The organism is Wolbachia endosymbiont (group A) of Eristalinus aeneus, from assembly GCF_964026915.1.
GTDB lineage: Bacteria > Pseudomonadota > Alphaproteobacteria > Rickettsiales > Anaplasmataceae > Wolbachia > Wolbachia pipientis.
Genome location: NZ_OZ034712.1, coordinates 57672 through 173014, shown reverse-complemented (window position 1 = coordinate 173014; position 115343 = coordinate 57672). Strand labels below are relative to the sequence as shown.

Sequence of the window (115343 nt, the reverse complement as noted above, 5' to 3'; positions counted from 1 at the left end):
GGCATTGTCCATAACTATTGTAGTACCATGTGGCAATTTAGGTAATAACATCTTCTCTAACCATGTATTGAATACCTCTTTGTCACACCCACCTTTGAAAGTCATTGGTGCAATAAATCTCTTTCCAATCCACCCGCCTATTATACTGATTCTCTCTCGTTTTCTTCCTGGAATATCTGCATAAATTTTCTTTCCTATTGGAGCACGTCCATACTCTCGGTATAACCTATTATCAACTCCTGCTTCATCTATATATAAGATGCTGGAATGGTCTATTTTTGAGATTTTATCGGTAAATCGCTGCCTATCTTCTTGATTGCGCTCTTGATATAGTGTAACTTTTTTTTAAAGTAATTCTTAGCTGTTTCAGCCTATACCAAATTGAATTTATTCCAAATCCAAGATTTTGTTTCATCTCTGCCAGCGTATGATCTGGATTCTTTTTAACATATTCTTCGAGTATTTTTGGGTCTATTTTTCGAATAAAGCTGCCGTTTTTCGATGGCCTTAGGCTTTCACCAGCGGCTTTCTTTCTTAACCAGCGGTACAGAGTTGCTATTCCTATCTCCAAAAGCTCTGCCACCTCAACCTTTGACTTCCCTTTTTCTATCATCGATACTGCCCTTTCCCTTAAATCCACACTATACGCCATTATAACTCAAATAGCTTATTATACCTTTATCATTTACTTTGGGAAGTACTATATTTGTTTCATAGTGGTTAAAAAATTCTTTAAAATTGAAGTTGTTTGACATAATGATACCTCTTTGGATTGAAATTTGAAATGATTTGAGTTTATGTCGCCACAGCAGATTCCGCTAACAAGCAGCGGGATAACGAATTACTTGACCGTCATTACACCGTCATACCGCGATTCATTCGCGGTATCTCGCTAACAAGCAGCGGACCGTCATACCGCCGCGGCGCTAACAAGCAGCGGGATGACGGTTGTCAGGCCAGCGCCCCCATGATGTCATTCAAGTAGCTGACACTGGTTCCTTTATGACGGCAGTGCCCCTATGGTGTCATCCCAGTGTCCCTATGATGTCATCCCAGTGCCCAGACACTGGGATCCAGGAATTTTGATTGGACACTGGGTTGGTAAGCATAAAAGTGTTATGTAAAATACAACGTTCTTGATGGGATTGCATGAAATGCTGGATCCCAGTGTCTGGGCACTGGGATGACACCATAGGAGGCTGCTTGGATGACAAAAAAAGGAGCACTGGAATGACAGCAATCTACGTCATACCGCGATTCATTCGCGGTATCTCAGCCGCTAACAAGAGATCCCGCTAGCGGGATGACGGTTGTCGTTTAGCCATAAACATTAAGAAATTTACCAAATAAAAAAAAAGGCAAAAGAAGCCCCGTGGTTATTATCCGCTTTAAAATATTGGCGTTTTTTATGTTTTAAACGCTTGACAAGCGAGATTCAGCCGCTTTTAATTGCAACTAACTTACGCTGCAAATGTTTAAGAAATTTACTAAGCAGAAAAAAAGACAAAGAATCCCCGAGTTAGCTAGTCTTTTACTATCTCTGTCGAGTATTGGCATTTTTTGATGTCTTGTAACGCTTTATAAGCGCGTTCAGCTTATTTAGATAAAAATCTAGATGTAGATGAAGTTTTGTAAAGACATACAGTATCTATATACTGCAAAAAATTGAACATAAGACGCCGATACATTAAGTAATCCTTACCTTTTAATCTGCAGATTGGCGAAAGCAAATACAATAGCTTCAGTTTCATGATAAGGGGGCTGGCGAGGTTTGTCAAGGAAGTTTTTTCGTTTCTGCGGGCTACCTGGTTTTCCTACTGAAATTTTGAAAAATGTAATCTACTCCTATATTCAAATATATCAAGCAGTAATTCAAAATCAGCCATTGCGCCTTTTGCGTTATTATACGCGAGATTGAGCAGCTCTTTGTCCTGATATAAATCAGCAAATTTAAATTCCATACATCCTGATTGTTTTGTGCCTAAAATATCTCCACTGCCTCTTAGCATCATATCCCTTTCAGCAATGTAAAATCCATCTTGTGACTCACACATGATCTTTAACTTTGAAGATGAGCTTTTACTTAAATTATCGTATAATAATACACAAAAAGATGGCTTGTTTCCTCGCCCTACTCTGCCTCTTAACTGATGCAATTGTGATAACCCAAATTGCTCTGCATTTTCTATAATCATGATGGTTGCATCTGGCACATCTATACCAACTTCTATCACAGTGGTTGCAACAAGCAGAGAAAATTCATTCCTTTTGAAGGAAAACATAACTTGATCTTTCTGCTCCTGAGTCAATTTTCCGTGTATTATCCCGACTTTATCAAGAAATGTTTTTTGTAATTCCTGAAAACGCATCTCTGCTGCAGCAATATTGGTCTCTTCGTTTTCTTCTATATATGGACAAATCCAATATGCTTTTTCGCCCCTGTTTATAGCACCTTTTAGCTTTTCAATAACATCTGGCACCCTACTAATGTTCATAGTTACAGTTTTTATTGGCAATCTGGATTTTGGTTTTTCTTTCAAAATTGAACATTCAACGTCACCATACATAGCTTGCTGCAAAGTTCTTGGAATGGGAGTTGCAGTAACGAAAAGTATATCGGCATTTTCTCCTTTTCCTACCAAGCGATTTCTCTGCATCACTCCAAATCGCTGTTGCTCGTCTATGACTGCAAGCCCTAAATTTTTAAATGTAACGTTAGCTTGAAATAGTGCATGAGTGCCAATCACTATATTTAAAACACCACTTGCAAGTTCGTTCATGATAATCTTTCTTTCCTTGCGCGAAGTTTTACCAGTAAGCAGCGCAACTTTTATATCGGTACAGGATAAAACTTCCTCAATCCAATTATAATGTTGCTCCGCCAAGATAGTAGTCGGTGCCATTAGAGCTGCCTGCATGTTGTTTTCTACCACATTTATCATTGCAAAAAGTGCAACTACGGTTTTGCCACTACCAACATCACCTTGCAGCAAGCTTATCATGCGATACTTGGATTTTTGTCTCTCTGAGATCTCATCTATTGCACGAGTTTGATCATTTGTTAATTGAAACGACAATTCATTTAAAACTTGCTCTTTATATTTACTCAATATTATAAATTCTCTTCCCCTTTCTTTCACATGATTTTTTCTTGCAAGTTTCAGCGCTAGCTGATACGCAAACAATTCATCATAAGCAAGCCTTTTTCTACAAACCTCAGCTTCCACCAATGAGCTTGGTCTGTGCAACTTTATGATGCTTTCCCTCCAACTTAACCATTTTTTTTGCTTGATTAATGTATCATCTATCCACTCTGGTAAATCAGGCAATTCTTTTAGATTAGAGCTTATTATGTTCCCAATGCGCTTATTGGTAATGCCACGGCATAATTGGTAAACTGGCTCTATGCAAGCTATTTCTTTAAATTGGTTGATGTCAAGCGACACGTAATCTGGATGAGTAATTTGCCAATGTTCAGCAAATTTTTCGAGTTTGCCACTGATGATCACATTCGCTCCAATTGGAAATAGTTTATATAAATACTTAACTGAGTAATTAAAAAAGACTATGAATATATACTGACTCTCACTTTCAACGACTATTTTATATGGTCTACCTCTAAAAGTGGGCGACTGATGTTCATAAACTTTTGCAATGAAAGTTGTAAATTCTCCAACTCGAGCATCAGATAGTAACTTGCTTCTATCCACATAACTAAGTGGCTTATAAAACAGCAGATCCACCACCTTGTCCCCACCACAAAGTTTAGGTAATATTGCGGAATGAAACTTAGGTATATTCTCCAGCCTGCTATTTAGAAAAATCTGATTGCTCATTGAGATTCATACATGTGTAAAACTGTTATAGAGCCTTTTTAAAATCTTGTCACCTTATGGTCAGGTATGCACTATAGCTAGCACAGCTCTCTAACGTCATACCGCGATTCATTCGCGGTATCTCAGCCGCTAACACGTAACGGAATGACGAATTTGTTGTTTTTAAAATCGTCGGTAAGCCTAAGTTACCCCTAACTATATTTGCTATCATAGGGCTTATAGTAGGTATTTTATTAACTTATTAATCATTTTTATGTGTTATTATACCATTAGCAGTCTATATCAAGGTATTAATGATGAACAGCTCTACACCAAAAGAAAAGGAAAATCCAATAGTTACACTAAGAGCTCAAGCAGAAAAGTTTGGTTTTAGCAGGTTGAGGGCTGGTAAAGATAGTGCTGAAGCGAATTCTGGTGCAACTATGTACGTAGATCTTCCAAGAATGAAACTTGTTATTCAGAACAAAGTTATAACAAAAGAGCTTGTTGATGAATTATATAATAAACATACCAACCTCATTTCAAATGACAAAAATAAGTACCGCCAATTTGTAAAACAAGTTTTTACAGAGCTATTTGAATATGCTGAAGCAGAAGTTCCAAATGATTCTATTCTAGAAGAACTAATCACTAATTGTAACCAGGCTGCTTATGTGGGTGCATTGTATGGTAAAGGAGGACCTATCCTTCATTTAGCTGAAACATATGGGTTATTGTTTCAGTCTAATCATGTAACACATATTAATTGTAGTGATCCAAGTCATGCGGCAATCAGAATTGAAGAAAAAATTGCAGTTCGCACTTTTGCAGAACTGGAAGAAGAATTATGTAAATTGGATAGCTCGCTAGAATTCACACTTAAGTCTCAAGGTGATAAAAATGTAACATATGAAGATGGTAAATTGTCACTTACTGTTCCTAAGAGACTGAAGGACTATAATATAGGTGATAAAAACTTGTTTGACGTTATAAAAGAGTGTTTTCAGAAATTTTGCGAGAGGCTTGGATTTTTTAAAATAAAAATAGAGCATGGTTTAGGCGATCCACTAGAAGTAAGCGACCATCTGGAAAATATGGAACCCCCTATTCGTAGTAATGAGCACGGCCTGAATTAAAATATCTTGAGCTTGTTTGCACAATCAATCACTTCAGCATTTAGAAATTGTTTTTTAAACCAGGTATACTGACGTTTCGCGTAGTGTCTTGTGTTTGTTTGAGCAATTTGTATCGCTTCGTCTAAAGTAATCTCACCTTTCAAGTACTTTATAATTTCTGGCACTCCGTGTGCTTTCATAGCTGGCAAATGTGGGGCTAGGTTCATGCTAAGTAGCTTTTTTACTTCATCAATTGCTCCATTTTCAATCATTGTAATGAAACGAGAATTTATTTTTCGGTATACATCTTCACGTTTAGGCAGAATTGTATATATCTTAAAATTATTGAATAAAGGAGGCTGTCTATTCTCTTGCCATACAAAAATTGACTTGCCAGTTTCAGTGATAACTTCAAGTGCCCTTGAAAGGCGGTGCGAGTCATTCATGAACACTTTACCTTGAATCCTTGGATCTTTGCTTAGCGCTAATTTGTAAAACTCCTCTTTACTTAAATTTTTCCTTAATTCGCTTACATTTTTCCTCACTTCCTGACTTATTTGTGGCATTGATGATAAGCCTTTGATTAAACTGCTGATGTAAAGCCCGCTTCCTCCAGTGATGATAGGTATTTGAGCATTTTCTAATGCGTGATTAACTTCTTTTTCTAAATCTTCTAACCATAGACCCACGGAATAATTTTCTTTTGCTGAAACATAACCATATAGTTTATAAAATTCTTCTTGCTTTGGCGGTTGAGCAGTAATTATGGGAATTTCTTCATATACCTGCTTTGAATCACAATTTATTATACTAATATTTCCATATTTTTCTATCAGGTTATCGCATAATTCTGATTTACCTGAGGCCGTAATTCCTGTAATAATTACTATATTATTTTTCATTTATATTAATTTAATTAACATATGATAAAGTGTAGTAAAAGTTTGGATTCTACAATCTAAAGTTTGGAGATTTTTATGGCAGAAAACAACGACAATAATTCATTTACTAAGCGTTTCACAAACAGGACTCCTGGCGGTACAGGGGAAGGTTTTTCCAGTAAGTATTCGTCTCAAAACACCAAAGAACGGGCATTAGGGGAAAAAGGAAAAATTTCTGAATTAGCAGGCAAAAAAACCGAATCCAAGGAAGCTTTTTCTGAAAGTGGCGGCATAAAAAGTAAAAGCAGAACTGTCAATGAAAGATCTTTTGCTGATGCAACAAAAAGAAGTAGGTCAGATCTTATATACTTAGTCCGTGGTAAAGATCGTGGAAAATCAGCGTGGCATTATGTATTAGTTGATAAAGAGAAAAGAGAAATGTTTCTAGCAAAAAGCAGAACTGGCTCTATAGATGTTGCAGACTATGGAGAGATTTTGTATTCAGGATGGGGAGAGGATCCACCACAGGCAATAATTGATAAAGTCAATGAAGAGTTTGGGTTGTAGCAAATCTGCATAACAAATGGTAAGCTGCGTTGCATTACGTTTACAAAAACTAGCAGTTACTATATAAGATACAGTGCAACAAAACTGATCTAGTTGTTATGAATAAGTTTTTAGCTATATGGTATCTAAAATAATAAATGCAATACAGAACAATTTATTAGTGTGTTTTCCAACAGAAACAGTGTATGCTCTTGCTTGTAATGCACTAGATAATGAATCTATAGGAAAAATATATCAGATAAAGAAACGCTCTCAAAATAAACCACTGTCTATATTTGTTAGTGATATTTACAATTTGACAAAAATAGCAAAGGTAAAGGAAAGATATATTGATTTAATAAACCACTTTTCTCCTGGACCAATTACCTATATTTTACCACTTAAAAACAACAACATATTGCCAAACGAATTCTTTAAAGATAGTATAGGTATCAGAATTCCTGAGCATCCTATTGCAATTTCAATACTAAACAAACTGAAAGTTCCAATAGTTGCAACTAGTACAAATATTTCAGGAAAAGAAAGTGTATGTAAGGCAAACGATATACCACAATCCATTAAGCAACATTTATCTGTAGTGATTGAAGATGACGAACTAGTTTCTGGTATAGAATCTACTATTATTGACTTAACCGAAGATAAGATTAAGGTTTTAAGGGAAGGTGCAATTTCATTACAAACAGTAAACAACGCATTTTCAAACTAAAATCTATAGGAGAAAGAATGAAAAAAGTAATAGGCCACAACCAAGCCAAAAAAAAAATAATGAACAACTTATCTGTTCAGTCTTGGCTGATCTGTGGTAAAAGAGGTATAGGAAAAGCAACACTTGCAAAATCCTTCTCCAATTGGTTACTCATAAAAAACTATAATGAAGTAGCATTGGACTTACACATTGTTGAAGGTGATACTATCGGAATAGAAAAAGTCAGAGAAATGAAAAACTTTCTACACTTAAGTCCCATTCAATCAGAACACAAAATAGCTATAATAGATAGCTTAGAGGCAATGACTAATCACGCTAAAAACGCAATATTGAAAATATTAGAAGAGCCGCCAAAAAATTCTAAGATATTTATAATTAGCCATAAGCCATATGATATACAAACCACTATCTTGTGTAGGTGCTTTCAGCTAAATTTACTCCCATTAACTTATGATGAAACAAAGCAAGTTGCTTCATCTCAATGTAAATTTGATAATCAAACATTTGACGAAATGATTACTTTATTTCCTGGAATGCCAGGAATGATAATAAATACAATAAGTAGTGATGCTTATGAAGCATACAAATGCTTTTATAAATTTCTTCATGATTTAAAGAATCCCAATATGATTAATAAAGTAATTAATAGCGAAATCGAACTAGAACTAGCATCATATATAATTCAGGCCTTCATTTTAGAAAGCATAAAGAGAGAGGTAAATGGTGTTGAAATTCTGCTAAGTCAGTGGAAAAAAATAGATGAACTTTTCGTTGCCGCAAAGCAACTCCACTTAGATAAAAAGCATGTTTTAGCTAATGTAGTTAATATCATGACATAAGTTTACAAAGTATAATACTTTTAACATAAATTCATGATAAAATTCTGTTAATTTAATACTCGAAGTATATAATTTGACTGATAATAAATTAACTGTATGGCAATCAATAGAAGTTTTGACGAAAGCCATATTGAACATGCAGAAAAAATTAAGCTTAATTAAGAATATAGCTTCAGATCAAGACATAACCCTAGAAAAAGGAAAGGAGTTGTTAAGTGGCATTTATGAAGCAAATTTTAAGCTAAACAAGACAATCAATATAGCTATAGTATTTTCTAAAATGAATGATAAATTTCCATTATGGTATTACCAACCAAAAGTTGTAAGTCTGTATATTTATGCATTAAAGGTCTGAGGCGGCTTTTGATGGTATTCCAACAATGCTCTATAGGGTTCAAATCTGGTGAATATGTTGGTAGATAGAGCAAACGGCATCTAGCATTATCTATTAACTCCTTTGTTTTGGGAGTTTTATGGAATGTGGCATTGTCCATAACTATTGTAGTACCATGTGGCAATTTAGGTAATAACATCTTCTCTAACCATGTATTGAATACCTCTTTGTCACACCCACCTTTGAAAGTCATTGGTGCAATAAATCTCTTTCCAATCCACCCGCCTATTATACTGATTCTCTCTCGTTTTCTTCCTGGAATATCTGCATAAATTTTCTTTCCTATTGGAGCACGTCCATACTCTCGGTATAACCTATTATCAACTCCTGCTTCATCTATATATAAGATGCTGGAATGGTCTATTTTTGAGATTTTATCGGTAAATCGCTGCCTATCTTCTTGATTGCGCTCTTGATATAGTGTAACTTTTTTTTAAAGTAATTCTTAGCTGTTTCAGCCTATACCAAATTGAATTTATTCCAAATCCAAGATTTTGTTTCATCTCTGCCAGCGTATGATCTGGATTCTTTTTAACATATTCTTCGAGTATTTTTGGGTCTATTTTTCGAATAAAGCTGCCGTTTTTCGATGGCCTTAGGCTTTCACCAGCGGCTTTCTTTCTTAACCAGCGGTACAGAGTTGCTATTCCTATCTCCAAAAGCTCTGCCACCTCAACCTTTGACTTCCCTTTTTCTATCATCGATACTGCCCTTTCCCTTAAATCCACACTATACGCCATTATAACTCAAATAGCTTATTATACCTTTATCATTTACTTTGGGAAGTACTATACTTTGCCAAAAATTGGCTATCATATGCTAAATGGTGAGCTTGTTGTACGTAATCATATTACGGAAGAGGAAGTAAAGATTCCTGGAGATTTTCATTACCTTAAAGTCGTAAAATCCGATCATGATAATTATAAATTAACGTTTTGTAATTTTTTAGGTAATGAGTTTTTTGAATATAAAAAGTATGATCCACAATATTCTGGTATTTCAGATGAATATAAATTTGTGGATTTTGGTAGTGTAAAAAAGACTCATAATCTAAAATTTAAGGAATACATTGGTCATGCACCTAAATTTTTTGCTGCAGAAGGGCCTATTGAGCCTGGATCCCAAAACCATGTAATTGATCTATTTGAGCTAGTCAAAAGTGGTAAAGGTAGAAAAGTGGGAACCTTTGCTGATGAATTTGGTTATTTTGATGATCAAAATAAATTACATTATTATAATTATCACAAAAGTGTAGAAAGTAATACTTATGATCCTGAAAATTTCAGTGTAAAAATGATAAATATAGATGTGAGCAAAATCGATAAATTCTACCTCATTGCAGAACAAGGTGATATAATCATTCATCCTATTTGGGAAAATTTAGACATATTTTAAAGTTTTTTTTAGAGTATCTAAGCTTATTGTTATTATAATGATCCGATTAGGTCTGGTAGTATTGTGTTATGGAAGATAAATTGCTTGAATCAGTAAAAAACAAAAGTTATTTCAGTAAAGCAGTCGAATGGTACTGCCATAGGTATCTGTTTTGTGTAGCAGAAAGATCTTGGATGGCATTAACAGTATCGCTTCTCCTAGTATGCTTATGTTTATTAACATTAAACATATACCTGTTATTTCCTATTAAAAAAGATTTAAATTTTGTGAAGTATATGAACCACACAGAAGATGAGTTCTCTGCAATGCATAAGCTTAGTTTCAGTAAAAAGGAAGATGAATACACTTCCACAGCGAGGTACTTAATAAGTAAATACATTGAAATATACGAGTCCATTAAGATCGTTGAACCGAAGTACCAAGAAAATTTTATAAGAAACAATTCTATACATAAAATCTATCAAGGCTTTCAGGAAAAAACGAATAATGAAGCTGGTAATTTGTCTTTATCTAAAAGAAAAATCGCCAACATAAATGTAATAACATTATCTATTGATCGATCGACCAAGGACTTAGTTACATTTGCTGGAAATGCTACTGTAGTTTTTACAACCGAGCAAAATAAGGAGGATACTGTGGAGATTAGCTTCACTTTGTCGAATATAAAAGCAACTCTGGCTGGTATAATACCATTTAAATTTATTGTTAATGGTTATAAATACAGATTTTAAAATATTACTTGGTAGCTAAAAAAAATAACCAAAGTGCACATAGCAGTAATAACTGGAGGTAAAACTAGAAGAATTGGTGTTTTTTTAATAAAGTAATTCTGAGAAGGTTTTAAGAAAAAGGCATTGTAAATTATCGGTAAAAAGTACAGAGCGTTGAGTATAGTACTAACAATTAACACTAGAGTTACAAACACAGAAAGTATTACATTGCCAGAGTTGAAAACAGCTTGAAAAATGAGAAATTTACCCCAAAAAGTCGGAGCAGGCGGCACCCCTATCATAGACAATGCACCTATAGCAAATGCTGTCATGCTAATTGGCATACTGCGTCCTATACCGTAAATCTTATCTATATATTTCTCACCTGCTCTCGTTATTATTGCTCCGGCAACGAAAAACAAAGTGATTTTTGCAAATGCGTGGCAAACTAATTGAAAAATTGCAACCCTCATGCTGAGATCACTAAAAATTGAAGCGAATAATATAATATACGACAATTGAGAGATGGTAGAGTAAGCAAGCAACTTCTTTAATTCTTTTTGCTTTAGTGCAATCAATGATGCAGTAATAATAGTAAATCCAGCAGCGTACGGAAGCCACCCTCCAGCAAACCAATTTTGCTGCACAAAACGTTGCATGTTATCGACGCCGAAAGTGTATAATATAACTTTTATGATGATGAAAACTCCGGATTTCACAACAGCAACAGCGTGCAGTAGTGCACTCACAGGAGTTGGTGCAACCATTGCTTTTGGTAACCAAAAATGCATTGGCATTAATGCAGCTTTTCCTATTCCGTAAATCAGCATAGCAAAACACACTGCAATGAAAGTGATGAGTGAAGTATCAAATTTGAATATTCCACCGCTTACAAAGTCTAAAGTATGAAATTCATGATATAAAAGGCCTATTGCAGGAAAAAATAATACCAAAGAAGAGAAAAATAGCACGCCAAAGTAATAGCGTCCTGCAATCATTGATTCATTTGTTGAGTTGTAAGTAACCAGAGGGTATGTACTAATAGTTAGAAGCTCATAAAAGACAAATGTAGTGAGCAAGTCTCCAGAAAAAGCAATAAACATTGCACAGCCAATCGATATTGAAAAAAAGCATAGAAAACTTGAGTGATTGCTATCAGCATAGTTATTCTGCATATAACATATTGCATATATACTGGTCAGCACCCATAAAAACGATATTAATAAACTGAATATTACTCCGGTAGACTCTAGCTTTAAACTAATGTGCAAATTATTACCAAAATCCATGAGAATAAATTGAGAATGATCACCATATACCCAATATAAAGTGCACAGACACGTATACGTAAACAGAAGTACAGAAGAAGTGACAGTAATACTATTGTTCACTCCGGGCCATTTACCAGTAAAAAAAATAACTAACGCACTTAAAAGTGGAATCAACGCAGTAATTAATAAATAATTCTCAGTAATTGAAAATGGTAAGGAAAGAGACGTTAAAACACAGTCCATTAAATAATTCATCTTTTTGTTTAGGTAAAGCTAGAATTATACTAAAATCATAGAAAAACCGCTATGTTTTTTTGGCAAACTAGTCGTTTGTGTATGCTATAGCTATACTGCGATTCATTCCACAACTGTACGAACATTTGTTTTTGTTAAACACAACAAAGATGTCATCCCAGTGCCCTGACTACTTGGATCCAGAAAACTTAATTTCAACTAAGTGGCTGCATAATAAAGGCTGGATTCCAGTGCCAAGCACTGGAATGACAGCAATCTACGTCATACCACCACGAACCGTCATACCGCGATTCATTCGCGGTATCTCATCCGCTAACTAGTAGCGGGATGACGAGCTTATCGTCATGCCACCGCGAACCGTCATACCGCCGCGGTATCTCAGCATAGATTCCGCTAACTAGTAGCGGAATGACGGTTTTTCAAATTGTCGTAAGTCAGTTTAGCTATATAGATAGCACAAAGTCAACTGCATAAATTGAAAATATCTGCTAGACGCAAATTACAACAAATGCAGTAGCGTAATCTCCATCGTCACTTAAAGAAAGATGAATTTTGGAGATAAAATCCTTGCTAACGGTAAGATATGGCTTGCCTCTTACATCATTGTATATTTCTATATCTTTCATTGTAATACCCTGACCACTACCTCGTGCTTTAACAAAAGCTTCTTTTGCTGCAAAGCGTTTAGCAAAATACCTTGCTCGCATTTCTTGACTATTATACTTTCTACTTAGCTCTATTTCCTTTTCAGTGTAGATTCTATTGAGAAATTTTTCCCCGTATTTTTGTAATATTCTCAATATTCTTGGTATATATACTATGTCAGTGCCGATACCGTGTATCATTTTGCGCTAAAGTGATTTATTGCTTCCTCAATCTGCATTTCCTTTACCTCTCCAGTTGCTCTATTTTTTACTTCAACTATATTTTCACTTACTGCTTTCTTTCCGACAATTATTTGCCACGGCAAGCCTATCAGATCCATTCTAGAAAATTTTACTCCTACACTCCCTTCCGTATCATCGTAAAGCACTTCATCGCTTTTCAAAGCTTTGTATATTTTATCTGCAGCCTCCGTTACTTTCGTTTGTAAATTGATTAAACCAATTCTGAAAGGAGCCACCGATTCTGGCCAGATAATTCCTTTATCATCATGAAAAGCTTCTATTATTGCACCAACAAGCCTTGAAACCCCAATGCCATACGAACCCATATGTATATTGACATTTTTTCCATCTTGAGAAGTAACACTTGCCTTCATAGGCTTTGAATATTTGTCGCCAAAATAAAAAATATGCCCTATTTCAATACCTTTACTAACATTTAACTGCTCTTGTGATATAGGGCAAGTCTCAGGATCATGCATATCATCTGCAACTGCGTATATACTCTTTAAACTTTCAATATCTTCACTCTCTAGTAGTTCAGAAAATTTATTGTCATAATATAAAGTGCTCTCACCAGTGTTTGCCAATATATGAAACTCGTGGCTCAAATTTCCTCCAATTGGCCCCGTATCAGCTCGAACTCCAATTGGAGTAAATCCCATGCGTTTGAAGATTTTTATGTAAGTTTTGTACATCAAATTATATGAATTCAGTGCACCTTCGTAATCTACATCAAAACTGTATGCATCCTTCATCAAAAATTCCCTGCCCCTCATAACACCATAACGTGGTCTTACCTCATCACGGAATTTCCATTGAATTTGGTATAAACAAAGTGGCAAATCTTTGTAACTTTTTACCACATCTCTAATTAAATCAGTTGCTATCTCCTCATGCGTTGGACCAAAAAGCATATCTTCCTCATGCCTATCCTTTATGCGTAGCATTTCCTTACCGTAATCATCGTAACGCCCTGATTCTCGCCAAAGACTTGCTGGTTGCACACAAGGCATTAATGCTTCAATAGCACCGGATTTGTTCATTTCATCTCTGATAATATCTTCAATATTCTTAAGCACTAAGAGACCAAGTGGTAACCACGTATAGATGCCAGATGCTATCTGCTTTATTAAACCTGCACGCAAAGAATATTGATGGGAGATAATTTTAGCATGGGCAGGCTTTTCCTTTAGAGTTGGCAGGTAATATTTGGATAAGCGCATATAATAGATCTGATTGTATTAAGTAATCTTAATACAATCAGACCTGTAGGTAAACTTATTTTGAAAAGGAAGGGAAGTGCATGGCTGACCATTTCATAGTTATCATAGTCCTTGTACAACATTTTCCTTTTGGCATCGCAACGCTTTTCCACCAAACTGTGCTATGCGATCCTCAACAGAAAGAGGAGGTGAATCTTGCACCTCATTATCCACTGAGTCAACATTATTTACTTGTGGTGAATCAACACACGAACTTGGCGGTACCGGTGACTCCTCTGTTTCTTGTTCAGGATGTATCGGAGATGTGGCTCTAGATCCTATACCACTGTCAAGACCCCCGCTTCCTTCTTCCTTGCTTGATGGGGAATTTGTGTGTTTTGTCTGCTCCTCTTTTTCCTGCTCTATCTCTTTCTGTGTGTCTTTGCTTTCATCTGTAGTCCAATCTGAATCGCTAATAGAATCAGAATGCTCACTTTCACTATCTGAGAGTTGCATGACTGCTGCTCTCTCCTTAAGTCTCTTTGTCCAATCTGAATCATTATCATCCGACTTCTTTCTCTCTGCTTGCTCCCTATCTATTCTTGCAGCAAACTCTTCTGGTGTTTCTTTTTTGTCAGTGCCCCCACTACTTTCTAATTTTGCTTTCAATTCATTTGTAAAATTTTTGCTGCCCACTCTTTTTAACGTAGTACCTCCTCTTATCTGTTCAAACAGAGTAGAATGATTATTATTCTCAGGTTCACCAGCCTTCTTCGGTGCATCATTCTTAGGTTGCTCCGTACGCTTGGAAGCTGTAAAAAAATGCGGAGGCGGAGGTGGTAGTGCAGCATCTTGTGGCAATGGAGGAGGTGGTGGCGGTGGTACACTGACACTTGGATTTGGTTGTGTACCCAATGTTACTGGAGGTGATTGAGGAGTAGGTACATTTGATTTATTCTCCAGATTAGTACAATTTTTACACACAAATTTTTGTGGTTCTTGAGATGGAGTATGGCCGAATTTCTGTCCATTAAGACCTACTTCTTTCTTATTATCATCTCTAGAAATAGCCAGTTTAACAAGATATGTCACTGAAATAAGTGCAACAACCGTAGAAACAGCAAAAATTGCTAAAGGAACTGCTGCAATAGGACCAGAACCAGAAACTGCTATAAATAGATAAGCTATAAGTAATATACGACCAGCAATAGCCATACAATAGACTTCTTGTATAACCCACACTAAGTAGAAAAAAGGTGTCATCCAAGTAGCTGACACTGCTCTCCTTTGTCATTCCAGTGCTTGACACTGGTTTCCATCCAAAATGGTGTCATTCCAGTGCTTGACACTGGAATGACACCGAAGGGGCTACTGCCGTCTTGGATGGAAACCAGTGTCAGAACTAGTTAACCATGGGGCTTCTTTTGCCTTTTTTTCCATTTGGTAAATTTCTTAAATATTTATGGCTAACATGAAGCTAAGTACGAACTTTGTTAAACATAACAAATGGTGCCATTCCAGTGCTCCTTTTTTTGTCATCCCAGTGCTTGACACTGGGATCCAGTTTTCCATATAATCTCATCGAAAATGTTGTAACCACTTTCTGTGCTAGTTTGCTTGCTTACAAGCAAACTTTCCTGGATCCCAGTGTCTGGGCACTGGGATGACATCATAGGGACACTGGGATTACACCCTGACAATCGTCATCCAGCTACTTGTTAGCGGCTAAGAGATACCGCGAATGAATCGCGGTATGACGGTTCGTGGCGGCATGACGATAACCTCGTCTCACTGCCATTAAGTTAAGGAAAAAAGATAGATTTTATGGGATAATGATGTATACCAATAAGTTTAAAGGTAGTATGAGTAAAAAAGGCAGTAATAAAATTTATTCAAAATGAATTGGCAAGTCTAGAATTTATAGAATCCCATAAATCATCTTCAAAAGATTTTATGAGAAAGAGGAAGTTATCTTTTATTGACATATTTATCTTAATTTTAAGAAAAAGTGTAAAGTCGCTGCAAGTAATACTAAACGAATTTATTTTATATAGGAAAAAAGACTATACCGTTACTGCTAGTGCTTTTAGTCAAGCAAGAAAAAAAATGAAACACAGTGCATTTTCAGAAATTAACGAAGGTGTGGTTTCCTTGTACTACCAAGACCAAAAATTTAAAACTTGTTTTGGCTTTAGAGTGTGAGCTCTTGATGCCTCCAAAATCATTTTACCAACAAGCGTTGAAATAAAAAATGAATTTGGCTCAAGAAAAATACGTAACCAAAAACCAAAAGATTTAGGTGATTATGCAAGTGCAACCTTTGCGGTTTGTTAAGATGTGCTAAATAATGTTGCCATAAGGTCAGTGTTAGATAGAGGTAACACTCATGAAATTAACTTAGCAGATGAAATGCTTAAAGTTGTAAATACTAATGACTTACTGATTTGTATATTTATCTTATAAATTTCTTTCTAGCCTTACAAAAAGAAAAATTGCTTATGTCATTCGATGTCCCAGATCATCTTTTAATGAAGTGAATGCTATGTTTGAAGAAAAAAGCCCATCTAGTGTTGAGGTTACCATATGTGCTCAGCGTAAGATAAAACAAGAAAATAGTGGAATAACGCTTCAAAGTGGTACTGCCATCTGGTGAAATTGAAGTGTTAGCTACATCATTAATGGATGAACAAAAGTTTCAAACTGGAGGATTTAAGGAGTTATATTTTTTACGCTGGGGAGTTGAGACATTTTTTGCAAAACTCAAAGGAAGACTAAGTCTAGAAAATTTTACAGGAAAAAGTGTTGAGTCTGTTAAACAGGATTTTTGGTCAGCTATCATTATTAGCAACCTAGAAAGTGTTATGACAGAAGATGTAGAAGAAGCGTTGAATATGGACTTAACCGATGATAAGCTTAAGAGGAGCATTAACAAATCTGTCTCATTTAACGCGATCAAAAACTTGGCTTTCGACATTTTTGCTACGGAATCAGATACTGACTGCATTATGGATCAATTATCAAAGCTATTTTTGATGAACACTTTGGCGGTAAGAAAGGGAAGGAAAGTTGATCGTCATAAGGTACCTTATCTTCGTTCGTTCAATTACCAAAAAAGGGTTAGAAAACACATATTTTGACTAGAGGTAGTATTCATATCTTCTGATAATAACTGGGTAGCTTATTGCCATAGCTCCTGTAAAATGACTTCTAAACAAACTGTTTCTTAAGTAATTTACACTTCAGAGTTTATCTGCTTTAAAGTTTACTCTATTCTGTTTCAGCATTTGTCATAAATCCTTAATTATTTCTGACTTTTTAGTTCAGTTTTTAACCATTCTTTCCTTAACTTAATGGCAGTGAACCTCGTCATCCCGCTACTTGTTAGCGGGATCTCTTGTTAGCGGCTGAGATACCGCGAATGAATCGCGGTATGACGGTTCGCGGCGGTATGGACGTAGGAAAACCTTTCTTGGGTCAGCTATAGAGACTCTCATCTTTAGCGAGCTTCAAGGTAATTGGTTGCTATTTGCGAAAATATTCGCATAATTTAAGTAACATTACTTAATAAAAATTAACTATGGAGCTTAATAAGATTGCAGCATCGATTTTACTTTCTGGGCTAATCATTATGATAGTTAGTAATGTAGTTGATATGCTTTACAGTCCAGAAGAATATAAGATTGAACACCAAACGATAGTAGCTGCTGGCAGCAATGAGTTCCAGCAAAAAATCGAGCAAGTGGCGCTTGATATTGGAGCGCTCATGCAGAATGCTAGCTTTGAGAAAGGTAAATCAGCAGCAAAAAAATGTATAGCCTGCCATAGTTTTGAGAAAGGTGGAATGAATAAAGTAGGACCAAACTTATGGAACATAGTTGGAAATAAAAAGGCCCATCTTGGTAACTCATTCAATTACTCAAAAGCAGTGCTTGAAAGAGGTGGAAAATGGGGGTATGAGGAGCTATTTGCCTTTTTAAAGAACCCAAAAGCCTATATAAAAGGTACACGTATGGCATTTGCAGGTATTTCCAATCCACAAGAAATTGCAGATCTAGTTAGTTATTTGCATCAATTGAGTGATAGCCCGGTTGCTTTGCCAAAGTAGTATGGATTATTGTAAATTGTTTGATGGAAATAATGGTCACATAGCATATCGAAAGCTACAAGGAAAGAAAGCTTCTGTAGTTTTTTTCGGTGGATTTGCATCCAATATGGATGGAACTAAAGCAACTGCTATTTACAAATTTTGCCAAGAAAATGACGTAGCACTTGTGCTATTTGATTATTTTGGTCACGGTCATTCAAGTGGTAATTTTATTGATTACACGATAAGTGATTGGCAAAAAAATTGTGCTAAAGTAATGAGTGAATTAACTAGCGATAAACAAATAATTATAGGTTCAAGTATGGGAGGATGGCTGATGTTGCTCACTGCCCTTCAATTTCCAGAAAAAATTGCAGCACTAATTGGTATATCGTCTGCTCCCGATTTTACTGAAGATTTGATATTCAAGCAATTGTCAGGCAAGCAAAAAGAAGAACTAGATTCTAAAGGTGTAATAGATTTTACTTCAGAGCATTGTACATACAAAATAACTAAAAATTTGATCGAAGATGGCAGAAAGAACCTTCTTTTAAACAAAAAGACAATAGATATAAACTGTCCTGTGCGCTTGCTGCATAGCATTAATGATAAAGATGTTCCTTATCAAACTTCATTGAATTTAGCTGAAAAAATTAAGTCAACCGATGTTGAAGTACACTTAATAAAATCAGCAGAGCACAATATGTCTGACAATCATTCACTGGAAGTTTTATTTAAGACCATTAGAGAATTTTGTAACCAGACTGCATTCTGTGATTTTTAGCAAAACACGATTTTTCATTTGAGCTTTCTTCAACTTAAAATAAATACAGAAAATTGCTGCCTATAGCTAAACTGACTTAGATTTACCGACAATTTGAAAAACCGTCATCCCGCTACGTGTTAGCGGCTGAGATACCGCGGCGGTATGACGGTTCGCACCATCACACTTTGGAACCTTACAGATATTGAGCAAATCCAATAATATCCTTGATTTCTTTTATATTATGGGTTGCAATTTCTGCTGCTTTCTTTGTGCCTTTTTTTAATATTTCATGTAAATGGAATTGGTCTTTTAAAAGATCATTCATTTTCTCACGTATGGGTGATATAACACTGATAATTAAATCAGCTAACTCTTTTTTGAAGTGCTTCATGTCATGTTTGTTCACTTCTTCACATACTTTTTCTGCATTTACATTACTAAGCACTGAATAAATGTTTATCAAATTGCTTATTTCTGGTCGGCACTTTAAAGTAGCAAAGCCTAGAATTGAATCTGTTTTTGCTTTTTCTATTTTTTTGACAATTAAGTCATCCGTATCATCAAGGTTAATGCACGAATGTTCTGAAGGATCAGATTTACTCATCTTGCTTGTGCCATCCCTTAAGCTCATTATCCTTGATGTGCAATCCAAAGTTAAGATTTCAGGTACGATGAAATAATCCAGCTTATAATGATTGTTAAAAGCTGATGCAATATCACGTGCAAGCTCCAAATGCTGTTTTTGATCATCACCAACAGGAACGTATTTAGTTTGATACAACAATATATCTGCAGCCATAAGTACTGGATAACTATATAATCCAAGAGAGGCTTTTTGTTTATCGCTGCCAGCTTTATCTTTAAATTGAGTCATGCGATTAAGCCAACCAATTGGTGTATAGCATCCAAGCAGCCAGCCCAGTTCTGCATGACCACTAACTGTGGACTGACTAAAAATAATGGACTTTTCTGTATCTATTCCGCATGCAATATAAGCTGCTGCTGTTTTGAAAATATTACTTTTTAATTCACTTGCGGGAAGCTTATTTGCTGTGATTGCGTGTAGGTCGACAATACAAAAAAGAGATTTGTATTTATCCTGTAAGTCTATCCACTGTTTGATTGCACCAAGATAATTACCTAAATGTAGTACGCCACTTGGCTGGATACCTGAAAAGACAATACTTGTCATTATACATTTACCTCATGCTAATCGCTTCCACAATCAGCAGATTTCTTAGAAAGAATAACCATTGCAGGACGGAGCAACCTATTTTTGATAGTATAACCAGTTTGTAGTACTTCTACAATGGTGCCAGGCTTTTTTTCATTGTCTTCTCTTTCCACAACAGCTTGGTGTAAATTACTATCAAAAAGCTCACCAAGTGGATCTACTTCCTCTATTCCATGTTTTTTTAGATCATTTATAATTTTTTGATAAGCTACTTTAATCCCCTCATGAACAGGATCACCGTCTTTCAAAATTTCCATTACTCTTTTTAAATTGTCGCACGAGTCGATCATATCACGTGCAAGTTTTGTGACTGCGTAGTCACTTGCATCGCTAATTTGCTTTTGCATTATACGTTTGACGTTTTCATTATCTGCAACAGCACGGCGTAAATGATCTTCAAGCTGAGCTGCACGTTCTCTTAATGTATTGAGATCTTCATTTAAATCATCAGTTTGCTTATGGTTATCACTTTGTTGGTCGTCACCTTTCTGCCTACTTACCATATCAGCAAACTTCTTCTTTTTCTCCTTACTGCTATCTGACATATCATTACCCTTAAGAATCTAATAAATATATAACAATTAATCTGAAAATATCAAGCGCCAGCTACATTCGTCTTTCTATGCTCGCATTTAAAAAGTTAATTAAAGTAGTTTTATAAAAAGAATCAGAAAAAGTACTAATATCATTTTGTGCCATATTAATGTAGTGTCTAGCTTTTTCCATAGAAAGCTGAATGGCATTATGGTGATTAATATAGTGTAATGCTTGGTCAAAATTGTGTCTAGCTGAAGAAAAGCATTTTTCCCAGAATTTTTGCTCTGCTGGACTGCCCTTTTCGTATGCTATAATAGCAGGTAAGGTGACTTTACCTTCGAAAAAGTCTTTTCCGACTTGCTTTCCAGAAGTGCCTTGATTAGCAGTATAATCGAGCATATCATCAACTATTTGAAATGCCATACCAAAATTAAAACCAAAATTCTTTAGCCTCTCTGTTTCGTCATTTGTTGCACCAGATACTGTTGATGCAGCTTCACAGCATGCAGAAAATAAAGATGCTGTCTTTTCTCCAATGATATCAAAATAATTTTCCCTGACTGTGTGGGGGTCAAAGCGTGCTGTCATCTGCTTTATTTCACCCTTCACAAGTAAATGCGATGCTTTAGATAAAATAGAGAGAATATTTAAATTTCCACACTCTATAAGCCATCTAAATGCTAGAGTCAACAATAGATCACCAACTAAAATGCTTGATTTATTTCCCCAAATCTTATTCGCTGTTTTAACTCCATGGCGTGCCTCACTTTCATCGAGCACATCATCATGAAGTAAAGTAGCATTGTGTATAAACTCTACCGATGCAGCAACGTTGATCCTATTCTCCCCAGAATAGTTTAGCATTTTACATATAATAAAAACTAGTTTAGGCCTTATTTTTTTTCCACCTGACCTAACAAGATGAGATATAATATCAGTAGCAAGCTTAGCATCTTCATCATTGACATTTTTGAAGACAAAGTCATTCATAGCTGACAAATCAGAAGATACAATATCGTCTAATTTATCGCTGTTTGTTAAATCAGTATTTAGCATTTTAAGAGACTTATGCCTCTTGCCCTTGTGCTTTCTCGTTCTCTACTTTCTTCTTTTCTGTTTTCTTTGGTTCTGTTTCTAAAGTTACTATGCCTTTTTTGATAAACCACAGTACTCTTTCAGTTGCCTGCGCGCCTACACTTAGCCAATGTTTTAATCTATCAGCTTTCACCACAACACGATTTTTATTGTCTTTTGGTAACATTGGATCATATTGTCCTATTTTCTCAATAAAACGCCCATCTCTTGGTGCTCGTGAATCAGCTACAACTATCCTATAAAAAGGGCGTTTCTTTGCGCCAAACCTCGCCAACCTTATTTTAACTGCCATGTTAACCTTTATTCATATATTAGCCACAATTTTATACAATGAGCCGTTTTAAGTCAAATGAATTATACAACTTTTGCACCTTATAATATAATTACCAATAATGTAGGGCAGTGCCGGGCGCACAGCTATACGAACATTCATTTTTGAAGGTAAATTGCACAGCAAATGGTGTCATTCCAGTGCTTGACACTGGAATCCAGCCTTTTTTTAATCATTAAAACGTTGTATTTTAACATAAAACGGCTACTTTTATGCTTACCAACTTAATAAAATTCCTGGATCCCAGTGTCTGGGCACTGGGATGACATCCTTTCTAGTGAAGATTGCTCTCAAATCGCAATGTTCGTACAGTTGTGTGTCTGGGCACTGGATGCGTTTGAAGCAACTTATAAGATTTTTGACTATATATCATCAAGTATAGCGTGATTAACTTCGACTTTATACTTTGATTCCAGATAGCTAATTAATTGCTCTTTTAGCGATATCATCACACGTTTTCCAGTGTCAAGCATGTTTAATTTGCCATTTGATGAATGCATTTCTTTTAGAACACCTATTATAATTTCATTATTGTATTGAATAGGATCTGTCACTGAACCAGTTGTTTTCATATTGAAAATCTCTTCTACAAAAGAAAAGGGGTAGTTTTGTTGATCCACTTTATTGCGGTGCATCTGCTGACCTTTAACTAATTCCACACCTTGAATTTCTTCCAAATCTGTTTTTTCTCTTAGTTGAACTGCAACCTCTTGCCCGAATTTAAACATTCTTTCTTTTATAAACTCACTACGCCAAAGCTCTACCGCTAATGCCCTGCCTTCTTCAAAACTTTGTGATTTAGGTGGAACGATATCGATGATTTTTACACTAACAACAGCGTCCCCAACGCCCTTAAAATAACCTTTCTGATCCTTTTCTCGCGAAAAAATGAAAGAAATCAAATCACCAGAATCTCCTACGTTATTACCGCTTTGATCTTTTCCACTCGCATCTACTGGACCAATAGTTTGTATAGGTAAATTATATTCACTCAATATTTCTTCAATTTCTGAACCATTGTATATCTTATAGTTCACTTGGTTTATGAAATCATTGACTCTTTCAAAAGACTTTTGGTTAGTTAGAACTGACTTTATGTCTTTTTTTAAATCAACTAAGTCTTCATCAGAGATTTGATGCGCACTTTCCACTTTTACTATGTGCCAACCAAAACTGCTTGCTAAAACTTCACTTACTTCACCTACTTTAAGAGCAAATACCTTCTCTCTCACGTCTTCTGGTAAAAAATCCTTAGTTATATTATTTACTCTAGTTTCCTCAAGTTTTGCTTTGCCAAACTCTTCTACTATCTGTTCAAAGCTTGTTTTACCCTCCTCAAATGCTCTTCTTGCTGTCTCAGCTTCTTCTTTGGTAGAAAATATTGCATTGAATATATCTCTTTGATTTTTAAGTTCTTGTTGTTCTATTATACCATCAACTTCTTCATCTGAGATCTTGATTTGATCTTCAAAATACTTTTGGCCTAGGGAAATATATTGCGCAGTTCGATACTCAGGATAATAAAAATGGGATTTATTTCTTTCGTACAAATCAAGTAAGGCTTGATCATCTGGTTCAGGAATGTTTGTAACTGCATCTTCAGTTATTTTAACAATATCAACTACTCTAGTTTGGTAGCGACTTTTGTATATCTGCTCATCAATTTTCTCGCCAAAAGTTACTGGATAATTATCTTTAAATAATGAAGTCATCAACATCATTGCAGGCAGGACTTTCTCTAGCTTTGCTATATACTCTTTCTCTGTCATATGCAGGTCATTTAGCGTTTCATAGAATTTATTTTTGTCAAATTCACCTTTATCATTTTGAAAGTATTTGGTGTTTTTAATATGGTTTTTTATAGATTCTTCTCCAACTGTCAACCCCAGCTCACTAGTCAGGTTAAACAATAGTTTTTGCTCTATAAGTGCGTTAAGCAAATCATATTTCAGCTTTTTTACTTGTTCTCTACTCGCATCAGATCCAGAAATTTGTTTTCCATAATTTTGATATAGCGACTTATACTCATCTGACGTTATAACTTCTTTTCCAACCCTAGCTACCTCTTCTTTTTCATCATCACCTGATAAAAGGTTGCCAACTCCCACAAAGATTAACAAGCAAGCTAAAAGGACAACGGTTATTTTAGTGAAAAAATTTTTAACATTCATTTTAAACTCAGTTAATTAATGGTTAATTATAGAATAGTGATAATTTAATACTTGTAAACCTGTTGCTTTATTAGATAATATATATAATATATTAACTTAAAATTTAACTCTCTAATCTTAGAGGTTGTCCGGAAACTAGTAAATTCAAGCATATTCCCTCTTTAACATAACCCTACTCATAGCTAGGTATATGAAATTCTCAGTGGATGTTGTGAGTAAATCATACTCCTTCGATAGCCTTCTATTCCTATTAACCCAAGCAAAAGTCCTTTCTACAACCCATCTTCTTGGCTGTACTTTAAACCCTTGTTCTCTTGTTGGTAGTAGCTCAGGTGGCGTATCTTTGTGCACCCAAAATCTACATGGAGGCCTTTTAACAATTTCAATATCTATGTCATATTCTTCCTTTATGTGATTCTTTAAATTTCTTCCTTGGTATCCCATGTCAGCCCACATTTTTTTAACTTTAGTATATTTTGTTCTCATATTGTTTAATGCTATTTTAATACCATCTCTATCATTTTCGTTAGCAGCGCCTACGTAACAACCTAGTATAAAACCCTGAGTGTCTGTAATTATATGCCTTTTTCTACCCTTTACTTTTTTACTTCCATCATAGCCTTTGATCCCCCCTTTTCTGTAGTCTTTACAGATTGACTATCTACTATACAGGCACTCGGCTGCTCATTCCTTCCTATTTTTCTTCTACTATATTTTGTAATTTCATAATTCATTTTCTCAAAAATTCCCTGCTTCTTCCATTGCCTGAACTGCTCATACACAGTCTTCCATAGCGGAAAATCATTTGGTAAATACCGCCATTGACACCCTGTACGCAATACATAGAAAATTGCTTCTAATATTTCTCTTTTGCTATACTTTGGCGGCCTTCCTCCTTTCTTGTATGATACTCTGAAGTGTTTTTCTATTCTTGCCCATTCCCTTTCGCTTAGATCTGTTGGATACTTTTTTCTCATCTTTACCCCGTACTAAAATTTCAGATATTATAGCCTTTTACTTATTTCCGGACAACCTCTTAGTTGCAATTAAAAGCAGCTTAATCTTGCTTGTCAAGCGTTTAAAACATAAAAAACGCCAATATTTTAAAGCGGATAATAACCCCAGGGTTTCTTTTGCCTTTTTTTTCATTTGGTAAATTTTTTAAATATTTATGGCTAAAGATTGCACGAATGTTGCAATTACAAAAACGATTTCTACTAGGGTATCACGCACTGGGATGACACCATTCTTTTTCCTGGATCCAAGTAGTCAGGGCACTGGGATGACAGCTACCCTGACAATCGTCACCCCGCTGCTTGTTAGCGGATACCGCGGCGGTATGACGTAGAAGTTATACTTTTATGCTTACCAACTTAATAAAATTCCTGGATTCCAGTGTCAGCTACTTTCATGACACCAACAGTTGATATTGGTTTGTTGCTTTGCTAGCCAACTACTAGCTATGCCTCAAGTTTCCTATTCAAAATTTTCAATATCAAATCCAATTCATTTGGATTATCATACCGTATCATAACTTTACCCTTAGAATTGTTGTCATTAATTTTGATCTTTAAACCTAGTTGAGAAGATATAGCGCCTTCTATTACTGTCATATCTTGATTTCTAGTATATCTCTGCTCTTTTTGATTGTTGTTTTGATGTAGGTCCTTTATCAGTTTTTCAGTTTGTCTAACGCTTAAGCCATGAGAAACTATTTTTTCTGCAATACTTTCCGCATTTTCAACATTAATCAACGCTCTTGCATGACCCATAGACAATTTTTTCTCATTGATCATTGTTTTCACCCTATCAGGGAGCAACAACATCCGAATCATATTGGTTATGTGGCTGCGGCTTTTGCCTATAGCTGAAGCTAATTCCTCATGTGTATAGAAAAACTCATCTATCAGTTTTCTGTAAGCTTCACCTTCCTCTATTGGATTAATATCTTGCCTTTGTATGTTTTCAATAATGGATACTTCCAAGCATTCCTTGTCGCTCAGATCTTTTATGATAACCGGTGCACTATCAAGATTTGCAATCTTGCTTGCTCGCCAACGACGTTCTCCAGCTATTATTTCATAACCATCATCATTTGAATCTTTGCGTACCACGATAGGCTGTATAATGCCACTTTTCTTTATCGAATTTGCAAGTTCTCTTAATGACTCCTCGTCAAAATGTTTCCTCGGTTGAAATTTGCTTGGGTGCAGTAATGAAATAGGCAAATGCTCTTGTCGATCTTCTTTATTATCATAATTATCGCCTATGAGGCCGGCAAGACCTCTGCCGAGGCGTCTATCATCCTTCATACTACGCCCTCGCTTACTAGTTTCTTCTCCTTACAACTGCTCGCGTGCTTTTTTAAAATTTCCCTTGCCAAACTTATATATGCTTGTGCACCAGGACACTTAAGATCATACACAATAGCGGGTTTTCCATGAGAAGGCGCTTCTGATAACCGTACGTTACGTGGAATAACAGTCTCATACAATGGGATGATAGTTTTGTATACTTTATCATTTAAATACTGGCAAATATCGTTTTTAATCTGTTCACTGAGTTTGTTGCGCCTGTCATACATTGTTAACACTATCCCTTCTATTGCCAAAAAAGGGTTTAGGTTATTTCTTTTTATCAGCTCTACAGTTTTAACTAAATGGCTTAATCCCTCCAAAGCAAAAAATTCACACTGAAGAGGGACAATAATAGAATTAGCAGCAGTCAAAGCATTTATGGTTAGAAGCCCAAGTGATGGAGGGCAATCGATGATTATATACTCATAATTATCACGTATCTTCTCTAATGCGCTTTTTAGCACAAATTTTCCTCGCTCAAGTTGCGATAATTCAATTTCTGCAGCTGATAAATCAACTACTGACGAAATTAGTGATAAATTTGGAATTTCCTTTATATTGAAAATTGCCGATTCTATCAATTTATTTTCGCTGCTTAGTAGTATTTTGTATATATTTTTTTCTTCCCTACTACGATAAGAAATCCCGAGCCCGGTGCTAGCATTTCCTTGAGGATCAAGATCTACCAATAAAGTGCTTTTTCCCACAGCAGCAAAGGCTGTCGACAAATTTATACTAGTTGTGGTTTTGCCAACTCCACCCTTTTGATTTACTATTGCAATAATCTTGCTCACGCCTTTTATCTTATGTATAAAATAATTCTATTGTATATATGCAAGAAACTTTTGCATTAGAAAATTTTTTTGTTGTTAACCACACTAAAATTAGACTGTCTTTTTTGCTTTGTGTAACACACTTTGAACCTTGTTTCCTAATTCATTCAGAGTGAATGGTTTTGGCAAAAAGTGAAAATCTTCTATATTGATGTCATCACTCTTTAAAAAAGCATCTTCTGCATACCCAGAAATAAAAATAACGTTGATATTTGGCCTATGGATCAATGCTTCTTTAACTATTTCTGGGCCGCTCACCTCTGGCATGATTACATCAGTGATTATAAGATCTATGTGTTGACTTTTTTTACTGATTATTTCTAGCGCCTCGCTGCCTATGCTTGCTTCTATTACATCAAATCCTTTTCTTTTGAGTGCTTTAGAGATGAATTCCCTTACTGAATCTTCATCTTCGATTAATAAAATTATACCATTACCTTTAATTTCACTTACTACCGGTCTTTCTGTTTCTTCACTATCTTCCTCTCTATCATTTTCATCTGATATGTAAACCATGGGCAAAAATATGCTAAATTTAGTTCCATGATTTACTTTGCTAGCAACATAGATGTATCCTTCAGTTTGTTTAATAATGCCATATACAGTAGAGAGGCCAAGACCTGTACCAGAGGTAATATCTTTGGTAGAAAAAAATGGATCAAAGATCTTTTCAGTTGTATCACTCGTCATTCCACATCCAGTATCAATTACTTCAATCACAACATAATTTCCATGTTCAATCGCTTCCTTGTCTGGAGAAAACATATCCTGAGGTGTAGAATTTAATGAGTCAATCTTTTGATTAAAGGTTCGTATAGTTAATTCTCCGCCCTTTTCCATAGCAGCACTAGCATTGACTGCTAAGTTAAGTATAACTTGCTCTAATTGCCCTTGATCAGCCCTAACAGCACCCAAGTCTCTACCATAATAAATATTAAATTTTATATTTTCACCTATTAATCTTTTTATCATTTCATAAAGATTAGCTATAGTATTATTTACATCAATAATTTTTGGCTGCAAGGTCTGTCTTCTTGAGAAAGCAAGCAATTGTCTTACTAAATTTGATCCACGCTTTGCATTTTGCTGTATCTGTATTATATCTCCAAAAGATGGATCACCAGCTGAATGCTGGAGTAAAAGCAAATCGCAAAATCCTATTATCCCAGTCAATATATTGTTGAAATCATGCGCAATACCACCTGCTAACTGCCCTATAGCTTGCATCTTTTGATAATGCTCAAGCTTTATCTCTAGGTTTTTGTGTTCAGTATTGTCAATAAAATAACAAAGTATGAAGATCATTTTATTATGAAGAAACTTATTGAAATATATTTTTATGTTATTACCGCCGTTGAGCTGTACATCAAAAGACGCATTATTTATTCTATTACTCGAAAAATATTCACGTATTTTCACATGATAACTATCCAATATCAACGTAAAGATTGAATTATTATCTGACCCTGCAAGCTTTATTAGTGCCGTATTTTTCTTTACAAAGTTGCCGTTTATGTCACATTGTGCAATAGCAATTGATGAATTTGCAAAACAAGGGTGTAATTGATAATCAACAATATTTGATTCGGTTGGTGTTATAAAGCCATATATATAGCTATGGTTGTATTTATCACAAAATATAGCAGTGCTCATATAAGCCTTGAATGGAATACCACTTATAGTAAAAAACAAAATTTCATTATCGGTTGTTGTATTGTTATATTTAGATTGAGATATAAAATCACTGATTGAGCTACCTTTTTCCAGTTTTTTCAGTTCAAATATGTCTAAAAATCTTTTATTTACAGATAAAATCACCTCTTTGGCATTTGCAATGTAAGTTCCTATGCTGTGTTTTTCTATTAACTCTTCATATATCTGCTCCTTGTTTATCTGTGTTGCTTTTAATACAAAATACCCATCTGGCCTTGCTATTGGCACTAATGATAAATTTAAAATCTTATTACTATTTATAGCAATTTGGGGATTATCTGGTATCGGCTCAAAGAGCAAAAGAAAGTTAGATACTCTATTCTTCTTGTTTAAGGAAATGCATACCTGTACAGAAGAGTTATTTTTTAGTGCATGATAGAGTACTTTTTTGTCTGCTTCTGAAACATCTCCTATTTCAAGAATCTTGTCTAACGTAATGTCATCATCTATATGATCTTTAAACCTTTCGTAGAACCTTGCATCAGCATAAATAACACCCTCATCTTTATGTAAAATAAGGCAAAATTCTGTATTATGATTTAGTGCATTTGCAAATATTGCATTTTGAAATTCTATAGTATTAAGTAGGTATCTGTAGCGTTTTACATTATACATCATAAAGAGAGTTGTTAGAATGCTAACTAATAAATTAATCTCTATATTAATATGCTGACTATATATATCAAAAAAGTAGAGTATCGATATTGCTACTGGAGGTAAGAGCATAATAACTGCCATCACAACAATTGACATTCCATAATTTCTTAGTATGAAGTCAACCCTGTTCTCTTTTTTGTTATCTATGTATCTTTTATTCATTATTGTTACTTGGCATTGTTGTACATACGAAAATGTTCTATTATATTGATTTAATTATTATAGATTTATTAACGTCTTTGATAGATAATTATCATCCAAATCTAATTAAGTTCCTTAAATATCAGATATAACAATGTTAATAAGCTAGCAAGAGGATATTATGGAAAAACAAAAAACACAAGCATTTAAATGGTTCTGTGCACTAAGAGATAAGATCATAGAATCTTTCTTATTAATTGAAAAACAATCATCCGCAGAGCCAAAGATCGAAAAGAGAAAGTGGGATCGCCCAGGTGGTGGAGGTGGTGAATCTACAATTATTTTTGGTAATGTTTTTGAAAAAGTTGGAGTAAACGTTTCAAAAGTACACGGAAAATTTGCAGATTCAGCCATTAATGAAATTCCTGGTGCAAGTGAAAGTAACGGAGAGTTCTGGGCAAGCGGTATATCTTTAGTGTCTCATATGCAATCGCCCCTTATCCCTGCAGCGCATATGAACACAAGGCTGATATATACTTCAAAACAATGGTTTGGTGGAGGAATGGATTTTACGCCAATATATAGAAATGAAGAAGATTGCAAGTATATTCATGAATCAATCAAAATGACATGTGATAGATTTGACACCGGATATTATCCAAAATTTAAAGAGCAATGTGACAATTATTTTTTCTTACAACACAGAAAAGAGCCACGTGGCATTGGTGGTATTTTCTATGATAATCTGAGTTCTGGCAACTGGGAAAACGATTTTGAGTTCACAAAAGCAGTAGGTGAAGCCTTTTTGGAAATTTATTCGCACGTCATACGTAAACATATGCAAAAATCTTGGACAAAAGAACAACGAGAAAATCAATTAATAAAACGTGGCAGATATGTAGAATTCAATCTGTTATACGATCGTGGCACAAGGTTTGGTTTAATGACTGACGGCAATCCAGATGCAATTATGATGTCAATGCCACCACTTGTTAAGTGGTTATAGAGAGCTGCTATTAGTAGAAAATAAATCATCATAGTTTAAAATTGTACCATGGTAGTGAGCTTTTATATAGGGGGTATAATCATGGGCATAATAGATAATTTTTTAATTAAATCTGTCAAAAACAATGACATAAAAGGTGTTAAACTGACTCTAATTCTCTATGATGCATTAAATAGTTTTAGAAAATTCTTTTCAAAGACTATGTCTCTCAAGAATACAGGATCATTTGATATAAATAATAATCAAGCTTTAAATCAGGCTTTAGGACATGCTACAGATCACAAAATAATGGAATTGCTGATTAATCGTGGAGCTGATATCCACTCAATAGATGAGAATGGAAAGAATGTTATAATTCGTGTTATTGAGAGTTTAGCAGAATCAAAAAATCTAAAATTGGATAGTGAGAAAAACTTACCAGCAGAGATAACTCTTCACCCCACAGTTTCCTTTTTACTAGGAAAAGGCGCAGAGTATTATTCTACAGATGATTTGAATGTTGAAGCTATACAACAAAAACCTCCTAGAACCTCTGAATATGAGCCAATAACTATGTACGCTGAGGTGAACAACAATGTAATACCACCTCAAAAACCTTCTAGAACTTTTGAGTATAAGCCAAAGAGCACTAATTATGATGCTTTGCCTTCAAAAGAGCCAATTTACGCTGAGGTGTATGATGCTAAGGTTAGTAACTCATTAGGGGAGAATGGTTATTTGAGTGTATCAGAAGAATCTATTTATGCTGAAATATATGATTCACATAAAAAATCCACTGAAAATTTATCATTGGAAGATAGTGGTTATTTGAGTATATCAGAAGAACCTATTTATTGCACTATAGATGATCTTTCAGAACAAAAAAAGCCTACTAGCCTAAAACAGAAAGAGCCAGAACAGTCGTCAGAACCTATTTATGCTAGGGTAGATTTGTCCAAGAAAAGAGCAGAAAGAAAAGCAAAAGACATAAAAGCTAATTCTGGAACTTGCCATGGGTTAGTGCAAGATAAAGTGAATGATTGGCAAGTGAAGCTAAATGAGCTAAGTGCTAATAAGTCGATAAGTCAGCAACAGACTAATGATCAAAAAATTAAGACCAAGGCTGGCTTTAGTGTAGAAGAAATAAGGCAGAAATATGAGCGTAGAGATTCTGGCTACGATTCTGGCTATGATTCCGATACAAAAGTTGAACAACAATTAGAATTAGCTCCTAAATCTGAGATAGGTTCAGTGAGTATTGAGCATGGAGTAATAGGAGGCTGTCGATATAAGATTACTGATATATCCCTTTAACTATGTGATTCAAAATAATTGAATTGACTTTATATATGTAATCGATATAACCTAGTTAGATTCAAGTTGACTCTTTCGTCTAGTGGTTAGGACACCACCCTTTCACGGTGGTAACACGGGTTCAAATCCCGTAAGAGTCACTCAAGTAGAATATAATTAAAGTTTTGAATGGGAAAAATTAGGCTCTATGTTGAAGAAGCTTTATCACAAGGCGTGAGTTTAGCACTTAATCCACAACAAAGTCACTATATTTGCAATGTAATGCGGCTTAAGAAGTATGATAATCTCTCTCTTTTTAATGGAAAAGATGGAGAATGGTTAGGAGAAGTAGTTAATATATCGCGTAAATTGACAGAAGTTACACCCAAAGAATGCACTAAACAACAGCAATATGAGGAAAATTTATACCTGTATTGTGCCATGGTAAAAAGTGCTGCTTTGAACAATATAGTAAGACAGGCAACTGAAATGGGAGTAATCTGCATTCAATTTATTTCAACGGAACGTACAGTGGTAAAAAATATTAACCTAAGTAGAGCAAAATTACAAGCAATCGAAGCAGCGGAACAATCAGGTAGGATAAGTATACCAGAGATTTTGCCTCCTATTAACTTTTGTGATTTACCTGATTCCCAGAGTAAAAATTTTGTTTTGTGTGATGAAACAGGTAAAGCTGACAAAGTGCTGAAAGGCAAAAAAAATGTTGCTATTATTGTTGGCCCTGAAGGTGGTTTTTCATCTTATGAACTTGATCTTGCCGATAAGTTTTGTCAAAAATTGAGTCTAGGAAAAAGAATTTTAAGGGTCGATACTGCTGTAGTTGCTGCACTCACTTTCACCAATTGGTGTAGCTAGATTTTTAAATATGGCTAAGATAAAGAAATCTGGTTCAGTGTTGCGCGCACAAAAACTCTGTAGACTCTCTACGAAGCAGTCTGTTGTTAAAGAGTAGCTAATAAAAAACATATTCTAAGATAATATTAAATCTCGTATTATATTTTTTCTAAAGTAAACAAATGAATCTTGCATTTTGCCTGAGTTATTGATACTCTGAGTAAAGAAGTCGGGGCGTAGCGCAGCCTGGTAGCGCATTTGGTTTGGGACCAAAGGGTCGGGAGTTCAAATCTCTCCGCCCCGATGTTAGTACGATTGTAAAAACGCTGCAATATAAGAGCAATCTCCATCAGTAAGCAAGTAGCTGACACTGGAATGACATCATTTACCATGTAAATTGTGGCATATTATATTTTAACGCTCAAGTTTATAAAATAATTGACAATGTTAATTTTCTAATTTATAAATAGATTTTGACATGATTACCGAAGGAGGTATAGAGTTTGATAGAAGTATCAGTCCATTATGGTGATGTAGACAGAGCTCTTCCAGTATTGAAAAAAACAATTCAAAAGGAAGGAAGAGGGTTGAAAATGAAAAAACAATATCATGAAAAAAAATCAGAAAAAAGAGCTAAAAAGAAAGCTGAAGCTAAAAAAAAGAGGTACCAACAAGAGTGCAGAAGGCAGCGTTATGGTTGGTAGTTTGTACTCAAGTTAATAGTTTATCATTGGTTATTTTATGAATATTCACGAATATCAAGCGAAAGAAGTTTTGCATAAATTTAATGTCCCAGTGCCAAAAGGTTTTGTTGCTACATCTGCGGAAGAAGTAAAGACTCAAGTAAGTCAATTAAAATCTGACGTGTTTGTAGTTAAAGCTCAAATTCATGCAGGTGGTAGGGGTAAAGCCGGTGGCGTAAAGCTAGCAAAGTCAGTTGAAGAAGCTCAACAGTTTGTAAAGGACATGATTGGTATGACTTTAGTTACTCATCAAACAGGGCCAAGCGGGCAGCAAGTAAGAAAAGTGTACGTTGAAGAAGGCTCAAGCATTAAGAAAGAGTATTATTTAAGCCTGGTAATCGACCCGAAGCTCAGTAGGCCAATATTCATATTTTCCTCAGAGGGTGGAATGGACATCGAAGAAGTGGCGAAAAATTCTCCCGCAAAAATTGTGAAATTTGATATTGATTCTGCTACAAGTTTTGATAGCAGCAAGTTAAGCAGCAGTTTTCATTTGAGTCCAGAACAAATAGAAAAGATATCGAACATTGCAAAAAAAATATATGATGCATTTATTGCAACTGACGCGAGCCAAATTGAAATTAATCCACTGGTTGAAACAAATTCTGGAGATTTTATTGCGCTCGATGCAAAAATTAATTTCGATGATAATGCTTTATATCGTCACCCAGAAATTATGGAACTTCGTGATTATGATGAAGAAGTGAAAGAAGAGATAGAGGCTTCAAAGTATGGGCTCAGTTACATCAAAATGGATGGCAGTATTGGTTGCATGGTAAATGGTGCAGGTCTTGCTATGGCAACAATGGATATAATAAAATACTACGTAGCAGAGCCTGCTAACTTTTTGGATGTTGGTGGTGGAGCGAGTAAAGAAACTATAACTGAAGCATTTAAAATCATATTGTCTGATAGCAACGTAAGAGGAATTTTGGTTAATATATTTGGTGGTATAATGCGTTGCGATATTATCGCAAGTGGAATTGTTGCGGCTGCAAAAGAAATGAGCATTAAAGTTCCTCTAGTGGTTAGATTATCAGGTACTAATTTTGAAGAAGGAAAAAAAATTTTAGAAGAGTCGGGATTAAATATTATTGCTGCAGATGAGCTAGATGAAGCTGCGCAAAAGATAGTAAAAGAGGTAAAATAAAGCATGTCCGTTTTAGTAAATAAAGATACAAGATTAATATGCCAGGGTTTTACTGGTGCACAAGGCACATTTCATTCAGAGCAAGCAATTGATTACGGAACGAAAATGGTGGGAGGTGTAACTCCTGGAAAGGGTGGTAGCACTCACCTTAATTTACCGGTTTTTAATACTGTAGCAGAAGCCAAAGAAAAAACCGGTGCAAATGCTACAGTTATATATGTACCTGCTAAATTTGCTGCTGCTGCAATACTTGAAGCAATAGATGCAAAAATAGAATTGATAGTTTGTATTACAGAGGGCATTCCTATACTTGATATGGTGAAAGTTAAGCGCGCGCTTGTTGATTCAAAAAGTCGATTGGTTGGTCCCAACTGTCCGGGAATTATTACGCCTGAAGAGTGCAAAATAGGAATTATGCCTGGCCATATCCATAAGCGTGGACACATAGGAATTATGTCTCGCTCTGGAACTTTAACTTACGAAGCAGTAGCACAAACAACTGCTGTTGGTCTTGGTCAATCCACATGTATCGGAATTGGGGGGGATCCAGTTCATGGTATGACATTTGTTGACTGTATGGAGCTCTTTTTAAAAGATAACGATACTCATGGTATTGTAGTTATTGGTGAAATAGGTGGAAACGAAGAAGAAGATGTATCACATTTTGTGAAAACAGAAAAAACTAAAAAGCCAATCGTTGGTTTTGTAGCAGGCCAAACGGCACCTCCAGGAAGACGTATGGGACACGCTGGAGCAATCATCTCTTCCAGCGGTGGAAGTGCTGGTGCAAAACTAGAAGTTATGCGGAGTGCCGGGATTGCAATTGCTGAAACCCCTGCAGTAATTGGTAAGAAGGTATTGGAAGTAATGCATCACTAGAATTAGGGTCACAAAAACCCTATATCACCGGTCATGAATACGTTATTTGCCCATTCGATTAATAACTTCCCTCCTGGTAAATTTACTGAAGTCTGTTGGACAGTCAGATATCCACGTAGTGTGGATGTAACAAGTGCTGCACAGGCTGCACTACCGCATGATGCAGTAATGCCTGTACCTCTTTCCCAAACTCTTAAAGCTATTTCTCCAGACTTTTCAACTTGTGCAATACTAATATTAATTTTCTGAGGAAATAATACGTGACTTTCCAACTTTGATCCTAAACTTTGCAATGGTATTTCATTTACGTTATCAACAAAAAAAACTATGTGAGGATTACCAATATTTACTGCAACAGGATCTTTTAGCATTTCAAGCTCTATAGGTAAGTGAAGAGTGTCACACTCAGTAGACAAGGGAATTTTATGCCATTTTAGCAAAGGTTTACCCATGTTAACCTTTATGGATTTATCACCAACTTTAAAACACTCTAAAATGCGTTTGTTTACCAGCTCAATAGTGATATACTCAGTACCTTTTTCTGACATTAGCAAATATCCAACGCAACGTGCTGCATTTCCGCACATTTCAGCTTTGCTACCATCAGCATTATAGATATGCATAAAGCAATCGGCTAAACTGGAGTTTGTTATCACTATGACTTGATCGCAACCGTTTTGGTTAGCAATTTTTTTATAGTTCCAATTTAAATCATTTGCTGAACGTGAGTCTATGATAACGAAGTTGTTACCAGTTCCGTGCATTTTGATAAAATTTTCAGGACCTTGGCCACTCATCATAAAAAAACATTTCTTCTATTGGTCTCCTTTTTTTCTTACTTGTTTCAGCGCCCTCTTCTTCGTAACCAACCGCTATCACTGACATTACGTTAAAGTCATTGGGTATATTGAACTCTTTCACTATTTTATCTCTATCAAATCCACCCATTTGATGGGCCATTAAGTTCATAACTGCAGCTTGTAACATAAGTCCATAATTCGCTGCACCAGTATCGTGATTAGCCCAAAAATTTTCACCTTTATCAGATTTGCGGAAATTCTTAGCGCTTAAAGATATGATTAACACTTGTGCATCTTTTGCCCACTTTTGATTAGATTCATCAAGACAATTTAGCAATTTTTCCCATGCGTTTTGATTGCTCTGTTTATTGCATATCACATATCTCCAAGGTTCATCACCAAAACATGAGGGAGTCAGCCTTACAGCTTCCATTAAAATATCCATGTCTTCCTGAGATATTGCTCTTGTAGGATCGTATGAACGTCCGCTGTGTCTTGCTTTCATCAACGATAATAGATCTTGTTTACTCATCATTTTTAATTTAATAGTGCATAAATAATTCATTGTAGCACAATATAAGCAAAATTTAAATTGCAAAACCTCTCATACACATATATTACATTTAATAAGTTATTTTTATTGGGAAGGTATGTTTATAACACAATCTAGCAGCAGATCAACACTGGCTGAAATATTGTCTTGCGTTTTACTTTTATTCTTGATGGCTCAAATAAGTATACCATTGCAGCCTGTGCCTATCACATTGCAAACTTTAGGAGTAATGCTTATTGGGCTTAAATTTAACCGCAGAACAGCATTCTATTCTGTGCTTACATATCTATCACTTGGTGCAGCAGGATTGCCTGTTCTTGCAAATTTTTCTGGTGGTTATCACGCTCTCCTTGGACCAACAGGTGGATATTTAATTGGCTGTTTAGCTGCTGTTATGGTAATGAGCAAAGTAAATGAATTACTGAACTCTAAGTATAAATCATTTGTGTGTAATTCTTTAAGTTGTCTGGCTGGTACAGTTATAATCTTTATTTGTGGTGTTAGTTGGCTTGCTGTTTACTTGGGTCTGAGACAAGCAATAATGGTGGGTGTTTTGCCATTTATCCTTCCTGGTTTGGTAAAAATTTTTCTACTTGTAGCAGCTTTGCAATATTTGAAAAAATGATAAAATTCCGCCCTCATCATTTCATGTGCACCCTCGCGTTTCGGGGATATGGGTATTCTCATGGTTTTGTAGAAAATTATAAAAGGATAGCAAGCAAAGTAATTAGTACTCAAATCGAAGTAGTTGGTAACCTTGATAATATCTGTAGTGCTTGTCCAAATCAGACTAAACAAGGTAAATGCACCACACAAGCTAAAGTTTTAGAGCTAGATAGAAGGCATATGGAAATTTTAGGAATTAAAATTGGCGAGACTTTGACCTGGAGTGAAGCGGTAGAAAAGATTAGGGAGAAAATGTCTTTAGAGAAATTCGAGTACGCATGTGAGGGGTGCAACTGGCAGCCATATGAAATATGTAAAAATGCCCTTTTAAATTGTCATTCCTATAAAGGTAGTTGACAAAATGTTAAGATAAATCGAAGCATTTTTGTGGAAATAAAGCGAAATATGGAAGACAAAAGATAAATGCATTCTGAAAGGCTACACAGCATGTTCGTCCCGCTAATTAATAATATCTTTATTATTGTATGAGATAGGTAATTTAGCATTTATGAATTTGTAATGTGTTGCATATAGCTCAAAGAAATAAGGTTTACTGGTTACACGCTGCAGCCAATGCCACAACACTAGGACCTATGTTTATCTGCATGTTAATTTGCGTTGTGATTTTATGGAGGTCTTCTGTTACCTATGCTAGTGAAAATTTGGAGATACAGAAGGCCTTTGATAGTGTTGTCAAGCATATAAAAGCTGATAAAAAATATAAAGATCTTGATGTTATTGAGAGAAAAAGTGATAAATTTAACATCAAAATTGCGCAGAATTCTGGCAAGAGTTTTGACATATACTCTACTTTAAAAAAAGCAAAAGATTCCTTTGAATCAGGAGATAATGAAACAGCTATTTCTCTCCTTAATCAGATCATTGCAAAGTTTCCTTATCATAAAAATGCTTTAATTGGATTGGGAAATATTTATTACGCTAATAAAGAATACAAAAAAGCTGTAGAGATTTACACAAGACTGTTAAAAGAACACCCTAGTAACCCTTACATATTAAAAAATTTTCTGACGATAATCTCACAATATGATCCTGATCTGGCGTTGAGTGAAATGTTAAAATTGTATGATATACATAAAAATTATGCTCCTTTATTAGCAAATTTAGGTCTGATCTATATGAAAAAGGAGGATTATGTAAAAGGTAAAGAGTATATGATAACTGCTATTTCCCTCGATGAAAACAATATTTTTTATACTTATAATTTAGCTGTTATTCTAGATAAACTTTCAGATTTTCAAAATGCTACAATATTCTACTTAAAGTTGTTAAACATGGCTACAACTTCGAAAGATGTGAGTGAAAAAATACCTTTATACAAAGTGACAGCAAGACTAAAATTTATAAAACTTCACAGCACGCACCCAAAGATTTCATAAAAGCTTATAGCTTACCTAAAGCTAATTTATCGTATCTGTTCAGGCAATGGCGTCAACTTAAGGACACATTTTAGACTTCTGTGTTGAAATAAAACAGAAACAAAAGTGCTGTCCCTTGCACTCTTTGGATAATTTAATGGTAAAAGTTTTAGAGAGAAATTTTATACACTATCGCTGATATTTTTCCTTAAGTTGACGCCATTGGCTGAACGGACACAATTTATCGCTATTTTTGTTTACAATAATAATATTGAGCTATAGAATTAGATCTAAAGGGGCAATTAGCTCAGCTGGTAGAGCATCTCGTTTACACCGAGGAGGTCGGCAGTTCAAGTCTGTCATTGCCCATTTGCTTAACTGAATGTTAGTATTATTAATTACTTCAATTAAAGTATAGAAAATGCAGGATAATATAGTACCAATCTCAATAGTAAAAGAGCTGGAAGATTCTTATCTTTCCTACGCAATGAGCGTTATCATAAGCCGGGCTATACCTGACGTGCGAGATGGATTTAAACCTGTTCATAGGCGCATATTATATGCAATGTCGAGAGCTGGATTCGATGCTGGTAAGCCATATAAAAAGGCAGCTCGTATAGTAGGGGATGTAATGGGGAAATATCACCCACATGGTGATGCAGCTATTTACGATTCCTTGGTTAGAATGGCCCAAGATTTCTCTCTTCTTTTACCACTTGTTGATGGGCAAGGTAACTTTGGTTCGATAGACGGAGATCCACCAGCTTCAATGCGATACACAGAAGCAAGACTTCAAAAAGTGTCGCACTTTTTACTGAATGATATTGATGAAGATACAGTTGATTTTAGGCCAAACTACGATGGAAATGAAACAGAGCCTGTTGTGCTGCCTGCAGAGTTTCCGAATCTATTGGTAAACGGTGCAAGTGGTGTTGCAGTTGGTATGGCAACCAATATTCCTTCTCACAACCTTGGAGAAATAATAGATGCTTGTATGTTATATGTAGATAATCCTGAAGTGACTTTGGATGAGTTACTTGAAGTGATGCCAGGGCCGGATTTCCCAACTGGGGGAACAATTCTTGGCAGGTCTGGAATAAGATCAGCGTTTGCCACAGGTCGTGGATCAATTGTTGTGCAAGGCAAGACTCACATAGAAGACCTGCCGCAAGATAGGCAAGTAATAGTGATTGATGAAATACCTTACCAAGTAAATAAAGTAAAATTAATTGAGAAGATAGGTGAGCTTGTAAAAGAAAAAAGAATTGATGGCATAACAGAGATTAGGGATGAGTCCGATAAGTCTGGTATTAGAGTAGTAATTGACCTCAGAAGAAATGCTGAAGCAAGTTTTATACTTAATCAAATATTGGGACTTACTCCATTAAGAAGCAGTTTTAGTGTTAACACTTTAGTGCTCAATAACAACAGGCCTGCTATGATGTCATTAAAAGAAATCATAGCTGCTTTTGTTGATTTTAGAAAAGAAGTATTAATCAGGAGAACAGAATTTCGTCTAAGAAAAACGAGAGAAAAAGCTCATATATATATAGGGCTCTACATTGCGGTCCTCAGCATAGATGAAGTGATAAAAATCATCCGCGGTGCAAAAGATCCTGCGGAAGCAAGTAGAGAACTTTTAAATAAAGAATGGAAAACTTCGAATGAAATCAACACTATTATCGAGTTGATTTCAGATAGCGCAAGTTTTTTGAAAGATGGAGTGTATAGATTAACTGAGCTACAAATTAAGGCTATCCTTGATATGAAACTGCAGCGTTTAACAGGCCTTGAAAAAGACAAATTAGAAGCTGAGCTAAGTTCAATGATCAACCTGATAAAAGAATATATCGCTTTTCTTGGCTCAGAAGAGAAGTTGATGAAGGAAATAAAAAACAATTTACAAGAAATAAAGAACAGATTTGCTGTGCCGCGAAAAACTTCAATAGAGGAGTCAGACGCGGACATTGAAGCTGAAGATCTAATTCCACAAGAGGATATGGTGATAACCGTAACTATGAATGGTTATATCAAGCGTGTGAAGCTTTCTCACTACAGAACTCAGCGTCGTGGTGGAAAAGGAAAGCTAGGACAGGGATTAAAAGAAGAAGACGTAATTACAGAATTATTTGTGACAAATACTCACACTAGTGTTTTGTTCTTCTCTAACATTGGTCGAGTTTATAGATTAAAAGTTTATAAATTACCTCTTGCAGAGCCAACTGCACGTGGAAGAGCGCTTGTTAATATATTCCCGCTTAGCGATGGTGAAACTATAACTAATATCATGCCGTTGCCAAGTGAAAATGATGAGAATCAAAACATAGTTTTTGCTACTGCCTATGGAAACATAAGGCGTAACTCTTTAGCGGACTTTCACTATATTCCAAGCAATGGAAAAATAGCAATAAAGCTCGATGAAGGAGACAAATTAATATCGGTTAAAGTATGCAATGCAATTGATCATGTTTTTCTTTCAACAAGATTCGGCAAAAGTATCAGATTTGTTGTAAGTGATGTGCGTCAATTTAAAAGTCGCAATTCAGATGGCGTAAGAGGTATCAAACTTGCAAAGAATGACAGTGTGATATCCATGACCATATTAAATGGGATAGGTGTAGCAACAGAAACAAAAGAACTTTACTTAAAAGTTCCACTTGCAAAAAGACTGGGAACTGCAATTAATAACTCCATTGATTCTAAATTGGAAAAGACTTTAAATGATTTAGGAATAGATAACGAATTATTCTTAAAACTTGCAGTGAATGAGGAGTTTATATTAACTATTACTGAAAATGGCTTTGGTAAAAGAACTTCTGCGTATGAGTATAGAATAACTAACAGGGGTGGTGTTGGTATCACCAATATTCTTACTACTAGCAGAAACGGTAATGTTATTGCTAGTTTTCCAGTTGAGCAGGGTGATAATATAATGCTTATTACAGATAAAGGAAAGTTAATTCGTATTTCAGTAAATGATATCAGAATTGCAGGACGTAGCACTCAGGGAGTAACTCTATTTAAAACAGAAAGTAGAGAAAAGGTGGTGTCAGTAGCGAAAATTGAAGATCCTGATTCCACTGAAGATAGTATTTCTGAAGTTGAAAACTCTATCTCTTCTCAACTGTAGTACAGGTTAAACAAAAAGCGCAAGTTTTTGTTGATTAATACGCAGTATTTAATTTAAAATATATACTTATGGCTGAGTAAAGATCAATGGACAAAAATTTAACTAAAAATAAAAAACCACTGGCAAACAAAGAGGATAAAAAAACACCTCCTGTTAAAGATCTTACTAAAAATAAGAGTAGGAGAGATTTTATAACATTAACTACATGCGCTATGGCAGGTATAGGAGCTGCAAGTGGACTTTGGCCACTGGTTAAGTCTATGAATCCTTCTGCTGAAGTTTTAGCAACTTCCACAGTGGAGGTGAATTTGTCTGGAATTCAGGAAGGACACGGAGTAAAAGTAAAGTGGCAAGGTAAACCAGTATTCATTCGTAGACGCACAAAGCAAGAAATTGAGGCTGCAAAAACTGTGAATGTAAAGAACTTGAGGGACCCTGAGTCAGATGAGCAAAGAGTACGCGAAGGAAAAGACGAATGGTTAATCATGATCGGAATATGTACACATCTTGGGTGTGTACCGGTTGACCACGCTACAAGAGATGGTAATGGTTGGTTCTGTCCTTGCCACGGTTCATATTATGATACATCAGGTCGAGTAATTGGGGGTCCTGCACCGAAAAATATGGCTGTACCTGATTATTTTTTTCCCAGTGAGAATGTTGTGGTAATTGGCAAGAAGGCTTAACGAATATAAATAAACTCGTTAAAAAAAACTCACAGGATCAACATCTATTATCACTGCAATACTCGAATTCAAGTTACAATTTTTAATCCAATATTTCAGCTTTTTTTGTATGGATAGACTATGCTTATTGTGTATTTTTAATAATACCCTATACCGATACTTATTATTTAAAAAATTTATCGCTGCTGGTGATGGGCCAAGAATTTCAAATTCCTTTTTGTCTACACCTACATTTTTTTCCTGGATACAAGTAGTTAAGCTACTTGGATGACAAAGAAGAGATTTTACTATTTTATTCGCTGCTTTTTGTGTTGCAATCTGATTCTTACCACAAATGATAAGCGCTATTAATCTGCTAAATGGTGGCATTTTGGCTTCACGTCTTGACTTAAGTTCAATTTCATAAAATGAGTCCCTTTTTTGATGCAGCAATGCTTTTATTATTGAACCTTCAGGATTATTGGTTTGCACTATTACCATTCCTTTTTCATTAAACCTTCCTGATCTGCCTGCAACTTGGTGCAATAATTGATACGTCTTTTCCGCTGCTCTCAAATCAGAATTTTCGAGGCTCAAATCTGCATTTATTACTCCAACCAAAGTTAATTTGGGAAAATTGTGCCCTTTAGCAATTATCTGTGTGCCGATTATAATGTTCACCTCTTCCTTTAACACTAAATCAATGATGTTACTAACCGACTTCTGATCGCTGCTTATAATCGCAGTTTTTGCGTTTGGTATTAATTTCACCATTTCTTCAAGTAACCTTTCAATTCCTATGCCATAAAGGGAAAATGACTGTTCACTCTGGCAATCAGAGCATTTTTCTGGAAGTTTTAATTGATAAGAGCAATGATGGCACAAAAGAGCATTCTTTTTCTTGTGATATGTAAGCCAAACAGCACAATTTAAGCAGGAAATTTTATATCCACACTTTTTACAAACTGCCAGTTGTGCATACCCTCGGCGGTTTAAAAAGAGCATAACCTGCTGTTTTTTCTCTATGGTTTGTTTGATGCTTTCAAAAAGCTCATCGGAGATCCATTGCTTATTGCTTCTCATATCCACTACTTTAATGAGTGGCAATTCTGCACCACCGAATCGCTTGGTTAGCTTTACATGATTGTAATTCCCGTTTTTAACATGATGAATCGTTTCAAGCAGTGGAGTAGCTGATGATAAAATAATCGGAATATTTTCAAATTTGGCTAAGATTATCGCCATATCTCGAGCATTATATATAATTCCCTGTTCTTGTTTAAAAGATGAGTCGTGCTCTTCATCAACGATAATCAATTTTAAGTTTTTATAAGGCAAAAAAAGCGCTGATCGTGCACCAATAATTATCTGCGCATTTCCACTTGCTATATTGAGCCAATTACTTCGGCGAGTTTTTGGAGTGAGCCTTGAGTGCCATTCAACTAAGTTTTTTGATATCTGACCGCGAACACGATTTACCAATTGTGAAGTTAAAACAATTTCAGGCAAGAGGATTAAAATTTGTGCACTGTTTACAGTCTCTACCAATTTTGCAACTACGGATAAGTAAACTTCTGTTTTTCCAGACCCTGTCTCACCGTCAAGCAAAGCCACTGAATACTCATTCAAACTGCTGATTATTTTATCACTAGCTACCTGCTGTTCAGGGCTTAATTGGCAACTTATTTCACTTATTTCCTGCTTCTGCTTAGCACAAACCAATTTATCTATGTGATTTACTTTTAACACTCCTCCCATTATCACTTTGGCAAGCATACCAATAGGTATTAAGTTATACTGCGCAACCCACTCTGCAAATGCGATCAATTTTGGTCTAATATTTGGTAAATCGATTTTTTGCTCAATAAATTTTAATTCTCGGTTACTTTTATCACTGTATTTCCAAACTATTCCGATTAAGCGTTTTTTGCCAAATGGCACCACTACGTAATCTCCAAGTAAAATCTCAGTATTTTCCTCAATTGCATATGAAAATAACTGATCAATTGGAAGTGGTAGTAATACGTCAACTGTTTTTGCCATAGTGATTGAGTTTAACATTGTTTTAAAGAGCTTGTAACTTTATTAAGCTTGGCAATATAGATGAATCGGTACAGAGAAAATCTTAACGTTTAACACATTTTTCATAGTACAGACCGTATGATTGATAAATAAAATGATTTATAGAATTTGTGGAGGCTACCAATGGTCAACGACAAGATTACTTTGAACTTTGAAATAGAAAAAGGCGAACCTATAGATCGATACTACTTTTCTGCACATATAAAGCTTACAGATGAAAGCAAAAATCTTTTGCGCGAGAAGCTTGGCAGTACAATTCAATTCGATAATCTAGATGATCACTTCAATCTTAACCATGAGAATTTTTATATCTACTACAACAAATATAGTGAGCACAATGGTAGAAGTGAGCTATACGTTAGGGATGATAACGGTAAATATTTAACCTCCAATCTTTCACTTAATTACTATGGATTCTCAATGGAACTATCACCTGACGGAGCGTCAATTGCAGATTATGGTTTTTATCCTCTGTATGCAATCTATAACCCAAATCACTATGATAAAGCAAAGGAAAAAGTATTTGATGATCACGGTGAATTGTCACCAATTGCATCAAATGTGTTAGATAATTTTTTAAGCAATACAAATAGCTTAACCACACAAGATATATTACAAAATGTATTCTCACAACTGCAGAAGAAAGCTGATGAAGAAGCAGAAAGATTGGCAAGAGAAAGAGAAGCAGAAAGACAAAGGGAGGAAGAGTTAAATGAAAAGAACGAGGAATTAAAAGAACTTGTAGAAAAGGATGAGATTAAAATATTCAAAGTGGTAAAAGGTAATGATTTAGGTAATGGGCATTCAGCAGTAGTTTTACAACTTGATGGGGAAGAAGGTGACAAGATACCTCTCGACTCTAGTAAATACTACATAGCAGAGTATAGACACCACCCAGAATGGGAAGGCGATGAATATTTAAATTTTGTTAGCCCTGATAGTGATATGCTGGTTAATTATGAAAACTTATTTTTTGTGCTCAATCAAAGCTCCTACTCAGACTTTGAAAGTGGGTTTTATTCAGAAAACAGAACCGATCCCCATAATTATGCTAAATATTCAAAGGAACCATATTTGAGTGGTGACCAGCTATCTGAAAAATTATCTAATGAATTGGAGGAAGATAGCAATCAGATAGGTACTGAATTTACAATTGATGATGAGCAAGTAGACGAAGAAGTTGTGGTAGAGAGTGAAGCCAAGTCTGGGGAGAAAGGAACGGTTGGTGAGGATAACGCAAAAAATACTATACAGGAAGAAGAATCTAACTATATAGATCAAATGCAAGCGGATGATAGCAGCAGTTATAAACCAGCTTTGCAAAGCAATCGTGATGATTATGCTGATACGAAAAAAGCTCTGCAGGAAAAATTGCATGGAGATGAAATACACAAGCAAAGTAATGAGAAAGCTCAAAAAGATATAGAAGTAAAAAAAGTAACTGTGGAAACTGACAGTAGCAGTAATAAGACTGAAAAACAAACAAAACCAACAGAAGATGAACAAGAAACTGTTATGGCAAGTGTGATAGAAAATATGGATAAAAATTCTGATATTGAAGCAGAAACTTCTAACAGTGTTGCAAATTCACAACATCCCTTAAAAATAAAGACAGGAAGTCCTCTTGAAGTGGGAAAGTATAAGGTGGAGCTGCAAGTGACATATGATGATGTAAAGAATTTTTATGATACCGTACGTGGTAAATATCATGCTGGCGATGGATATAACTACGAACAAGTAATGGTTTTATATAATGAAATTGTTAGGCCCGCTCACAATCATCATTACGAGCTGTTTACTCTTGATGAAGCACATGTTGCTAATGATCACCTGTTTATCAAGGGTCAGGATTTTGGAACTCTAAATGATTTTAATGAGATGTTCTATAAAAGTGATGAGTTAATGTGATGTAAAAAGCAAGATTCAATCTGGTGAACAAGAGTTAACTGACAGAGGAGATTGACACGTATGCCTTTATCTTTAAGATTGTTTATCAAGTATAGACATCAGCTCGCCCCATTCTCTTTTACCAATATTACTTTCTTCTCTAGTAACGTTTTCCCCTTTAATTAATTTGCGAATTATTTCTAGACCAGTTCTTGAAATACAGGCTGATTCTAGGCAATATTCAACAAAGGCATTGTAGGCCAGTGGAACCCATTTTTTTATTATATCCAGCATAACTTCTGCATAAACTCTGATTTCATATTGGGCATGCTTATCAGCTCTAAGCTTCAAAAAATGAAGGAGATTATGCAGATCTATTTTCCAATAAAATTGCGTGTAGTAATTAAGCATTAGGTTAGTTCTGGCAATTTCTCTTGCAAGCCCCTGCTCAATAAATTTTTCATAATGAGAATATACTAAATTAGAGTCATTTGTTAGAGAATCTATTATTTCCTTTGAGGTATCTGGATCAAAAGCTTCCCCGCTACCTTGTTTATTATTGTCAGATTGTTTTGCAACTTGTTCTGGTTTAGGTGTATAAAATTCATTATCAAGTATTGAATACCTTGCTGAATATTCATTCACATTTGCAGTTCTATGCCTTATCCATTGCCTTGCAACAAAAATTGGAAGTTTCACGTGAAACTTAATTTCACACATTTCAAATGGAGTTGTATGATGATGTCTCATTAAATACTTTATAAGTGCTTCATCCTGACTTATCTGTTTTGTTCCCTTGCCATAAGAAACACGAGCAGCTTGAACTATAGCGCTATCAGAGCCCATATAATCCACTACTCGAATAAATCCATGGTCTAATACCTTATGTTCTTCATATAAGATTGCATCTATTTCTTTTACTATAGTTCGTTTGGTTGCTTCATTCATAAAATATCCTCAAGACGAAATGGAGATATCAGCTCCACATGAATTGAGTTTTTCATGCATTGCTTCATATCCTCTCCATAAATGATGTGAATTGTTTATTATAGTTTCTCCACCGGCTACCAAAGAAGCAAGCACCAAAGCTGCTGTTGATCTTAAGTCAGTAGCATATAGATTAGCTCCAGATAAGCTTTTTATTCCACTTATAGTAGCTTTGCTTTTCTCGATGCTGATATTAGCACCTAACTTTCTCAATTCATCTGCATGTGTAAATCTGTTTTCAAAAATGTTCTCTTCAATTACTGATATCCCATCAGCGATGCACATTGCAGACATCAGTTGTGGTTGCATATCACTGGGAAAATTGGGATATGGATCTGTCGCAACGTTAGCAGACTTAATAGAGCCATTTTTTCTGGAAATAACAATGCCTCCATCATACAGTTCAACCATAGCTCCTATAGTCTCCAACTCATTTGTAATACACCTTATATCAGATAGATTTATTCCTTCCAACTCCAACTTACCACCGGTTATTATAGCAGCTAGTGCATAGGTGCCTGCTTCTATGCGATCTGGTATTATTTTATGAACACATCCATTTAGTGCTTCAACTCCTGTTATTATGACCTTTGTATTATCAATTTCAATATCAGCACCCATTTTCTTCAGAAAATCTATTAAATCAAGAACTTCCGGCTCAGTTGCAGCATTGTTTATTGTTGTCACTCCTTCTGCAAATGTTGCTGCCATTATTACATTTTCTGTTGCGCCAACACTTATTTTCTCAAATGTGATTTCTTTTCCTTGTAGCTTTCCTTTCACTGTTGCAATTATATTATAGCCGTCAATTTCAATTTTAGCTCCCATTTCTTCTAATGCTTTAATATGCATATCAACGGGACGCTTTCCAATGTTGCATCCACCAGGAAATGCTGTTCTCGCTTTGCCAAATCTGCTAAGCATTGGACCCAATATTAGAAAAGAAGTTCTTAGCTTACTTGCGGTTTTATATGGCATCACGTGATTGTTGATATTGCTGCAGTCAATTTTCAAAGTATGGTTCGCTTTATAATTTTTATTGTGCATAAAGTTCACTTCTGCTCCAAGACTTTCAAGCAACTTAGACATTAGATGCACATCAATTAAATCAGGTACATTATGCAAAATTACCGGGGAGCTACTTAATAGACTTGCTGCCATTATTGGTAAAACAGCATTTTTTGAGCCATTAATCTTGATTTTTCCGACCAAAGGTTTGTAGTTATTTCTTATTAATATCTTGTGCATTTAATTAGATATAAAGTATAATTCATTAGTTTATTGAAGTCTTACTAAGTATAATAGATTGACCGTAAAAGGCAAAATTTGCTTTTTCTTCCTCATCATCCCAGTGTCATGCTACCTGCATGACACCTGATGCGAATTGCCCCCGAAATTTTATACTATGAATTACTCAAATGACGCTCTCGAGCTTTATCAAACCAAATAACACCAATTGCAACAATGAAATAACCAGCTGCTCCTAATGTAAGGCGAATTACTGCATCGAAAGTTGACAGAGGAGGAGACGGCATTAGAATGCTCAAAACACTATACACAAGATTATTTGTTGCATGAGCAATAGTTACTGGCCAAATCGAGTTGTCTTTTTCAAACAACCAGGTAAACATTATAGACATTGCACAAATATAAAGGGTATAAGCACAAATAGTCGGGAATGTAAAGCCATCCTTCCACAAAGCTGAGCCAGCAACCACATAAGTTGGTATGTGCCATACTGACCAAATAATACCAACAATAATTGCTCTGATATAAAAATTTGATATTTTGCTTTTAAGATTTTTCAAAAGATAGCCACGCCAACCGATCTCTTCACCAAGAGACATAATGATCCACATCACAAAGGTTGATAATAAAACAAATAACATCACTAATGGACTCAAAACTGCACTCAAATCCTTTACACGGTCTAACGTAAAAGACTCTCGGAAAAATGAAAAACCGCAGTAAATTGACAAAAGACCATTGGAAATTAGCATACTTACCAGAATAAGTATAAACCCTAATAGACAGTTTTTTGGCGAACTAAGTTTAAAAAGATCCCTTACCTTCTGTTTATTATAAATGGTTAGCAAAATTGCAACTGAAGCCGGAACAAATGTTGTTAATAATGTTATGTCTTTGAAAGGTAAGCACCAAGCTATAATGCACGTCAAAAAATATGTAATTACAACAAATAATGTACAATTAATAGTGGTTAAATTCATGCATACGCCCATCAATTCCTTTTCTGCATTATTGATCTTTATTCATAAATTGTCAATAAAATACTTCTTCAGGGATGAATAGAATATTTTTTCTTTTTGAATTGCTATTGATAGTTTAATTTTTATATGTATTCCCTTTCACAACCGTTTGTCATCCCAGTGTCACGTGCTGGGATGACAGTAGGAGAGCTGCTTGCATGACAAGAGGAGGGTACTGGAATGACAAGAGGAAGACACTGGGGTGACATCAACTAAACTTGTCCAAATATGAGCGATGCATTAGTGCCACCAAAACCAAACGAATTAGAAAGTGCATATTGAATTTTATGCTCCTGAGCTTTAAACGGTACAAAATTTAAATCACATCCTTCTGAAGGCTTGTGTAAATTTAAGGTTGGCGGAATAATTCCATTATTTAACGCAAGAATACTGAATATTGCTTCAACGCTCCCTGCAGCACCAAGTAAATGTCCTATAGAAGATTTAGTTGAAGAAACAGGTATTTTATAAACGTAGTCACCGAATAACTGTTTCATTGCTATTACTTCAATTTTATCTCCAAGTGGCGTTGAAGTTCCATGTGCATTGATATACCCTACTTGATTGGGATTAATTTGTGCGCTCTTTAAAGCAAGCTGCATTGCCTTAAATGCGCCTCTTCCTTCTGGATGTGGTGCTGTAATGTGGTGCGCATCTCCTGTGAGTCCGTACCCAACCAGTTCAGCATGTATTTTTGCCCCCCTTTTTTTCGCATGTTCGTATTCCTCCAGCACCAATATACCTGCTCCTTCACCCATAACAAAACCATCGCGTTCTTCATCCCATGGCCTTGAAGCTTCTTCCGGTTTATCGTTAAATTTAGTTGATAACGCCTTCATAGATGCAAAACCTGCAATTCCAACTCTACACAGTGCACTTTCTGCTCCACCTGCAATCATAACATCCGCTTCACCAAGTTTTATAGTTCTTGCTGAGTTTATGATTGCATGCGCACCTGTTGCACATGCGGTTACTGCTGAATCGTTTGGACCTGTAAATTCGTATTTAATAGAAATATGGCCAGATATCAAATTTATTAGACTTGCAGGGACAAAAAATGGACTGACACGTCTGGGCCCTTTTTCCTGCATGGTAATAACATTTTCCTGAATTGACGGAAGACCACCTATACCAGAGCCAATAGTCACACCAACACGTTCCCGATTGATATTTTGGCTTTCCAAAATTAATGAATCATCTACTGCCTGAATAGCTGCTGCAATACCGTAATGGATAAAACGATCTGTCCTTTTTGAGTCTTTCTCAGAAATATAATCTAGTGGATTGAAATGGTGCTCAATGTTATCTGATTGCAACGGCACCTGCCCTGCAATTTTGCAAGCAAGATCAGAAGAGTCAAATCTATCCGTATTGATTGCTTTTATGCCAGACTCACTTTTCATTAGCCTTGACCAAGTGTTGTCAACATCTGCCGCTAGTGGAGTGATTAAACCAACACCAGTGACTACTACTCTTCTGCTCATTTAACACTAACTATTAGCCTTTTTTATTATTAATGTACTCAACTATTTGCTCCATAGTTTCCATTTTTTGTGCGTCTTCATCTGGAATTTCTATTCCAAACTCTTCTTCTGCTGCCATGATGATTTCAACTGCATCTAAGCTGTCTGTACCATGCTCCGAAAGCTTTGAAGAGCTGTTGAATTTCTCTACATCCTTACTAATATGCTCTAGTATAATCTTTTTCACTTTTTCTTCTATGTCTTCTCTAGTGCTCTTTGCTAGTTCGCTATTCACATTTCTTACCAAAAAAATAACCTATTCTTTGATGTTATAAAAAATTTTTATGTTTGCAATATCTTTTATAACTGGTAAACTACAGTAAAGTTTTCTACTGCCCTAGCTGGCTAGCGTTACGTGCTAAACAATTAACAATTCAAAAATGCTAGACGAAACAACAAAAAATTTGCTTATTGTAGAAGTAAATAAACTCTTACCCGAAAATAGCGAGAATAAGCTTATATCAGCTATGCGTTATATACTCCTTGCTCCTGCAAAACATATACGCTCCTTTTTAGTCGTAGCTTCATCGCGAGTGTTTAACGCGGAAGCTAAAAAAGTAATATCAGTTGCTGCAGCAATTGAATTTGTTCATGCTTACTCTCTAATTCACGATGATTTACCGTGCATGGACAACAGTGATACTCGCAGAAGCCAGCTAAGCTGCCATAAAAAATTTGATGAAGCAACAGCAGTGCTTGCCGGAGATGCACTACTTACTCTGGCTTTTGAGGTATTATCTTCGTTAAATGAGAAACGCTGTGAGATCATAAAAGTTCTTTCTCAGGCAATAGGAATTAGGGGAATGGTGGGAGGACAGGCTTTAGATATTAACAGTGAGCATATAGATTTTAGCCCCCAACCCTCTGTCATTCAAGTAGCGGACACTGGGATCCAGAAGGCTTTGCCTACAAGCATTTCGTGCAAAAAGCCATGCGATAGTGGAGCTGAACATGAAATGGATTCCAGTGTCAGCTACTTGCATGACACCCTTTCTACCTTAAAACTACAACATTCGTACGGCTGTATGTATGACGCTGGAATGACGTCGGGCCAAGCTGATAAAATAAAAGAAATTCATTTGATGAAAACCGCAAAACTATTTGCAGCTTCATGTGAAATAGGTGCTATAATCGGGGGTGCTACAGACAAGCAACGTAAAGCGTTATATAACTATGGAATAAATCTAGGGCTTATCTTTCAAGCTAAGGATGATATTGAAGACTACGAACAAGATAAAACAAATAATCTTATGTCTGTGCTTGGTAAAAGTGAAGTAGAGGACTATATAGACGGCCTCTTTAAACAAGGCTTGGATAATTTGAGTGCGCTTTCAGGGGATACTAATTATTTATATGATTTATTGAATCAAGTAAAGAAAGATGGTTAGAAAAATTATATTACAAATGCTTATTTCCGTAGTAATGATTCTCACTTTAACTTCTGCTTTTGTGTTTACTATTGTCTATATAAACAAAGGTAAACCGGAAAAAAAGGACAAGCTTTATGAGATAAATGCCACGCATGGTGGTTTGATACAGACGATAGCACATTACCTAGTGAAGCCAATACTTGAATCAGCACTTGACCGCTATATTGAAAAGCATGGGCTGACAGAATATTTAGAAGAAATAACGCAGCAAAAGGAAGAAGATTCAATAAATTTTTATGAAATTACTGAAGGCAGTGGCAGCAAGGCTTTTTGTGGCCTGGAAGTCCTATTGCAAATATATAAAATTTCTAATAATAACTCAGCAACACTCCCTAGCAAAGTTTCTGATGTTACTTTGAAAATAGGTCAAGATGACCTAAAAGAAGTGAGTTTAGGGGTAATAGGTATGAAAGAAGGCGGAGAGCGTGTAGTTACTATTGCCAATGAGAACAAAATGAATTTTAATTCTTATTACGTCAAACTGATCGAAGTAAAGGATAAATATCCCGACTCAGTAAATAATCTGATGGTTTTTAATGACTTAATTAACAAGACTGGAAAACAAGTAAGGTGCGGTGATGAGATATCGGTTAAATATAGCGTAAAGGAGCATAATGGGGAATATATAGTCAAAGATCAAACAGTGCAATTTAGGGTTGGCGATAAAAAAATACCACTTGCTATAGAGCTTGGAGTTGTGGGAATGAGAGCTGGTAATAAAAGAACTATTCTTTCTCCGCCTGACCTTTTGACTATTACTGACGATATGTTAATAAAAGACATAGATTATGATGAAGAAAATATCTCAATAATTGACTTAAGCTTAGATGTTAAGCAAGAGGTCGCAGCACACCATTCTACTGTTGAAAAACAGCCTAAAGAATATAGCTGAAATTTTAGGTCTACTGGCTAATCTTCTGAACACTCTCTATACTACTTAAAGTAGGCTTTTCGTTTTTCCTAAAGTATAAACTTAGATAAATCAAGCTGCTTCGAAATTGACTCAAGTTTATCTTTTACATACTTGCTGTCTATAATGAATTTTTCGCTATTTTTCTCAGAAGCAATGAAACTTATTTCATCTAAAAGCTTCTCCATGACAGTGTGAAGCCTTCTTGCGCCTATATTTTCCACTTGCCTATTAACTGTAAACGCTATTTCAGCTATGGTTTTTATACCATCATCAGTGAACTCAAGTGTCACATTTTCTGTTTTCATTAAAGCTATGTACTGCTTTAACAAACTAGATTCTGGTTCCTTTAATATTCTTATTAAATCCTCTTGAGTAAGTGCCTTAAGTTCTACCCTGATCGGTAATCTGCCCTGCAATTCCGGTAAGAGGTCAGATGGTTTAGACTGATGAAAAGCACCAGATGCAATAAATAATATATAGTCTGTTTTTACATGGCCATACTTAGTTGTAACAGTTGTTCCTTCAAGTAATGGTAACAGATCGCGTTGCACTCCTTCTCTGTTTACTTCACCTTTTACTTCTGTACGCGCTGCAATTTTGTCTATTTCATCCAAAAATACTATACCGTCATTACTAACAAGATCAATGGCTTCTTTGATTATCTTATCTTCATCCATTAGCCTTTCACTTTCTTCATTAATTAATATTTCACGCGCTTCTTTTACCTTCACCGTAATAGTTTTTGTTTTTTTGCTCCCGTTAAACATCTTGCCCATTATTTCTGTTACATTCATCACACCAACTTGCCCACCTGGCATGCCTGGTATATCGAAAGTAGGTAACATACTCTTGCTCTCTCTGACGTTAATAGAAACTTCTCCGTCCTCAAACTCTTTATTCCTCAACCTTTCTCTAAAAATTTTTTTACTCTCTTCGGTTGCATTTTCGCCTACCATAGAGTTTACTATTGTTTTCTCAGCTAAAATTAAAGCCTTTTTAGCTAAGGCTTTACGGGCTTTCTCTTTAACTAAAACTATTGCTGCATCAACTAAATCGCGTATTATCGAATCAACGTCACGTCCAACGTACCCTATTTCAGTAAACTTCGTTGCCTCAATTTTTATGAACGGTGCACCGGCAAGTTTTGCTAAGCGACGAGCTATTTCAGTTTTACCAACCCCTGTATGACCGATCATCAATATATTCTTAGGTATGATTTCATCACGCAATGGAAATGGAACCTGATTGCGACGCCAACGATTTCTGAGCGCAATAGCAACAGCACGCTTTGCATCATCCTGTCCGATTATGAATCTGTCCAATTCTTTAACTATCTTCTGTGGTGGCAGGTCATCTAACAAAACTTGAGTGCTGTCATTAACTTGAACATCGCTGTCATTTGAATCAAAACCACTCTTAGTATCTTTATAGAGGTTATCTTTTTCATCGTAGGTGTCACTACTACAAGACCGCCCTTCTGAAAGGGTTATGGGCTGATTGGAAAAATTGGTGCATAAAGTTTTTTGCTTGGAAGACATATCACTCCTCTATCTTTTCAATAACTACATTATGATTTGTATAAACACATATATCGCCAGCTATCTTCATAGCCTTTTTCGCAATTTCCTCTATTGATATTCCTTTAATGTCAATTAAAGCTCTTGCTGCAGATAGAGCAAAATTTCCCCCAGAGCCAATAGCTGCGACTCCATCTTCAGGTTCAAGAACATCACCTGTTCCCGTAATTACTAATGAAATAGATTTATCTGCAACGATCATCATAGCTTCTAATTTCCTCAGATATTTATCCATTCTCCAGTCTTTTGCAAGTTCAACACATGCTCTCATTAATTGCCCTGGGTGCTTGTCAAGTTTAGATTCTAATCTTTCAAAAAGAGTAAATGCGTCGGCTGTTGCCCCGGCAAATCCAGCAATTACGGAATCACCAGAAAGACGCCTAACTTTTTTTGCTCCAGATTTTATAACAGTGTGGCCCAGTGAAACTTGTCCGTCACCTATTACTACTACACTTTTATCTTTTCTAATTGATAATATAGTAGTGCCATACATTTTATTGTTATCGTGTTGAATCATTTTTCTATCACTTTAAATAAGAATCTCATTATACTTTAATCTTTAGTCAAATTTACTAAATATGTTCAACTATAGCTTATAATATAATACCTTCCTTATAACATTTAAAGTACAGATGCAAAACATAATTCACCCAGATTTGGAAAAAAGTATAAATAATTGGTTCGAAGCAAAATTTAATGGCCTTACATCGCCATTTTATAGCTCTATAGATCTTAGAAACTCTGGCTATAAAATCGTTCCAGTAGACGCTAATTTATTTCCTGCGGGGTTCAATAACTTAAGTGAAGAATCAAGAACGATGGCAGCAAGATTGATAAAAAGCTATTTTAAAAGACATCAATACAAAAAGGTTCTTATAATACCGGAAAATTATACACGCAATAAAATGTATATAGAAAACGTATTTGTTATAGAGAAAATACTACAACTCGCAGGTTTTGAGACTAGAATTGGCCTTTTATATAATGAAGTATACAATTTAATAGAACAGTATGAAACTGTTGTGAAAGAAAACTCTCTGCTAAAGACAACTTCAGGATTTGTGCCTGATGTTATTATACTGAACCGTGATATGACGAGCCACATTCCAGACACGCTGAAAGACGTAAAGCAAGATATAGTACCAAGCCCACTATACGGTTGGCATAGCAGGCAGAAATTTAAGTATTTTGAAATCTATCAAGAATTAGCATCTGAGTTTTGTGGCAAATTTAAAATAGACCCATGGCTAATTTCTGTGCTTACAGAGAGCTGTGATGGAGTTGATTTTGATGATGATTTGTCACTAGGAGCAGTAGCAACTAAAGTTGACCAAATATTATCTCTAGTGCAAAAAAAATATGAGGAATATGAAATAAAAACACAACCTTACGTTTTTATCAAAGCAAGCAATGGCACATATGGGATGGGCATTATAACAGCAACAAGTGGAGAGGAAATATTAAACCTCAATAAAAAAAAGCGTCATAAAATGAAAAAGATAAAAGAAGGAATAGCAATCAATAGCGTTATTATACAAGAAGGTGTACCAACCATTGACATGTTTAAAAGCAGTTCTGCAGAACCGCTAATATACTATATAGGAGATACTCCAACATGTTACTTATACCGATGTAATAGCAGAAAAGATGTATATTCTAGCTTGAATGCCACTGACTGTGAGTTTCATGATGTTAGCCAGGTTGTAGAAGGTAAAATTCTATCACTTTGGAGTATTGTTAGCAAATTAGCAGTACTAGCGTTGGCAGTAGAAATAAAATCTTTTCATCCCTAATTCTTATACCTCTACAGTGCTGTCATTAGAATGACCGTTTATATTATGAACATCATCAAGTTCAGTGGAAGGATCATCATTGACAGGTTGTTGAAACAATTTGTCAAGCTGAACTGCAAGAAATACTGCACTATATATTATGCTGACTGTTACGCTTAAGTTGAAATTATAGATTATACCATTACCTAAGTTTATTGGTATAGTTGGAGTCTCTATCCTTCTTAATATGAAGTTTAATAAACCTAACGACAAAGTTAATGTGCTAATAATAAGGTCCTTCTTACACTCAGCAGACTTTTCAGGATCCTTATTATCCAGATATTCCTTGCATGTATAATAATAGCTTATAGGTTCTGAAATGAACAAAAATAGGATCGTTGAGGTTAAGTTAATATAACTTATTATGTCTGTATTGCTTCCAGTGCAAAAATGGATGATTTTCAACATCATTAGCGCTTCTATGGTGCTGCTTGCAAGATTAGCCGATTTACCCACAATTTTTGCCAGCTCTTTTTTACTCTCAGGGTTTCTGTAATCCTTAATTAGATCCTGTAGAGTAAATGCAGAATGGGCAATGTATAGAATAGATGTCGGAAACTTTACTAGTCGAGCAACATTCCGTATAAGAAAGATATTGGATCTATTATTGTCAATGAACTCGCAGCAAAATTGCAGTGAAATCTTACACAATAGGGCTGTTAAACCTGTTGTGATGCAGATTACCTTCCTGAAATCATGATCATAAATATCATGCACCCTTTGTGCGAGTATGTTAGATTTCTTTTTTAGCTTGTTTGGCATGAAATAGTTAATAACTTCCTGTTATTCTATCACATAAAATCCTAAAAGAAAAGCCCTATGAATCAGGACTTCAAGGGAGATTTATGCACAAATCGGCCAAGCATTTTATAAACAAGGGATCGGTACTGAGAGTTGGCACACGAAAGTAATATCCATCCTTGATAATTGCTTTATATTCTATATCAAGTTCAACTAGAGTTTCTGAATGCTCAGAAACAAAAGATATAGGTGATAGAACTACAGGTACACCATCAGCTTTTGCGCGTAATAGCTCACTTTCAGTGCTTGGCTCTAGCCATTTTACAGGACCAATCTTACTCTGATAACATATTGACCAATCTAAGTTATTGATAGCTAACTTTTCTACTATTAACTCTACGCTTCTTTCTACCTGTGAAGCGTAAGGGTCGCCCTTTTTAATGATACTAAGAGGTAAGCTATGGGCTGAAAATAGGACTCTTGGTTTACCGATTTTTCTAGCCAATTTATAGTACTTAGCTATCAGATTAGTGTGAGCTTCAATAAAATCTTGGTTATCATAATAACGGTGAATCATTTTTGTATTGCATTTTAGGCCATACCGTTTAGCATTTTTTTGCCAATTCTCGATGGATGACAGAGTTGTGGTAGTTGAATATTGTGGATACAGTGGCAGCAGAATTACTTCGTCAGGATCAAACTGTTTTACACTTTCAATAACTTCGTCAGCAAATGGACGCCAATAGCGCATGCAGATGAATACCTTGTGTACATGGTTTCTATTTTCGTTTAATTTTAGTTCTAAAGCATTAGCTTGCATTTTTGTATTCTCTAGAATTGGCGATTTACCTCCAATTTTCTCGTATATTTTTCGTGCAGTATTTTCTCGTTTCGCAGATATAAACTTTGCTAAAAGAAACCGAAAGGGATTCGGTAGATTGATTATTCTCCTGTCATAAAAAAGGTTGAATAAAAAAGGACGGACCGCATTTAGTGAATCAGGCCCGCCAAGATTAAATAAGATAACTGCCTTTTTCACCTACGCACTACTACAACAAGTTACTTCTGGGGTGCCTATAAAATTAGCTACACACTCATCAAATTTAGTTATAGGCACTAAATTTCTTACACTGGCATACAATAAGTGGCCTGATCTCTTCAGGTTACTCTTGGTGGATGTGAAGTTCCAATCGAAAAATGTATCGACAAAAAGACTTGGTACCGTTTCAAGAAGTTCAACAGCAGCTAAAGATAGCATTATACAACTTTGCAGGACATTCAGAAGAACCTTGAGGGGAAAAAGTAAAACTTTAACGAAAAGAGAGGTGCTACTTGTTTCATCCAGTAGTCGCCCTGAGTTAGGCGAATTATACTCGGTGTGTTTTCTATTTTGATCAAAGATAGGAAATTTTATAGTATCTTTCTTAAATTCCGCGTCTATTTCTTTTCTACTATGGTTAGTGATTTTTTCCATTAACTTCTCACGCAGATGAAAAGTTCTGACAATAAAACATGTGGCAATCATTAAGGAAGCACATAAAAGTGCGCATTGCATGAGGCTCATACTGCCTAGCATAGCTGGCAGTGCAAAACAAACAAGCGGTGCTATGATTGTCATTTCAAGAAATGGAATAGTGTTTCTTTTCATTGCAAAAGCAGCACCTTTTTTTAATTCTGTATTATGATGTAAGCTATATTCCAAAAAGCTTAAAAAGGCCAAATTAAAAGTTAAAAATCCTTTTGTTCCACAAAAAAGTGATGACTTAAAGTTACTTACTAATTTTTTAGTAGTAGATTTAGCTTGTTTTTTAGTGGTAGGCTCAGCTTGTTTAGTAGTGTTATTTTTACAACATTCACCCATACAATACCTCCTTGATGGTTTATCCTTAACTATAAATAAAAAACTACTTTTATCAAATCAAAATTTACAATAAAATAAATCTATAAATATACTATTTTATATAAGGAAACAATATGGCAATTGAGAAGACACTTTCGATATTAAAACCTGATGCAGTAAAAAATAATATTACAGGCAATATAAATTCCTACATCGAACAATCTGGGCTGAAAATCACAGCACAAAAAATGATGTTACTAACAAAAAAACAAGCAGAGCTGTTTTATGAAATTCATAAAGATAGGCCTTTTTTTGGGGAATTAGTAGAGTTTATGACCTCTGGTTCTGTGGTAGTTCAAGTTTTAGTTGGTGAAAATGCAGTAAGTAAATACAGACAAATCATGGGAGCTACCGATCCAAAGCAGGCAGATAAAGGCACAATCAGGGGTGATTTTGCTGATGATATTAGTGAAAATAGAGTCCACGGCTCGGATAGTCTAGAAAATGCTCGTAAGGAGATAGCTTTCTTTTTTGCTGAATGTGAGTTGGTGTAGTTAACTCAGATTGGCGTCATCCAAGTAGCTGACAACATAGAAACGAAAAAACTTACTTGACACCCTTCGCCAGCGCCCTTATCATGATAGTGAAGCTATTGTATTTGCTTTCGCCAATCTGCAGATTAAAAGGTAAGGATTACTTAATGTATCGGCGTCTTATGTTCAATTTTTTGCAGTATATAGATACTGTATGTCTTTACAAAACTTCATCTACATCTAGATTTTTATCTAAATAAGCTGAACGCGCTTATAAAGCGTTACAAGACATCAAAAAATGCCAATACTCGACAGAGATAGTAAAAGACTAGCTAACTCGGGGATTCTTTGTCTTTTTTTCTGCTTAGTAAATTTCTTAAACATTTGCAGCGTAAGTTAGTTGCAATTAAAAGCGGCTGAATCTCGCTTGTCAAGCGTTTAAAACATAAAAAACGCCAATATTTTAAAGCGGATAATAACCACAGGGCTTCTTTTGCCTTTTTTTTCATTTGGTAAATTTCTTAATGTTTATGGCTAAACGACAACCGTCATCCCGCTAGCGGGATCTCTTGTTAGCGGCTGAGATACCGCGAATGAATCGCGGTATGACGTAGATTGCTGTCATTCCAGTGCTCCTTTTTTTGTCATCCCAGTGTCTGGGCACTGGGATGACAGCTAGCCTGACAACCGTCATCCCGCTACTTGTTAGCGGGATCTAGAGATAGCGAGAATGAATCGCGGTATGACGTAGGACTGCTGTCATTCCAGTCTGGAATCTAGTTCTTATTGTACATTTACTTGGTAGAGTTAAATTTCCTGGATCCAAGTAGTCGGCTACTCGGATGACAGGAGAAGGTACTGCCGTCATAAAGGAACCAGTGTCAGCTACTTGGATGATACCTTTTTTCTACTTAGTTTGGGTTATGCAAGAAGTCTATTATAATCAGGCTTTAAATGTGCGGAAGTAATTTTTTTCGTTAAAGTAAAAAATTTTTTCTATAGCTGATCAAAGTGGGATCAAGAGAAACTTACCACTTTCTTTACAAAGGGTTTGATGTTACCATTTGACTGCCTATTCTGAATTTATTGAATGAACGTTAACATAAAAAATCTAGTTCATGCTTTCTCTAAATTGCCAAGTTTAGGGCCATCATCATCACGCAGGTTAGTTATACATTTACTCCAAAACAAAGAAAAAGTTATGCTACCACTTGCATCTTTGATTAAAGAGCTAGCAGATCTTATAATAGAGTGTGAAGTTTGCGGAAATCTAGATACTAAGTCACCTTGTTCTATTTGTACTAACCCAAAACGTGACACTAAGTTACTGTGTGTAGTAGAAGAATTAGGTGATCTATGGGCGTTTGAAAAAGGAAATATATATTCAGGTTTATACCATGTTTTGGGTGGCAGATTGTCTGCAATAAATGGCATAGGTCCAAAAGAACTCAACCTTGACACTATTCTGAAAAGAGTGACAGAGTCTAAAATTGAAGAGATAATTATCGCAATTAATCCGACATTAGAGGGCCAAGTTACTGCACAATATATAATTGAATTGCTAAAAAATTTGGATGTGAAAATATCACGCCTTGCTTGCGGCATACCAATGGGCGGAGAAATTGACTATCTTGATGAAGGAACGCTGAGGATAGCACTTACTTCAAGACAAGAATATGAGTTAAATATAAAATAAGACATGTGCTTAAAAAAACTTATATCGCTAATAACATTCAAAAAGAAAAAAATAGTGCCACCACTTAAAGTGGTGGCTTGGGAAAATGACCGCCTAAACTATAAGCAATTTTCAGGTAAATTCAACACTATAATTAAAACAATTGATCAGTCTTTTACAATAATATCTTTAGAAGGATATGATGGATGGGGCAAGACGTTTTTTTTGAAAGAATGGGTAAAAGAGTTAAAACAGCAAAATGAAATTGTAGCTTATTATAGTGCATGGGATATCAATGCATTGGACCAACCACTTCCTTCTTTTTTAAATTTTCTATTTGAAGATTTATTTGCATCGTATGAAGTAAAAAGAAGCGTTATACAACAGTTCAAGAACATAAACCAAGAGCTATTTTCTCTAAACACACTAGGAAAGCTGATCAGTAAATCTCCACTTGCTATGCTTTCAGTATTTCTTGATGCTGCAAAAGAGGCTGATAAAAAAGACATAGGTTTTGTCTTGAGTGAATTAAGTCTTCTCCAAAGAAGAAAAGAGAGTACTAGAGATTTCAAAATACAGTTAGCGGATGTGGTTAATAAAATCAGAAAAGACAAAAACATTTATATAATGGTGGATAATCTTGATGTGTGCCGTCCTAAATTCGTTGTCGATTTTTTGGAATCTATAAAGTATATGCTTGATGTGGAGGGGCTGGTTTTCATTATTTCTGTAAGTAAAGATAAGAGTAATGTACAAAGAGCAATCAGCACAATACTTGGACCAAATTTTGACCTAAAATCTTTTACTGATCTCTCTTTACATTTGCCAAAACAACCGATAGAAAAATTTACAAAAGAACTATTTGAAAATATTAAATTACCGAAAAAGTCAAAAAATTTGATTGTAGATAGTTTTATATTTTATGCAGAAAGCCTGTCACTATCGTTAAAAACAATAGAATACTGCGTAAAAAAAATAAAGCTGTGTCTTCTGAATCACACAAGAGAAGAATTACCTGATCCGAATTTGTTTGCATTTTTGGTAATACTGCAATCAATAAATATTGATATATATGAGGAACTAGATTCCTCATGTCAAAGATCCTTGGAAAAAATTGAAAATGAATATAAATCTTTAGTTCTAAATGGTCAAGAAGAATGGGAAAAACTTAAAACCTCTCTAGAAACTGCTTTTGCAGAGAGGGAGTCAAAAATTAACAAAGCTATAAAGGATATACTATTTTGAAAAGATACCCTACCTTCACATATACAAAGATAGGGTAACATTTGATTAACGCCCTTTTACTATGTCATTACCTTGTTCAAACTTTCTGATTAATTCGCTTACATTGACATTAGATAATTTTTTACCTGCAAATTTGTCATTATGTGAAGCATCAGGTTTACGAAGGTCTTCCTTACTGTTACTCCTAGTAATATTACATCTGACAATGTTTGAATTATTAGACTTACCGCTTACATCTGAAATATTGCTTTTTTCACTACATGAAGACGAATTACTCGACATATTGCCTAAGCTAAAGAGCTTTTTACCTTGATAGATTGGATTCCAATCAAGTGGATTATAAGTTTTTTTGCTAGTCTCAACCTTTTGGTTATTTTGCTGTTTAGGAGAAAAACCAAGTTTTTCTCTTTCTTTCTTGCTTAGCGTTTTGAGAAATTTTACGGTTTCTAATTCATCAGTTGCTTGTACTTTATGTAAATCAAAGCTTTTTTGATGGTTATCCTGCTTAACATTTTCCATCATTTTATCTTTTATTGTTCTATCCTCATCATCAGAAGTGCTGCTACTAACATCACTGATACCACTATCCCCTGAATCACGGCGTTGTTTGTTAGGAGTGCTATGAATGTTGTCTTCCATGAGTTTTCGCATTGTTGGGCCAAATGTTCTTCCAAGATTGCTACTTACTGTTTTATTACTATCATTTGCTTGGGAATAAGATGCATTTTGCTCAAAAATTGCTCTTATTCCAGCAAATTTAACTTGGGAAGATTTTGGAGGAACAGGTGGAGCAACCATACCTTTCGAGTTTTCATTTTTAGGAAAAATTTTTGGATTATTTTTTTCTACTGTAGTATTCATTTTTTTACCTCTAAGCCTATTAACTAGTAGAATTATAAACTTAGAGGTATTAATTTTGTAATAACAATGCTAATAGGTTACCGCAGTTTCAATAAACATCACCAGAGGATTCTCTATATAATGCTTAAAGGCATTTAAAAACTTTGCTCCGAGTGCCCCATCAACTGCTCTATGGTCAACAGAGAGCGTTACTGTCATTATTTCTGCTATTTCTATTTTCTCATTCATAACAATTGGTTGTTTTTTAGATGCACCAACTGCCATAATGCAAGATTGCGGCGGATTGATTATAGCACTGAAGGCTTTTATACCAAACATCCCTAAGTTGGAGATAGTAAACCCTCCTCCTTGAAACTCTTCAGGTTTCAATTTTCCAGATCTTGCTCTGCTTACTAAATCTTTCACTTCTTTTGATATAGATAAAATACCCTTTTTATCAGCATTTTTTACTATAGGAGTAATTAGCCCATCTTCAAGTGCCACAGCGATTGAAATATCTATATTTGAATATCTCAGTATTTTATTATCTATCCACGAAGAATTTATGTCAGGAAATTTTTTCATGCTGAAAGCTGCAGCTTTTATGATTAGATCATTAATTGTTACTTTATTGTTTTCATCTGCTGAGTTAATCTCGTTTTTTAACGATATTAACTTATCAACCTGGCAGTCTACAGTTAAATAAAAATGTGGAACATTCTGTTTTGATTCAGTCAGGCGCTGTGCTATCACTTGGCGCATGTTGCTTACTTCAACTATGGTATCTTTCTCAGGACTTTCAGTATGTATACCACTGCCTAAAAACTCCAACACATCAGCCTTAATTATGCGACCATATGGTCCTGTACCTTTTAATTGCTGCACATTAACCCCTTCATTTTGAGCTATTTTCTTAGCTAATGGGCTTATTTTTGTTCTACCTTCTGCATAACCCTCTGTCATCTGAGTAGCTGACACTGGGATCCATTCTTCTTTTCTAGATCCCAGTGTCAAGCACTGGGATGACATTGAGGGGTTGGATTCCAGCGTCACGCGCTGGAATGACACCGAAGAATGACTTATTGGCTTTCCGTTTAAATCTTGGTGTTCTGATTTTTGATTATCAACAGCACTTTTTGTCACTTCCTTTTTAACTGCACTATTGATGGAAGTTGAAGTATAGTTGTTAAGTGCACTTTCATCTTCTCCTTCTTCCAGCATTAAAGCTATTGGTTGATTTACAGGCACGCCACTTGTTCCTTCTGTTACTAAAATTTTTGCTAAAACTCCTTCATCTATAGATTCAAACTCCATTATGGCTTTATCAGTCTCTATCTCAGCAATTACGTCGCCTACTTCAACTTTGTCTTGTTCTTTTTTATGCCACTTTACAATTTTTCCTCCAGTTTTGCTCATTGTCGGTGAAAGAGCAGGCATTAATATTTCTATAGGCATTGATTTTGCATTTAAAGATCTATTCAATTTTTAATTTACTCTTTATCTTATGTCAACCTAATCGTGAATTATGATGAATAAGTCTGTTACACTATCCCTCACGTCATCCCAGTGCGTAACACTAGGATCTTGGTTCAGTACTATTATCCTATTGTTTTTATTATTTAGCCATAGCTTGTTTGCTAACAACTTTGTTTCAACCAAATCAAATAAGATCAACATGAGAACGGGGCCAGGGTTTCACTATCCTGTAAAATGGATATACACTTGCAAAAATCTGCCCCTGAAAGTGATAGAAGAGTTTGAGAGTTGGAAAAAGGTCTGCGATATAGATGAAGACTGCGGATGGATAAAAGGCAATCTTCTTAGTGATAAGCGCTACACGATTGTAAAAGAAGATACTTATGGATATCAAAAACAGAGTGTAGACAGCAAGATTACTATAAAAATAGACAAATTTGTTGTAATGAAAATAGAAAAGTGTAACGAAGAATGGTGCTTTCTTTCCACCCCAAAACGCAAAGCATGGGTACAAAAAAAACATATATATGGGGTTGATTAGGTTGACAAAAGATCTGAATTAACACTAGTTTCTGGGCCTTCTGTAGCATGCTCTTCAGATGAAGCAGAGGGTTCTTGAGGCTCTGGAGACTGTACAGGGCTATCACAGAAACTCCTTAACATCTCCTCAGCGGATGAATCTAAAATTTGTACAATAGACTTTTCACTCTGCTCTTTTAGCGATTGATCCACTCTAGAAATCAACTCAGAAAACTCGCTACCTGATTTTTCAGCTTCACTTTTTATTTTACTTTCTATGCTTGCAATATTACCTTGGTCAATTTCTTCTTTTGTTATGTTGAATGACTTTGCAACATCTTGATATCCAATCTTGCAATTTCCACAACCAATTATGCAAAAAGTAATAGAATCAGATATTTCGCTTGCAGCCCAATTATGTATAGTGTAAGCCAAATAATTGTCATGGTATTTAATGCTAAATTGTTGTTCTATTAACTCAGAAATTTTATTCTTTAGAGACATAAAGCACCCTCCTACATTCGTTATACCTTTTTGTTAAGATACAGCAATTACACCATTTACTACATGCTTTACTTTAATTAATTATTAAGACAAGAGCATCATTTCCAGAGCTATATCTTTTTACCTTGATAATTCTTTTTTGACTTCCTCTTTAATTATCCCACTTATATTCACGTTAAGATCCCCTACCCAAAAATCAGTCATAGTTTCAAGATCGTATAGATCCTCTATTACTTTTTTAATAGCAGCATTTATTTCTTCTTCGTCAAATTCCTTTATAATAGGTCTAATCTTCACATACCCTGGAGAGCCTTTACCATAAATTCCTTTGCTTTTATTAATGCAGCCACCTGCACCAGATCTACTGCTTCTCAAACCACTTCCACACTCTACTGTTTCATACTTGATTTCACCATTTTCTATATATGCTATTTGATTGTCTTGTGTAGACTTCAGTTTATCTGCCTTTACAATTTTCTCCTCTAGCTTTAAATCTTGCTTATGAATTACTGTTTCCTCATAACCCTTACCACCGTATGTTCTATACTCACCTCCACCTGCAACAGTAATCAGTTGCTGGCAATGTTGCTTCTGCGAATTGCACATTTCTATGAAAACAGGTCCCCCGTCCTTATCTGAGAGGTTACTTTCCTGGTTACCCCCTCCCTCTGTGACTTGCACCTTAATTATAGGATAATTAGGATCGATTTTCAGTTTAGCTTTAATATAATCTCCTGGCATCCCTACTCTGCTTTCAGTAGAATGGCATTTTTGATTGTCACAGCCACTACCTTGTATATGACCTGCTTCACCACTTCCCCACGCTTCTATTTTAATACGATCAAATTTTATTGATAAGTCATCTGTATAAACATCTTTATTTTTATGATCATAGGATTTTTCATTATTTTTTTCAAGATCTGGTTTCTTATTTTTCAGCTGTTCCTTGATTATCTCTTTTAATTTTTCTTTTAATTTCTTTTTGAGACCTTCTAAATCGAACCTACACAATTTATCAGCGTAAAAGACCTCCATTCTGTTTGCTTTTATTGGTGCTTCTGGTTGCGTGACAACGCCATTTGTATTTTGTGAAATCTTTGTATAAAAAGGTTGAGTGTTTTTTTTTTCTACATATCGTGTTGAACGGCTGCATGTTCCAGTAAAGCAGATACAACCATCATCACCTTGATTACATTTTTCTCTATGCTCTACATCCGTCAATTTGTACACTACTTTCAGTCCTTTACTAGATTTAAATGTATCGTCTATCTCATCATTTCTTTTTACACAGTAACTGCATTTCCCCTTTTCCTGTTTATTGTTGTCAGGGAAGAAAACATACCCTTGCTTATTGAATATTATTTTATCTAACTCACTCTGATCTCTGTTTAAGAGATCGGCTCTTTTATTTTCCTTGCTTGGAAGATAATAGAACTGATTTGATTCCTTGGAGTAAACAGCATTGTATTTAGTATATCTTGTTCCCATTAATTTTAGTGGTATTATTTTATTTTCTCTTTTAAGAACAAACTCCTCTGGTTCTGGCTGCCATCCAGAAAGACAAAGCATTTTACTGTTAGAATTTCCTTTATACTTTACTTCTATTTCCGGCTGCCCAGAGTTATTAAATTCACATTGAATAGATTTGTCTTTTAACTTTTTCTCAAAATCATTAAAACTATAAAAACTTCCGCCTTTAGAACATTTAATTTGCACATCAGGAACATAGCCATATTCTTTCAGAACTTTAAATTGTTGCGGATTACTTTCTAATATACCTTCTATAATATTATCAATATTACTATCAGTTGTTTTTGCTACTATTGCTGGTTTTACTACTTTTAAAGATAGGGGGCCAATATTTACAGCGGTATTAACATTAAAAGTACATAAACCATCACTGTAGGTTCCACGTGCTTCATAAGTACAAGTGCTCTCGCTCATCTTCATTCTTATCTTTAACGTGTCACTCTGCTTTCCAGACGTGTTACTTTGTACTATTTCTACTACTTCAGGCTCTGGAGCAGGTGGTGCAGGGAAACAGCGGACGAACTGTGGATTTTTTTTGTCTATACTTTTAGTTCCATGGTATTCAGCGCAGAGCTGGCCCTTTTTTCTATAGGTTTTGAAGTAATAGTGAGTATCCTTATCTGTAACAGTATATGAGTGATTTGGAATGTTCTCATTATTTGAAACAACGTGTGGAAAACCTAACTCTTTTCTTTCCTCCAGTCCGCTAATTATCACCCCAACTCTTGGATCGAAGTAATCATTATCTTCATTTGTTATAGGAACAATTCTAACTTGTGGAGGTGACATCGCAAGTTGTTCACAGAATGGAGGGGGGCTAGGTGCAAGTGGCACAGGAGCACATTTTACTGCCGTTTGGTAGCAGGTATCACAGACTTTTTCCATCTCCCCAGGACGGAAAATATTCTCACCCGAAAATACTCTAGAACCCCATGAAGAAATTCCTGACATACAAGCCCCTTTTTGACTGCAAGCACATATTTTAGGAGAGTTAGCGAATCTTCTTTTTTCCTCATCAGTAACACCGTCTGCCCATTCCCATTTAAGACCCCGAGCAATTTCTCCTCCAGCTTTTGTTTTATCCCCTTCCCAATCAATAAAAGCTGCAGCAGAAACTCCAGCTCCTGTACCTTGCGTTCCATATATCTGGCGGCAGGATTCCCCACTTTGTAAGTCATAACAATAACTTTGTCCATCATAAGCACATACTCTAATTTTGGGATTAAAGTAACCATCAACTCCTTGATCTTTTATTGCTTGCACCTTAATTTCCTTTACCCAATCTCCACCAACTATTGCTTCCCACCAAGTATTACTTTCTACAAATGTTGGACAATCAGCATATCCTTGATACGAAAGACCAAGTATCAAAAAAAATATCAATAAGAAATTAAGCCTTACACTTCTCATAAAATACCGGTAACCACTCATTAACTTCTTCTCCTTTTTCTTTTATTGCCTCATACATATACTTTATAGTCTCTTTGTTAGCTGAAAGTACATGTATTTCTTGCATATCCTTCAAATCCAGATTTAAGGTTACTAATCCTTTGTACTGTTTTATCAAAAATAAACCTTCCTGTGTTGGCGTCTGCAGAATTATATTCAGCTCCTCTTTCGATAGAGAAAATGCCTTCATGTATAATCTATTTGCATTGACGTTCGGCATCAAGATTCTTGTATCAACATGTTTATCTAAATATTGAGTAAATTTGCTAGCAAATGCGAGATTTAAATTTTCAGTACTTAGGATTACTACAACATTTAGTTCCGTCATTCTTTGCATCCAGTTATCAAACTCTTTCTCTGTAGGAAAAATATTACTTATCTCCCATGCTTCATCCAAAACAAGTATTGCAGGCGAGCCATCACATTTTGCCTCAAAAGAATATAAAAAATAGTAAAGTATCACGGACATACATTCCTTTTGTTTTGTAAGGTTTGCGGTGTTGAGAGATATAATTTTTGTTTCCCAGTCAATATCTGATTCATTACCATCTTGAAATAAGTAAGCAAAGTCACCATCGTCACACCATCTACTTATCTTACCCCCAAGGAGCAAGAGCACCTCAGAAATTTGTGAAATAGAACGTGATTCCTTGGGTATAGCAAATATAGAATCCACAATTTTTCTTATCTTTTCTTCTACGTCCACCAAGCTCGTATCGGCTACCATTCTTCTGATCAGTTCAACCAACATATTGCGATTGGAAGCACTATCTTCAATGTTTAGTGGATTAAATTTTAGGCTTTTGTCCTTATATTTTGGATCGATTATGTAATATTTACCACTCACTGCTTTAGTAAAAATTATTGATTTTCCAGTGTTATCCAATATGACAATTCTTGGGTTAAACTTTCTTGATTCTGATAATAGAAAATTAATGAGTGAAGTTCTGCCTGAATTTGGAGCTCCGAGTATCGTAGTATGGCCATTATTTCTTTTTCCATGAAAATTAAAGAAGTAAGGATTTCCTTTTTTTGAGAAAAAAATCATTACCGCTTCTTTCCACCTTCTTCCTTTTAATGTACCTGACGTAAAATCGTGCAGCATAGCAAAGCTGCAAGCGTATTTTGTTAAGATATTTTTCGGTTGCGTAATAAAAGCAAAATTGCCTGGAAGTTGTGCCCAAAAATGACTTTCCATATGTAAATCAGTTCTAAACATCATGAAGCCAACTAATGACATTATAGAAGATAAATCACTAATACTTTCAGCTAACTTATTCCTATCATCTGCAAATATTGTAAAAATAATTTTCTGTTGGCAGAAGTCTATACTAGAGGTCTTTTCAAGCTCTATTATTTCTTCAATTCCTGAGCTTTTAAGTAAGGTATTATCCTCACTAATTTGCAGCATGTTGATTTGTTTTTTAAATTCTTTTATTGCTTTGTTATTACTAGTAAATATCATTATTTCTGTAATGATAAATTCAGATTCAAGCTGCAAGCATCTATCTATATTACCTAAAGAGATTTCCCGGTATTCTTTTATGCTGAAAATAGAGCCAAATTTCTGTTGATTTTCAAATATTGTTTGAAACGTATTGAAACCAAAAGCTATTTTAAAATTTCTAATATATTGCGACAGGTCCCTTTCATGTATTGGATAATCTTTGTGCGTTAATGTAACAATATAGTGGAGAAATTCTATCATTTCAGAATATATTTTACCTTCACTAAACCTTAGACTCAGTTTTTTAGCTCCAAAAGGTCCTAAATCATTTTGAATTACGTCAGTTATCTTTTGCAACTCCTGATGGCTTTCTTGTAAAGACAACTTATGCTTATTCTTTATTCTATTGAAAAAAAACGAATTATTAGTATGCTTGCCAAAATCGCTAAACAATATTACAATGTATAGTTCATTTATATACTGTAATTTACTATCAGTTAGTTTATTAAACCACGTTGAATGTAGGTTGTCAGAGAAGTCTTCAGTTTTATTCCATTTCAAGCTCAGTTTATTGCGCTTTCTAACGGTATGAATCCAAACGGTAAAATACAGGCTATTAATATTTTTTGATATGCTTTTTCTAATTTCAGTTCTGAGTTCGCTGTAGTTATCAACAGAAGAATAATCTTCTAACTTGATTATTTTTAACAATTCTCCCTGTTTTGTTAGTATGGTTTCTTCATCGTAATGACAAGCATAAGGAACAAAATCTAAATCAATGCTTTCTAGTAATGCTAAGTTGTTCTTTTTTTTAAGCTTAGAGTTAACTGTTGGTACTTTTAACTGCATATGCGTATTCAATAAAGATAATTAAAAAAGATAAAAATACTATCTTAATTTTTATCTTTTTTTTCGCTATCGGATTGTAATTTTATATCTTTTGCAAAGTTAAATTTTTCTTTTAAGTAGTCTGTTGCCTTTTCTGTACTACCGAACATCAGGACCAGTACACCAAACATTATCATAAAAAAGATTAGACCTCTGAACACTACTGCAAGTATCACTGCAGCTATACACAACCCTATGATTGTTGAAGGACTCATATTTTCTACAGTATCTTTAACTGAAAATGAAGAAATAAAATTTTTTACCGTTTCTTGTATACCCTTTAATTCATCACTCGCCGAACTTGCTTCGCTAGAATATGATGCAAAAATGAAACTTAATAAGGCTATAAAAACCAAAACTTTATTCAATTGAATGCGCATCAACTAAACACCTTTTAAACATTCCTCAAATATAACAACTTTTATATCAATAGGCAAGAACTGAATTCACTTATCCACTACAAGTAACACATATTTAATTTTTACCGCTGTGAACATGCTGTAAGCTCTTATCATCAACAAGAGGACTCACATTAATGGATGTTAATTTACTTGATAGGAAGTTTGAATGCAATTCAGCTACTGCTGCTATAGCAAGCACTGCAACCATAGCAAGTAGTCCTGCTCCTATCAATCCTGATGTCATTGCTCCTGCAACAATGCACCCTATTGTGGAGAGAGCACAACCTGCTACAAATGCAACGTGAAGATTTCTGTTATTGGGTTGGTTTTTAAGTAGGATATCTTTCTTAACTTGATCTGGATTTGCTTGACCATCTGAGTTTTCATTTTCTTGCATTTTTGGCTCTTTTTTTACAGTCTGCTCTGGCTGCACTTGAGTCTCGTTTTCTTTTGGGGATTCCAAATTTGATTCTAATAACTCAGTTTTTTCTCCACCCTCTGGTTGTAAGCCATTATCTTCTTCAACAGAGCTCAATGTTGAGTTTAAACTTTCCTCAGATGAAGTGCTTGCTATTGATGTTAAACTGTTTTTTCTACTATTTATTGGTGATATCGAGTTTTTTTCACTCAGTCCAGGTGAGTTTATTCCACTATCTGAACCACTACCGTTACCAAGCTTAGGAGTTTTTATATTCTTCTTTAATTGCTCCATAACTTTACTATATTTTCTAGATACCTCTTTCGGAATATCTAATTGGCCAAGTATTTTAGTATCACCACTTTTTTTCTCAGCTACATTCAAGGGTGTTTCTTGTGTGTTGTTTTGCTCTTCAATATGTCCTAGCTGCATTTGATCTTCAATATTTTCTTCAACAGCATTTGGTATTGAGCTTACACTGCTGCTCCTGTTAGTAATATCCAAAATTGTTTTTACTATTTTTCCTCTTTTTGTTTGTGGTCTTTGTGATTGTTCTCTTTCATTGTTAAATACTGTAGGTACAGCTAGTTCTTCTGATTTTATTACTTCATCTTTCAATGCAGGAAGAAAGTTTTCGATATAATACTTATAATGTTTTTGATATTCCTCTTGTTTTTCTGGTGATTTTTCTAATTGTTCTCTCAGCGATTTTTCTAATTCAGTTAATACCTCAGGACTAGCTCCTTCCTTGAACAACTCTATGCATTTTTTGATAGTTCCATCTCCATTTTTTTTTGGGCTTTCATGATTATGTGTTTTTTTTGTTACCTTTTTGTATATAGTGTCGTGCAATTGTTGGTTAATAACTTCTTTATTATTCTGAGGTTTTTTTAAAGTACCTGGCATAGACTCCTCCATACAAATAAAATGTATAGATACCTCTTTAGCGTTAATTTTACATTAAAATTGGATAATTATGCCATATTATGGATAATTAATGGCAACTTGCTTATTGTGAGGTCGCTTAACTATTTGCTTTCTGGGTTTTCTACTTCTACAGATTTGCTCTCAATATAATTGTTTGCTTGTTGAACTAACATATCCACTACTTCTTTTACAGGCTTTTCCCTATCAACCATGCCAACACTTTGACCGGCCATTAAAGATCCCGTTTCAACATCTCCTTCAATCACTGCTCTTCTTAAAGCTCCAGCCCAGAACTTTTCTATTTCAAGCTGCCCATCTTCTTTTGAGATCTGTCCCTTTTGGTATTCATCAATAACTTCTTTTTGACGCTTCATAAAGTCATCACTTGCTTTGTTGGCTATAGCTCTTACAGGAATTACAGGAAAATCAGCACTTATCTGTACAGAAGGTATTGCATTACGTGCGGCCGATTTAATAAACACTTCCTTGAAATTTTTGTGGGCAATTGACTCATTAGTGCAGACAAATAATGTACCTATTTGACAGCCACTTGCTCCCATTTCCAGGTAATTAATTATCATTTCACCTCTTCCTATTCCACCTGCAACAAACACTGGTATTTGTTCATTTTTAAAATGAGGCAATATCTCTTGTGCAAGAACAGAAGTGCTAACTGGACCTATATGCCCACCTGCTTCCATTCCTTCTATTATTAATGCATCTACTCCCATTTTTACTAACCTTTTCGCAAGGCTTAATGCTGGTGCAAAGCACATAACTTTAATGCCCGCACCCTTGATTTTTTCTATATTAGGCTTTGTTGGCAGTCCACCGGCAAGCACTATATGGCTCACTTTCGTTTCAATACACACATCTATCAACTCACTCAACTTTGGGTGCATAGTAATTAGATTTACACCAAATGGCTTGTTAGTTAATTGCTGCGTCTCTATGATTTCTTTTTTTAGCAAGTCTGGAAACATTGCACCACATGCAATCACACCAAAACCACCAGCGTTTGAGATTGCTGAGACCAAGTTTCTCTCTGAAACCCAGCTCATAGCACCACCCATTATAGCAAACTCACTGCCAAGAAAATCTGTTCCTTTTTTCCAGAGGCTACTTAACATATAACCTATATCATGCGTTTAAAAATGTTTTGTTTATCTATAAATGTGTGCTTCAAAGCGCCAAGTATATGTAAGATTATAAAGAGTACCATAAAATACGCAAACATCGAATGTAGCTGATTAGCTGCGTTAGCTAGATCTTTGTTTTGATTAATCAACAAAGGGATATGAAAAAAATATTTGATCTGTTTGCCAGAAGCAGAAGACATAACATAGCCAGATAGTGGCATTAGCACCATTAAAGAATATAAACCAAAGTGTACTGTTTTGCTTACATTGATTACAAATCGAGAGAAATTTGCTGGAAGTGGTGGAACATAAGTAAAGACGCGAAAAAATATGCGTACTATGATTAATCCAAGAATAGTGATACCGCAAGCCTTATGAATAGCGTATATGTTGAACTTAATTTCATTGCTAAGTGGTAAGCTTTTCATATAAAGTCCAGAGCAAAGCATACCGATAATAAAAATAGCCATCAACCAATGGATAACCCTTAAACCTAGGCTATATTTATCGTCTTCCATTTTGATTACCCTAAAGTAGCATTTATATAATAGAAAAACTATTTTTCAATCAAAATTATTAAAGCAATTTAGATTTACCGACAATGTAAATTCAAGAGCAATCCTGTCATTCAGAACATAGAAACGAAAAACTTCCTTGACAAACTCCGCCAGCCCCCTTATCATGAAACTGAAGCTATTGTATTTGCTTTCGCCAATCTGCAGATTAAAAGGTAAGGATTACTTAATGTATCGGCGTCTTATGTTCAATTTTTTGCAGTATATAGATACTGTATGTCTTTACAAAACTTCATCTACATCTAGATTTTTATCTAAATAAGCTGAACGCGCTTATAAAGCGTTACAAGACATCAAAAAATGCCAATACTCGACAGAGATAGTAAAAGACTAGCTAACTCGGGGATTCTTTGTCTTTTTTTCTGCTTAGTAAATTTCTTAAACATTTGCAGCGTAGGTTAGTTGCAATTAAAAGCGGCTGAATCTCGCTTGTCAAGAGTTTAAAACATAAAAAACGCCAATATTTTAAAGCGGATAATAACCACGGGGCTTCTTTTGCCTTTTTTTTCGTTTGGTAAATTTCTTAATATTTATAGCTAACATGAAGCTAAGTACGAACTTTGTTAAACACAACAAATGGTGTCATTCCAGTGCTCCTGTGATGTCATTCCAGCGCGTGACGCTGGAATCCAGGAATTTTATTAAGTTGGTGAGCATAAAAATAGCTGTTTTACGTTAAAATACAATGTTTTGATGATTATGGAAAGGCTGGATTCCAGTGTCAAGCACTGGAATGACACCATAGGGGCACTGCCATCATAAAGGAACCAGTGTCAGCTACTTAAATGACATCATAGGGGTGCTGGGATGACACCCTGACAATCGTCATCCCGCTACGTGTTAGCGGGATCTAGAGATACCGCGAATGAATCGCGGTATGACGGTTCGTGGTGGCATGACGATAAAGTTCCAGTGTCAAGCGTTTGGCATGCAAATTTCCTTAAACGTTCGTAAGCTTAAAACTTTACTTTAGATCAAACTGCTGTATAGTGACTTTATAGCTTCAATTTTGTAATGAACATACCTAGTATAGAAAATTGTGATCTTCACAATAAAGCCGTCTTACTTAGAGTTGACTTCAATGTTCCTATAAAAGATGGAGAAATTCGTGATGTCACTCGTATTTTGAGAGCATTGCCTACTATTCAGTATTTAGTGAATGCGAGTGCAAAGATTATTATTATATCACATTTTGGACGCCCAAAGGCCAGAGACAATAATCTGTCGCTAAAAAATGTAATTGACACTTTATCGCAGTTACTAAATAAAAAAGTGAAATTCATTGACGATTGCGTTGGTGAAAAAGTACAAAGAGCAGTAAGTGTTATGGATGCAGGAGATATAATATTACTAGAGAATCTAAGATTTTATAAAGAGGAAGAGCAAAGTGACTCAAATTTTGCCAAACAACTAGCATCTCTAGCGGATATATATGTAAATGATGCATTTTCTTGCTCTCACAGAGCTCACGCTTCTATTTCACGCATTACAGAATTTTTACCCTCTTATGCAGGGTTTTGCTTGCAAGATGAGCTAAAGTATCTTGAAAAAGCTGTATCGTTTAAAGCTAAACCTATTACTGCGATAGTTGGGGGAGCTAAAATATCAACTAAAATAAAAGTGCTTATGAAGCTAACAGAAAAGGTTGATTACCTAGTTCTCGGTGGTGCGATTGCTAATAATTTTTTGTCATTTAGCAAAGTAAATATAGGAAAATCTTTCTTTCAAAATGGTGTTGACGACCTTCTACATAATATTGTTGAAACAGCAAATAAAAACAATTGCAAAATAATTGTACCGGAAGACGTTTTGGTTGCAATAAACTCTGATTACAGCACTAGTATTTCAAGAAAAGCTGAGTCCATTTTGGACAGCGATGTAATTTTGGATATCGGACCACAAACTTTGAGTATAATAAGCAGTATAATAGCGAGCAGTAAAATTCTATTATGGAATGGACCTATTGGTGTTTTTGAACATTCAGCTTTTGCAAGTGGTACAATAGGAATAATGAAAGTCGTAAGTGACTTAACGCACAAAGGAAAGTTAACCAGCATAATAGGGGGAGGTGATAGTCTATCTGCAATAAGCGCTGCAAGCCTTACTGATAAGGATTTTACATATGTTTCCACTGGTGGAGGAGCGTTTTTAAGTTGGCTGGGTGGTGACGAAATGCCGGGAGTTGCTGCTCTGCAAAAATGATTAGATTAAAACTTTTTTAAATTGTTTCTTGTAAGCTAGCTTTTTTGTGAACGTGATTATGTCGAAGACAGTTAAACTAATTTTGTGTTTAATAATACCAATAATAGGATTTATTTTTTATATTAAGGATCATTATTTTCACACCGGCTATGTAGAAGAAAATGTTGAAGTCAATTTTGAACCATTTTTCAGTTCACAACCAGCCACCGTTTCAGAATTAACTGACTTCGATAGAGGAGTGTTGAAAGTTTGTGGAGATTGGGGAGCACATCCAGATAAAGAAGATTTCAAAATTTTACTTAGTTGTCCGCAGCATCAAGAAGTAGTGAAAGGAATATATAAGTGATTACGCCAGATGCGGATTTGGAGTTACTTAAAGATGAACTGGCTAACATTTGGTTTACAAATAGTGGAAGTGAAAAAGAAACTATAGGGTTTGGACATATTTTTTGTGGTGAGCCAAACGATAAACTAGGTGGTATGCATTTTGTAGGTAGATATGTTGAAGCTCAAGAGGATAAATGGGCAGTTGGCATCCTATGCAATAAATCAGATATTAAGCCGCCAGTTTATACATTTGGAATGAAATATTTAGGTAAGGATGGGGAAGTGAAAGTTAAATGCCCAAATGGATACGCATATAACCTTCATGCCGATAATTTCTGCAACTAAGGCGTTTAAGGAATTAGGAAAAGATGGAATGTGTCTATATGAAATGGAAGATGACAATTATCAATCAGTGTTTGTAAGAAAGAATGATGCTATACTCACGTTCTATCCTGACTTAACACCAAAATGTGATGATAAGAGTACTTATTGTAGTTGCAGTAAATCTTAATTTCAAAACCAATAGGGTGAACAAATGATAAAAATGCTATAGGGTGGAGCAAATCCAAATGAGTTAAAATTTTGATTAAAGGGTTTTGTGAATAATAATGAAGAAGGGCATTATTCGTCTAATAAAAGCAATTCAATACTCTTGTGAAGGAATAAAATCAGCTTTTATATCAGAAATTGCGTTCAGACAGGAGTTACTGCTTTTTATAGTATGTGTCTCAGTTTTGTTTGTTTTGGATGTAAGTAATCTAGAACGTGCAGTAATGATAAGCAGCCTATTCCTGGTGTTAATTGTGGAAATTGTTAACACTGCTTTTGAAACGACAATTGAGCGTATTTCCAGTGAACAACACATACTTTCAAAAAAGGTGAAAGATCTAGGTAGTGCAGCAGTTTTTCTTTCATTAATTAACTTCCTGATAACATGGATGATAATATTGATAGGTTAATACGAATGTTATTAAGATATGTTGTCAAACTCACCAATTAAAGTTTTTATATCTTGCGGTAAATCAGAGACAAATTCCATGTATTCCTTACTTTTTGGGTGGTATAAGCCCAGTGTATAAGCATGTAGTGCTTGTCTATTGAAATTACGAATGAAACTAGAGTTTTTAGCATATTTTGTGCTTTTACTACTATTTTTTCCATAAACTTGATCACCAACTATGGAATGTCCTATGTGGCTCATGTGGACTCGAATTTGGTGCGTTCTACCTGTTTCTAAAGTGCATTTAACGAGGCTTGCTTGTCCTATAACTTTCTCTACTGAGTAATGAGTGATTGCTAATTTGCCCGTTGTTTTTGTAACACACATCATTTCTTTATTACCACGCTTTGGAGCAATGTTAGTTTCTATAGTTCCCTGCTGGGAAGATAATGTTCCCCAAACTACTGCTAAGTATTCCCGCTTTATTTTGCGATTCGATAACAATTCAGACAAAAAACTATGGGCTGCTTCATTTTTTGCAATTACCATTAGCCCACTGGTATCTTTATCGAGTCTATGAACAATTCCTGGTCTCACATGGGTATATGGGATTTTACCAAGGTGAGCGATAACTGCGTTCAAAAGCGTATCATTGTTTGTCCCAGCACCTGGATGTACCGTTAATCCACTTTGTTTACTCAGAACTATAATGTCTTCATCTTCATAGACGATATTAAGTTTTATGTCATAATTAGGCTCAATTGATGTGGATATGTCAGGTTGAACGAGATGCACCACATACTCTTCATCTGGTTTTACTATGTAGTCATTATTAATTATCGGTGTGCCAAGTAATTTCACCTGCTCATTTTGTATCAATCTTTGCGCTTTGCTGCGTGATATGTTGCATTTTTCAGCTATATAGGTGTCTAACCTTAATTTCTCTTTATCATTATTAACACTTAAGGTTATTATTGAGTGATCTATAGTGATTTACCCCGCGCCATTTCCCATGCTGCTTGAACATTTGGGTCTGTAAACATTGTTGCACTAGACTCAATTTGCAGATCACCTTGTTTTTTAATATGGCAAATTGTTTGAGAGCCATCTTTCCAGTAGATTGTAACTTTATTATCAAAATCTCGTAATGTTGCCTCAACCTTTTTTTCTTTATTATCTTTTTCTTCCAGCTTAATAGATTCTAATAAATAATATAGAAAGTCACTTGGTTTGCCGTTGATTTTTTCTTTCCATTCATCTGTTTTTTCTTGTTCAGATTTTTTTTGCTCTAACTTTTCCTTCTTTTGCTGCAGCTTATTTTGTTCTGCTTCCAGCTCTAACTTTCTAACTGTGTCACGTAGTTCTTTGACTTTATTTTCTAATACTAATAATTTATTAGTATTATTTCCATTGTTAGCTTCTAAATCAGGCGTACTTGGTTGAGCTTGCTTCTTTTTTATTTCTTCTAATTCATTCCTTACTACGTTTAATTGCTCCTTCAATTCCGTTTTTTCCTCTTCTGTATCCTCTTTTAACTTTTTTAGCATGCTAAGGAACTCGTTATTATTAGACTGCGTAGTTGATTGAAGCCAGCCTACAAAGCGGCTTGGTTCAAATCGTTCAATTTTATCTTCAGCAATTTTAATAGCATTCTCTAACCTAGAAAAAGTACCTTCAATATCTAGTGAATGTGCTTTTTTTGTCAATTCTTTAGTGTTGTTTAAAACTTCTGAAATTTCTGCATGTAGCCAATCTAAATCTTTTTTGATGTCTTCTCTGATTTTTTTTAGGTGATCAAGCGTTTCTTTAATGTTAATATTTGCAGGCTTTAAAAGACTATTATCAAGTAAATCGCAAGCTTTTTTAAGGTTACTGTCAAATGAGTTGCAAAGCGTACTAAGTAGTTTTTTCATTAGAGATATTAGTTCATTTTCCCTTTTACCAAGCTTATTTTCTACTACTGATACAACCATGCCCTTTCCAGACCAGTATGGAAATAGAAGACCTAAAGAACTGTGTTTTCTAATAGTATGATTTTCATGATCCACGCTATTACTTATTAGATTGCTAAGTGTTGATATGATGCATAAAAGAATAGCGACTAATAAAGCTATTAATATTATTGGAGCATTAATGGATTGTGATATTGCTGAAACTACTATAATAGTACCAAATACATATGATCCAGTAAACAAGAGAATCCTATTTCTATTTTCTGCTTCTATATCTTCTAGTATTTCTCTCTGCGTCTTAGAAATTGGTAAAACTATTGAAAGCTTTTCCCCCTTTTTATCTAAATTTGTTACAATTTCAATTTTTTTAGCTTCTTGAGCAATCTGGCTGTACTGTTCATCAACTTGATAGTTTCCTATTTTTTTATCTATTTCATTCTCTTTTATTTTTTGTGTATTTATAAAGTTTATAACAGCAGTAAATAAGAGAACTATAAGAGGAATAAAGGCAAGAGGTGCTGGCGTGAACGCAAACCCAGCAATACTTACTGTAACAGGCTGAATAGAAAAGGCAGTAAATGCTATAAGAGTAGCAATGGTACTTGCTATCGATATAGTACCAGAATACTTTCTTATAGAGCTCAAAATTCTACTGGGCTGGTCAGAAAGTTTTCTAAATCCTAAAAAATCAAAATAGTCTTTGAAAGGATCTTTAGTGTCTGTAACCATAACATTTTTCTAGTTTAAACTTATTTAGGTATACATTAACCAAACCTTAAAATCAAGTTTCTTAATTTTTCAACATGTGCCAAGGCCTATTGGAGCGCACTGTATTAATCTTTACGTAACGATTTGTTAACCAAACAGAATGTGTGCCATACGTTTCTAGATCAGCATGTTTAATAATTTTAGCGTTGCAAGCTGAATAGTCGAATTCACTTAATTGAATTATTAAATCAACTTTATCACAATTTTCTGAAATATCTTCTTTTTTATAAGCAAGTAGCACTGATTTATTATTTCCTTTATTATATATACAATCATAATCTTCACACTGTAGCCTTTTATTTGAATTGTTATATTTTGTATGATTCAAAATTTGGTTCTGTCCGTTTTGCTTTGCCCACGTTTTGATAACAAAATTTCTGCTTTTTCTAGTGAGAGAATATAGTAAGTTATCACTCTCCTTTGCAGCAACATTATCAGCATTTATTAGGATGTCGGGGGTTTTATATGCAGCGCTAAAGCAAATACCTAGTACAATAAAAAAAAATCCCAAAAAACGCCAATTTCTTTCCCACAAGCACAGCCACAATAACCCAAATGTTATTATAATAATTGATGAGGCAGGAAAAGTACGAATGGGAATAACCAAATACTGAAGACTAGCGATAGCGTTTGTTATATACAAAATGCTGTCAATTGGGCGTTCTACAAGTGGCGCTATAATCCATTCAATACCGAAAGGAATCAACAAAACATAGATTATTCCAAGTGGAATAATAATTAATGTAACTATTGGTATAGCAACTAAATTTGTGATAATGCCACTAATTGAAAAATAATTAAAATTATATATCGTATACGGAACAGTTGCTAAACTTGCTATTACTGAGCTGATCATTATCGACACAAAATATTTCATTATTTTTATTTTGAATAATTTATTAGCATTAATTTGATAACTGGCAACCAGTGCCAAAACAGCAGAAAATGACATCTGAAAGCCTGGCTTTAAAATTGCTTCAGGTTCTATGATAAGTATCACTGCAGCAGCAAACGCAATTGCTATTAACCCTCGATATTTTCTCTCTATCATTATTGCAACGAGTACTAAAATCACCATGATGTAGGCACGCTGAGCAGAAATTTGCATACCGGTAATCAACAAATAAAACGTGGTTGGCAAGATAGTAAGGAATGCAGATATTTTCTTGGTGTTATACTTAAGAGTCAAAGTTTCAGATATTGCGAATAAATTACGAAACACTACAAAAAACAGACCAGCAACGAATGATAAATGCAAACCAGATATGGCAAACAAATGTGCTATACCTGAATCTCGTATCGCGTCCATAGTTTTTTGATCTATGCCATCTTTTTTACCGATCAGTAATGCAGAGATTATATCCGCATGTGGTTTCTTGATATTTTGCTGCAGGTTTTCATAAATGTATTGACGGAAAGATTCTATATATTCTTGAAATTTCCTTGCTTCAGCCTTTTTGTGCAGGGCTATTTTGCTTGTTGCAAAGCCTGTTGCACTTATTTTCTGGTAATATGCTATTCTTGCAAAATCGTATGCATACTCCGAGGGCGCAATCTTTAGAGGGAAGAGTTTTGCTGATAATTTTACTTGATCGCCTATTTTAATGCCTTTTTCCACTTTGGTTCTAACTGATATTCTGATGTTATCTAGAGCTCTATCCGGTGTCATTCCAGCGCGTGACGCTGGAATCCATATCTTTTTTTTCTGGATCCCAGTATCAAGTACTGGGATGACAAAAGGGGGCGCTGGGATGACAGGAGAGGATTTTGAGATAGTAGGGGATTTTTCAACAGAAAGCAGAAATTGTTTATATGAGCCCCTGTCGTTAATATCCTTCACTGTGGCAACGATATCTTTTACATATCTCTCTTTATCAAGAATTTGAGTATCAACTAAAGCTGTTCTTAATTTACTAGCTGTAAATCCTATGAGCACTGCAATTAAAGCGATACACAATATCGCGTACCTTTTATACAATATTGCAATCAAAATTAGTGTGGGTAAAAGCAAAAGAAAAATAGATATGCAGCTTGGTTCAAAACTTAGGGAAAAATAGGTTAGAATTCCTACACACTGAAAAACAGGAAACCACAGTATCAAGTTATATTGTTCATTGCGCAGATTGTTACGTATATAACTAACTATTATGTCAAGAAAAGTTAATAAGTGTGTCGATATTTGCATGTGGTGAAATTTTATTTTTCTTTTTTCATTATTTGTATATATAATAACTAAATAAGCAACGACGCGGGATGGAGCAGCTCGGTAGCTCGTCAGGCTCATAACCTGAAGGTCGTAGGTTCAAATCCTACTCCCGCAACCATTTTTAAGGATATAGTTGTTCCACTTTCCAATCGCTTCCCTCAACAAGAGTGTATCTAAATCTAATATGCTTCCTATATTCACCTTCTTGCCAAAATTCAATTACTTTTGGGATTACGCAAAATCCCACCCAAAAATCAGGACGAGAAACTTGTGTATTGTGAAATTCTTTTTCCTTCAATTTTATAGCTTGCTCAAAATCTTGCCAATCTTTCAGAATGCTCGATTGTTTTGAGCACCATGCGCTAATTTGACTACCCAGCGCTCGAGAAGAGAAGTATTTGTCAGTTCTTTCATCGTTTAGAAGTTTAACCTCTCCTTCAATTCGCACTTGCCTAGCAAATTCTATCCAATGAAACACTAACGCAGCTTTGGGGTTCTCAGTCAATTCTTTCCCTTTTTTACTGTTTACGTTAGTGAAAAACACAAAACCTTCTTTGCTATATTCCTTTAGTAATACCACTCTTGCAGATGGAATACAGTCTTTGCTACAAGTTGCTAGCGTCATTGCAGTTGGTTGTTCACACGGAGAATTAAGTACTGCTTTGTACCACTTTGAAAACAAATCAAATGGATCTTTTTCAAGTGAAAATATCATATCAAAAAATAAAATCTTAATTCTGGCACGCGTTGCAAAAATAAGTGCTACGGCCATTTTGTCGTATAAGTGTTATGATATTATTGCAAATCTTGCAAGGTTTTTGAACTTTACCATATACGTAAAAGTTATTTTGAAAGTATCCAGCAGATCCAGATGGCTGTGCATAATCTTTCAGTGTTGAACCACCTGCAGCAATTGCATCACTCAGAGTATTTTTTATTTCAGCAGCAAGTTTTTCGCACTCTCTATAGGTCAAGTTTTTTGCTGACCTGAGTGGTGATATACGGGCTCTAAACAAGCTCTCAGAAGCATATATGTTGCCTACGCCAACTATTGATTTATTGTCCATTAACGCTGATTTGATATTCACTTTTTTGTTTTTCAGCAACTCCTGTAAATAGTCTCCACTGAATTCATCCGTGAGGGGCTCTATTCCAAAATCGCTAAAAAAATCCGTTTCTTGTTCTTTATTTAAAACGATAACTAATCCAAATCTTCTTGGGTCATTAAAAATTATTGAAGTATTGTCAGAAAATAAAAATACCACGTGATCATGCTTATTCCGCATTTGATCGTGGTCAGCATATATAAGCTTTCCGCTCATGCCAAGATGTATGATTACAGCCACACTACCATCTGTATTCCAGATGGTATACTTACCTCTACGCTTGATGTTGCGTATGACTTTGCCCTTTAGCATATCATCAATATTTTTTGTTATTGGGGCACGTAAATTCCAATTATTCACTATAACATTACTGATTTGCTTGTTTTTAATTTTATCAAGCAAAAAATTAGAGATTACTTCCACTTCCGGTAGTTCTGGCATGATACCTCCTTCAAAACTTAAGTTTCTGATGGTAATTTTGTCGTTCTCAAATACATTCGAGTATTCTGCGGTGCTTTCTCCTAAAAATTCCTCACCACAAACGAGTTTTGAAAGGGTTCTCTGTCTACTCTGTTGCTGCTTTTTTCTTTTCAAAATATTTTGCTTTAAAGCTTTCGCTAATCTTTTTTTCTCCTCTTCTTTTTCCTTATTCTTTTTTGTGTTATTCATCATCATAATATATAAACTTGCCGTTGTAGCTCAGGTGGTAGAGTACGTCATTGGTAATGACGAGGTCCCAAGTTCGAGTCTTGGTAACGGCACACTGATTATACTTATAATATTGCATAACTTGTAAGCAAGGCTTAGAAGAAAGTTACAGAGGTAAGTTGTCATGCTTTTTCCATATCCTTTCTACCTTCTTGTTTTTGAGTAGCTCTAATGCTTTACAAAAGTGATACCTTGTTTTACTTGGCACTATAATGTCATCAATGTATCCATATGATGCAGCAAAAAATGGGTTAGCAAATTTTTCTTTATATTCTTTAATTAACGTTTGCTGATCTTTTTCGTGTCGAAATATAATCTCAACTGCACTTTCAGGGCCCATCACAGCTATTTCAGCAGTTGGCCAGGCATAATTTATATCACCTTTTAGATGTTTCGAATTCATAACAATGTATGCACCACCATACGCTTTTCTAGTGATAAGGCTAATTTTCGGCACGGTCGCTTCAGCGTAAGCGTAAAGCAGTTTCGCTCCGTGTTGTATTATATTATTGTATTCTTGATTTGTACCCGGCAAAAATCCTGGAACATCAATAAGTGTGATGATCGGAATGTTAAATGCGTCACAAAACCTTACAAACCTCGCAGCTTTTCTTGAAGAATCAATATCCAAACATCCTGCAAGGTGCATAGGTTGATTTGCAACAATACCGACAGTATTTCCTCCAATTCTACCAAAACCAGTTATGATATTACGAGCAAAATCAGGTTTCAGTTCAAAGAAATTCCTTTCATCACAAACTTTTTCAATGAGTTCATACATATCATAAGGAGTATTAGGATTGGTAGGAATTAGAGTGTTTAAGGATTCATCAATGTCGTCAACATCATTACAGATTGGTGCAGATTTTGGTGATTCTTGATTATTTGCTGGTAAGAAAGTAAAGAATTCACGCATTTTTAGCAGCATTTCAACATCATTATTGAATGCAAAATCCGCTACTCCTGTTTTGCTTGTATGAATTTTTGCTCCACCGAGGTCTTCGAAACTTACATCTTCGTAGGTAACCTTTTTTACTACATCTGGCCCGGTTATAAACATATATGAACTGTTTTTCACCATGAAAGTAAAGTCAGTTAATGCTGGGGAATAAACTGCACCTCCTGCACATGGGCCCATAATTAAAGAAATTTGTGGTATAACACCCGATGCATTTACGTTTCTTTGAAAAATTTCTCCATAACCAGCAAGAGAATTTACTCCTTCCTGAATTCTGGCTCCACCAGAATCATTTAGTCCGATAATTGGAACTCTGGCATTAATTGCCATATCCATAATTTTGCATATTTTTTTTGCATGTGACGCACCAAGTGAACCACCAAAGACAGTAAAATCCTGAGAATAAACAAAAACTTTTCTGCCATAAATAGTACCATGACCAATCACTACCCCATCACCTAAAAAATTAGCATTTTGCATGCCAAAATCATTTGCATGATGTTTTACGAATTTATCGTATTCTGCAAAAGAACTTTCATCGAGCAATATACTGAGCCTTTCTCTAGCAGTTAATTTCCCTTTTTCATGTTGTTTGGTAATCCTGTCAGAACCGCCTCCTTTTTCAGCTTCTAGTGCTTTGGTTTTTAGATTTTCTAGTATTTTAAAGTCTTGCATACAATAAAGTAGTTTTCAAATTAGTTGTAGACTTTATTAAGTTTACAAACCCTACTAACTATACACATACACTATTGCTATATGCAACAATGTATGTATGATAATTGTTAATGCTCTGGTGATTCATGGTCACTACTTTGAAAATGTTGCGATGTGTCAACACTTTTCATATTAGAAAGAGGTGGACTAACTGCACTGCTTTTCGTTTGTGCAAAACTTTTAGCAGCTTCAACAACCTTGCTTATACGAGGTTCTTTTTCTAGCTCTTTTAGGTACTTTGAGAAGATTTCACAACTTTTGTCATCCATATGTACCATTATTTTACCAAAACTTTCAGCTTTTTCAGAAGATAAAATCATTTCGATCTTTTCATCGCCTACCCTAAAGGTCATTTTTACTTTGCCTTGCATACCATGATATTGCCAGCTTTTTATTCAGATTAGATTATCTCCTTCTCCTATTCGCAATGCACCATATTCTAAGTCCTTAAATTCCGGGGAGTTCATAAATTTTGCAGGAGTGATCACACTTTTTTCTGGACACTGTACATAATAAAATTTATTATCTCTTTCTACTACAATTTCTTTTTTTTTGTCATTTTCAATACTATCACTTACAATTTGTTTTAGACGTGACAAATATTCGCCGCGTTCTTTCAGTATATCTTCTGGCAATAATCTCCGAACTTCTTGGCTCACATCAGTGCCTGTTGAAACTATAGTATTTTCTAAAATGAATGATAAATTTCCATTATGGTATTACCAACCAAAAGTTGTAAGTCTGTATATTTATGCATTAAAGGTCTGAGGCGGCTTTTGATGGTATTCCAACAATGCTCTATAGGGTTCAAATCTGGTGAATATGTTGGTAGATAGAGCAAACGGCATCTAGCATTATCTATTAACTCCTTTGTTTTGGGAGTTTTATGGAATGTGGCATTGTCCATAACTATTGTAGTACCATGTGGCAATTTAGGTAATAACATCTTCTCTAACCATGTATTGAATACCTCTTTGTCACACCCACCTTTGAAAGTCATTGGTGCAATAAATCTCTTTCCAATCCACCCGCCTATTATACTGATTCTCTCTCGTTTTCTTCCTGGAATATCTGCATAAATTTTCTTTCCTATTGGAGCACGTCCATACTCTCGGTATAACCTATTATCAACTCCTGCTTCATCTATATATAAGATGCTGGAATGGTCTATTTTTGAGATTTTATCGGTAAATCGCTGCCTATCTTCTTGATTGCGCTCTTGATATAGTGTAACTTTTTTTTAAAGTAATTCTTAGCTGTTTCAGCCTATACCAAATTGAATTTATTCCAAATCCAAGATTTTGTTTCATCTCTGCCAGCGTATGATCTGGATTCTTTTTAACATATTCTTCGAGTATTTTTGGGTCTATTTTTCGAATAAAGCTGCCGTTTTTCGATGGCCTTAGGCTTTCACCAGCGGCTTTCTTTCTTAACCAGCGGTACAGAGTTGCTATTCCTATCTCCAAAAGCTCTGCCACCTCAACCTTTGACTTCCCTTTTTCTATCATCGATACTGCCCTTTCCCTTAAATCCACACTATACGCCATTATAACTCAAATAGCTTATTATACCTTTATCATTTACTTTGGGAAGTACTATAGATTAAACATTTCTAACATAAGAGGCCGTAGTTTTTCTTTTCCAGTCTCAGTAACATTTTTATCTTGCTCCATGAGGTGGTATAAGATCAGTATCGAATAATCTATTATTGATGACTTTTTTCTCCTTGGAATACATCAACACTAAACATGACCTTGTGCTTTTTTGCATCGTCTATAGATTTTTGAAGTCTCTTTGCTATGTTTTCGATAGCTTCATCATTAGGTAAGTGTTCAGGCAATGGCATCAACTTAAGGAAAAATATCAGCGATAGTGTATAAAATTTCTCTCTAAATTTTTTATCATTAAATTATCCAAAGAGTGCAAGGGACAGCACTTTTGTTTCTGTTTTATTTCAACAAAGAAGTCTAAAATGTGTCCTTTTTAGGTGAAATATGCAAAAAGGAAAAAACCTTATTCTACAAATTAAAAATATAATATACTCGAAAACTTTTCAGAAAATCCATTGTGTTGAGTTTTACACGAACAAGCTTTTTCGACAGTATTTTCTATGATTTTAAAGTTAGTTAAAAAAAGTTTGGGAATAGAATGTGAACTTATGGAGCCATTGACATGTACCCTCAAAGCAAGCTTTTTCTAAAGCAAGATATAAGATTTGCCATACAGGCTTTCAAGAATTTAAGCATCCAAACAGCCTATCAGGATGAACCTGAGTTGGAGAGGCTATAGACTTATTGCAGCAGATGTTTCTGGTATGAGATTACCCAGCTCTGGGGAAATTGTATCCGAGTTTGAACCAAATGGAACAACAGGCACCATTGGCAATTTGTTTGTTGATTTGTGTACTTCGCTGATTTGTAGTGCTCGTCTTGCAGCTTGGAATATAGGTGAACAAACGTTGGCGGCAGAGCAATTACCCGAAGTTATCACTCAAATGCGTTTATTAAATCAAGAGAAATTATTATTTATCTATGATCGTCTTCAGTAAAATTCATTCAGCAGCATTATGATTTGGAAGTAGATTTTATTTTTCGCTTGCAAAAAAGAAATTATAGTAAGCTATGGGAACGCTGGCGAATTAGATTTTGATTTTATATTAGAAAATGAAAAGCTAAAAAATAAAATGAAAGGACAGAAAGTAAGAGTTATAGTGCTGACATTAGCCAACTGAGAAACAGAGTTTTTGACCGAGACTTTGGAGCAAAGCTTATGTGTTAAGGTGGCACATAGAGGAAACGACTCAAAGTAGGAGCAGAGTTAGAGAATTTTTCTGGAGAGGCTGTATTACAAGAATTTTGGGCAAACTTGGTCATGTGCAATATATTATCGCTTCATATATGTGATGCACAAGGGCCTTGGAACCCAGATCAAATTACTGAGTATCGTTTAAATTTTTCAGTTTTATTTAGTGTAATGAGACAGAAACTCTATCAGGTACTTATTGCGCCAAAAAACTTTCAAGCCCTTTTTAAGTATACGCGCTAAAGTTAAAATCCGACCGGGACAGCCGCAATAAAGTAGATAAGCCTAAACGCCATCATGTCTTTAGGAGAGTTTGCTAATGAAAGTTCTTAAGTTGACGTCATTGACTGTTCCGATTCGTTATATGACATAAGAGCATCATATATTTCATGCAATGTATTTGAGATGTTTTTTTCCATATGTTGATTAATATGCCCATATATTGTCGTCTCTTCCGAACACTCTGTATCTTTATGTATATGATTTTGTTGCTTTAATCCTTCTCTATCTACACTCTCTATTTGCTCTGACACTAGCATAACTACCTCATATTTTACATAACGAAATAAAAAAATTCTAACTGTAGTATGCTTATATAATCTACGAAGTCAATAGTTAAATTGAAAAGTTTCGGTTATAATTTACTTCATATAGAACATGCCCTTGAATTATGCTAAAAATCGCCATAGTAGGCCTACCAAATGCTGGAAAATCGACCCTATTCAACAGATTAGTAGGAAGAAAAGCAGCAGTAGTGAGTAACATTCCAGGAGTGACAAGGGATAGGCGAGAGGGAATGGGGAGAATTAGCGATTTGGAGTTTAAAGTTATAGATACAGGAGGATGGAACGACCAAACTAGTTTTTCACTGCAAGTTATTGAGCAAATAGAGTTTTCTTTATCCAGTTCAAACATAATTTTCTTTCTTGTTGACGCAAAAGTGCAAAATGAGCGAAATAAAGAGTTTGCAAAGTGGCTGAAGAGAAAAATAAATAAACCTGTGATACTGATAGCAAATAAATGCGAGAGTCATAAATCCGAAAATGTTGATTATTTGCAGTTTTTTGATTTTCTTGGCCCGGTGTATATCTCTGCCGAGCATAATCTTGGCATGGTTGATCTTTATGATGCATTAGCTGGTGTTATTGAAAATTTTAACGAGAACACTGAGTTACCTAACAATGAACTGAGTAGGCTGAGGATCGCGATCATCGGCCGTCCGAATGTTGGAAAATCAACTTTTTTAAATGGTTTACTTGCAGAAAACAGACTAATAACAAGTTCAGAGCCAGGTACCACACGTGATTCTGTGGATATTACATATGATCATGATGGAGAGTTAATTACTCTAATTGACACTGCCGGAATCCGCAGAAAGGCGAATGTTGTAGATGGCTTAGAATCAAGATTTGTTGAGAAAAGCATGGAATCAATCAAGCGCTCTCATGTGGTAGTTTTAATGCTAGACTCCCTAGTTGGTATTGAGCAGCAGGATTTATCAATTGGTGAAGCTGCAATTAAGGGAGGGAAAGGGATTATTGTTGTTTTAAATAAGTGGGATTTAATAGGTAAGGATGACAGAAGCAGGTTAATAAAATTTGTCAAACAACAGGAAGTAACTAGGTTATTCTTGGAAGTGCCAACTATAACAATTTCTGCGTTAAAAGGCATGCGCTGCGGTGATGTGATAGATAAGTGTCTTGAAGTGAGTGAATCCTTGAACAAGAAGATCAGCACTGCAAAACTGAATAAGTGGCTCATAGATGCTGTAGGAAAACATTCTCACCCTCTTGTAAAAGGCAAAGCAGTTAAAATGAAGTATATCGCTCAAATTGGTACTAAACCTCCAGCTTTTTCTTTGATATGTAACATACCTGAAAGTGTTGATGAAAGTTACAAACGCTATTTAATTAACGATCTCAGAAAAAATTTCTTTGCAGACGGTGTGCCAGTTAGATTGCTTTTGAAAAAAAATAAAAATCCCTATGTAAAATGAATACTCTGCTTTATACTTTCAGGGATAATTTACTTAAAGTTATGTGTAATAATTCCAGAATTCCTGCAATCTTTCTGCTGTCGAGTGCCGCTGCTCTAATTTTTGCATATGTGCTAGAATATTTTTTCAACATGCTGCCATGCAAGTTATGTACATACGAGCGAATAGTTTACTATATCGCCGGATTACTTGCAGTAGCGTGCATGCTTAAAGACAACAAAATTCTAATCTATGCAATGTTTTGCAGCTACCTCATAGGTGCAGTAATATCTTTTTATCATATAGGTCTTGAACTCCACTTATTTCATGATGTTTTAGGTTGTACAGAGCAAGCAAGTGGTAACGTTAGTATAGAAGAGCTCAGAAATAATCTACTAAATCCTAATTACTCTCCATCTTGTGACAGACCTCATTACGTTCTAGGTGTTTCCTTAGCAACATGGAATCTAATTTATCTCATAGTAGCTCTGTTCGTATCAGGTAAGGTGTATTGTGGAGAAAGAAAGAAATCTAAATAATTTAAGGTACAGCAACAATCAGTTCTTGCAACAGGCAATTAGAGTAGATCACGCTGGAGAATATGGAGCTATTTGCATTTATTCTGGTCAAAAATTTATTCTTAAGAAATCTTCTATAATCAATGAAATAATTGAAATGGAAGAGCAGGAAAAAAAGCATTTTCACTATTTTAATGAGAAAATCAAAGAGCAAAAAGTTCGTCCTACTGTTTTGTTGCCTGTTTGGCGTGTTTTAGGAGTGTCGCTTGGCGTTGCAACTGCCATTATGGGCAAAAAAGCTGCTATGGCTTGCACTGCTGCAGTTGAAGAAGTTATCGGGGAGCACTACAAAGAGCAAGTTTCACATTTAGAAGATGGGGAATTAAGAGAAACTATAAGTAAATTTCGCGACGAGGAGTTAGAGCACAAAGATATTGCAATTCAGCACAATGCTGAAAGCGCATTTGGCTACAACATTTTATCATCATTCATAAAAACAGGCTGCAAAACTGCTATTTACTTGTCTAAGTTAATTTAACTAAGCAACTTTCTTAAAGTGTTTTAAATGTTCTGATAACAACAGAAACCAGGAAGGAATTCAAGTGTAACAATTATTTTATAACTATATTTACATATCACCATTATTAATAAATAATTAGTATTTGTAAATTAAATACATCTAAAGTATAGACTGCAAAGGAGGCAAAAGTGCGTTTTAATTTAGAAGAGGGAAATGCTCTTATGTAATACCTGCCACAGGTTCACAACTGTACGAACATTCATTTTTGAAGGTAAATTGCACAGCAAATGGTGTCATTCCAGTCTGGAATCCAGAAATTTTGCTTATAACTGAGCTGATAAGCTAAAGGTAATTGTCTTACACTAAAACAAACGTTTTTAATTAAGTTGCATAGAACCAGTGTCTGGGCACTGGGATGACACCCCACTGGTGGTCCAAACTACAACGTTCGTACAGTTGTGGATTCCAGACTGGGATGACACCCTACTGATGGGCCCAAATCACAATGTTCGTACAGTTGTGGGTCAGGCTATAGGATGACAGAAGTTGACTTTATTAGCTATAGGTGGTATGACACTTAGTCAATTTAAGTAAGCAGATGATCTTAGCTACAAAAGTATTTTTTACCTCATTTGTTTTTGGGTTTATTCTTTTTCCCTATTTTATAAAGCTTCTAAAAAAAATAAGCAAAGATGGGCAACCAATTAGATCATGTGGACCAGAAAGTCATTTAATAACAAAAAAGAATGTACCACCTATGGGCGGAATAATAATACTGATTTCTTCTTTATTACCAATTTTACTCTGGGCTCAGTTAACACCAGAAATTTTGCTGCTGATATTGATAACTCTATTTTTTGCTCTACTTGGATTTATTGATGATTATTTAAAATTGAAGACAAATCACTATCGAGGTTTAAGTGCAAAAACCAAAATACTTATTCAGTTTATTGTTGCTCTGGTTGGTGTGTTTATACTTAAGCTATACTCTGCTGAATGTTTTACAAAAACGTCCCTATTTAAAGGAGTAATAATAGATTTTGGCTATCTATATGTTCCGTTTGCTGCGTTTGTAATTGTCGGCTCTTCTAATGCTGTGAATCTCACAGATGGTTTGGATGGCCTTGCTGCAACTCAAGTTATCACTTCCTTTGCTTTTTTGGGGCTAATTGCATATATAACTCAGGCAGATATGAATATTACTTTATTCTGCATTGCATTTATAGGAGCTATTCTAAGTTTCTTGTGGTTTAACACACATCCAGCAAAAATATTTATGGGTGATGTTGGTAGCTTGTCGGTAGGTGCGGCTTTAGGGTTAACTAGTGTCCTAATTAAAAGAGAAATGCTTTTTGCCATTATTGGAATAATCTTTGTAATAGAGACTCTATCTGTTATTATTCAGATATCATATTTTAAATATACAAAGTTTAAATATGGAGAAGGAAAAAGAGTTTTTCTTATGGCACCAATACATCATCACTTTGAGAAGAAGGGATGGTCAGAAAATACAATCGTTATGAAATTTTGGATAATTTCTATTATCTGTTCAGTTTTTACTATAACTTTCTTATTATAAAAACCTATGAAATACCCAGACTTTACATTAGAAAATAAATTATCAGGAGTGATAGCAGGAGTGGATGAAGTTGGAAGAGGTCCGCTAGCTGGTCCAGTAATATCCGCAGCCGTAGTGTTTATTGATAGAAATACAATTATTGATGGAATCAACGACTCGAAAAAGTTGACTCCTCAATGTAGGCAAGTCCTATATGAAAAAATAATATCCGTTGCAAAATTTGGTATAGGAATGGCAAGCGTAGAAGAAATAAATTCATACAATATCTTGCAAGCAACAAAACTTTCAATGAAACGTGCGTTGATAGACTTGGACCTAGAATTAGATTATGTGCTAGTTGATGGTAATCAACCACCTGAAGTGAAATGGCAAGTGAAATCCATAGTAAATGGTGATAATTTGAGTACATCAATTGCAGCAGCTTCAATCGTTGCAAAAGTTACGAGAGATCGGCTTATGCAAGAATTGCACAATAAGCATCCTGAATATAATTGGTATAAAAATAAAGGATATGGGACAAAAGAGCACCTTAACGCTATTGGCCTTTATGGAATTACAGAACATCATAGAAAAAATTTTGCACCCATATCTCGGGCATTATAGCCTTTACCCTTTTTTGAAAGGTATGGTTTCATTAAATAGGCAAACTGTACTCGATCCATTCCTTAAGGTAAACACTGAACTTACCCTTTCGATTATCAGGTAGTTATCAACTGTACGGAAATTTACTAAAGACTCATATCCTGCAGAATCAACCATAAAAACTGCCGGAAAATCAGAGTTTATTTTATTGAATTGTAGATATGTAAATTTTCCGTCATCAAAAACCTTAATTGGTATTATTGACTGACTACCTTTGACGTGCGAGATGGAATAATTAAAATTTAATCCCTTCTTTACAACTTCAATATCATTGATATCAGGAATAATGGTATGACTAGCTTGTTCGAAGATATCACCGTTATTTGTTGTGTAAATCTCATCACTGCTAAATAGTGGATAAAGAAACCTTACTTCATATGCTAATCTTGGATCATCTAGTCCAGTTGCTTCTTCAGCATGAAGTTCAAAGTAATAAACTCTTTTATTGGTAATTATAGTTGCATTAGTATCGGCAATATCATCTATAGGCTTAATAAACAATCTATTACCTTGAGGAAGGAGTTGCCAACCAGTTGAATCACCCATTGAAAGGTTTTGTATTACCTCCCCTGGTTCAAACAATATACTGGACTGATAACCATAAAAACCCGTATACTTATGTATAGCTTGTGGGTTATAATTTATCACCTTTATGTGATTATCTCCAGCTATTGAACGTGGCTCCTGTTTTGCAAGTGCATCACTACCACAGAGGAACAACAGTACGGCAAACAGTAAACCAATCATAATATCAAAATAAATTAATTTTCATTTTATCATTGATAGACATGCACTGCAACTATTAAGGCACTTTCTATACTATAAACCCCAAAGCAAGCGGTAGAAAAGGCAAGAAATAAGGCAAACTCCTTAAATACTTTAGAACTACAGGAGGCTTTACCTGAACGGATATACTTGGAATCCTGCCATTTTCACTTTGTAAACATACCAAGAATTCTGTCCATTATTCCACCCATATTTGCTTCAGCTTGAGTATACTCTATTTTACCACCATGCAAGATTAGTTTAATATCTGATCCAGGTGATATATTAACAAATTTACTGCCAACAACTCCACTGCTAGTGATCAGAGCTGAACTATCAATTGGCAATTTTATGTCTTTGCTTATACACATATCGATTCGTGCTACGTAGGTAGCTTTGTCAAGTGATACACCAGTTATGCTTCCAACATCTACACCAGAGATCTTGACACTATCACCAACTCCTATACCGTTAGCGTTAGCAAAAAGACCATATATTTTATAGCAATCCTTATAGTTTTTCTTTATGTAAGATAGCTTATCAATAGCAAAGAAAATCAGAAAAATAGTAAAAATTAATACAAATAATCCAGCGGTTATTTCAAGTATATTTGACCTTCGCATCTTTAGTTATCAGGACTCCAGCTTTTATAGTAATTTTTCACTTTTTGGTTTGGATAGTATGCATCTTTTGTACCCGTTAAATTAGGAGTATGTTTTACTTTTCTTTTTTTATTATTAACTGGTACTACATTATCAGTATAGTGAAGCCATATATGCCATTCCGGAGGCACTGTTGTAGGCTCAGAGACACTGCTATACATAACCCACCTTTTTCCTTTACTTGATTCATAGTAAGAATTTCCATTTTCATCTCTTCCTACAAATTTATCTTCTCTTCGTAATAGGCGTTTTATTGCGTTACAAATTTTAGATAACATAAGGGTATTAAAACAAAAAGTATTATATATACTAATACTTTAACGATATATTAACAACAATTTAATGCAATTACCAATTTTACAAGTTATTATCCCAATAATTGCATCAATGTTTTGCTTTCTTGCCAAGAAACACAAGGTATCTTGGTTTATTTCTTTTATTGCAACAACAATCACTCTTATCATTTCATCAATACTACTCATTAAAACATATAAAGGCGAAATTATAACTTATCACCTTGGGGATTGGGCTCCCCCGTACGGCATAGAGTTAAGAATCGACGTGTTGAACTCCTTGATTCTAACTTTGGTGAATTTTATAGCGCTGATTAGCGTGCTTTATAGCTTTTATATTAACGAAAAAGAAATTAGCAAAAACAAAATCACTGGTTTTTACTCTCTATTTCTACTGTGCTTAAGCGGACTGTTCGGGATTCTAGTAACAAACGACATATTTAACCTTTACGTTTTCTTGGAAATTTCATCTCTTTCTTCTTATGTATTAGTTTCAATGGGAAGGGATAAAAAAGCCTTGGTTGCAGCATTTGAATATCTAATTAGTGGAACAATAGGTGCAACATTTTATTTATTTGGCATCGGGCTCTTGTATTCAATGACTGGAACGCTCAATATGTCTGACATGGCTGAAAGAATAGTTCCATTATACGATAACAACATCATAAAACTTGGCACGTTGTTCATTTTTGTTGGTCTCTCAATCAAAATGGCACTGTTTCCATTAAGCAGGTGGCTGGTTAATGCATATAGTGAGGCGCCAAGTTTCATTAGCATATTCTTTTCAGGCACAGTGACAAAAGTGATGATATATGTTTTCATCAGAATCTTTTATACTGTTTTTCATCAAAATTTTTTCTTGTTTAAGCCGCTACTGGACAATGTGATAATTATCCTCGCACTTTGCGCTATTGTATTTGGGTCGATATTTGCAATAACCGCAAAAGACATAAAAAGACTGCTTGCTCACTCTAGTATTAGCCAAATTGGTTATATAATTTTAGCACTGAGTTTTAACTCAAAAACAGGTGTATTTGCAGCAATTCTTCACATAGTAAACCACAGCATAATAAAAACATCTTTATTTATGGCTGCAGGATGTATTTCTTACAAATTTGATACAACAAAAATAGAGAATTTATCGGGACTCAAGAAATCAATGCCTTATACAGCACTTGCGTTCACTCTACTCAGTTTAGCATTAATCGGTGTGCCTTTAACAAATGGCTTTGTAAGCAAGTGGTATATAATGAAAGCAATTATCGAATCTCGCGCGTGGATTTCCCTGATAGCTTTTGCTGCCGGTTCTTTTCTTGCACTAATATACATGTGGAAGATGGTAGAGAAAATGTATTTTGAAAATGATGCAACGTCACGCACTAGAATGACACTAGGCAAAATTAATGATGTGCCATTTCCTATGCTTTTCTGTCTATTGTTTATGGCAGCTTTAACAGTAGTAACTGGAATATATAGCACTCCAATTCGGTTAGTAGTTGAGAAGTTGGTTTTTTGATTTTTATCTTTGTTTCATATTTTACTATACTTTAAGGTTATAAGGTCTTTATTGTGGGTAGGCTGAAGAAGATTCATTGGTTATTAGTCATTAACGTGATAGCGCTGTTTTGCGTTGGCATTGTTGTTCAATACTCTTCTGCTGGAGGAAAGTGGGTGCCATTTGCGATTCACCAACTGGTCATATTTTCCTTCTTTTTCCTACTCGCTATAGCTATGTCATTCATAGAGCTAGATTTTTATTTGAAGTACGCCTACTTTTTTTATATAGCAGCAGCGATTTCACTATTAGCAGTAAATTTTTTTGGCTCACACATAATGGGTGCAACAAGGTGGATAAGAATTGGATCAATTAGTTTGCAACCATCAGAATTTGCAAAAGTAGGCTTAATACTTGCGCTTGCTCGCTATTTTGATAAGCAGAGTATGTATAAAATGATGGAATTTAAAAGATTGCTTAAGGCACTTATAATTATTTTCTTACCCGTGTTCTTGGTGTTAAAGCAACCTAATTTAGGCACAGCTATGATAATGTTATTTATAGGGATATCAATTATATTCACAACAATAATAAAAAGATCTCATTCAGTAATATGTGGAACTCTTGGCATTTTTGCAGTACCGGCTATTTGGCCTTTTTTACGTCCTTATCACAAGCAAAGGATATTGTCATTTTTGGATTCATCAGTGGATCCACTTGGAATAGGTTATAATGCGCAGCAATCTCAAATAGCTATTGGTTCAGGAGGTTTGCTTGGTAAGGGCTTTGTTAACGGAAGTCAAACTCAACTTGGATTTTTGCCGGAGAAACGTACAGATTTTGCTTTTGCAGTGCTGAGTGAGGAATGGGGATTTTTAGGTAGCATGACTTTAATTTTACTCTATACTACATTGCTTGCTATAATGCTCTCTATTGCTTATAGGTCAAAAAATTATTTTTCTAAGTCGGTATCTATCGGCATTTTTGCCTTTTTTAGTGCTCATTTCTTTATAAACATCGGAATGACAATGGGCCTCTTACCTGTAATAGGCGACCCATTGCCATTTCTGTCCTATGGAGGAAGTACAACTGCTGCAAGCTTAATATGTATAGGACTATTGCTAGCAATAAAAGCAGATGAACAACAAAATACTTGTATTTTACCTATGCTAAAGTAAAATTTAACTTTACTTAATAGTTTTTATGCTAGATGAAATGCGTGAGGAGTGTGGGGTATTTGGCATAAGTTGCAACCAAAGTGCTGCTTTTAACTCTATACTTGCTCTCCACGCTTTGCAGCATAGAGGTCAAGAGTCTTTTGGTGTAGTAACCAGTAACAACGATAAGCTGCACTCTTATCACTTTCAAGGTCAAGTGAGCAGCGTATTTGATGATGTAGATGAAATAAAGAAATCCTTACCTGGAGACTGTGCAATAGGTCATGTTCGATACTCAACAAGTGGTAGTAAATTTGGAGTGCAGCCCATGTTTGGCAAAAGTGGCAAATTTGGGGATTTCGCCATAGCACATAATGGTAATTTAATTAATATTTCTCCAATACGCGAACAATTAATTAAACAAGAGTGCGTTTTTCAGTCAGATATTGATACAGAAGTAGTAGTGCATCTGACAGCAAGCGGTGAAAAAGATAGCTTTTTAGAGAGTTTTATATATGCATTAAAGCAAATACAAGGTGCTTATTCTTTTGTGGCAATCAATCAAGAAGTAGTTATTGGAGTACGTGATCCATCTGGAATCAGGCCTCTTGTTTTAGGGAAGTTAAACGGTTCTTATGTTCTTGCATCTGAAACTTGTGCTCTTGATATAGTAAATGCAGAGTTTGTTAGAGAAATAAAACCAGGTGAGTTAGTCACCATTGATCGAAATGGTAATCTAGCTTCAGCATTTCCTTTCCCACAGCAAAAATCAAGTTTTTGTATTTTTGAATACGTTTATTTTTCAAGACCAGACAGCATAATGGAGAATAGGTCCATATATGATATAAGAAAAGAAATAGGAAGAATACTTGCAGAAGAGAGCCCACCAAAAAACAATATGGATATGGTTGTACCAATACCTGATTCTGGAATACCTGCAGCTATTGGATATGCAAAGCATTCAGGATTACCTATGGAACTGGGAATAATTCGTAATCATTACATAGGAAGAACTTTTATACAACCAACCGCTGAAGTACGTAAAGTTAGAATAAAATTAAAATTCAATGCTAATAAGCACACTTTGAAAGGTAAAAACATAATTTTAATAGATGATAGTATAGTGCGTGGTAGTACGTTAACAAATATAATAGTTATGTTAAAGGATGCAGGAGTAAAAGAGATTCACCTCAAAATTTCAAGCCCACCAATTAAGCATTCTTGTTTTTATGGAATAGATACGCCAGAGTGCAAAGATTTAATTGCTGCAAATAAATCTGTAGAGGAAATTAAGGAAGTTATAGGAGTAGATAGCCTAGCCTTCTTGAGTATTGATGGACTATATCAGGCTGTTAAAGCAGAAAAGCGTAACAATGCTACACCACAATATTGTGATGCTTGTTTCACTGGTGATTATCCGATTGGCAAATAGTCTACGCAAGGTCTTAAGTTTAGAAAATCTTAAACCGCCAAAATTTCTCTTGGCCTTTACTAATTCCGATTCTCGGAGTGCAAATATAATCTGGTTTGAGGTGGGATTCATAAACACAAAATTCGTGGCTTATAGTAAGGTCCTGTTTGTTATGTTCTTTTGTAATATTTAATCTTTTGCACAATATTCCTGGTCCACCTAAATTTGCTTCAAGTGGTTCAATAAGCTTTAATCCCCGTATTAACACTGCTGCTGGGAACCCTTCTGTTTCTGTTACAATATTTAAACAGTAATACATTCCATATATAAAATACACGTATGAAAACCCCGGCATACCAAACATTACTGAGGTTCGGTTAGTATAGCCTCTTGCCGCGTGACAAGCTGGGTCATTCATTCCTATATAGGCTTCAACTTCGGTTATTATTCCACTAAAGTTAGAAAATTTGAGGACTTTTCCCAATAACTCTCCAGCTACAGTTAAGGTCGGCCGCTCGTAGAAATTTCTTGGCAGTATTGTGCTACCCATTTTTTATTTTTGTTCTGAGGTTCTATATAGAGTTCAGTTTAAGAATTTCTGGATCCCAGTGTCAAGCACTGGGATGACAAGAAGGGGAGCTACTTGAATGACAAGAAAATGGTACTGGCATAATAAGAAAGAAACATTGAGATGGTGAAAGAGAGAATATATGCAAGCAGTCACCCATAGGGTAGCGCGTGACGCTGGAATCCAGTTTTCTCCTATTACCCAAACCATAGCTTAATTAGTTAGAATAGCATTACTAGCGAGTACGAAATGGAGAAGTTTTAATTTGAACTACAGTTTCAGTGCTATTTAACACATATGCCTTCATACAAAAAGATGCCAGTATATGATATTATGCCAATCAATATATATATAATTGAATTATGGTAGAAAAGCTCTCTAATATTAAAGGCTCAAATACTCCTTTGCTTGATCGGTTAGAACGCGCCCTCTTGGTGTGCGCTTTACAAAACTAATTTTGATTAAATAAGGTTCTACTGTTTCTTCAATATTGCCAACATCCTCAGATAGTGCAATAGATATAGTGTCAATTCCAACAGGTCCTGAGGTGTTGAATAAAAATCTTAGATAATTCATATCAAGTTTATTGAGTCCCATTTTATCTACACCCAATTTTAGTAATACAGAATCAGCGACTTCATAAGTGATTTTTTTATCATCTTTCACTTCAACAAAATCCCTTATTCTCCTCAGTAACCTCAGAGCAATTCTTGGAGTGCCGCGCGCACGGTAGGCAATTTCCCGCGCAGCACCCTCTTCAATTTCAGCAGAAAGAACTCTTGCGCCTCTTTTTATAATATTAACCAGTTCTTCAAAAGAATAAAACTCAAGATGCAAAGGAATGCCAAAACGATCTCTGAGTGGCGCAGAAAGTAATCCAAGCCGCGTTGTTGCTCCAATTAGCGTAAATGGTGGTAGATCTATCCTTAAAGTGCGAGTAGATGGACCTTCACCTACTAATATGTCCAGGCAAAAATCTTCCATAGCAGTATATAAAACTTCTTCGATGCTGCGATTTAATCTATGAATTTCGTCGATAAATAGAACATCTTTTGCATTTAAAGTGGTAAGCACTGCGGCCAAATCTCCAGCTTTACTAAGTAAAGGACCAGAAGTTGCGCGGAAGCTAACTCTTAATTCTTTAGAAACAATTTGTGCTAAAGTTGTTTTGCCAAGCCCTGGAGGACCATATAATAAAACGTGATCTAAGGCTTCAGTTCTCGTCTGTGCAGCGTTTATAAACACTTTTAAATTTTGTATTAAGTCTTTTTGCCCGACAAAATCGTCAAGTTGTTCAGGTCTGATGTTGATATTGCGCACATCTTCAGTATATTCTTTACCGCACGATATTGATTTCATAATGTTGAGAGCTCCTTAAGCGCTATGCGAATAATATCCTTAGTGTCCAGATTTGGCCTGTATTTTTTTATCGTATCATAAGCTTTCATTTTTTCATATCCAAGATTGATCAATGCTGAAAGGGCATCTTCATTAATTAGATTAAAGTTATTGTTATTTATTTCTAGTTTACTCACTTTGCCACTCAATTCAGTGATGATTCGATTTATGAGTTTCAGGCCAAGTCCGCTCATCTTGAGTGCTACTTTATCTTCATTCATAATTGCCAAAAATAGCTGTTCTGGAGTTAATTTGCCCAAAATTGACATTGCAGTTTTATAGCTAACGCCGCTTACTTTAACTAGCAACCTCAAGCACTGCTGTTCTTCTTCGCTTATAAAACCATATAGCTGAGTAGTGTTTTCTCTGTTATTTGCATAGGTTTCGATAAGTAATTTGACTCTGCTTCCGGTGGAACATGCATTTAAAGTTTTGGCAGAAAGGTGCACCATATAGCCAACATCATTCACATTCAGGATTATGTGATCACTGCGCACTTCATCAACTATTCCGCTTAGATTTCCTATCATTTTTAACACTATATAGAGTTCAGTTTAAATACTCCCGGATCTTAGGTCAAGCAAACGAACATTATAACAGGGAAACGTGGCTAAAAAACCACTTGACAAACTCCGCCAGCGCCCTTATCATGAGACTGAAGCTATTTATTTATCTTCTCTGTACAGATTAAATGACAAAAAAACTCAACGTATCTGGCGTCTCATGTTTAATTTTTTGCACTATGTGCACTCTATGTCTTTATCAAATTTCTGGGTTTTTACCTACACAAGCTGAAATACGCTTATAAAGCATTTAAAACATTAAAAAACGCCAACTTAAAAAATGGATAGTGAATAACTAGCTACCCTAGGGTTTCTTTTGCCTTTTTTTCTGTTTAGTAAATTTCTTAACGTTTATAATTTAGATTAGTTGCGGCTTAAAAGCAACTGAATCGCGGTTATTAAATGTTTAGAATAAAAAAACGCCATACTTGAAAGTATAATGTAAGTAACTAGCCAACCACGGGGCTTCTTTTGCCTTTTTTTCATTTGGTAAATTTCTTAATGTTTGTAGCTAAACGACAACCGTCATCCCGCTGCTTGTTAGCGGGATCTATGCTAAGAGGTTGTCCGGAAATAAGTAAAAGGCTATAATATCTGAAATTTTAGTACGGGGTAAAGATGAGAAAAAAGTATCCAACAGATCTAAGCGAAAGGGAATGGGCAAGAATAGAAAAACACTTCAGAGTATCATACAAGAAAGGAGGAAGGCCGCCAAAGTATAGCAAAAGAGAAATATTAGAAGCAATTTTCTATGTATTGCGTACAGGGTGTCAATGGCGGTATTTACCAAATGATTTTCCGCTATGGAAGACTGTGTATGAGCAGTTCAGGCAATGGAAGAAGCAGGGAATTTTTGAGAAAATGAATTATGAAATTACAAAATATAGTAGAAGAAAAATAGGAAGGAATGAGCAGCCGAGTGCCTGTATAGTAGATAGTCAATCTGTAAAGACTACAGAAAAGGGAGGATCAAAGGCTATGATGGAAGTAAAAAAGTAAAGGGTAGAAAAAGGCATATAATTACAGACACTCAGGGTTTTATACTAGGTTGTTACGTAGGCGCTGCTAACGAAAATGATAGAGATGGTATTAAAATAGCATTAAACAATATGAGAACAAAATATACTAAAGTTAAAAAAATGTGGGCTGACATGGGATACCAAGGAAGAAATTTAAAGAATCACATAAAGGAAGAATATGACATAGATATTGAAATTGTTAAAAGGCCTCCATGTAGATTTTGGGTGCACAAAGATACGCCACCTGAGCTACTACCAACAAGAGAACAAGGGTTTAAAGTACAGCCAAGAAGATGGGTTGTAGAAAGGACTTTTGCTTGGGTTAATAGGAATAGAAGGCTATCGAAGGAGTATGATTTACTCACAACATCCACTGAGAATTTCATATACCTAGCTATGAGTAGGGTTATGTTAAAGAGGGAATATGCTTGAATTTACTAGTTTCCGGACAACCTCTAAGAGATACCGCGGATGAATCGCGCGGTATGACGGTTCGTGGTGGCATCTCGTCATCCCGCTACGTGTTAGCGGCTAAGAGATACCGCGGCGGTATGACGTCTTAGCCATAGATTACCTGATCTCACCATCTTTCCGGTTGTTTTATACATAATTCTCGGATTTTGAAAGTTCACTTTGAATAAATTGCTCATATTCTTTATCCTCTAGTTCTTCAAAAATCTCAGGATAATGTTTACTGGAACGAGTAATTATTGAAATTAGCTCTTGCTTTGTTTTTCTTAGTAAAACCTTTCAAAGAGAGTCTGTTCATCTGGGCGCGCAGACGATCGATACTCCTTTCTATCAAGTGCAACCAAAGCAAAACCTGTTGCAGCCATATGCTTACATGGACCATAATACACAAATGCAGGACAGGAACATGTTCCACTCAAAAGAGGACCATCGTGCTTTAGTGTTACTCGATATACATTTGATCCAACTACCTTTGATTTAGCTTGAGATTCATTAACAGATATAATCTGTACCTTTCTTTTGTCAAAATAATCCCTTCCTCTGGAGCGGTAGGGTTCTTTGATAAGACCTGTGATATCTTTATAATACAGTCTCATTTTTACCTCCTTTAAAACCCTCAATTTTCTAATATATCCTTTCTTCCATAAAAATTTATTAACTCACCACGACTTTTATATGGCCCTGCGGACAATTTTATAGTGCTATAGCTAACTCAAGAAAGGTTTCCCTACGTCATACCGCGATTCATTCCATAACTGTATGAACATTCATTTTTGAAGGTAAATTGCACAGCAAATGGTGTCATGAAAGTAGCTGACACTGGAATCCAGCCTTGCCGTAATCTCATCAAGAACGTTGTGTTTTAACATAAAACGGCTACTTTTATACTTACCAACTTAATAAAATTCCTGGATCCCAGTGGGCTTTGTTGCATCGCTACTTATGAAAGGCTAACTATAATTAGGATTATAAGCAACCTATTGAAAATCTTGTTTTTTTGCAATCAATCTGATCAAATTTAAGAATAGTAATTTATTATTTATATTAATAAATTTAATTCTATTGAAAATAGCTAAAGCATTGAAATTTTTGAATTTTAGCCGGATTAGTGAGTGGTAGTGAAATTTCTTTTACTCAAATTTAGGTATTCACTGACCGTTCTTGTTATAAATACCAGAATAATAAGCTACTGATATTCTCCACCTTTTTTATCTTTAATCCATCATAGCTAGCGATGCAACAAAGCCATCCCAGTGTCGGCTACTTGGATGACAAGAAGAGGGTACTTGGATAAGAGGCATTGCCCTCCTGGTAGGCCCAAATTGCAATGTCCGTACAGTTATGGATTCATTCGCGGTATAGATTCCGCTAATGAGTAGCGGAATGACGAATTTGTTGTTTTTCAAATTGTAGGTAAACCTAAGCCACTTTAGCTATATATAATAGAATTTCGCTTTCTACTATCTTTCCAGTTGTTTTATACATAATTCTCGAATTTTGAAAATTTGCTCCATATCTAATTTCTCACTTGTATAAAATTTGTTTTCTTACTTCGAGACCTAATCTACCACAACTTTTATATGGCGTTTCTTTCCTGCAGATAATTTTATAAATGGCTGATCTTTAAAGCTTTCGAAATTTATTACATGATCAATATTGTTTACAACATTATCATTAATCTTGCATCCGTTGCCCTGTATTAAACGCTTTGCAGCGCCTTTTGAAAGTTCAAAACCGGTGTCATGTAGTAGGTCTACTAAGGATATGCCGCTTGCAACTTGTTCTTTTTTTATGATGTAATCAGGAAGTAGTGAGCTATCTTCATTCTCAAAAGCAGAAATTGCAGCAAATTGTGCAAGTTCCGCTTCTTTGTCACCATGACATATTTTTGTCACTTCTGTTGCCAAGACCTTTTTTGCTTCATTTATTTCTTGATCCTTTAAAGACTCTAATTTTCTAATCTCATCAATTGGCACATCAGTGAGCAATCTTAAAAAACGTCCAACATCTTGATCATCAACGTTGCGAAAATATTGCCAGTAGTCGTAAGGCTTTAGCATATTATCATCAAGCCACACTGCTCCACTTTCAGTTTTGCCCATTTTTTTTCCTTGTGCATTTAATAAAAGAGGCATGGTAAGGCCAAATAGCTCAGGTAAATTCAACTTTTTTCCAAGTTCAATTCCGTTTACTATATTTCCCCACTGGTCTGACCCTCCAATCTGCAGACGACAATCATATTTTTTGTTTAATTCAATAAAGTCGTAAGCTTGCAATAGCATGTAATTAAATTCCAGAAAGCTTAAGGTTTGCTCTCTATCCAGCCTGGTTTTCACACTATCAAAACTTAGCATACGATTTACAGAAAAATAAGCTCCTATATCACGCAAAAAATCTATGTATTTTATGTTATCCAACCAATCTGCGTTATTTACTATCATTGCACCAGTCTTGCTGTCATTAAAAGACACCATTTTCTCTAATATTCTCCTTATACTGGATGTATTTTGATTGATGTTCTCTACAGGCAAGATGCTTCTTGCTTTATCTTTGAAGGATGGGTCACCAATTTTTGTTGTGCCACCTCCAAGTAAGACTATCGGCTTATAACCAAATTTTTGTAGGTGACAGAGCATCATAATCTGAATTAGGTGACCAGCATGAAGACTTGGTGCTGTGCAATCAAACCCAATGTATGCAACTATATAATTGCTCTGCAATAATAATTGATCTAGTCCTTCAATGTTTGTGCATTGGTATAGGTACCCTCTTTCTTGGATGAAATTTAAAAATTCAGATGCGTGTTTCATTTTATAAACCCCAGTCTATCCTGTCATTAATGCCGAAGGTAACCCTAATAGAGAAGCCAGTGCCCAGACACTGGAACTTAATTATAAACAAGCACACTATGCAACGTTTTCGATGAAATTGCATGAAAAACTGGATTCCAGTGTCAGCTACTTTCATGACACCACTACCTGTGCAGGAGTTGCCTTCAAAATTACAACGTTTGTGCAGTTGTGCACCAGCTATCCAGGCAATCAGTTCCATAACTCTTCTATTTTATAATACTCCCTTACTTCCGGCCTGAATATGTGAACCATTATGCCTTGAAAATTCAAAACCACCCAATTGCCTTCATCCATACCTTCTACATCTATTTTATCATGTGGCTTGAGGCTTTTTATTACGTGCTCAGCTAAAGCTTTAACGTGACGGCTTGAATCACCAGATGCAATAATCATATATTTTGCAATAACGGTTTTATTCTGCACATCAAAAGTTACTATATCATGACCTTTATTTTGATCTATTATCTCTTCAATTGTACTTCTTATCGATTCCATATCGCTAAGCATTGTTTACAGGTTATATGATTCATTTATAATTATATACTCAAAATTTCTAAATATGAACTATTTTCAACGCAACTACTTGTTAAAGGTATTACCTGCATCTATTTTATCATCATGTTTTTAGCATGTACAATGTATATACTTTTTATATAATTGAAAATAGCTTTTTACTAGTATTCATTATGGGCAAGACTCTCATCTACTTAATCGGCTTTCCAGGCAGTGGTAAGTTTACTACTGCAAAGGAACTGTGTAAAATCATTGGTGCAGTAATAGTAAGCAATAATCTATTCAATAATATTATATTTGATATTGTTAAATTACAAAACGCTGAAGTTCCAGATGACCTATGGGAAAAAATTTTTGCAGTTAGGGAAAATGTATTAGCAATACTGGAAAAACACTACGTAAAATCAAAACATTATATATTTACAAATGAATTGATAGAGGGTGATCCCTATGACCAAAGATTATATAACTCAGTGGTAAATTTAAGTAAAAAAATGGACATGGAAATTTTTTCTGTAGTATTACATTGTAATAATGAAAAACTAGTAAGACGTGTCCAATCAGAAGAGAGATATCAGGAAAATAAAATTACTGATCCGGATTTTGCTATAAAGAAAATTGAAGGGAAAAGGCTATTTATACCTGAGGGTTCGCTTGAAATTGATAACTCGAACTTGAGTGCAAAGGAAGTTGCAAAGAAAATTGTTGAAGAGATGAAGAAAGAAAAAAATGGAAAATTAATTAAAACTTCTGTAACAAATCATTTAAAAACAGAGCGTACTCGTGGTTGAGCAGAAAGATAAGTACCGTCCTTGTGTTGGCATAATGCTATTTAACAGACAAGGACATGCCTTTATTGGAAAACGCTTTGATAGTGATTCTTACTGGCAGATGCCACAAGGAGGTGTTGATGATGGTGAGGAACTGGAACAAGCAGCGTTACGTGAGTTGCTAGAGGAGGTTGGTACTAATAAAGTAAAGGTTATAACTAAAAGCAAGGATTGGATATACTACAACTTGCCTGAAGAAGTTATACCAATATGCTGGAATGGAAAATATTCTGGTCAAAAGCAAAGGTGGTTCTTAATGAAGTTTTGCGGAGAGGATGAGGACATTGATATTAATTATACTGGTCATCCAGAGTTCAAAGAGTGGCGTTGGCAAGGTATAGATAGTTTAGTAGCCAGTGCTATATCATTTAAAAAAGAAGTTTATAAAACAGTGATAGAAGAGTTTTCTTCTATAATAAAAGCCTCAACAATAAGCTCATGATAGTAGATTCTCATTGCCACTTGATTTATTTTTCTGACGATGAAATACCAAAAGTAATTTCAAGGGCAGAGCAAAATGGTGTAAAGGTTTTGCATAACATATGCGTAAGCATTGACGATGTTCCTAAGTTATTAAAAATTTCTTCATCCTATGATCAGGTCTACTCCTCTGTTGGTATACATCCGCTTGATGCTGCTATAGAAAACGGTGAGTGTATACATGTTGATGAATTAGTTGAATTTACCAAGAACCAAAAGGTAATTAGTATCGGTGAAACCGGGTTAGATTTTTATAAATCTGACAACAAAGACAATCAGAAAAAAAGTTTTGCATTACATATAGAAGCGTCAAGAATAACTGGACTACCTTTAGTTATTCACACAAGAAGCGCTGATAATGAGATGATCGATATGTTAAGGTCAGAAATGAAAGCCGGTGCTTTTAGTGGAGTAATGCACTGCTTTGCTTCCTCTAAAGAACTTGCTTATCAATCTATAGATTTGGGGTTATATATTTCATTTTCTGGAATTATTACTTTTAAAAATGCGAGCTTACTCAGAGAAATTGCACAAAATGTACCACGCGAGCGTGTTTTAGTCGAAACTGATGCACCATATCTATCACCTGAGCCTTATAGGGGAAAAAAGAATGAACCAGCAATGGTGAAATACGTTGTTGATTGTTTGGCAGAGTTGTGGAATGAGTCACCAGAACAAGTAGCGAAGGTAACCACAAGCAACTTTTTTAGGCTGTTTGAGCTATAAAGAAGCTCTATAAAACCATTAATTTGCTTATGAACCTAAAGATTTCACCAGCTCTCTCACCGAGTTTACAGACTTATTAAACATTTCTTGTTCACTATCATTCATTTTAACTTCTAGGATCTTTTCAATTCCGTTTTTTCCAATAATTACAGGAACACCAATAAACAACTCTTCTACACCATATTCACCATTAAGGTAAGCAGCACATGGTAATATGCGCCTCTTATCTTTTAAATATGATTCTAACATGCATATAGCTGAAGATGCAGGAGCGTAGTATGCAGATCCAGACTTAAGCAGATCAACTATTTCTTTACCGCCATTGCGAGTGCGTTCAACTATTTCATCGACTTTTTTCTGTGTGATAAGACCCATATCGATAATTTGAGTAAGTGGAACTCCAGCAACTGAAGCACAATTGATTAGTGGTACCATAGTGTCGCCATGTCCTCCAAGCACAAAAGCAGATATATCTTCAACTGAGATATTTAACTCACTTGCAAGAAAGTAACGAAAACGGGAAGAATCAAGCACTCCTGCCATGCCAACAATCATATTAGTTGGAAGGTTTGAAAATTTATGCACCACTGAAACCATGGCATCCAAAGGGTTGGTAACCACTATTACAAACGCGTTTGGAGAATATTTTTTAATATTTTCGCCAACCTCCTTCATTACTTTAGCATTGGTTTGCAGGAGGTCATCCCTGCTCATTCCAGGTTTTCTAGCGATGCCAGCGGTTATTATAATTGCATCGGAGTTTTTTATATCTTCATACCTATTTGTGCCAGTAATATTGACATTAAATCCATCAATAGGGGATGATTCTGCTATGTCGAGTGCTTTACCTTGTGGTATTCCATCACTAATATCAAGTAAAACAACATCACCGAGTTCCCTTAGTGCAATCATATGGGTGAGAGTTCCACCGATATTTCCTGCACCGATTAAAGATATTTTTTTTCTTTGTACTGTCATTTTCTACTCCTTTGTATTTACTTTTATGGTTTTACCTTCCCAAGGCGATAAGCTATCAAACATACGAAAATCTTGCGGTAAATCTATAGGATTATACACAACCTTTTTTGTCTCTATATCATATCTTACTTCCTCATAACCAGTGAGAGGGAAATCTTTTAACATTGGATGACCTTTGAATCCATAGTCTGTTAGAATCCTACGCAAATCAGGGTGATCAGAAAACTCTATTCCATACATATCAAACACTTCACGCTCAAACCACAAAGCCGTACTAAATATCTTCGCTACACTTGGAGGCATGTCGCTTTCACATAACTGAAGCTTTATGTGTACTCTAATATTATGCACAATGCTGAGCAGATTGTATATTAGCTCGAAACGCTTCTCTCTATTTGGATAGTCAACCCCAAAAATATCAACTAATAGTTCAAACCTACACTTTTCATCATCACGTAGAAAGAATAGGTACTTTTCAATTTCATCTAAAGTTGAATATATTACAATAATGCCATCATCTTTTTGAATGCACTCGCATTTGGTCTTTTTTTGTATATACTTTGCAGTTTTATCCATTCCGAGTCCGTTTTATTTTGTTTTGTAGGCATAGCATTCCATATAGCAACGCCTCAGCGGTTGGTGGGCATCCAGGGACATACACGTCAACTGGCACAATTCTATCACAGCCTCGGACTACTGAATAAGAGTAATGGTAATAACCACCACCATTTGCACAACTTCCCATGGAAATAACATACTTCGGGTCTGCCATTTGATCATAAACCTTGCGCAATGCTGCTGCCATTTTATTAGTTAGTGTGCCAGCAACAATCATCACATCTGATTGACGTGGGCTTGCACGAAACATTATACCATATCTATCAAGATCATAACGGCTGGATGCAGTATGCATCATCTCAACTGCGCAACATGCAAGACCAAATGTCATTGGCCACAATGAACCAGACCTTGCCCAATTCATTACATAATCTGTTAAATCACCAAATTTAGCGACAAGAAACCCTTCTTTTTTATAACGACCCCAGTCATCATTAGATAGAATTTGATTTGTCATAAACTACTCCCACTCTAATGCACCTTTACACCATTCATAGATAAAACCTATAGTGAGTATTGCAAGAAATACCATCATAGACCAAAATCCACCATAGCTTATCTTAGATAAAGAAACAGCCCAAGGAAAAAGAAAAGCAATTTCTAAGTCAAATATTATAAATAATATTGAAACTAGGTAAAATTTAATGTCAAAATTTTTCCTTGCACTGGATAGTGGATTGAAGCCACACTCATATGTGGAAAGCTTTTCACCATCTGGCTTACTCACTGCAAGAAACATAGGCAATATACCTAAAGCAAAAGATACTACAATTGATACGCAGATAAAGATTACTATGGTTAAATATTCGCTCATTTAACAAAACATATAACACTATGAGTTTACATGCTTTCCTAACTTTTTACCACCTAAAATATGCACGTGAAAGTGTGGTACAACCTGCTCTCCATTTTCACCGTAGTTAGTGACTAATCTATATCCTGTTTTTTCTAGATTATATTTGTGTGCTATCTCTCTTACAGTTTTGAAGAAATCCGCTATTTCCTCTTCAGGAGCTTTTAGAATGAAATCATCATATGAAATATATTGATTTTTTGATATAACTAAAATATGAACTGGTGCGTCAGGGTACTTATCATGAAAAGCTAGTACATTTTCATTTTCATGTACCTTCTCACAAGGTAACTCACCTCTTAATATTTGAGCAAAGATGTTATCGCTATCATAAACTTCATTGCTCATATTTTAAGAGCGACCTTTCCCTCTTTCTTCGTTTTTCTCTACATTAGGTGTAGATAGTGGTTTTATCGCTTCACCAGAAGCATCTTCAAGATTTAAAGAGCTTACAAGTTCCCTTACTTTTACCATGTCCTGCTGTTCTTTCAAAAAGGGTTCTATTCCACTTACCCTTTTTCCAGTAATAACTCCTGGTTGTAAGTGATACATATCCCCAGGAACAGTTAGACTATGATGTCTTTCCTCTATTTTTTTAGCTTCACTCATAATACTCCCCTATAACTTATTTTTGCATTCCACAACTTTGCGACTTACCTGCTTTTATAGCTTCTTGCGCCCATTTTTTCTCACCTGAAGCTATAGTTTCTGAAGGCTGACCAACATCAGACTTCACAACTTTGTCTGATGACTGCTTTTGATCATCATATTCCTTATACAATTTTTCTGCAATACCATACAGCAATTTTAAGTCTGTGTGAACTTTAAATTCTCCGCCAGTAATTTTTGCTAGCTTTTTAAGGTTGCCACCAACTCCTTCAGCTCCTTCAGCAATTTTTTCAAGAGCAAGCTCTTTTATTCTTTTCTCATCAATTCCTGGATTGTTCTTTTTGATGTCTTCAATTATTTTTTTAACATCAACTTCAATTACAACTTTGTTTTCTTCTTTAAAGATAGTTACATTTGGCAGGTTTTGCTTTATTTCACCTAATCGTTCTGGCGTCAAATAGGGTATATCCCCTGTCAGAGTCCTTGATGCTAAAAAAGTTACCTTTCCTGTTCCTTTCTTTTGCTCCATTATTTGGACACCAAGATCCTCACTAGCTTGTGTGGTTTCTATAGGTGGATCATATTCTTCAAGTGGGTTGCCAATAATAGAACGTCCGCCATTTTTTATGTCGTGCCGCATTTCATCCCAGGACTTAAACCAATTCTTTGGCCATATAGGGTACACTGCACCCTTGACTAGAACTTTTACACCTCTACCCAGAAAACTTCCTACTCCCGAAGCTGCATTACCAACTTTAGCTAGTATAGAAGTAGATTTTTCATTTTTTCCTGTGAACATACATACCTCCAAGGTACTTTCTACAACTAAATACATTTTAATTATAGACGAAAAAATTTAAACTTCTATATCCATTATAAGATAGAATTATAGGGATTGCAACCATTATTTGTACATTGTCTAAAACATGTAGTATTTTCGCTACTTTTATTGTTCAATTTATTATAAAGAATACTCTAAATTATGTTTAAATGGAACACAAATAATATCATTGATGCAACTGGCGGAAGAGACGTAAATGGTTGTAATTGGATACATAGCTCAAATATTTCAACGGACACAAGAAGCATAAAAAAAGGTGATTTATTTATTGCCCTCAAGGGAAAGAATTTTGATGGCCATAATTTTTTGCATGAAGCGTTTTTAAAAGGGGCTGTCGCTGCAATAGTGAGTGAGGGTAAATATAAAAGTTTCCCTCTCATGATTGTACAAGATACCCTGAAAGCTTTGCACGATATGGCATCATACTATATTAGAAATGTTCTTGTTGACGCTAAAGTTATTGCAATTACAGGCAGTGTCGGGAAAACTACTACAAAGGATATGCTGCATACTGTTTTATCGCAATATGGAGTGTCCCATGCAAACGAAGGTAACTTAAATAATAATATAGGATTGCCTTTGACAATTCTGAAAGCTCCAAAAAACTGCCAGTACTTAATTCTTGAAA

At 35.2% G+C, this 115343-nt stretch carries 116 protein-coding genes, 5 tRNA genes and 3 pseudogenes (2 of these 124 cut by a window edge); 54 read left to right on the top strand and 70 right to left on the bottom strand.

The features are described from left to right. The 4 genes from AAGD62_RS00895 to recG form a co-directional block, all read right to left on the bottom strand. Positions 1-276, bottom strand: partial view of an IS630 family transposase gene (locus AAGD62_RS00895; protein WP_231115908.1) — the 5' portion only. It extends 207 nt beyond the left edge of the window; 276 of the gene's 483 nt are visible here — the first part of the coding sequence; the start codon lies at positions 274-276; the stop codon falls past the left edge of the window. 28 nt (positions 277-304) lie between these two features. Next, positions 305-652, bottom strand: coding sequence for an IS630 transposase-related protein (locus tag AAGD62_RS00890; RefSeq protein WP_155968342.1), 348 nt, complete (start codon positions 650-652; stop codon positions 305-307). 373 nt (positions 653-1025) lie between these two features. After that, positions 1026-1226, bottom strand: coding sequence for a hypothetical protein (locus tag AAGD62_RS00885; RefSeq protein WP_213863044.1), 201 nt, complete (start codon positions 1224-1226; stop codon positions 1026-1028). 588 nt (positions 1227-1814) lie between these two features. Beyond that, positions 1815-3836 carry an ATP-dependent DNA helicase RecG gene (gene recG / locus AAGD62_RS00880; protein WP_038199133.1) on the bottom strand — a complete coding sequence of 674 codons (2022 nt, stop codon included), beginning with the start codon at positions 3834-3836 and terminating at the stop codon, positions 1815-1817. 296 nt (positions 3837-4132) lie between these two features. Here recG and AAGD62_RS00875 point away from each other — a divergent pair, with 296 nt between their 5' ends. Further along, positions 4133-4951: a hypothetical protein gene (locus AAGD62_RS00875; RefSeq protein ID WP_155969627.1), complete on the top strand. Its 819-nt coding sequence runs from the start codon at positions 4133-4135 to the stop codon at positions 4949-4951. Here the strand turns inward: AAGD62_RS00875 and miaA are convergent. Then, positions 4948-5832, bottom strand: a complete 885-nt coding sequence (gene miaA, locus AAGD62_RS00870; protein WP_155969421.1) for a tRNA (adenosine(37)-N6)-dimethylallyltransferase MiaA — start codon at positions 5830-5832, stop codon at positions 4948-4950. The genes AAGD62_RS00875 and miaA overlap by 4 nt on opposite strands. A 75-nt stretch (positions 5833-5907) precedes the next feature. Between miaA and AAGD62_RS00865 the strand changes: the two genes are divergently transcribed. The 3 genes from AAGD62_RS00865 (at position 5908) to AAGD62_RS00855 (ending at position 7923) form a co-directional block, all read left to right on the top strand. Beyond that, the gene (locus AAGD62_RS00865) at positions 5908-6378 is read left to right on the top strand and encodes a hypothetical protein (RefSeq protein WP_010082479.1); all 471 of its coding nucleotides are present in this window, start codon (positions 5908-5910) and stop codon (positions 6376-6378) included. 118 nt (positions 6379-6496) lie between these two features. Then, positions 6497-7084 carry an L-threonylcarbamoyladenylate synthase gene (locus AAGD62_RS00860; protein ID WP_006280292.1) on the top strand — a complete coding sequence of 196 codons (588 nt, stop codon included), beginning with the start codon at positions 6497-6499 and terminating at the stop codon, positions 7082-7084. A gap of 17 nt (positions 7085-7101) precedes the next feature. Further along, positions 7102-7923, top strand: a complete 822-nt coding sequence (locus AAGD62_RS00855) for a DNA polymerase III subunit delta' (protein WP_155969419.1) — start codon at positions 7102-7104, stop codon at positions 7921-7923. A 275-nt stretch (positions 7924-8198) separates the two neighbouring features. On the opposite strand, the gene AAGD62_RS00850 is transcribed toward AAGD62_RS00855, so the two are convergent. Together AAGD62_RS00850 and AAGD62_RS00845 are read right to left on the bottom strand one after the other, a co-directional pair. Further along, positions 8199-8681: an IS630 family transposase gene (locus AAGD62_RS00850; protein ID WP_231115908.1), complete on the bottom strand. Its 483-nt coding sequence runs from the start codon at positions 8679-8681 to the stop codon at positions 8199-8201. A 28-nt stretch (positions 8682-8709) separates the two neighbouring features. Further along, positions 8710-9057, bottom strand: a complete 348-nt coding sequence (locus AAGD62_RS00845; RefSeq protein WP_155968342.1) for an IS630 transposase-related protein — start codon at positions 9055-9057, stop codon at positions 8710-8712. Between AAGD62_RS00845 and AAGD62_RS00840 the strand changes: the two genes are divergently transcribed. Together AAGD62_RS00840 and AAGD62_RS00835 are read left to right on the top strand one after the other, a co-directional pair. Beyond that, a complete protein-coding gene (locus AAGD62_RS00840) occupies positions 9056-9712 on the top strand; it encodes a hypothetical protein (protein ID WP_320157091.1) in 657 nt (218 codons plus the stop codon). The genes AAGD62_RS00845 and AAGD62_RS00840 overlap by 2 nt on opposite strands. Before the next feature lie 68 nt (positions 9713-9780). Continuing rightward, entirely contained in the window at positions 9781-10443 is a 663-nt protein-coding gene (locus tag AAGD62_RS00835) for a conjugal transfer protein TraJ (protein ID WP_155969417.1), read from the top strand. Here AAGD62_RS00835 and AAGD62_RS00830 read toward each other — a convergent pair. Continuing rightward, complete coding sequence (locus AAGD62_RS00830; RefSeq protein ID WP_010962853.1) at positions 10440-11936, bottom strand: proton-conducting transporter membrane subunit; 1497 nt, start codon at positions 11934-11936, stop codon at positions 10440-10442. The two genes, AAGD62_RS00835 and AAGD62_RS00830, sit on opposite strands and share 4 nt — an antisense overlap. 89 nt (positions 11937-12025) lie before the next feature. Here AAGD62_RS00830 and AAGD62_RS00825 point away from each other — a divergent pair, with 89 nt between their 5' ends. Next, positions 12026-12268 (top strand): WPE palindromic element domain-containing protein, encoded by a 243-nt coding sequence (locus AAGD62_RS00825; RefSeq protein WP_174515723.1) that lies wholly within the window; start codon positions 12026-12028, stop codon positions 12266-12268. Between the two features lie 168 nt (positions 12269-12436). Here the strand turns inward: AAGD62_RS00825 and AAGD62_RS00820 are convergent, their stop codons facing one another. From AAGD62_RS00820 to AAGD62_RS00805, 4 genes are all read right to left on the bottom strand, one after another. Continuing rightward, complete coding sequence (locus AAGD62_RS00820) at positions 12437-12793, bottom strand: holo-[acyl-carrier-protein] synthase (protein WP_151807997.1); 357 nt, start codon at positions 12791-12793, stop codon at positions 12437-12439. After that, complete coding sequence (proS, locus tag AAGD62_RS00815; protein WP_155969413.1) at positions 12790-14058, bottom strand: proline--tRNA ligase; 1269 nt, start codon at positions 14056-14058, stop codon at positions 12790-12792. Before proS ends, AAGD62_RS00820 begins: the two co-directional genes overlap by 4 nt. A 102-nt stretch (positions 14059-14160) precedes the next feature. Next, a complete protein-coding gene (locus AAGD62_RS00810; protein ID WP_341812742.1) occupies positions 14161-15315 on the bottom strand; it encodes a hypothetical protein in 1155 nt (384 codons plus the stop codon). Positions 15316-15572: 257 nt separating this feature from the next. After that, on the bottom strand, positions 15573-15737 hold the full coding sequence (locus tag AAGD62_RS00805; RefSeq protein ID WP_162829040.1) for a hypothetical protein: 165 nt from the start codon (positions 15735-15737) through the stop codon (positions 15573-15575). Between the two features lie 181 nt (positions 15738-15918). Here AAGD62_RS00805 and AAGD62_RS00800 point away from each other — a divergent pair. The 3 genes and pseudogenes from AAGD62_RS00800 (at position 15919) to AAGD62_RS00790 (ending at position 18905) form a co-directional block, all read left to right on the top strand. Beyond that, positions 15919-17174: pseudogene (locus AAGD62_RS00800) on the top strand (IS4 family transposase). A 440-nt stretch (positions 17175-17614) separates the two neighbouring features. Continuing rightward, positions 17615-18142, top strand: coding sequence for a c-type cytochrome (locus AAGD62_RS00795; RefSeq protein WP_010082469.1), 528 nt, complete (start codon positions 17615-17617; stop codon positions 18140-18142). A gap of 1 nt (position 18143) precedes the next feature. Beyond that, on the top strand, positions 18144-18905 hold the full coding sequence (locus AAGD62_RS00790; RefSeq protein ID WP_012673268.1) for an alpha/beta hydrolase: 762 nt from the start codon (positions 18144-18146) through the stop codon (positions 18903-18905). Between the two features lie 175 nt (positions 18906-19080). Here the strand turns inward: AAGD62_RS00790 and trpS are convergent, their stop codons facing one another. The 9 genes and pseudogenes from trpS to AAGD62_RS00745 all read right to left on the bottom strand — a co-directional run bounded on the left by trpS (position 19081) and on the right by AAGD62_RS00745 (position 29977). Continuing rightward, positions 19081-20079, bottom strand: a complete 999-nt coding sequence (gene trpS, locus AAGD62_RS00785) for a tryptophan--tRNA ligase (RefSeq protein WP_006280207.1) — start codon at positions 20077-20079, stop codon at positions 19081-19083. Between the two features lie 17 nt (positions 20080-20096). After that, the gene (locus AAGD62_RS00780; protein ID WP_155969407.1) at positions 20097-20666 is read right to left on the bottom strand and encodes a nucleotide exchange factor GrpE; all 570 of its coding nucleotides are present in this window, start codon (positions 20664-20666) and stop codon (positions 20097-20099) included. Positions 20667-20727: 61 nt separating this feature from the next. Beyond that, positions 20728-21714 (bottom strand): polyprenyl synthetase family protein, encoded by a 987-nt coding sequence (locus AAGD62_RS00775; protein WP_010962840.1) that lies wholly within the window; start codon positions 21712-21714, stop codon positions 20728-20730. Positions 21715-21724: 10 nt separating this feature from the next. Beyond that, the gene (rpsP, locus tag AAGD62_RS00770) at positions 21725-22045 is read right to left on the bottom strand and encodes a 30S ribosomal protein S16 (RefSeq protein ID WP_006279266.1); all 321 of its coding nucleotides are present in this window, start codon (positions 22043-22045) and stop codon (positions 21725-21727) included. Between the two features lie 401 nt (positions 22046-22446). Continuing rightward, the gene (locus tag AAGD62_RS00765) at positions 22447-24255 is read right to left on the bottom strand and encodes a peptidylprolyl isomerase (RefSeq protein ID WP_155969405.1); all 1809 of its coding nucleotides are present in this window, start codon (positions 24253-24255) and stop codon (positions 22447-22449) included. A gap of 144 nt (positions 24256-24399) precedes the next feature. Continuing rightward, a pseudogene (locus tag AAGD62_RS00760) lies at positions 24400-25232 on the bottom strand (IS5 family transposase). Between the two features lie 483 nt (positions 25233-25715). Further along, positions 25716-26567, bottom strand: coding sequence for a ParB/RepB/Spo0J family partition protein (locus AAGD62_RS00755; RefSeq protein ID WP_155969189.1), 852 nt, complete (start codon positions 26565-26567; stop codon positions 25716-25718). Then, on the bottom strand, positions 26564-27406 hold the full coding sequence (locus AAGD62_RS00750; RefSeq protein WP_006280226.1) for a ParA family protein: 843 nt from the start codon (positions 27404-27406) through the stop codon (positions 26564-26566). The genes AAGD62_RS00755 and AAGD62_RS00750 overlap by 4 nt, the downstream gene beginning before the upstream one ends. A gap of 90 nt (positions 27407-27496) precedes the next feature. Beyond that, positions 27497-29977, bottom strand: a complete 2481-nt coding sequence (locus AAGD62_RS00745; protein WP_341812741.1) for a response regulator — start codon at positions 29975-29977, stop codon at positions 27497-27499. A gap of 160 nt (positions 29978-30137) precedes the next feature. Between AAGD62_RS00745 and hemF the strand changes: the two genes are divergently transcribed. From hemF to sucD, 8 genes are all read left to right on the top strand, one after another. After that, the gene (gene hemF, locus AAGD62_RS00740; RefSeq protein WP_155969192.1) at positions 30138-30962 is read left to right on the top strand and encodes an oxygen-dependent coproporphyrinogen oxidase; all 825 of its coding nucleotides are present in this window, start codon (positions 30138-30140) and stop codon (positions 30960-30962) included. Between the two features lie 81 nt (positions 30963-31043). Beyond that, positions 31044-32255 (top strand): ankyrin repeat domain-containing protein, encoded by a 1212-nt coding sequence (locus AAGD62_RS00735; protein ID WP_246484388.1) that lies wholly within the window; start codon positions 31044-31046, stop codon positions 32253-32255. A 68-nt stretch (positions 32256-32323) separates the two neighbouring features. After that, positions 32324-32395: transfer RNA gene (locus AAGD62_RS00730), tRNA-Glu, on the top strand. Positions 32396-32423: 28 nt separating this feature from the next. Beyond that, positions 32424-33110 carry a 16S rRNA (uracil(1498)-N(3))-methyltransferase gene (locus tag AAGD62_RS00725; protein ID WP_341812740.1) on the top strand — a complete coding sequence of 229 codons (687 nt, stop codon included), beginning with the start codon at positions 32424-32426 and terminating at the stop codon, positions 33108-33110. A 209-nt stretch (positions 33111-33319) separates the two neighbouring features. After that, positions 33320-33393, top strand: a tRNA-Pro gene (locus AAGD62_RS00720). Between the two features lie 199 nt (positions 33394-33592). Continuing rightward, positions 33593-33793 carry a 30S ribosomal protein S21 gene (gene rpsU / locus AAGD62_RS00715; RefSeq protein ID WP_006279819.1) on the top strand — a complete coding sequence of 67 codons (201 nt, stop codon included), beginning with the start codon at positions 33593-33595 and terminating at the stop codon, positions 33791-33793. Positions 33794-33830: 37 nt separating this feature from the next. Beyond that, a complete protein-coding gene (gene sucC / locus AAGD62_RS00710) occupies positions 33831-34982 on the top strand; it encodes an ADP-forming succinate--CoA ligase subunit beta (protein ID WP_155969194.1) in 1152 nt (383 codons plus the stop codon). 3 nt (positions 34983-34985) lie between these two features. Continuing rightward, positions 34986-35861: a succinate--CoA ligase subunit alpha gene (gene sucD / locus AAGD62_RS00705; RefSeq protein ID WP_155969196.1), complete on the top strand. Its 876-nt coding sequence runs from the start codon at positions 34986-34988 to the stop codon at positions 35859-35861. An 8-nt stretch (positions 35862-35869) separates the two neighbouring features. On the opposite strand, the gene dapF is transcribed toward sucD, so the two are convergent. Continuing rightward, complete coding sequence (gene dapF, locus AAGD62_RS00700; protein WP_196770146.1) at positions 35870-36658, bottom strand: diaminopimelate epimerase; 789 nt, start codon at positions 36656-36658, stop codon at positions 35870-35872. Continuing rightward, positions 36639-37226 carry a nitroreductase family protein gene (locus AAGD62_RS00695; RefSeq protein WP_155969200.1) on the bottom strand — a complete coding sequence of 196 codons (588 nt, stop codon included), beginning with the start codon at positions 37224-37226 and terminating at the stop codon, positions 36639-36641. Before AAGD62_RS00695 ends, dapF begins: the two co-directional genes overlap by 20 nt. Positions 37227-37311: 85 nt before the next feature. Here AAGD62_RS00695 and AAGD62_RS00690 point away from each other — a divergent pair, with 85 nt between their 5' ends. From AAGD62_RS00690 to petA, 6 genes are all read left to right on the top strand, one after another. Beyond that, the gene (locus tag AAGD62_RS00690; RefSeq protein WP_155969202.1) at positions 37312-37839 is read left to right on the top strand and encodes a biotin transporter BioY; all 528 of its coding nucleotides are present in this window, start codon (positions 37312-37314) and stop codon (positions 37837-37839) included. Further along, positions 37836-38237 carry a DUF1284 domain-containing protein gene (locus tag AAGD62_RS00685; protein ID WP_341812739.1) on the top strand — a complete coding sequence of 134 codons (402 nt, stop codon included), beginning with the start codon at positions 37836-37838 and terminating at the stop codon, positions 38235-38237. Before AAGD62_RS00690 ends, AAGD62_RS00685 begins: the two co-directional genes overlap by 4 nt. Positions 38238-38401: 164 nt before the next feature. After that, a complete protein-coding gene (locus tag AAGD62_RS00680; protein ID WP_007548480.1) occupies positions 38402-39277 on the top strand; it encodes a tetratricopeptide repeat protein in 876 nt (291 codons plus the stop codon). 275 nt (positions 39278-39552) lie between these two features. After that, a tRNA-Val gene (locus tag AAGD62_RS00675) sits at positions 39553-39625 on the top strand. 52 nt (positions 39626-39677) lie between these two features. Further along, a complete protein-coding gene (gyrA, locus tag AAGD62_RS00670; protein ID WP_155969207.1) occupies positions 39678-42386 on the top strand; it encodes a DNA gyrase subunit A in 2709 nt (902 codons plus the stop codon). Between the two features lie 86 nt (positions 42387-42472). Continuing rightward, the gene (gene petA / locus AAGD62_RS00665; RefSeq protein WP_155969209.1) at positions 42473-43072 is read left to right on the top strand and encodes a ubiquinol-cytochrome c reductase iron-sulfur subunit; all 600 of its coding nucleotides are present in this window, start codon (positions 42473-42475) and stop codon (positions 43070-43072) included. 18 nt (positions 43073-43090) lie between these two features. On the opposite strand, the gene priA is transcribed toward petA, so the two are convergent. Beyond that, complete coding sequence (priA, locus tag AAGD62_RS00660; RefSeq protein ID WP_155969211.1) at positions 43091-45112, bottom strand: primosomal protein N'; 2022 nt, start codon at positions 45110-45112, stop codon at positions 43091-43093. A gap of 144 nt (positions 45113-45256) precedes the next feature. On the opposite strand from priA, the gene AAGD62_RS00655 reads away from it, so the two are divergent. After that, entirely contained in the window at positions 45257-47041 is a 1785-nt protein-coding gene (locus AAGD62_RS00655; RefSeq protein ID WP_155969213.1) for a hypothetical protein, read from the top strand. A 72-nt stretch (positions 47042-47113) separates the two neighbouring features. On the opposite strand, the gene thyX is transcribed toward AAGD62_RS00655, so the two are convergent. The 3 genes from thyX to AAGD62_RS00640 form a co-directional block, all read right to left on the bottom strand. Continuing rightward, positions 47114-47968, bottom strand: a complete 855-nt coding sequence (gene thyX / locus AAGD62_RS00650; protein ID WP_015589436.1) for an FAD-dependent thymidylate synthase — start codon at positions 47966-47968, stop codon at positions 47114-47116. 9 nt (positions 47969-47977) lie between these two features. After that, complete coding sequence (gene murA / locus AAGD62_RS00645) at positions 47978-49255, bottom strand: UDP-N-acetylglucosamine 1-carboxyvinyltransferase (protein WP_006279833.1); 1278 nt, start codon at positions 49253-49255, stop codon at positions 47978-47980. Between the two features lie 155 nt (positions 49256-49410). Continuing rightward, on the bottom strand, positions 49411-50007 hold the full coding sequence (locus AAGD62_RS00640) for a CPBP family intramembrane glutamic endopeptidase (RefSeq protein WP_010082032.1): 597 nt from the start codon (positions 50005-50007) through the stop codon (positions 49411-49413). An 85-nt stretch (positions 50008-50092) separates the two neighbouring features. On the opposite strand from AAGD62_RS00640, the gene AAGD62_RS00635 reads away from it, so the two are divergent. Beyond that, on the top strand, positions 50093-50317 hold the full coding sequence (locus AAGD62_RS00635) for a hypothetical protein (protein WP_010082031.1): 225 nt from the start codon (positions 50093-50095) through the stop codon (positions 50315-50317). 169 nt (positions 50318-50486) lie between these two features. Here the strand turns inward: AAGD62_RS00635 and fabF are convergent, their stop codons facing one another. Continuing rightward, positions 50487-51758 (bottom strand): beta-ketoacyl-ACP synthase II, encoded by a 1272-nt coding sequence (gene fabF, locus AAGD62_RS00630; RefSeq protein ID WP_155969215.1) that lies wholly within the window; start codon positions 51756-51758, stop codon positions 50487-50489. Between the two features lie 13 nt (positions 51759-51771). Continuing rightward, positions 51772-51996, bottom strand: a complete 225-nt coding sequence (gene acpP, locus AAGD62_RS00625) for an acyl carrier protein (RefSeq protein WP_213863337.1) — start codon at positions 51994-51996, stop codon at positions 51772-51774. Positions 51997-52177: 181 nt separating this feature from the next. Here acpP and AAGD62_RS00620 point away from each other — a divergent pair, with 181 nt between their 5' ends. Together AAGD62_RS00620 and AAGD62_RS00615 are read left to right on the top strand one after the other, a co-directional pair. Continuing rightward, positions 52178-53185 (top strand): polyprenyl synthetase family protein, encoded by a 1008-nt coding sequence (locus tag AAGD62_RS00620; protein ID WP_010082029.1) that lies wholly within the window; start codon positions 52178-52180, stop codon positions 53183-53185. Then, complete coding sequence (locus AAGD62_RS00615; protein WP_010963087.1) at positions 53178-54119, top strand: FKBP-type peptidyl-prolyl cis-trans isomerase; 942 nt, start codon at positions 53178-53180, stop codon at positions 54117-54119. The genes AAGD62_RS00620 and AAGD62_RS00615 overlap by 8 nt, the downstream gene beginning before the upstream one ends. Before the next feature lie 68 nt (positions 54120-54187). On the opposite strand, the gene hslU is transcribed toward AAGD62_RS00615, so the two are convergent. Together hslU and hslV are read right to left on the bottom strand one after the other, a co-directional pair. Continuing rightward, the gene (gene hslU / locus AAGD62_RS00610) at positions 54188-55678 is read right to left on the bottom strand and encodes an ATP-dependent protease ATPase subunit HslU (protein ID WP_006280200.1); all 1491 of its coding nucleotides are present in this window, start codon (positions 55676-55678) and stop codon (positions 54188-54190) included. Between the two features lies 1 nt (position 55679). Continuing rightward, complete coding sequence (hslV, locus tag AAGD62_RS00605) at positions 55680-56234, bottom strand: ATP-dependent protease subunit HslV (protein WP_006280198.1); 555 nt, start codon at positions 56232-56234, stop codon at positions 55680-55682. A 115-nt stretch (positions 56235-56349) separates the two neighbouring features. On the opposite strand from hslV, the gene gshA reads away from it, so the two are divergent. Further along, positions 56350-57510 (top strand): glutamate--cysteine ligase, encoded by a 1161-nt coding sequence (gshA, locus tag AAGD62_RS00600; RefSeq protein ID WP_151807649.1) that lies wholly within the window; start codon positions 56350-56352, stop codon positions 57508-57510. Between the two features lie 3 nt (positions 57511-57513). Here gshA and AAGD62_RS00595 read toward each other — a convergent pair whose 3' ends face one another. The 3 genes from AAGD62_RS00595 to AAGD62_RS00585 all read right to left on the bottom strand — a co-directional run bounded on the left by AAGD62_RS00595 (position 57514) and on the right by AAGD62_RS00585 (position 60151). Further along, positions 57514-58311: a hypothetical protein gene (locus tag AAGD62_RS00595; RefSeq protein WP_006280195.1), complete on the bottom strand. Its 798-nt coding sequence runs from the start codon at positions 58309-58311 to the stop codon at positions 57514-57516. A 70-nt stretch (positions 58312-58381) separates the two neighbouring features. Next, complete coding sequence (gene hemH, locus AAGD62_RS00590) at positions 58382-59329, bottom strand: ferrochelatase (protein ID WP_341812738.1); 948 nt, start codon at positions 59327-59329, stop codon at positions 58382-58384. Then, a complete protein-coding gene (locus tag AAGD62_RS00585; protein WP_155969217.1) occupies positions 59330-60151 on the bottom strand; it encodes a hypothetical protein in 822 nt (273 codons plus the stop codon). Positions 60152-60264: 113 nt separating this feature from the next. Here AAGD62_RS00585 and ndk point away from each other — a divergent pair, with 113 nt between their 5' ends. The 3 genes from ndk to AAGD62_RS00570 all read left to right on the top strand — a co-directional run bounded on the left by ndk (position 60265) and on the right by AAGD62_RS00570 (position 63583). After that, positions 60265-60684 carry a nucleoside-diphosphate kinase gene (ndk, locus tag AAGD62_RS00580; protein ID WP_015589428.1) on the top strand — a complete coding sequence of 140 codons (420 nt, stop codon included), beginning with the start codon at positions 60265-60267 and terminating at the stop codon, positions 60682-60684. A gap of 1069 nt (positions 60685-61753) precedes the next feature. Continuing rightward, positions 61754-62359 (top strand): recombination mediator RecR, encoded by a 606-nt coding sequence (gene recR / locus AAGD62_RS00575; protein ID WP_010963080.1) that lies wholly within the window; start codon positions 61754-61756, stop codon positions 62357-62359. A 3-nt stretch (positions 62360-62362) separates the two neighbouring features. Next, positions 62363-63583, top strand: coding sequence for a P-loop NTPase fold protein (locus AAGD62_RS00570; protein ID WP_155969219.1), 1221 nt, complete (start codon positions 62363-62365; stop codon positions 63581-63583). Between the two features lie 45 nt (positions 63584-63628). Here AAGD62_RS00570 and AAGD62_RS00565 read toward each other — a convergent pair whose 3' ends face one another. Both AAGD62_RS00565 and AAGD62_RS00560 read right to left on the bottom strand, forming a co-directional pair. Further along, the gene (locus AAGD62_RS00565) at positions 63629-64444 is read right to left on the bottom strand and encodes a hypothetical protein (RefSeq protein ID WP_155969221.1); all 816 of its coding nucleotides are present in this window, start codon (positions 64442-64444) and stop codon (positions 63629-63631) included. Positions 64445-64513: 69 nt separating this feature from the next. Beyond that, complete coding sequence (locus AAGD62_RS00560) at positions 64514-65878, bottom strand: pyruvate dehydrogenase complex dihydrolipoamide acetyltransferase (RefSeq protein ID WP_155969613.1); 1365 nt, start codon at positions 65876-65878, stop codon at positions 64514-64516. A 220-nt stretch (positions 65879-66098) separates the two neighbouring features. On the opposite strand from AAGD62_RS00560, the gene AAGD62_RS00555 reads away from it, so the two are divergent. Beyond that, complete coding sequence (locus AAGD62_RS00555) at positions 66099-66440, top strand: SH3 domain-containing protein (RefSeq protein WP_231115835.1); 342 nt, start codon at positions 66099-66101, stop codon at positions 66438-66440. On the opposite strand, the gene AAGD62_RS00550 is transcribed toward AAGD62_RS00555, so the two are convergent. The 7 genes from AAGD62_RS00550 to AAGD62_RS00520 form a co-directional block, all read right to left on the bottom strand. Continuing rightward, positions 66437-66922 carry a hypothetical protein gene (locus AAGD62_RS00550; RefSeq protein WP_010082090.1) on the bottom strand — a complete coding sequence of 162 codons (486 nt, stop codon included), beginning with the start codon at positions 66920-66922 and terminating at the stop codon, positions 66437-66439. The two genes, AAGD62_RS00555 and AAGD62_RS00550, sit on opposite strands and share 4 nt — an antisense overlap. Before the next feature lie 120 nt (positions 66923-67042). Then, positions 67043-69862, bottom strand: coding sequence for a hypothetical protein (locus tag AAGD62_RS00545; RefSeq protein ID WP_341812737.1), 2820 nt, complete (start codon positions 69860-69862; stop codon positions 67043-67045). After that, the gene (locus AAGD62_RS00540) at positions 69843-72197 is read right to left on the bottom strand and encodes a type VI secretion protein (RefSeq protein ID WP_155969227.1); all 2355 of its coding nucleotides are present in this window, start codon (positions 72195-72197) and stop codon (positions 69843-69845) included. Before AAGD62_RS00540 ends, AAGD62_RS00545 begins: the two co-directional genes overlap by 20 nt. A gap of 44 nt (positions 72198-72241) precedes the next feature. Next, positions 72242-72616 (bottom strand): hypothetical protein, encoded by a 375-nt coding sequence (locus AAGD62_RS00535; protein WP_022626145.1) that lies wholly within the window; start codon positions 72614-72616, stop codon positions 72242-72244. A gap of 94 nt (positions 72617-72710) precedes the next feature. After that, entirely contained in the window at positions 72711-73961 is a 1251-nt protein-coding gene (locus tag AAGD62_RS00530; RefSeq protein ID WP_155969231.1) for a hypothetical protein, read from the bottom strand. Positions 73962-74083: 122 nt separating this feature from the next. Beyond that, positions 74084-75112, bottom strand: coding sequence for an NAD(P)H-dependent flavin oxidoreductase (locus AAGD62_RS00525; protein ID WP_155969233.1), 1029 nt, complete (start codon positions 75110-75112; stop codon positions 74084-74086). Positions 75113-75117: 5 nt separating this feature from the next. Beyond that, positions 75118-75639 (bottom strand): cytochrome b, encoded by a 522-nt coding sequence (locus AAGD62_RS00520; RefSeq protein WP_155969235.1) that lies wholly within the window; start codon positions 75637-75639, stop codon positions 75118-75120. 1071 nt (positions 75640-76710) lie between these two features. On the opposite strand from AAGD62_RS00520, the gene AAGD62_RS00515 reads away from it, so the two are divergent. The 5 genes from AAGD62_RS00515 to AAGD62_RS00495 all read left to right on the top strand — a co-directional run bounded on the left by AAGD62_RS00515 (position 76711) and on the right by AAGD62_RS00495 (position 79184). Beyond that, positions 76711-77898: a phosphoglycerate kinase gene (locus AAGD62_RS00515; RefSeq protein WP_341812736.1), complete on the top strand. Its 1188-nt coding sequence runs from the start codon at positions 76711-76713 to the stop codon at positions 77896-77898. A gap of 58 nt (positions 77899-77956) precedes the next feature. Beyond that, positions 77957-78244, top strand: coding sequence for a hypothetical protein (locus AAGD62_RS00510; protein WP_012673373.1), 288 nt, complete (start codon positions 77957-77959; stop codon positions 78242-78244). Next, positions 78241-78570, top strand: coding sequence for an EndoU domain-containing protein (locus AAGD62_RS00505; protein ID WP_231115837.1), 330 nt, complete (start codon positions 78241-78243; stop codon positions 78568-78570). Before AAGD62_RS00510 ends, AAGD62_RS00505 begins: the two co-directional genes overlap by 4 nt. Then, a complete protein-coding gene (locus tag AAGD62_RS00500) occupies positions 78548-78736 on the top strand; it encodes a hypothetical protein (protein ID WP_246165620.1) in 189 nt (62 codons plus the stop codon). Before AAGD62_RS00505 ends, AAGD62_RS00500 begins: the two co-directional genes overlap by 23 nt. A gap of 97 nt (positions 78737-78833) precedes the next feature. Then, on the top strand, positions 78834-79184 hold the full coding sequence (locus AAGD62_RS00495) for a diacylglycerol kinase (RefSeq protein ID WP_155969239.1): 351 nt from the start codon (positions 78834-78836) through the stop codon (positions 79182-79184). A gap of 11 nt (positions 79185-79195) precedes the next feature. Here AAGD62_RS00495 and AAGD62_RS00490 read toward each other — a convergent pair whose 3' ends face one another. The 3 genes from AAGD62_RS00490 to AAGD62_RS00480 form a co-directional block, all read right to left on the bottom strand. Further along, positions 79196-80158 carry an RluA family pseudouridine synthase gene (locus tag AAGD62_RS00490; RefSeq protein ID WP_155969241.1) on the bottom strand — a complete coding sequence of 321 codons (963 nt, stop codon included), beginning with the start codon at positions 80156-80158 and terminating at the stop codon, positions 79196-79198. Then, positions 80149-81846: a hypothetical protein gene (locus AAGD62_RS00485; protein WP_341812735.1), complete on the bottom strand. Its 1698-nt coding sequence runs from the start codon at positions 81844-81846 to the stop codon at positions 80149-80151. The genes AAGD62_RS00490 and AAGD62_RS00485 overlap by 10 nt, the downstream gene beginning before the upstream one ends. Before the next feature lie 61 nt (positions 81847-81907). Next, on the bottom strand, positions 81908-84070 hold the full coding sequence (locus tag AAGD62_RS00480) for a ComEC/Rec2 family competence protein (protein ID WP_155969245.1): 2163 nt from the start codon (positions 84068-84070) through the stop codon (positions 81908-81910). Positions 84071-84132: 62 nt separating this feature from the next. On the opposite strand from AAGD62_RS00480, the gene AAGD62_RS00475 reads away from it, so the two are divergent. Then, positions 84133-84209 (top strand) — tRNA-Met (locus tag AAGD62_RS00475). Positions 84210-84212: 3 nt separating this feature from the next. Here AAGD62_RS00475 and pdxH read toward each other — a convergent pair. Both pdxH and mutM read right to left on the bottom strand, forming a co-directional pair. Continuing rightward, positions 84213-84806, bottom strand: a complete 594-nt coding sequence (gene pdxH / locus AAGD62_RS00470; protein WP_022626142.1) for a pyridoxamine 5'-phosphate oxidase — start codon at positions 84804-84806, stop codon at positions 84213-84215. Positions 84807-84822: 16 nt separating this feature from the next. Next, positions 84823-85638, bottom strand: a complete 816-nt coding sequence (mutM, locus tag AAGD62_RS00465; protein ID WP_010963068.1) for a bifunctional DNA-formamidopyrimidine glycosylase/DNA-(apurinic or apyrimidinic site) lyase — start codon at positions 85636-85638, stop codon at positions 84823-84825. 247 nt (positions 85639-85885) lie between these two features. Here mutM and AAGD62_RS00460 point away from each other — a divergent pair. Continuing rightward, positions 85886-85958: transfer RNA gene (locus tag AAGD62_RS00460), tRNA-Thr, on the top strand. A gap of 53 nt (positions 85959-86011) precedes the next feature. Here AAGD62_RS00460 and AAGD62_RS00455 read toward each other — a convergent pair. The 6 genes from AAGD62_RS00455 to AAGD62_RS00430 form a co-directional block, all read right to left on the bottom strand. Then, positions 86012-87538, bottom strand: a complete 1527-nt coding sequence (locus AAGD62_RS00455; protein ID WP_015589410.1) for an acyl-CoA carboxylase subunit beta — start codon at positions 87536-87538, stop codon at positions 86012-86014. Between the two features lie 107 nt (positions 87539-87645). Continuing rightward, positions 87646-87948 carry a hypothetical protein gene (locus tag AAGD62_RS00450; RefSeq protein WP_231115838.1) on the bottom strand — a complete coding sequence of 101 codons (303 nt, stop codon included), beginning with the start codon at positions 87946-87948 and terminating at the stop codon, positions 87646-87648. A 24-nt stretch (positions 87949-87972) separates the two neighbouring features. Next, the gene (locus AAGD62_RS00445) at positions 87973-88212 is read right to left on the bottom strand and encodes a hypothetical protein (protein ID WP_265032024.1); all 240 of its coding nucleotides are present in this window, start codon (positions 88210-88212) and stop codon (positions 87973-87975) included. A 53-nt stretch (positions 88213-88265) separates the two neighbouring features. Continuing rightward, entirely contained in the window at positions 88266-88748 is a 483-nt protein-coding gene (locus tag AAGD62_RS00440) for an IS630 family transposase (RefSeq protein WP_231115908.1), read from the bottom strand. 28 nt (positions 88749-88776) lie between these two features. Continuing rightward, complete coding sequence (locus AAGD62_RS00435; RefSeq protein WP_155968342.1) at positions 88777-89124, bottom strand: IS630 transposase-related protein; 348 nt, start codon at positions 89122-89124, stop codon at positions 88777-88779. Positions 89125-89282: 158 nt separating this feature from the next. Next, positions 89283-89426, bottom strand: coding sequence for a hypothetical protein (locus AAGD62_RS00430; RefSeq protein ID WP_007548727.1), 144 nt, complete (start codon positions 89424-89426; stop codon positions 89283-89285). A 145-nt stretch (positions 89427-89571) separates the two neighbouring features. On the opposite strand from AAGD62_RS00430, the pseudogene AAGD62_RS00425 reads away from it, so the two are divergent. The 6 genes and pseudogenes from AAGD62_RS00425 to AAGD62_RS00400 all read left to right on the top strand — a co-directional run bounded on the left by AAGD62_RS00425 (position 89572) and on the right by AAGD62_RS00400 (position 95574). Beyond that, positions 89572-90699: pseudogene (locus AAGD62_RS00425) on the top strand (transposase). A 350-nt stretch (positions 90700-91049) separates the two neighbouring features. Next, the gene (der, locus tag AAGD62_RS00420; RefSeq protein ID WP_012673406.1) at positions 91050-92375 is read left to right on the top strand and encodes a ribosome biogenesis GTPase Der; all 1326 of its coding nucleotides are present in this window, start codon (positions 91050-91052) and stop codon (positions 92373-92375) included. Continuing rightward, a complete protein-coding gene (locus tag AAGD62_RS00415; RefSeq protein WP_015589379.1) occupies positions 92372-92893 on the top strand; it encodes a disulfide bond formation protein B in 522 nt (173 codons plus the stop codon). The genes der and AAGD62_RS00415 overlap by 4 nt, the downstream gene beginning before the upstream one ends. After that, on the top strand, positions 92868-93410 hold the full coding sequence (locus tag AAGD62_RS00410) for a demethoxyubiquinone hydroxylase family protein (protein ID WP_006279362.1): 543 nt from the start codon (positions 92868-92870) through the stop codon (positions 93408-93410). Before AAGD62_RS00415 ends, AAGD62_RS00410 begins: the two co-directional genes overlap by 26 nt. A gap of 580 nt (positions 93411-93990) precedes the next feature. Then, entirely contained in the window at positions 93991-94971 is a 981-nt protein-coding gene (mraY, locus tag AAGD62_RS00405) for a phospho-N-acetylmuramoyl-pentapeptide-transferase (RefSeq protein ID WP_155969251.1), read from the top strand. A gap of 6 nt (positions 94972-94977) precedes the next feature. Continuing rightward, positions 94978-95574, top strand: a complete 597-nt coding sequence (locus AAGD62_RS00400; RefSeq protein ID WP_015589381.1) for a ribonuclease HII — start codon at positions 94978-94980, stop codon at positions 95572-95574. 3 nt (positions 95575-95577) lie between these two features. Here AAGD62_RS00400 and virB9 read toward each other — a convergent pair whose 3' ends face one another. The 3 genes from virB9 to AAGD62_RS00385 form a co-directional block, all read right to left on the bottom strand. Further along, a complete protein-coding gene (virB9, locus tag AAGD62_RS00395; RefSeq protein WP_010082330.1) occupies positions 95578-96360 on the bottom strand; it encodes a P-type conjugative transfer protein VirB9 in 783 nt (260 codons plus the stop codon). A 185-nt stretch (positions 96361-96545) separates the two neighbouring features. Next, complete coding sequence (gene mlaD, locus AAGD62_RS00390) at positions 96546-97001, bottom strand: outer membrane lipid asymmetry maintenance protein MlaD (protein WP_007548591.1); 456 nt, start codon at positions 96999-97001, stop codon at positions 96546-96548. Positions 97002-97003: 2 nt separating this feature from the next. Next, the gene (locus AAGD62_RS00385; protein WP_007548590.1) at positions 97004-97318 is read right to left on the bottom strand and encodes an NADH-ubiquinone oxidoreductase subunit NDUFA12 family protein; all 315 of its coding nucleotides are present in this window, start codon (positions 97316-97318) and stop codon (positions 97004-97006) included. Between the two features lie 64 nt (positions 97319-97382). Here AAGD62_RS00385 and AAGD62_RS00380 point away from each other — a divergent pair, with 64 nt between their 5' ends. Genes AAGD62_RS00380 through purF form a run of 3 tightly spaced genes read left to right on the top strand, consistent with a single transcriptional unit; the run spans position 97383 to position 101417 of the window. Next, positions 97383-98849: a proton-conducting transporter membrane subunit gene (locus tag AAGD62_RS00380; protein ID WP_155969254.1), complete on the top strand. Its 1467-nt coding sequence runs from the start codon at positions 97383-97385 to the stop codon at positions 98847-98849. A gap of 53 nt (positions 98850-98902) precedes the next feature. Beyond that, positions 98903-100006, top strand: a complete 1104-nt coding sequence (rodA, locus tag AAGD62_RS00375) for a rod shape-determining protein RodA (RefSeq protein ID WP_155969256.1) — start codon at positions 98903-98905, stop codon at positions 100004-100006. A gap of 25 nt (positions 100007-100031) precedes the next feature. Continuing rightward, complete coding sequence (gene purF / locus AAGD62_RS00370) at positions 100032-101417, top strand: amidophosphoribosyltransferase (protein ID WP_155969258.1); 1386 nt, start codon at positions 100032-100034, stop codon at positions 101415-101417. Between the two features lie 19 nt (positions 101418-101436). Here the strand turns inward: purF and AAGD62_RS00365 are convergent, their stop codons facing one another. The 3 genes from AAGD62_RS00365 to ruvA form a co-directional block, all read right to left on the bottom strand. After that, positions 101437-101946, bottom strand: coding sequence for a DNA-3-methyladenine glycosylase (locus AAGD62_RS00365; RefSeq protein ID WP_155969260.1), 510 nt, complete (start codon positions 101944-101946; stop codon positions 101437-101439). A 402-nt stretch (positions 101947-102348) separates the two neighbouring features. Then, positions 102349-103323, bottom strand: coding sequence for a Holliday junction branch migration DNA helicase RuvB (gene ruvB, locus AAGD62_RS00360; protein WP_155969262.1), 975 nt, complete (start codon positions 103321-103323; stop codon positions 102349-102351). After that, positions 103320-103892: a Holliday junction branch migration protein RuvA gene (gene ruvA, locus AAGD62_RS00355; protein ID WP_155969264.1), complete on the bottom strand. Its 573-nt coding sequence runs from the start codon at positions 103890-103892 to the stop codon at positions 103320-103322. Before ruvA ends, ruvB begins: the two co-directional genes overlap by 4 nt. A gap of 651 nt (positions 103893-104543) precedes the next feature. On the opposite strand from ruvA, the gene AAGD62_RS00350 reads away from it, so the two are divergent. Continuing rightward, positions 104544-105376 (top strand): IS5-like element ISWpi1 family transposase gene (locus tag AAGD62_RS00350; RefSeq protein WP_094189578.1). Its coding sequence is split into 2 segments (ribosomal slippage): positions 104544-104913 and positions 104913-105376, totalling 834 coding nucleotides; the frame shifts between segments, so codons are not numbered across the junction. Positions 105377-105681: 305 nt separating this feature from the next. Here AAGD62_RS00350 and AAGD62_RS00345 read toward each other — a convergent pair. From AAGD62_RS00345 to rsfS, 3 genes are all read right to left on the bottom strand, one after another. Next, positions 105682-106011 (bottom strand): SWIM zinc finger domain-containing protein, encoded by a 330-nt coding sequence (locus AAGD62_RS00345; RefSeq protein WP_007548583.1) that lies wholly within the window; start codon positions 106009-106011, stop codon positions 105682-105684. A 963-nt stretch (positions 106012-106974) separates the two neighbouring features. Next, complete coding sequence (gene tyrS / locus AAGD62_RS00340; RefSeq protein WP_155969266.1) at positions 106975-108225, bottom strand: tyrosine--tRNA ligase; 1251 nt, start codon at positions 108223-108225, stop codon at positions 106975-106977. Between the two features lie 231 nt (positions 108226-108456). Next, entirely contained in the window at positions 108457-108774 is a 318-nt protein-coding gene (rsfS, locus tag AAGD62_RS00335; RefSeq protein ID WP_006279567.1) for a ribosome silencing factor, read from the bottom strand. Positions 108775-108953: 179 nt separating this feature from the next. Between rsfS and AAGD62_RS00330 the strand changes: the two genes are divergently transcribed. From AAGD62_RS00330 to AAGD62_RS00320, 3 genes are read left to right on the top strand one after another with little or no spacing between them, the layout of a single operon-like run. Beyond that, positions 108954-109571: an AAA family ATPase gene (locus tag AAGD62_RS00330; protein WP_022626414.1), complete on the top strand. Its 618-nt coding sequence runs from the start codon at positions 108954-108956 to the stop codon at positions 109569-109571. 34 nt (positions 109572-109605) lie between these two features. Next, positions 109606-110052, top strand: a complete 447-nt coding sequence (locus AAGD62_RS00325) for an RNA pyrophosphohydrolase (RefSeq protein WP_007548581.1) — start codon at positions 109606-109608, stop codon at positions 110050-110052. Next, the gene (locus tag AAGD62_RS00320; RefSeq protein ID WP_010082353.1) at positions 110049-110816 is read left to right on the top strand and encodes a TatD family hydrolase; all 768 of its coding nucleotides are present in this window, start codon (positions 110049-110051) and stop codon (positions 110814-110816) included. Before AAGD62_RS00325 ends, AAGD62_RS00320 begins: the two co-directional genes overlap by 4 nt. A gap of 27 nt (positions 110817-110843) precedes the next feature. Here the strand turns inward: AAGD62_RS00320 and mdh are convergent, their stop codons facing one another. Genes mdh through AAGD62_RS00285 form a run of 7 tightly spaced genes read right to left on the bottom strand, consistent with a single transcriptional unit; the run spans position 110844 to position 114673 of the window. Then, entirely contained in the window at positions 110844-111794 is a 951-nt protein-coding gene (gene mdh / locus AAGD62_RS00315) for a malate dehydrogenase (protein WP_007548577.1), read from the bottom strand. Between the two features lie 3 nt (positions 111795-111797). Further along, entirely contained in the window at positions 111798-112370 is a 573-nt protein-coding gene (locus tag AAGD62_RS00310; RefSeq protein WP_006279573.1) for an NADH-quinone oxidoreductase subunit C, read from the bottom strand. Beyond that, entirely contained in the window at positions 112363-112869 is a 507-nt protein-coding gene (locus tag AAGD62_RS00305; protein ID WP_155969268.1) for a NuoB/complex I 20 kDa subunit family protein, read from the bottom strand. The genes AAGD62_RS00310 and AAGD62_RS00305 overlap by 8 nt, the downstream gene beginning before the upstream one ends. A gap of 3 nt (positions 112870-112872) precedes the next feature. Continuing rightward, positions 112873-113226 carry an NADH-quinone oxidoreductase subunit A gene (locus tag AAGD62_RS00300; protein WP_006279576.1) on the bottom strand — a complete coding sequence of 118 codons (354 nt, stop codon included), beginning with the start codon at positions 113224-113226 and terminating at the stop codon, positions 112873-112875. Positions 113227-113244: 18 nt separating this feature from the next. Next, positions 113245-113613: an HIT domain-containing protein gene (locus AAGD62_RS00295; protein ID WP_010082356.1), complete on the bottom strand. Its 369-nt coding sequence runs from the start codon at positions 113611-113613 to the stop codon at positions 113245-113247. Between the two features lie 3 nt (positions 113614-113616). Beyond that, positions 113617-113874, bottom strand: coding sequence for a hypothetical protein (locus AAGD62_RS00290; protein ID WP_006279579.1), 258 nt, complete (start codon positions 113872-113874; stop codon positions 113617-113619). 16 nt (positions 113875-113890) lie between these two features. After that, positions 113891-114673, bottom strand: coding sequence for a hypothetical protein (locus AAGD62_RS00285; protein WP_155969270.1), 783 nt, complete (start codon positions 114671-114673; stop codon positions 113891-113893). A 183-nt stretch (positions 114674-114856) separates the two neighbouring features. Here AAGD62_RS00285 and AAGD62_RS00280 point away from each other — a divergent pair, with 183 nt between their 5' ends. After that, on the top strand, positions 114857-115343 hold the start of the coding sequence (locus AAGD62_RS00280) for a UDP-N-acetylmuramoyl-tripeptide--D-alanyl-D-alanine ligase (RefSeq protein ID WP_155969272.1). It continues 1043 nt past the right edge of the window; the window shows 487 of its 1530 coding nt (coding positions 1-487); it begins with the start codon at positions 114857-114859; its stop codon lies beyond the right edge, outside the window.

Coding starts and splice junctions, on each gene's coding strand:
- ruvB (WP_155969262.1), bottom strand. CDS start 103,323: ATGAAATCAATATCGTGCGGTAAAGAATATACTGAAGATGTGCGCAAT.
- AAGD62_RS00875 (WP_155969627.1), top strand. CDS start 4,133: ATGAACAGCTCTACACCAAAAGAAAAGGAAAATCCAATAGTTACACTA.
- AAGD62_RS00765 (WP_155969405.1), bottom strand. CDS start 24,255: ATGAATGTTAAAAATTTTTTCACTAAAATAACCGTTGTCCTTTTAGCT.
- AAGD62_RS00820 (WP_151807997.1), bottom strand. CDS start 12,793: ATGATACACGGTATCGGCACTGACATAGTATATATACCAAGAATATTG.
- AAGD62_RS00300 (WP_006279576.1), bottom strand. CDS start 113,226: ATGAGCGAATATTTAACCATAGTAATCTTTATCTGCGTATCAATTGTA.
- AAGD62_RS00455 (WP_015589410.1), bottom strand. CDS start 87,538: ATGCAAGACTTTAAAATACTAGAAAATCTAAAAACCAAAGCACTAGAA.
- AAGD62_RS00745 (WP_341812741.1), bottom strand. CDS start 29,977: ATGAATAAAAGATACATAGATAACAAAAAAGAGAACAGGGTTGACTTC.
- AAGD62_RS00285 (WP_155969270.1), bottom strand. CDS start 114,673: ATGTTCACAGGAAAAAATGAAAAATCTACTTCTATACTAGCTAAAGTT.
- AAGD62_RS00450 (WP_231115838.1), bottom strand. CDS start 87,948: ATGCAAGGCAAAGTAAAAATGACCTTTAGGGTAGGCGATGAAAAGATC.
- AAGD62_RS00520 (WP_155969235.1), bottom strand. CDS start 75,639: ATGGAAGACGATAAATATAGCCTAGGTTTAAGGGTTATCCATTGGTTG.
- AAGD62_RS00480 (WP_155969245.1), bottom strand. CDS start 84,070: ATGCAAATATCGACACACTTATTAACTTTTCTTGACATAATAGTTAGT.
- AAGD62_RS00690 (WP_155969202.1), top strand. CDS start 37,312: ATGTTTATAACACAATCTAGCAGCAGATCAACACTGGCTGAAATATTG.
- pdxH (WP_022626142.1), bottom strand. CDS start 84,806: ATGATATTTTCACTTGAAAAAGATCCATTTGATTTGTTTTCAAAGTGG.
- AAGD62_RS00635 (WP_010082031.1), top strand. CDS start 50,093: ATGGTTAGCAAAATTGCAACTGAAGCCGGAACAAATGTTGTTAATAAT.
- AAGD62_RS00550 (WP_010082090.1), bottom strand. CDS start 66,922: ATGTCTCTAAAGAATAAAATTTCTGAGTTAATAGAACAACAATTTAGC.
- AAGD62_RS00310 (WP_006279573.1), bottom strand. CDS start 112,370: ATGGATAAAACTGCAAAGTATATACAAAAAAAGACCAAATGCGAGTGC.
- AAGD62_RS00385 (WP_007548590.1), bottom strand. CDS start 97,318: ATGTTATCTAAAATTTGTAACGCAATAAAACGCCTATTACGAAGAGAA.
- AAGD62_RS00530 (WP_155969231.1), bottom strand. CDS start 73,961: ATGCCAGGTACTTTAAAAAAACCTCAGAATAATAAAGAAGTTATTAAC.
- AAGD62_RS00620 (WP_010082029.1), top strand. CDS start 52,178: ATGCTAGACGAAACAACAAAAAATTTGCTTATTGTAGAAGTAAATAAA.
- mlaD (WP_007548591.1), bottom strand. CDS start 97,001: ATGCGAAGGTCAAATATACTTGAAATAACCGCTGGATTATTTGTATTA.
- AAGD62_RS00330 (WP_022626414.1), top strand. CDS start 108,954: ATGGGCAAGACTCTCATCTACTTAATCGGCTTTCCAGGCAGTGGTAAG.
- rpsP (WP_006279266.1), bottom strand. CDS start 22,045: ATGGCAGTTAAAATAAGGTTGGCGAGGTTTGGCGCAAAGAAACGCCCT.
- AAGD62_RS00515 (WP_341812736.1), top strand. CDS start 76,711: ATGAACATACCTAGTATAGAAAATTGTGATCTTCACAATAAAGCCGTC.
- trpS (WP_006280207.1), bottom strand. CDS start 20,079: ATGACAAGTATTGTCTTTTCAGGTATCCAGCCAAGTGGCGTACTACAT.
- AAGD62_RS00290 (WP_006279579.1), bottom strand. CDS start 113,874: ATGAGTGAAGCTAAAAAAATAGAGGAAAGACATCATAGTCTAACTGTT.
- AAGD62_RS00685 (WP_341812739.1), top strand. CDS start 37,836: ATGATAAAATTCCGCCCTCATCATTTCATGTGCACCCTCGCGTTTCGG.
- AAGD62_RS00595 (WP_006280195.1), bottom strand. CDS start 58,311: ATGCCAAACAAGCTAAAAAAGAAATCTAACATACTCGCACAAAGGGTG.
- mraY (WP_155969251.1), top strand. CDS start 93,991: ATGATCTTAGCTACAAAAGTATTTTTTACCTCATTTGTTTTTGGGTTT.
- murA (WP_006279833.1), bottom strand. CDS start 49,255: ATGCACAAGATATTAATAAGAAATAACTACAAACCTTTGGTCGGAAAA.
- der (WP_012673406.1), top strand. CDS start 91,050: ATGCTAAAAATCGCCATAGTAGGCCTACCAAATGCTGGAAAATCGACC.
- fabF (WP_155969215.1), bottom strand. CDS start 51,758: ATGAGCAGAAGAGTAGTAGTCACTGGTGTTGGTTTAATCACTCCACTA.
- proS (WP_155969413.1), bottom strand. CDS start 14,058: ATGCGCTTATCCAAATATTACCTGCCAACTCTAAAGGAAAAGCCTGCC.
- virB9 (WP_010082330.1), bottom strand. CDS start 96,360: ATGATTGGTTTACTGTTTGCCGTACTGTTGTTCCTCTGTGGTAGTGAT.
- AAGD62_RS00615 (WP_010963087.1), top strand. CDS start 53,178: ATGGTTAGAAAAATTATATTACAAATGCTTATTTCCGTAGTAATGATT.
- AAGD62_RS00500 (WP_246165620.1), top strand. CDS start 78,548: ATGCCGATAATTTCTGCAACTAAGGCGTTTAAGGAATTAGGAAAAGAT.
- AAGD62_RS00325 (WP_007548581.1), top strand. CDS start 109,606: ATGCTATTTAACAGACAAGGACATGCCTTTATTGGAAAACGCTTTGAT.
- AAGD62_RS00380 (WP_155969254.1), top strand. CDS start 97,383: ATGCAATTACCAATTTTACAAGTTATTATCCCAATAATTGCATCAATG.
- sucD (WP_155969196.1), top strand. CDS start 34,986: ATGTCCGTTTTAGTAAATAAAGATACAAGATTAATATGCCAGGGTTTT.
- AAGD62_RS00435 (WP_155968342.1), bottom strand. CDS start 89,124: ATGGCGTATAGTGTGGATTTAAGGGAAAGGGCAGTATCGATGATAGAA.
- mutM (WP_010963068.1), bottom strand. CDS start 85,638: ATGCCAGAACTACCGGAAGTGGAAGTAATCTCTAATTTTTTGCTTGAT.
- AAGD62_RS00555 (WP_231115835.1), top strand. CDS start 66,099: ATGAGAACGGGGCCAGGGTTTCACTATCCTGTAAAATGGATATACACT.
- AAGD62_RS00400 (WP_015589381.1), top strand. CDS start 94,978: ATGAAATACCCAGACTTTACATTAGAAAATAAATTATCAGGAGTGATA.
- AAGD62_RS00655 (WP_155969213.1), top strand. CDS start 45,257: ATGGTCAACGACAAGATTACTTTGAACTTTGAAATAGAAAAAGGCGAA.
- priA (WP_155969211.1), bottom strand. CDS start 45,112: ATGTTAAACTCAATCACTATGGCAAAAACAGTTGACGTATTACTACCA.
- AAGD62_RS00795 (WP_010082469.1), top strand. CDS start 17,615: ATGGAGCTTAATAAGATTGCAGCATCGATTTTACTTTCTGGGCTAATC.
- AAGD62_RS00415 (WP_015589379.1), top strand. CDS start 92,372: ATGAATACTCTGCTTTATACTTTCAGGGATAATTTACTTAAAGTTATG.
- AAGD62_RS00845 (WP_155968342.1), bottom strand. CDS start 9,057: ATGGCGTATAGTGTGGATTTAAGGGAAAGGGCAGTATCGATGATAGAA.
- miaA (WP_155969421.1), bottom strand. CDS start 5,832: ATGAAAAATAATATAGTAATTATTACAGGAATTACGGCCTCAGGTAAA.
- AAGD62_RS00695 (WP_155969200.1), bottom strand. CDS start 37,226: ATGAATTATTTATGCACTATTAAATTAAAAATGATGAGTAAACAAGAT.
- AAGD62_RS00755 (WP_155969189.1), bottom strand. CDS start 26,567: ATGAAGGATGATAGACGCCTCGGCAGAGGTCTTGCCGGCCTCATAGGC.
- tyrS (WP_155969266.1), bottom strand. CDS start 108,225: ATGAAACACGCATCTGAATTTTTAAATTTCATCCAAGAAAGAGGGTAC.
- AAGD62_RS00735 (WP_246484388.1), top strand. CDS start 31,044: ATGGGCATAATAGATAATTTTTTAATTAAATCTGTCAAAAACAATGAC.
- AAGD62_RS00860 (WP_006280292.1), top strand. CDS start 6,497: ATGGTATCTAAAATAATAAATGCAATACAGAACAATTTATTAGTGTGT.
- AAGD62_RS00865 (WP_010082479.1), top strand. CDS start 5,908: ATGGCAGAAAACAACGACAATAATTCATTTACTAAGCGTTTCACAAAC.
- rsfS (WP_006279567.1), bottom strand. CDS start 108,774: ATGCTTAGCGATATGGAATCGATAAGAAGTACAATTGAAGAGATAATA.
- purF (WP_155969258.1), top strand. CDS start 100,032: ATGCTAGATGAAATGCGTGAGGAGTGTGGGGTATTTGGCATAAGTTGC.
- AAGD62_RS00510 (WP_012673373.1), top strand. CDS start 77,957: ATGTCGAAGACAGTTAAACTAATTTTGTGTTTAATAATACCAATAATA.
- hslU (WP_006280200.1), bottom strand. CDS start 55,678: ATGTCTTCCAAGCAAAAAACTTTATGCACCAATTTTTCCAATCAGCCC.
- sucC (WP_155969194.1), top strand. CDS start 33,831: ATGAATATTCACGAATATCAAGCGAAAGAAGTTTTGCATAAATTTAAT.
- AAGD62_RS00495 (WP_155969239.1), top strand. CDS start 78,834: ATGAAGAAGGGCATTATTCGTCTAATAAAAGCAATTCAATACTCTTGT.
- AAGD62_RS00365 (WP_155969260.1), bottom strand. CDS start 101,946: ATGGGTAGCACAATACTGCCAAGAAATTTCTACGAGCGGCCGACCTTA.
- AAGD62_RS00545 (WP_341812737.1), bottom strand. CDS start 69,862: ATGAGAAGTGTAAGGCTTAATTTCTTATTGATATTTTTTTTGATACTT.
- hslV (WP_006280198.1), bottom strand. CDS start 56,234: ATGATTCAACACGATAACAATAAAATGTATGGCACTACTATATTATCA.
- AAGD62_RS00830 (WP_010962853.1), bottom strand. CDS start 11,936: ATGGACTGTGTTTTAACGTCTCTTTCCTTACCATTTTCAATTACTGAG.
- AAGD62_RS00320 (WP_010082353.1), top strand. CDS start 110,049: ATGATAGTAGATTCTCATTGCCACTTGATTTATTTTTCTGACGATGAA.
- ndk (WP_015589428.1), top strand. CDS start 60,265: ATGGCAATTGAGAAGACACTTTCGATATTAAAACCTGATGCAGTAAAA.
- recR (WP_010963080.1), top strand. CDS start 61,754: ATGAACGTTAACATAAAAAATCTAGTTCATGCTTTCTCTAAATTGCCA.
- AAGD62_RS00790 (WP_012673268.1), top strand. CDS start 18,144: ATGGATTATTGTAAATTGTTTGATGGAAATAATGGTCACATAGCATAT.
- AAGD62_RS00725 (WP_341812740.1), top strand. CDS start 32,424: ATGGGAAAAATTAGGCTCTATGTTGAAGAAGCTTTATCACAAGGCGTG.
- AAGD62_RS00855 (WP_155969419.1), top strand. CDS start 7,102: ATGAAAAAAGTAATAGGCCACAACCAAGCCAAAAAAAAAATAATGAAC.
- AAGD62_RS00295 (WP_010082356.1), bottom strand. CDS start 113,613: ATGAGCAATGAAGTTTATGATAGCGATAACATCTTTGCTCAAATATTA.
- AAGD62_RS00585 (WP_155969217.1), bottom strand. CDS start 60,151: ATGGGTGAATGTTGTAAAAATAACACTACTAAACAAGCTGAGCCTACC.
- hemF (WP_155969192.1), top strand. CDS start 30,138: ATGGAAAAACAAAAAACACAAGCATTTAAATGGTTCTGTGCACTAAGA.
- AAGD62_RS00535 (WP_022626145.1), bottom strand. CDS start 72,616: ATGCGCATTCAATTGAATAAAGTTTTGGTTTTTATAGCCTTATTAAGT.
- mdh (WP_007548577.1), bottom strand. CDS start 111,794: ATGACAGTACAAAGAAAAAAAATATCTTTAATCGGTGCAGGAAATATC.
- AAGD62_RS00890 (WP_155968342.1), bottom strand. CDS start 652: ATGGCGTATAGTGTGGATTTAAGGGAAAGGGCAGTATCGATGATAGAA.
- gshA (WP_151807649.1), top strand. CDS start 56,350: ATGCAAAACATAATTCACCCAGATTTGGAAAAAAGTATAAATAATTGG.
- AAGD62_RS00485 (WP_341812735.1), bottom strand. CDS start 81,846: ATGGTTACAGACACTAAAGATCCTTTCAAAGACTATTTTGATTTTTTA.
- AAGD62_RS00570 (WP_155969219.1), top strand. CDS start 62,363: ATGTGCTTAAAAAAACTTATATCGCTAATAACATTCAAAAAGAAAAAA.
- dapF (WP_196770146.1), bottom strand. CDS start 36,658: ATGAGTGGCCAAGGTCCTGAAAATTTTATCAAAATGCACGGAACTGGT.
- AAGD62_RS00565 (WP_155969221.1), bottom strand. CDS start 64,444: ATGAATACTACAGTAGAAAAAAATAATCCAAAAATTTTTCCTAAAAAT.
- AAGD62_RS00780 (WP_155969407.1), bottom strand. CDS start 20,666: ATGTCAGATAGCAGTAAGGAGAAAAAGAAGAAGTTTGCTGATATGGTA.
- AAGD62_RS00525 (WP_155969233.1), bottom strand. CDS start 75,112: ATGTTAAGTAGCCTCTGGAAAAAAGGAACAGATTTTCTTGGCAGTGAG.
- thyX (WP_015589436.1), bottom strand. CDS start 47,968: ATGAATGAAGCAACCAAACGAACTATAGTAAAAGAAATAGATGCAATC.
- AAGD62_RS00345 (WP_007548583.1), bottom strand. CDS start 106,011: ATGAGACTGTATTATAAAGATATCACAGGTCTTATCAAAGAACCCTAC.
- recG (WP_038199133.1), bottom strand. CDS start 3,836: ATGAGCAATCAGATTTTTCTAAATAGCAGGCTGGAGAATATACCTAAG.
- ruvA (WP_155969264.1), bottom strand. CDS start 103,892: ATGATAGGAAATCTAAGCGGAATAGTTGATGAAGTGCGCAGTGATCAC.
- AAGD62_RS00560 (WP_155969613.1), bottom strand. CDS start 65,878: ATGCCTATAGAAATATTAATGCCTGCTCTTTCACCGACAATGAGCAAA.
- AAGD62_RS00835 (WP_155969417.1), top strand. CDS start 9,781: ATGGAAGATAAATTGCTTGAATCAGTAAAAAACAAAAGTTATTTCAGT.
- gyrA (WP_155969207.1), top strand. CDS start 39,678: ATGCAGGATAATATAGTACCAATCTCAATAGTAAAAGAGCTGGAAGAT.
- AAGD62_RS00640 (WP_010082032.1), bottom strand. CDS start 50,007: ATGCTAATTTCCAATGGTCTTTTGTCAATTTACTGCGGTTTTTCATTT.
- AAGD62_RS00305 (WP_155969268.1), bottom strand. CDS start 112,869: ATGACAAATCAAATTCTATCTAATGATGACTGGGGTCGTTATAAAAAA.
- AAGD62_RS00775 (WP_010962840.1), bottom strand. CDS start 21,714: ATGCTAAATACTGATTTAACAAACAGCGATAAATTAGACGATATTGTA.
- AAGD62_RS00540 (WP_155969227.1), bottom strand. CDS start 72,197: ATGCAGTTAAAAGTACCAACAGTTAACTCTAAGCTTAAAAAAAAGAAC.
- petA (WP_155969209.1), top strand. CDS start 42,473: ATGGACAAAAATTTAACTAAAAATAAAAAACCACTGGCAAACAAAGAG.